Origin of the sequence: Streptomyces sp. NPDC002730, from assembly GCF_042888805.1 — a bacterium.
Taxonomy (GTDB): Bacteria; Actinomycetota; Actinomycetes; order Streptomycetales; family Streptomycetaceae; genus Streptomyces.
Map to the genome: position 1 here is coordinate 284,936 of NZ_JBIAQG010000009.1, position 111,976 is coordinate 396,911.

Sequence of the window (111,976 nt, forward strand, 5' to 3'; positions counted from 1 at the left end):
CTCCAGCAGTTCCTCGACCAGCGCGGCCAGTACTCGTACACGGTCGCGTACATAGCCGGCCGCCTCCCCCTCGGGGAGCAGTTCGGCTGCGGTGACCAGGCCCATGAGCGGGGTGCGCAGTTCATGGGCGACGTCGGCGGTGAAACGCTGCTCACCGCGCAGCCGTTCCTGCAGAGCGGCGGCCATCGTGTCCACGGCGGCGGAAATCTCGGCGATCTCGTCGCGCGGGTGGGTTGCGGCGCGGATCCGGGCATCGAGATCTCCGGCCGCGATACGCCGGGCGGTGCCGGCGGCGGTGCGCAACCGGCGGCTCATCCGTCCGGCGGTCAGTACGCTGAGCGGCAGCACCACCGCGGTGGTGATCACACTGGCCCAGGCGATGCTGGTATCGAGGGCGCGGATGTCCCGCATGGTGGTGCTCATATCGACGCGGACGGACAGCACCCGGCCACCTGCCGGACGGGCAGCCCACATTGCGGGCCTTTCCTCTGCGGTGGTGAACTCCGTTCCCTGCCGGCCTTTCGCCACCAGCCCCCGCAAGTCGCCGGGCAGGCCCGGCGCGTCGAGTGCGGCACCCGTGCCCTGCACCGCGCCCGTGCGGGCGTAGGTGACGGCCGCCCGGTCGAGGGTCGTACGGGCGCTGTCGCGGGCCTGCGACAGTTCACGGTCGCGCGAGGCGTGGTGGACCAGCACGCCGACGGCTGCGGCGACAGCGCAGATGGCCACGGCGACCAGGGCGGCGATCCGCCATCTCAGTGCCATCTCAGCGCCGCAGTTTGTAGCCGAAGCCGCGGACCGTCTCGATCCGTTCGGCGCCGATCTTCGCCCGCAGGCGCTGTACATGGAGGTCGACCACGCGGGTGTCGCCGTGCCAGGCGTGGTCCCACACCCGGCTGAGCAGCGTACGGCGCTCCAGAACGACGCCGGGAGATGCCGCGAATTCGAGAAGCATCCGAAGTTCGGTCGGGGTCAGGGCGAGCGCCTGCCCCGCGCGCCATACCTCCATCCCGCGGGTGTCGATGGTCAGATCTCCGAAGACCAGCGTGCTCGTGCCGTCCTCGCTCTCGCGGTCCGGGCCGGCGGCCGGGGTGAAGGAGGCGCGGCGCAGCAGTGAGCGGATCCGCGCGACAAGTACGGCACTCTCGCAGGGTTTGACGACATAGTCGTCGGCGCCCGCCTCCAGCCCTGACACGACGTCGAGTGCGTCACCGCGGGCGGACATCATCAGGATTGGCGCGAGGCTCAGTTCACGGATTCTGCGGCACAGCCCGATTCCGTCGAGTTCGGGCAGCATCACATCGAGCAGCAGCAGGTCCGGGCGCCGCTCGCGGAAGATCTCCAGGCCGGTGAGGCCGTCGCCCGCGGTGGAGACGGTGAAGCCGTAGCGCTCCAGCAGCATCCGCACGGTGTTACGGATCACCTCGTCGTCCTCGACGAGCAGCAGATGCGCCTCGGCCGCGGAGCCGGGCGGAGCGAAGGCGGGCGTCGTCGGCGGTATCGGGGTCATCGGGGTGTCCTTCTCTGCGGACTCATGGACGAACCCGTGCCCGTGCCCGTGCCCGTGCTTGGGCCCGTGCCTGAGCCTGAGCCTGAGCCCGTTCCTGCCGGGTCGCCGGCCTGGTCCTGCGGGACGCCCGCGGTCATCACCGCGCCGTTCCACCGATAGCGGGTGGTGAACCGGCCGTCGTCGCCGGTCGAGGTGAGCACCAGGTCGTGGCCAAACGTTTCGCCGGTCAGCCCGAGCGGCCCCCAACTGATCAGCACCGGCCGCACCGTGCCGCCCAGGGCCCAGTAGACCTGAATCAGAGTCAGCCCGGCCGACTCCTCGTCCAGCGCCACCACCAGCTCGTCCCGGCCGTCCCCGGTCAGGTCCCGGTAGGCGGGGTTGCGCAGACCGCAGCCGGAGCCGGGGCAGTTCTTCATCGCGGCCCGTACCAACTGCGGCACATTGGGGTCCTTCTCCAGCAGCTCCTTCACCGCCACCTTCCTGAGCCCGCCCGCGGGCACGGTGATGCCGTCGACGGTCAGGTACCGCTTGTACGAGGGGCTGGTCTCGCCTGCCGCGGGCGGCGACGGTGGGGCGTACTGCGGCCACAGCGGTTGCGCGCTGATGGGCGGCGAGAGGCTGGGCGCCACGCCACCGTCCCGTGCGCCGGTCTCGGACGCACAGCCGGCGACCACGGACAGGGCCGCACCGACGACGAGGGCGGCCAGGAGGGGCCGCCTGTGGTGAAGGGGGCCGGTGTGGGGGAAGCGACGCATAGACACAACAGCGTACCGGCGGCCGTACGAGGGGTAGGCGCGGGCTCGTACCGCCGAGCGGAACCGGCTGCGGGCCCTGGCGTTGACGCGGGCCCGCGCCTACCGCCGACGGCCGGTACCCACCGCCGGCGCGGGCCCGAGTGCGCCGCCGGTTGGGTCAGTGGAGCAGCCGCAGTGCGGTGCCTGCGATGCCGAGACGGACCGTCTGGCCCCAGGTGAGGTCCAGCGCGTCGGTCTCGATCCCGTCGCCGAACGCGACCAGCCGGTCCGACTCGACGGTCAGCCGCAGCCGTTCCGCGTGTGCCAGTACGCCTTCCACGAGTGTGGTGCCGGTGGCGGGCGACGGCCAGGCCTCCCTTACGAACCAGATCAGTTGAGGGTCGGCGGGACCGGGCAGCGGCAGGCTGCTGCCGCGTTGCTGCCACAGGGAGCGCAGCCAGCCGGTGGCGCCGGTGCCGGTACCCACCAGGACTCCGGAGGAGGCCTGGGGTTCGGTGCGGGCGGCGTCCGCACCGGTACTCAGCCGGTAGCGGGCGGTCTGGTGGCCGGGCGGGCCGAGGTAGATCTCGTTGAGGGCGAGCAGCCGCTGGGTGTCGTCGGCGACCGCCTCCACCATGGTGAGTTCGTCGACGGCGCCTCCGCCGGACGCGGCCGCCGGGAGCAGCTTGGCGGCATCGGCCGCACGGTGGCGCACCAGCACGCCCGGGTTGCGGCCGGGGTCGGTATCGATCCCCACCACCGGCTGACCCGACAGATACTTGGCGGCGTTGGCCACCAGACCGTCCTGGCCCACCACGACCACCACGTCTTCGGGACCGAAGAGGAAACGGTCGAGGTCCGCGCGTTCCACCCGGGTCTGCCGCCATGCCAGCGGCACCGCCGCCGCCACATCGGCGAGCGCCCGCCGCGCACGATGATGCCGCTCGGTCACCTCCTGGATGCTCCGGCCGCGCGAGGAGAGGAAGAAGTCGGCCTGGCCATGGGTGCCGTGCCGGGCGAGCAACTCCTCGTACTCGGTGGCCCGGTGCACCAGCACCGCGCGCGGCGCGAGACTCACGACTGCTCGCCGTCGGCCCGGCCGAGCTTGGCCAGCAGGCCGGTGAGGACATCGGGGGAGAGGGTGAGGCTGTCGATGCGCGGCAGGTTCTCGGCGACCCGGGTCGCGGCCAGCGCGTGCAGAGTGGCGGCGTCCACCTCGGCGTGCACCCGCAGCCAGGCGGCCTGTGCCTGGGCCCGCGCCTGCCCGACTTCGCGTGCCGCTTCGGCCTCGGCCTTGGCCAGCTGTACCGTGCGCGCGGCCTCAGCCTCGGCCCGTACGGCGTCCGCCGCCGCGTTCTCCTCGGCCTCGCGGCGGGCGTTGGTGCCGTGCTGCTCGACCAACTGCTCCTCGCGGCGGGCCAGTTCGATCCGGCTGGCCAGTTCGTTCTCGGCGATCGCGCGTTCGCGCTCCACGGCGACGGCCCGGCGTTCGTACGTCGCCCGGTCCGACTCCTGCTGGATCTGCTCGCGCGCGGGGGTGCGCAGCGCCCGTTCCACCTCCGGTTCCGGGCGGAGGGCGACCACGCGGACGGCCACCACGGTGATGCCGGTGGCGGGCAGCCGGGGCTCCGCGGCCAGACCGTCGGTGATCCGCTCCAGGACCGCCGCGACGCCGTCGACAAGGGCTGCAGCCAGCGGCGTACGGGCCAGGACGTCCAGCGCGTGCTGCTGTGCGGTCTCGGTGAGCAGGGTGGACAGCTGTTCCAGCGGGGCGCCGCGCCAGACGCCGGTGTCCGGATCGATCGAGAAGTCCAGACGAGCTGCGGCGGTGGCCGGTTCGCTGATCCGGTACGTCACCGTCGCCTGCACACTGACGTCCTGGAAGTCAGAGGTGCGGGCATGGAAGGCCATGGCCAGTTCCCGGTCGTCGACCGGGACTTCGGAGAGCGCGGCGGTCAGCGCACGGAACCAGAAGCTCAGTCCCGGCCCGTCGTGCACGAGCCGCCCGCGCCGGAAGTGGCGCACATGCGCGGTGGGCGCGGTACGGAGATGGCGCCATCCCAGGCGCTTGATGATGTCGGCCATGAAGACTTCCCCCTTTTTCGTCAGTCAGACGATATAGGCCGGGACCGTTATCGTCAAGGCGACGAAATGGGCGGGTGCCCGGGACGGCTCGGAGGCGGCCCGCATTCGCGAACCGCCCCCGAGACTCCCCTTCGTACGAGACGGTCAGCTCACCGTGACGGGTTCCGCGGCCTCGCTCAGGACCTGCCGGCCGTCCTGAGCGGTCAGCACCAGGCGTGGCAGGAAGGGGCCTTCCCCATCGAATACATGGGTGACGGTTGCCTCGCTGGTCTCCTGCTGGGTGCCGTCACCGAAGTACCAGCGGTAGCTGTATCCGGCCGGAGGCGCCTTCCCGTCCACGGTCGCGCTCAGGCGAACCGGGCTCCCGGTGTGCCCGTCCTCCGGGGCGTCCAGCAGCGCGTGCGGGCCGTCGGCCGGGAGGTGGAACCACTGGCGCAGGCGCGGGTTGAGGAGGAAAGCGTCGGCGTACTGGCGGGCGCCGACGATGTCCGGATGGGCGACGGCAGCGGACAGACACTGCGCCGGAGTCCCGCTGAGCTCCGGGCAGGCCCGCGTGCGCAGCGGGAACGCGGGGTCGGAGACCGGAGTGGCCCAGACCTTGGAGTGCGGGGCGAGCACGGCATTGTCCCGGGAGAACAGGCCGTCGGCGGCAACCGCGTACGGGCCGTCGGAGGAGGCGGCGTTGGCCGCCGCGGCCGCCTGCCGGTAGGCGTCGTTGGCCAGTTGGGTGTACTGCTCGTAGCGCTCGGCCACACCGCCGAGCGCGCCCTTGCAGGCGGCCAGCCGGGCACCGGCAACCCCCGGCGCCGTGCAGGTCTTCACCGGGACGGGCGAACTGCTGCGGCTCAGCGCGTAGTAGAAGTCGGCCACGAGCACCTTGGGCCGCCCCGGCAGCGAATGCGCCTTCTTGATCGCCGCCTGCATACCGCGGCCGCCGTAGCCGACCTTGGCGCCGCTGAAGTACGGCACATCCTTGGCTGGGTTCTCGGCCGCCGCGCCGATGCCCGAGCACTCGCGCCGCACGGCCTCGGGCACCTTCTTCGAGCCGGGCGTGATGCCGACGCCGATGCCGAAGAAGGGGTCGATGTCGTTGATGCACCCGTTGACGACGACCAGATCGAGCCCGTATCCGCCCGCCCGCGCCTGCGCGCCCGCCTGTTCCAACTGGCAGAACACGTCGGGCATTTGCTGAGTGACCTCGCCGAACTCCATTTCCCCGTCGCCGTCCGGGTCCTGTTTCTCCTGCATCCGCAGGCAGCCGGCGTCGTCATTGCCCGCGGGCAGCTCGGGTGCGTCGAGGACCGCGCCGGAGATCGAGTAGTCCATGTGCTGATGTCCCCGGCCGGTCTCGCGGCCGAGGAGCTCGCCCGTCAGGTAGGGGAACTTCTGGTCGTGGTCCAGGCCCTGCCCCCATACGACGGAGTCGCCGACGGATGCCACGCGCACCGGGTCGCAGCCCCGCCGGACGGTGTCCCGCCAGATCTTTCCGTACGGGCCGGGCTCCCGTCCCTCCGACGAGGGGAGCACGCGCGCGTCGAACTGCAGCGCCGTGCTCGCCGCCGGTACGCGGTCGAACGGGATGCTGAACTCGGCCGCGGACACGTTCGCGTCCATGACGGTCTGCCCGCCGGCCAGCTGCTCCTGCCCGGCCCGTACCCGCCACTCCACCGTGGCGCCGGCCTTCGCCGCGGCGGGGTCGTACATCTGCACCCGGCCCCGGACCGGTCCGCTGCACACCGGATTCGGCGTCAGATCCACGTCGAGGACGAGGGGGTACGCGGATCCCGGCAATGCGGCTGTCTGCGCTGCGGCGGGGTGCCCGCCGAGCAGCTGGCCGAGCAGCACCGCCGCCGCGGCCACCGCGGCAGCGGAGCGGGCCGTCCCCGGTCCGCGTGGAGCGGAGCCCCCGCCGCTGCCCCCACGCCTTCGCGCCACCTGCCGTAACCACGTATCTCTCACGCCAACGCCCCTGTTTCTGCTGCCTGTTTCGGTCCGCGGGGAGCTAACTGACCCCGCATCAGTAGGGATCATGGCAGTCGGAAACGGGCGTGAAACGCGCGCAGGGGGCCAAGCGCGGTGAGACTGGTCACTTACCCACCGTTACTTCATTTCCGGCTCGGGGCAGTCGAATTCAGCCGCATTCAGTCGGAGAAGCGCCGCACATAGCGTCGCTGCCAGGGGGTTTCGACCGCGCGGGCGTCGTAATGCCGGCGCACGAAGTCCACCGCCCGGTCCGCCGGCACTCCATCGAGGACGGCAAGGCAGGCCAGGGCTGTTCCGGTCCGGCCACGGCCTCCGCCGCAGGCGATCTCGACCCGTTCGACACCGGCGCGGGCCCATGCCTCACCGAGGGCAGCTTGAGCATCCGCATGGCTGCTGGGCAGCCGGAAATCCGGCCAGCGCAGCCACCGGGCTTCCCACGGAACCTCGGGAGGCCGCTTGCCGAGCAGGTACACGCCGTACGCGGGCTTCGGCCCGTCCGGAAGAGGGCGCCGAAGGCCCCGGCCCCGGACCGCACGGCCGGAAGGAAGCCGGAGGACACCGGCGTCGGAGGGATTCCAGAGCTCGGTCACGCACCCACCCTATTCGCTGTCACGACGGACGGGTACGGAAACAGAATGGCCCAGCCAACCGGCAGCGAAATGGCCTGCTTACGGGGCCATTTGGGCTCCTAGGGTAAGGGGCAGCGCGGCCGGCAGGGGGGTCGCCCCTTACCCAAGGAGCCCCATGTCTCTCCGGATCGTGCCGCCGAGCGGGTCGCCACGAGTACTCGCCGTCGCCCAATTGGTCAACTCCTTGGGCGACGGCGCGTACTACGTCTGCTCCGCCCTCTATTTCTCCCGTATCGTCGGTCTCTCGCCCGCCCGGATCGGCCTGGGCCTCACCGTCGCCTGGGCCATCGGCTCCGTCGCGGGCGTCCCCCTCGGCCACCTGGCCGACCGCCGCGGTCCCCGCTCCACCGCTGTGCTCCTGGCACTGGCGACCGCCACCTCGGTGGCCTCCTTCCTCTTCGTACGCTCCTTCGTGCCGTTCCTGCTGGCCGCCTGCTTCTACGCAACAGCCCAGTGCGGCCTGGCCGCCGCCCGGCAGGCGCTGCTCGCAGGCCTGGTGGCCAAGGCGGAACGAACCGAGACCCTGGCCTACCTGCAGTCGACGCTCAACGCCGGCCTGGCCGTCGGTGCCGCAGCCGGCGGCGTCGCCCTGCACTTCGGCACCCGCGAGGCGTATCTCTCGGTCTTCGCGATGGACGCCGCGGCCTTCACCCTGTGCGCGCTCGTCCTGCTGCGGCTGCCCACCGTGCAGCCCGCAGCCCCGTCCACCGGCGGCGGTCCCGAACTCGCCGTGCTCCGCGACCGCCCGTACGCGCTGGTCTCGTTTCTCAACATGGTCATGCTGCTCCGGATGCCCCTCATCAGCCTGGCCATCCCGCTGTGGATCGTGGAACGGACCTCGGCGCCCGGCTGGAGCGTCTCCGCCCTGCTCGTGCTCAACACCGGAGCCGTCATGCTCTTCCAGGTCCGCACGGCCGCCGCGGTGACCGACCTGCCCAGCGCCACCCGCACGGTCTGGCGCGGCGGCGCGGTGATGCTCGCCTCCTGCGCCGTCTTCGCCCTCTCGGCAGCGGCGGGACCAGCCGCCTGGGTCGCTGTGGCCGTATTGCTGGCCGGCGCGGTACTTCAGGTCGTCGGCGAAATGATGCAGTCCGCCGGTGCCTGGCAGATCAGCTTCGACCTGGCCCCGGCCGGCCAACAAGGGCAGTACCAGGGCTTCTTCGGTACCGGCGTCTCCGTGGCCCGGATGCTCGGCCCGCTGCTGCTGACCACCCTGATCGTCGGCTGGGGCGTCCCCGGCTGGCTGCTGCTCGGCGCGCTGTTCCTGGCAGCCGGAGTTGCCATGGGACCCGCGGTGCGCTGGGCCGAGAAGTCCGGCGCCAGGCTTGCATACGCCGGTTGACGAGGTCAGGACGGCGCGTCGGTGCGGCCCTGGAGGCGGGCGGCGCGTTCGCGGATCTGCGGAAGGCGTGTGTAGAGCCCGGAACCCGGGCACCGTGTCCAATAGCCGTCGCAGTGCCCGGAGATCGTGTGGAAGACGGCCTGTTTTCCCTTCGGGTACTTGCTGCCGTCATTGGTGGAGACCAGGGTCGTTGTGCCGCGTGGGTCGACCCCGTACAGACCGAGCTTCCAGGCGGCGAGCCGGGCTAGCGCCTCCAGCATCGGCGCGGGCACGGCCGAGCCGGAGCCATAGCTGCCTATCGCCGCAATGCCGACGGTGCCGACGTTGAAGCCCAGGGTGTGCGCGCCGACGACAGGATGGGTGATGCCTCCGGAGCGTCCCTCGTAAATGGTGCCGGTCCGGTCGACGAAGAAGTTGTAGCCGACGTCGTCCCAGCCCCGGCGCTCCATGTGGTCGTCGGAGAGGAAGCGGATGAGATTGGGGACCTCTCGCCGGGAGTAGTTGTTTCCGCTGTTGGTGTGATGGATGAAGACCGCTTTGACCGTGGTCGCGGAGAGCTCGGGCCTATGGGGAGGCATCGGGTGGGTCTGCCAGACAGCGCGCGGTACGACGGCCGGCTGAGCGGTGGCCCACGGGGTGGCGGGCCGGGGCCGCGGGCGGGTGGGGCGTTCCGCGCGAGCCGCCGTGGGTGGCCTGCCACTGTTGCCGGCGGCCAGTGCGGCACCGATCACGCCTGCCGCGGTTGCCCTGCCCATGCCGCGGAGCAGCATGCGCCGGTCGATGGTCATGACGATGAGCGTACGACGGCACTCCCGGGTGCGCCTCCGCTGCGCGCAGCGTCGCGAGGACAACGGTCCCGCGACGCCTTCCCGCACATTACGGCCGGTCACGAAGGCGGCGGGGCCGGCTGTACTGTCCGGTAGCGCAGCAGCACGATGCCCGAGCCGAACGGCCGGGTCTCCATCAGTCGCAGCTTCGCGATCTCGCTCGCGTCCACGAACAACCGCCGGCCGTGTCCGAGGACGACCGGGTACACGAACAACCGGTACTCGTCGACCAGCCCGGCCGAGATCAGTTCCTGTACCAGGCTGATACTGCCCGTCGCGACGATGTCTCTGCCCGGCCTGGACTTCAGCGACTCAACCTCGGCCCGGAGCGCACCCCGCAGCACGGTGGTGTGCTCCCAATGAGGGTCGCGCAGCGTGCGGGAGACGACGTACTTGGACACGGTATTGAGATATTCGGTGATGCCCGTGCTGTCGTCGGTCTGTTTCGGCCAGTAATCGCGCATTTGCTCGAAAGTCACCCGCCCGACGAGGAACGCGTCGGCAGCCTCCATATGTGCACGAAGTGCTGCCTCGAGGTCGGACTGGTCGGCCTGCGGCCCGTCACCGGCCGGCGCGAACCAGCCCTCCGTCGCTTCGACGACGCCATCGACCGTGATGTTCTCGGTGACGATCAGGTCTCTCATTTCCGGGCCTCCAGAGGTCGGCACTCGTTCACCACTGACGACTGCCGCAGCCGGCGAGACTCATCGGCCTCATGGCCTCGGTCCAGCGGACAACTACAGTGGGCCGCATGGCGGATTCGCGGCCGACCTCGGCGTTTCACTCGGACAATATCGGCGGCGCGGACACGGAGCGGCTGGTCGGCGCGCTGGACGGGCAGGCAGCGAGCGAGGGCGTGCGGCGACTGCGCGAGTGGGCGCACCTCGGTGTCGCCGCGCGGCGCGGCGAGCGAGCGGTGGACATCGGAGCCGGTACGGGGTCGGAGACCTTGGTGCTGGCGGCGGCGGTGACACCGGGCGGTGACGCGATCGGGGTTGAACCGAACCCCGGACTACGGTCGGTTGCCCAGCAGCGGGCGGCCGAGGCCGGCAGCCCGGCCCGATTCGTGGACGGCGACGCGCTCGCGCTGCCGATGGGCGATGCCGATGTGGACGTGGTCTGGTGCGAGCGGGTGTTCCAGCACCTCACCGAGCCGGAGAAGGCGGCCGCGGAGATCGCGCGGGTGCTGCGGCCGGGTGGGCGGGTCGCGCTGTTGGACACCGACTGGGCGACCACGATCCTGCACCCCGGCGAGGCCGACGTGGTCGCGGAGCTGACCGGCGGCGCGCTCTCGGCGGCAGCCAACCCGTACGCCGGGCGGAAGCTGGCCGGTCAGCTGGCCGCAGCGGGGCTGGAGATCGACGACCTCGGCTCACAGGCGCTCATCCAGAGCACAAGGAAGGTCAACTGGCCACTCATCCGGATGCTCGGCGTGGCCGCCGTGCGGCGCGAGCAGATCACTGAGCAGCAGCGGGACCGGTTGTACGCAGACCTCACCGCGGCCGCCGAGCAGGACGCTCTGCATATGTCCGTGACCATGTTCGGCGTCATCGCGCACCGTCCGGCCTGACCCCGGGCCTGTGCCGGATGCAGGCCCCCCCGCGCCGGCCTGTCGAGGCTCAGACGCACCGGTACCTGAACTGTACGGCGACCGTGTGCCGGGAAGGCGAGATGATCCGCAGCTCCGCACCGGCCCGGTACTCGCCCCGGCCGCGGAACGTCCACAGCAGATGCAGACGTGCCTGCTTCTGACCGCGTGTCATCTTCTCCCGCAGCAGGCCCGACTCGGTGCCGTCGCTGCGCACCCAGCGATACGTTACGGTGCCGGGCCGTCCGTTGGTCTCCACCAAGCCCACGACGTCGGCCGTGCCCTCGCAGCCGGGCCCCTCCGCAGCGGTCTGCACCGCCACGTCCCGTACGGCCAGGCCAGGCCCGTACCGCTGCCAGGCGAGGAAAGCCAGCACGGCCAGCAGCACCGTGGCTGCCAGGGCGTACCGCCGGAGCCCACCGCGGCGGCGTTCACGGGGCTCCGGCCCGGCGGGCCGGCCGGGCAGTGTCCCGTGCCAGAGTGCGGCGGTCGTGTTGTCGCGGTTCCGGTTCCGGACGACCGCGGTCACACCCGGGCCGAAGCGGAGTACCTCGCCCTCCACGCGGTCGGGTGCCACGCTCGTGGGCTGCGCGTCCTGGACCAGGGTGGCGTTCGTGGGCTGCGCGTCCTGGACCAGGGTGGCGTTCGTCGGCTGCGCGTCCTGGACCAGGGTGGCGTTCTCCGGCGCGGCCGACGCGGTCTCCTCCGGGTCCGGATGTTCGAACCAGTGGCTGCCCAGCGCGGTCGCGCTGTAGCCGTCGCTTTCGCCGACTCCGTCGTGCCCGGCGCGCGCCGGTGCGACGTCGCCGGGGGAACCAGGCGCGCGGTCGTGGGGGATACGTGGATCGTTCATTGAATGCTGCACCGCCGGGTCAGGATCTGCTGCGTGGAACTGCCGTTCGCGGCGGTCGGGTTCGTCGTCGCCCGGACTCCCCAGTAACAGCCCCGACCTCGGAAGGTGTGGTCCAGCGCGATCGTGTACTGCGTCGCGCCGCTGCGCTCGAAGGTCTGCGAGCCGTCCTGCGAGCCCAGTTCACCCTTCGCGTCGCCGGTGAACCACGCGATGACGATGGTCACGGGACCGGTCCCGTCCGTGACGACGTCGATGGACGCGGCGGCACCCGTCGTACTCGTCTGACGCAGGCTCGAGACGGAGACGGACCTCACCTTCACCGGAGCGGTGGCGGGAGGGGAAGTACTGGGGTCGGTGGACGGCGCGGACGACGACGGCGGGGAGGCCGGAGTCGACGACATCACGGGTGAGGGCGTGATGGGTCCGGCTGGTCCGGTGGCCGTGCTGCCGGACGGAGAAGGGGAGCTGTCGGCGGAGGCGGAGGCGCTGCCCGTGGGCGATGGGCTCGCGGAGCCGGACGGGCCGACGGGCGAAGCGGTCGACGCGCCCGGTACCGCGCTGGTGGTGGCGACGGCCTGAGCCGTCGACTGCCGCGGGTCGTCGCCGGTCGCCTTCGCGGCAACGGCGACCAGCACGGCCACAACCAGCGCGGCGATGCCCGTCAACACCCCGCGCAGGCCCGGCTTCCAGCTGCCCCAGCCGCCGCCCAGGGCGGTCGTGGCCAGCTCGGTGGTCCCCGCGGCCTGGCCGGCAGCAGAGGGGAGGAGCAGCGGCAGAAGCGCGGCGAGCGCGGCTAGTTTCCGCTGGCCCCGCTCCTCCCAGTCCGGGCCGTAGGCCGCTCCGGCGATCTCCTCCAGCTCCGCCACGAACGCCGCCGCGTTCGCGGGCCGCTCCTCCGGCTCCTTCGCCATTCCGCGCCTGATCAGCGGGCGCACCGGCTCCGGAGCCTCCTCCTCGGGGACCGGTGCGCTGATGTGCTGCAGCGCCAGCTCGGCGAAGTTCTCGCCGGAGAACGGCTTGCGGCCGGTCAGACACTCGTAGAACGTCGCGGTCGCGGCATAGACGTCGGCTGCCGGTGAGGCGGGCTCCCCGTTCCACTGTTCCGGAGCCATGTAGGCGGGAGTGCCGGCGACTCCCGGCGTGGTGCCGCGTCCCGCGGCGATGCCGAAGTCGACCAGTTTGGACGAGCCGTCCGCCGCGACCAGAACGTTCTCCGGTTTGTAGTCGCGGTGCACCACACCTGCCCGGTGTGCGGCGGCCAGTCCCAGCAGCGAGCCCTTGAGCACCACCAGCGCCGCCTCGGGGCCGGTGGCACCCTCGCGCTGCAGCAGCGCGCGCAGCGCGATGCCGTCGACGAGCTCCATCACGATGGCGGCGCCCTGCGGCGCTTCGACGTATTCGTACAGCCCCACCACATGCGGCGAGTCGAGGCCGCCGAGCAGACGTGCCTCCGCCCGGAACACCTGAACGAAGCCGGAATCCGTCCGCAGCCTCTCGCTGAGGTACTTGACGGCCACCGGCAAGCCGGTCGCGTCATGGACGGCCAGGACGACGCGCCCGCTGCCGCCGGAGCCCAACTCCCGGGACTCGGTGTACCCGGGTACCGACCACGCGTTCATCCTGCCCCCCTCGACGCCACGATTCCCGGCGGTCGGATGCGCCGCCACGGAGTTGTGCACGACCGCCGCACGCTAGCCCACCTGCTGTCCTCATGGGGGACACATTTCCGTCACGGCTGGTTCCCGCCACCTCCGGGGCGCATCCGGTGGGCCACCGCAGGTTGGAGGAGACCGTGCGGGCAGCAGCCGGGCGTCGGCCCCGCTCTCCCCATCGCCGGTGGCCGGCGGCCAACTTGCGCAGCGCTTCGTCCGGGGTGACCTGCCGGGTGCTTGTGGCCGGTGTCAGCGGTGCGGCCGTGGCGGGCGTGACGGGCGTGACGGGAAAATACGGGCCGCCCGAGCGCGCGGACCCCTGCCCGGAATCCGGCCAACATGGCCCAGCGGCGGTTCGTTGGCATGGACCTGATGATTTTTCTCGGCTACGCTCCGGCCGGGCGCACTGTGAGAGCGCTCTCGTGTGCTCGCTGTTCCATCCCCCACGAAGCTGGAACAACCGAAGGGTCAAAGCCTTGAGACGCACGACAGGTATACGCGCCGGTATGTCCGCGCTTCTCCTTCTGGGCGCCTGGGCAGCCGTCGGGCTCGCCCCGGCCGCTGCCGCAACTCCCGCCCCCGCCCCCGTTTCCGAACCGCAGGCCTCCGCCGGTCTGCTCGCCGCCATGCAACAGGACCTGGGCCTGACGAAGAGTCAGGCGGAGGCGCGCCTGAGGGCGGAGCAGACGGCGGCCGCCGTCGAAGGAAAGGCGCGGCGCGCCGCAGGAGCGTCGTTCGGCGGCTCCTGGTTCGACGCGGACAGCGGAAAGCTGACCGTGGCCGTCACCAGCGGGCTGCACGCCGACGCCGTACGCGCGACGGGTGCCTCGGTCCGGTTGGTGACGCACAGCGCGCAACAGCTGGACTCGGCCAAGAAGAAGATCGACAAGCTGGCTGCTCCGGCCGGTGTCAGCAGTTGGCACGTCGACCCGAAGGCCAACCGGGTCGTCGTGAACGTTGTCGCTTCCGAGCGACGTGACAACGATGTCCAAGACTTCCTCGCCCGAGCCCGCCAAGCCGGTCCGGTCCAGGTCAAGGAGGTGACGGCGGCGCCGACTACCTTCGCGGCCGGGACCGTGGGCGGCGACCCGTACTACACCGGCAACGTCCGGTGCTCGATCGGCTTCTCCGTGTACGGCGGCTTCGTCACGGCCGGGCACTGCGGTCAGCCGGGAGCGGCGGTCCGCGGCTGGGACGGCTCCGCCATCGGCGCGTTCCAGGGCTCGTCCTTCCCCGACAACGACTACGCCTGGGTCAGCGTCGGCAACGGCTGGTGGACCGTCCCCGTGGTCCTCGGCTGGGGCACAGTCTCCGACCAGCTGGTCCGCGGCTCCGCCGAGGCCCCCGTCGGCGCCTCGATCTGTCGCTCCGGCTCCACGTCGCACTGGCACTGCGGCAATGTCCTGGCCAAGAACGAGACCGTCAACTACAGCCAGGGCGCGGTCCATCAGATGACGAAGACGAGCGTCTGCGCCGAGCCCGGGGACTCGGGCGGATCCTTCATCAGCGGCGATCAGGCCCAGGGGGTGACCTCCGGTGGCTGGGGCAACTGCAGCGGCGGAGGCGAGACCTGGTACCAGCCGATCAACGAAATCCTCGGCCGGTACGGCCTGACGCTGCACACCGCCTGACAAGCCGCCCCCCACGGGCCGAGCCCGTCGCGACACGGATTCTGAGCCTGAGCCGGCCCTCCGCCGCGGCGGGCTCTGCCGTGTGCGGGGAGGTTCGACAGGCCATGGCCGGTGCTTCAGCGGTAGTCGGGATTGGAGAAGTCGTAGCGGCAGCCGGCGTCCCACTCGGAGCGCTGGTTGCCATGGGCCGGGATGCCGCCCGCCTCCTTCAGTAACGCGCCGAGGTGCATCAGGTTCCAGGTCATGAAGGCCGTGTTGCGGTTGGTGAAGTCGTTCTCCGGGCCGCCCGAGCCCGGGTCCAGGTAGGAGGGGCCGGGTCCGGCTGCGCCGATCCAGCCGGCGTCGGCCTGCGGCGGGATCGTGTAGCCGAGGTGCTGGAGGCTGTAGAGGATGTTCATGGCGCAGTGTTTGACGCCGTCCTCGTTACCGGTGACGAGGCAGCCGCCGACGCGGCCGTAGTACGCGTACTGACCACGGTCGTTGAGGATGCTGGAGCAGGCGTAGAGGCGCTCGATGACCTGTTTCATCACGGAGCTGTTGTCGCCGAGCCAGATCGGTCCGCAGAGGATGAGGATGTCGGCGGCCGTGACCATCTCGTACAGCTGGGGCCAGGCGTCGGTCTCCCAGCCGTGTTCGGTCATATCGGGCCAGACGCCGGTAGCGATGTCGTGGTCGACGGCGCGGATCACGTCGGTCGTGACGCCGGCGTTCTCCATGACCGTGCGGCTCTTGTCGATCAGGCCCTCGGTGTTGCTGGTCTCGGGGGAGCGCTTGAGCGTGCAGTTGATGAACAGGGCGCGCAGCTGGTCGTAGCGGTACGTCCTCGAGGGCATCGGCCGTCTCCTCCTGGCGGTGGGAGTACGCCCCCAGCCTGCTACCGCCGTACAAGGCGGTCCACATCGGTGGCCCGAACGTATGAGACCCCCACCCTTTGTCGCCGCCCAAGGTGCGAGTGGTGGCGTGGATAGGAAGACTGGGGTCATGGCTAGCAAGGCAATCCTTGAGGGTGGCCCGGATGATCTGCAGGAGCGGATCGTCCCGATCACCCCTCCCGGACAAGAGCTGAAGATTCCGCACCGCGGCGGGTACGAGCACTTCAAGGTCACGTCGCGGCATCAGGAGAGCCCGGAGGGACGGTTGCCTGTCTACGAATGGTGGGAACGGACGGAGATCGCCGAATAGGACCTGAGTGACCAAAGCTCGGTGCGGGCCGGGCCCGCACCGAGTCTCAGGGTAGGGCTGCGCCCGTCCGGCCTGCCCGGGAACTCCTCGTTCTCGCAGGTCGAGGCTGTGCCCCGTACGTCTCGATGATGATCGGCTCCGGTCCCGTAGCACTTTGGTCGTACCGGATGACACATACGCCGGGGGATTCGCCGCATACCTGCCGGCTCATAGCTTCTTGATCAGTCACCGCCATGATCAGGAGGCCACGGAGATATGTACGACAAGGCATTCGCCCCCGAATACCAGGGCGAACTGGGCTCGATGCTGGGCGTCAATTCCTCGTACGACGAGGTGCTCGCCACTGCGAGCCACGCGCGGCGCAACGCCGTCTCGGCACTCGACCGCGCCCGGGCCTCGCTCGCCGTCGCCGAGGCCAACCGACGGTTGGGCCGGGTGGCCGAAGCCGGTGACTCCTGGCGCGACAGCTACCGCTCCGCCCGGCAGGCCGGCGACCGGGGCGCGATGGCGTGGGCACTGTGGAGCGGTGGCACGCTGGCCCGGCAGTGCGGAGCCCTGCCGCTGGCCCGCCGTCTGCTGGCCGCTGCCGTCGCCCTCGCAGCCGATAGCGGTGATCGACTCGCCCATGGCTACTCGCTCGCAGGCCTCGCCGAGACGGGGCGGATCCAGGGGGACTACGAGGCCGTCGCGGAGATGCACGAGCAACTGCTCGCACAGGCAAGGGCTCACGGCGAATCCCGGCACATGGTCTGGGCGATGTCCGGCATCGCGCAGATGCACCGCAACACCGGCGCATACGAAGAGGCCTTAGAACTGTTCGAGGAATGCGCCCGGATCGCGGACGACGCGGACGACGCACGCGGGAGGGCCTGGTCACTGCGCGGCATAGCCGACGTGGTGTCCGTGCAGGGCGATACGGAGCGGGCACTGACACTGCTGACCGAAGCCGAAACCATCTGCCGTGACATGGATCTGGCCGGCGCGCTCGCCTACAACCACAAGATGCGCGGCAACGTTCTTTTCCGCGCGGCCCGTTACGAGGAGGCCTGCGTCGCCTACACACTCTCCCTGCGCGAATTCCGCGATATGAACGAGCCCCGCGGCACGGCGCTGTCCCGCCTCGGCCTCATCAAGTCCCGCTCCCGCCACGGCCGTGCACCGGACACGACGCTCGCGGAACTCGCGGAGCTGGAGGGCGAGTTCAAGCGGATCGGGCTGCGTCACGCCCGGCAGACGGTCATCGCCTTCCGGGACGAGCTGGCGGGGGTTCACCGGGGGGCTCAGGGACCCCGGTCCTCGTAGTCGCGGGGCGAGTGCTGTCTCCGCTTTGAGCCATCAACTGATGTCGAAGAGTGGGCCCGTGAGGGTGAGTCCCAGATCGTGGCCCACATAGGAGAAGAACGCGAGAAGCATCAGCGCCGCACCGGCCAGTGACAGATCCTTGAAAAAGTTGACCATCTCCATTGTTTTGGCCTCTTCGGCGGTCTCCTTCCAGAAGGAGTGCATCAGGAGCGCGGTCGGGACCAGGAAGACGACCAGGAGCAGTGCGCCCAGGTCCGCCCAGACCCCGAATGCCACCATCAGTCCGCCGGCGAGGAGGAGCAACCCGCTGGCCGGGACCGCCACCGCGGGGGCGGGGACACCTCGGGCGCCGGCGTAGCCCGCCATGGTCTTCGCTTTGGTGAGGTGGCCGACCGCCGAGTTGAGGAACATGACGCAGAAGAGAATGCGACCGATGAGCACGAGGACGTCCACGGTTACCTCCGGCGTCGCAGGTAATTGAACGTAAAATTTCCTGTCGGTAATTCTACGCCTCGGAGATGAAATCCATGCGGGCGGACGCACACCGCACGGGGCGGGCCCTGACCCGGGTCAGGGCTGCGATCCGGCGGATCCGGAAGCTTCCAGGAGTTCGAGGAACCGGCGGCCGAAAAGGTATGCGTCCCCCGGCCAACGGGCTGAGAGGTAGTTGCGGTCCTGCACGACGTACGCATGTGAGTCGTCGGTCGCGGTTCCGCGTGCGGTGAGCACCCTGGGCCCGCGCTCGAACAGGGTGCCCGGATCGTCCAGCGCGGCCTTGACCTCGTCCTCGACATAAGCCGGATAGGTGCGGTAGTAGCGGCCGAGGCGCCATGCGGTGGTGAGATAGGCCGAGCGTTCCATGTACTTCGGCAAGCAGGTCGTACGACGGTCCGCCAGCACGCTGCGGCCGCCGACGCCCGCACGCGACCGCGCCAGGACCAGCACGCCGTGGCAGATCGCGCCGACCGGCCGGTCCAGCGCCCAGAACCTGCCAACCTGCTGGTGCAGCACCTCCGAGCCCAGATACTGCCGCATCCCCTGCGCGTGGCCGCCCGGCAGGATCAGCCCGTCGAACTCGTCCACCTTCATATCCGCCCAGCCCACGGTCGCGGCGAATTCCCGGGACCGGGTGAGCTCGTCGTAGAAGTCCCTGGGTTCCTTCTCGGCGCCGAGTTGGCCGAAGAGCACGCCGGTCAGCAGCAGCGGATCCGCGGCGGGGCTTGTTCCCGCGCGCTCGGTGGCGAAGACGACCTGGTGCCCGGCGGCGGTGAGAATCCGCCAGGGCACGGCCACCTCGGTGACGTCGAAATCGCGGTCGGGAACCGGCATCAGTACACGCATCCGAGCATCATGGCAGGGGCTTCGCTCAGCGTCCCGGTATAGCCCGGCCGCAGTGGCCGATCCCGGCCGGCCGGTCCGAGGCACCGGCGCCGCAAGCGGCTCTCAGATCACCTTCGAGCGGACCAGGACACCGAGTACGAGGGCACCGGGAAGCAGCGGCAGCCACACCGTGATGATCCGGTAACCGAGAACCACAGAGGTGGCCACGGCGACCGAAACCCCGGCCATGACCAGCGCTATGACGAGTGCCGCGTCCACCGAGCCGATGCCACCGGGTGTCGGGATCACAGCGGCCAGCGTGCTCCCGGCGAGATAGGCGAGCCCGACATGGGCGGCCGGAATGGACACGTCCAGCGCCATCGCCACGGCGACCAGTCCCGCAGCCTGCAGGGTCGGATAGGCGACGGCGCCACCCCACAGAGCCAGTACGCGCGCAGGCCTGGTGTGCACGGAGCGCGCGTCCCGCAGCGCGGTGTCGACAAACGCGCGGATGGCTCTGCGCAGTGGCCGTACCGCCACCAGCACGACCGCTACCGCGCACACCAGAGATCCCGCCACCACCAGCACCGGGCCTGCCGCGTGCGGCAGGAGATCCTCCAGTTGCAGCGCGTGCGGAGAGGCGGCGAGGAGAGCGAGCAGCAGTACCGCTCGCCCTGTGCCCGCCGCCAGCATGTGCAGGGCCAGAGCGGCGGAGGAGCGGGGCAGCGAGAGTCCGCAGCGCTGGAGGAAGCGCAGATTGACCGTGCCCGCACCGAGCCCTGCCGGGAGGAGATGGTTGGCGGCACCCGCGGCGAATTGCGTCACGAACAGTCGTAGCGGGGGGAGGCGTTCGAGGGTCGCTCCCTGGCGCGTGAAGGATACGGCGACCCATCCCAGCACGGTGAGCGTGACAGCGAGCAGCAGCCAGTACTGGTTGGCGGACAGGAGTTGGCTGCCGCCGGCCGTGATGAGCGGCCAGTGCTGGGCCGCCCAGATGCCGACCGCAGCGATCGGCACCAGGCAGGCGATCTGTCGCAGTGGCAGCCCCCGAAGGAGGTTTCCATGGGATGTGGCCATCGCCTCGGTCGGTCTCCGCTTCTCACGCTGCCGGGAAGTAGTCGCGCCATCAGGCTCCCCGCGGCGGGCGACGTCCCGGCGTCGTACGGCCGACGGACGGCGGGCGCGATGATTGCTGGAAAGCGACGTCGCCTGTGCCGCCCGCCCGCCCGCCCTCGCCCGTTCGATCGGCGGCTCGGGCTCTTAGCAGGCGGACGCCGCACGTGCAACAGTGCGCGCACCGCCGTCGGCCGCCGCCGCTATGGGTGGCGTCACCATTCCGCGGGCGACCGGCTCGTTCCTACTGTGACCGGCACCTTGCTACGTCTGCGGGAGGTCTCGGATGCTGTTGCGCACAAGCCCGCCCAAGCCTGCCGGTATGCGCCGGGCCGCCGGTCGCGTGGGCGCCGTACTCGCTCTGCTCGCCGCCACCCTGTGGCTCGCCCCGGATCCCGCCGCGCAGGCGGCCGTACCCCTGGAGAGAGTCAGCAGCTTCGGCGCCAATCCCGGCGGTCTGAACATGTACGTGTACCGGCCCGTCGGCCTCTCCGCACATCCGGCGGTCGTGGTCGCCCTGCACGGCTGCACGCAGAGCGCCCAGGTCTACGCCGACAACTCCGGGCTCACGACGTTCGCAGACCGGCACGGGTTCCTGCTGGTCCTCGCCGAGACGACGTCCGCGAACAACTCCAGCAGCTGCTTCAACTGGTTCCAGGCCGCCGACAACCGGCGCGGGCAGGGCGAGGCCGCGTCCATCCGGCAGATGGTGGCGCATGCCGAGAGCACCTACGGCGCCGATGCGGGGCGTACGTATGTCACCGGTCTCTCGGCCGGAGGAGGCATGACCTCGGTCGTGCTCGCCGCCTACCCCGATGTCTTCGAGGCGGGCGCGGTGATCGCTGGACTGCCGTACGACTGCACCAAGGACACGGGGGCCTTCACCTGTATGAACCCCGGCGTGGACCGTACGCCCGCGGTGTGGGCGCAGCGGGTCCGCGACGCCTATCCCGCGTACTCCGGGCCGTGGCCGAGGGTGGCGGTCTGGCACGGCGACAACGACCCGACGGTCGTGCCGAAGAACGCCGATGAACTGCGGGACCAGTGGACCGACGTGCACGGAGTGGACCAGAGCCCGGACCGTACCTCCACCATCGGGCCGAATCAGACGCGCCGCGAGCAGTATCTCGGGGCGGACGGCAGGGTCGTCGTCGAGGTCGACCGGGTGCCCGCGATCGGCCACGGCACGCCGGTGGACCCGGGCGGCGGGCCCCAGCAGTGCGGGCAGACCGGCACCGCGAACTTCATCGACTCGATCTGCTCCGGCTACTGGATCACCGAGTTCTTCGGCCTCGACGGCTCCGCGCCTGATCCCGGCGGCCTGCCGGCCCCGGCCGGGCTCACCGTCACGGGCGCCACCCAGACCTCGATCACCTTGAGCTGGACGGCAGTTGAGGGCGCGGCGGGTTACGCGGTGTACCGGGACGGGACACGTATCGCCACTCCGTCGGGCGCCCCGTTCACCGACACGGGTCTGAGCGCGGGTACAAGGCACGACTACAGCGTGGCCGCCCGCGACGCGGCCGGGGCCGAAGGCGCACGCTCCGGCCAGGTCACGGCCACGACCACCGGCGGCGCGGCGGCCTGCCGGACAGCCGACAACTACCACCAGGTGCAGGCAGGCCGGGCCACCACCGACGGCAGCTATGCCTACGCCAAGGGCTCCCAGCAGAACATGGGCCTCTACAACACCTTCGTCACCCACACGCTCAAGGAATCACCCGTCGGCTACTTCGTCGTCGCCGACGGCAACTGCCCCTGACCGACGGTCGGTACGCCCCAGGAGGTTTCCCCGTGCCCTTCGCTCTTTCGTACACGGCCGCGCTGCTGCTCGCGCTCACCGCCGTCCCGGCCGTCGCACAGCAACCGCCCGAGACGCCGGCGACCGGCCACTGCAACCGGATCACCCGGCTGCAGGTGCCGGGCGCCGAGCGCCAAGCGACTGCCTGTCTCGGGGAGTTGACGACGGCGGGGACGGTCGCATCCGGTCACACCGACCCGGCCGACTGGGCCGGGCTGACACCCGCAGGTCTTGCCACGCCCAGTGGTGTGCCCGGTATCCAGATCGACGGCTACTTCCCCGACACCTCCGCCACCAATACCAACCACGGCTGGAGCCATGACTCGCAGTTCGTCATCCGGCTGCCCGACCGCTGGAACGGGGGACTGGTGGTCGCGGGCTCCCCGGGCGTGCGCGAGCAGTACGCGAACGACCGGGCCATCGGCGACTGGGTCCTGTCCCGCGGATACGCCTTCGCCGCCACCGACAAGGGCAACACCGGCGCGGCCTTCTACCGCGACGGCGCCGCGCCTGGCGAGGCGATCGTCGAGTGGAACGACCGCGTCACGCAGTTGACCAGGGCCGCCCGCGCGGTCGTCGCCCGGCGCTACCACCGCCCGCCCTCCCGCACGCTTGCCACCGGCATGTCCAACGGCGGCTATCTGGTGCGCTGGCAGCTGGAGAACCACCCCGAGCTGTACGACGGCGGCGTCGACTGGGAGGGGACCCTCTGGCGGTCGAGCGGACCGAATCTGCTGGCCTTCCTGCCACCCGCCCTGCGCCACTACCCGGTGTACGCAGCCGGTGGCCCCGGCGCCGACGCGGCACACCGGGCGATGCTCGCCGCCGGATATCCGGAAGGCTCGGAGTTTCTGTGGCCCTTCCACCATCAGTACTACTGGGATCTGACCCAGCGGATCTACCGGGAGGAGCTGGACCCCGGGTACGACGGGCCGACCGATGCGGGCACTCCGTACTGCGCGCCCGGCACGCCCGCGTGCGACGCGGACTACGCGTACACGTCCCGTCCCCCGGAGGTGCGCCGTGCCGTCGCGACGATAGGGCTGACCGGCCGGATCGGGAAGCCACTGATCAGTCTGCACGGCACGCTCGATGTGTTGCTGCCCATCGGCCGGGACTCGGATGTGTACGCCCGCATGGTGCGCGAAGCCGGCCGCGGCAAACTGTTCCGTTACTACCGCGTCGAAGGCGGCACGCACGTCGACTCGCTCTACGACGTCTTTCCGGACCGGCTGCGGCCGTTGACGCCCTGCCACCGCTCAGCGTTCACCGCCTTGGAGGCCTGGACCGGACAGGGCAGGCAGCCAGCGCCCAGCCACACTGTGGCCCGCCCGGCGGCGGCCGGTCCGGGCACGCTGCTCACCGACTGTCCCCTCGACGGCACACAACCCCGTCAAGAGTGAGAGCGCAAGCGGGGCGCATGGGGCGACCGGCAGCAGGCGGTCCAGGGGGTGTTGATCAGCGTGCGGACACCGTCGTCGTCGGGGTGTTCCAGCCGGAGATCCGCAGGCGGGGCGCGGAACCGTGCAGGTCGGCGGTGCGGTAGGCGGCGGTGAGAGTCGTCGATTCGCCGGGCCAGAGACTGACCTGGTTGTCGGACCACTGGACGGGCAGCACGGGCACGCCGTCGCCGTTCACAAGATGGACGTCCGTGAGCAGTGCCGGGGTCTTGCCCGTGCCCGAGTTGCGCACTGTGACCGTGGTCGTGGACGTCCCGTCGGCGCCCGTCGTGGTGTTCGCCGTCGTGGACAGGGCGGCCTTCGCCATGGAGCCCAGCCCCTTGAGGTCGGCGTACGCGGTGGTGGGTGTGTAGTACCAGTCGGTGTTGTCCCAGTCGAGGACGTCGGCCTTGGTGGACAGCCAGTACACGTTGCGGCTCAACTCCTTGCCCGTACTGTCGGTGAGTACGAGCTTGGCCAGATACGTGGTGGACAGTCCGGCGACCGACGAGGGCAGGGTCAGCGCGGTGGTTTTCGCACCGTCGCCGGCCACCGTCAGCCCGGATGCGGTCCTGTCGTACTTCTCGGTGCCGTCGGTGTTGAACAGCGTCACGCGCGCGGTGAGGCCCGAGGCGGAAGCGCGCCCGTTGTTCACGAGGACCACCGACCGGCTGTCGTAGGAGTACTGGACATGCAGCGGCTCATTGGCCTTCTTGGCGCCGAAGTAGGCGCCGCCCTGGTCCAGGTAGCGGTCCAGCAACTGCCAGTGCAGTGAGGTCCAGCCGCTGTTGAACATCCAGTACACGACGCCGGTGGAGGGCTTGGAGGAGTCGGTGGCATTCCGTCCGTACGACTCGAACTGCGCGCGCACGTTCTCGTACTGGGCGAGCTGCGCTTTGCGTACGTAGTCATCGAGGCTTGTGGGGGCGCCGTAGCGGCCGCTCAGGGCGTTGTTGTAGAGCTTGAGAGTGCTGAAGGTGCTCGAGGGGGAGCGGTGGTACTGCTTGGCGGAGGGGTTGCGCCACAGCGTTTCCAGTTCGGCGGGGGACATCATGCGGCGCAAGGTGTCGAGTGTGGGGATGTCGGGGCCGGCGCTGGTCTCGGAGTTGAAGCCGGTGGCTCCGCCCTCGCGCTTGGCATACCAGTAGTTGGGCGGGACCCAGTCGTAGGGGCCGGTCATCTTCATGCCCGAACTACCTGAGATCGGCGAGGATTTGGCCGAGGCCGCGGTGACCACCGGAGTGGACCAGTCGGTCTCCTTGAGGGCGTCGACGTAGTTCTTCTCGGTCTTCGCGTCGGGGGCGAAGTCACTTCCGATCAGGAAGGAGATGACGCTGGGGTGGTCGCGCAGCCGTGCAGCCTCGGCGGCCATCGACGCCTTCGCGACCGGATAGTCGGCGTCGGTCCACCTGTCACCGGGCTCACTGCCGTTGTTGTTGCCCTCCCACTTGTCGCAGCATTCCCAGCCCGGCAGGGCCAGCACGCCGTAGCGGTCGGCCAGGTCGAAGAACTCGTCCGGCTCGATGTGTCCCTCCAGCCGGATGGTGTTGAGTCCCAGATCGAGTGCGTACCTGAGCCGGTCCGCCACGTATGTACGGTCCCAGCGCAGGAATTCGTCGGGGGACCAGCCGCCGCCCTTGATGAGCAACGGGCGGCCGTTGATGCTGTACTGGCGGGCGCCGTCACTGTTCAGCGGTGCCTTCACATCCCGGATGCCGAAGGTCTCGTGAGCGGTGTCGGACACGGTTCCGGTGACCGTGGCGGTCATGTCGAGGTCGTACAGCGGCTGCTCGCCCATCGAGGCGGGCCACCATACGCGCGGTGCCTGCAGGTGCAGTTGCGGGTAGGCGGCGGGGGCGAAGACGACCGTCTTCGTCTGGTGCGGGGCCAGGGTGACGTCCTGGCTGAAGGTACTGGTGCCGAGCGTGCCGGACACGGTGGCGGTGACCGGATTCGCCGAGTCGTTGCGGGCCTGCGCCTTGACGGTCACCTCGGCGGAGGAGAGCGAGGGCACCGCGAGCTGGGTGACAGCGTGCGTGTCGCGCAGCGCCACCGGGCCGCCGCGGCGCACCAGAACATCGCGCACGATGCCCATGTTCTCGTCCGGCGGAGGCTGGAGCCAGTCGATCCAGCCCATGGTGAGGTTCTTGTTGGGGTCGTTGGGCTGGACGCGGAACGCGACCGTGTTTGGTGCCGGACTTCATCAGGGCGGTGATATCGAGTTCATGGTGGGTGTACGCACCGGCCACCGCGCTCCTGGTCGCGATCTGGCTGCCGTTGACGTAGACATCGGCGGCGGAGATCACTCCGCTGAAGTCGAGGTAGGTGCGCCCTTCTTGCCCGCCGTCGGGCGGGAGGGGCCCAGCGGTGTCGGTGACCGTGAAGTCCGAGCGGTACCACCACGGGACGGCGAAGTCGGCCGCCGGGATCTTCTTGAGGTTGGTGGAGTAGAACGGATCGGCGTACGTGCCGTTCGCGAGCAGGGCACCGAGAACGGTGGACCGTGGTCCGGCCGGATGCCAGCCGGTGGCCGGATACCCGGGGCTGGAGACAACGGCCGGGGAATGGGAGACCTTGGCTGTCGACTGGATCCGGTAGCCGGACAGCGCGGTCCTGCTGCCGGGCGCGGTGGCGACGTGGGTCACCGCCGGTCCGCGGGCGGAGTGTCCGGCGGGGGTGGTGGACGTCGCGCTCCGGTGGAGTGTGAGGAGCAGGCCGAGGACGACGGCCGTAGCGGCCAGGCGCCGGTACAGGGCGGGGCGGTGGGCCACGGTGGTCTCCCAGGGATCTGTGCGGAGCATCTGGGCTTCGGCAGCTTCGGAACATTCAAGTTAGGAATCTTTACTAACTGATTTTCGACGCTAGAGATCTGAGTGGGTCATGTCAATGAGGCGCCCCACTTGTTGCCCCGGATGGCGCAATCCGGGTGGGCGGCTGGGCGGCATCATCGCGAAGGTCATCGCTGTGTGTTCCTGCTCTCCGCCGCGGTGGCCCCGCTGACAGTGCCGTGAAACGCGACGTCCGAATTCCGCCAGCCATAGCCCGCGACACGCCGCAGAGTTGATGGCGGAACACCGCTGGACCACCCAGAAAGGATCAGAACGATGACCCTCTGCACGACGATCGACAGCCCGCTCGGCGAACTGCTGCTGGTGGGCGAGAGGTCCGCCACTGCCAGCGGCGGCACCGCGCTTGCCTCACTCTCCCTCCCCGGCCAGAAAGGCGGCGCAACGGTCCAGGACGGCTGGAGCGAGGACGCGGAGGCGTTCACCGAGATCGCCGCCCAGCTGAAGTCGTACTTCGGCGGCAAGCGCACCCGCTTCGACATCGAACTCCTCGTCACCGGCTCGGACTTCCAGCGACAGGTCTGGAACGCGCTGGAGATCATCCCGTACGGCAAGACCCTCAGCTACGGCGATATCGCCAGGCAGATCGGCGCGCACCGTGCTGCGGTCCGCGCCGTCGGCACCGCTATCGGCGCCAACCCGCTGCTCGTCGTACGCCCCTGCCACCGCGTGATCGGCGCCGACGGCTCACTCACCGGCTACGCCGGCGGCCTCGAGCGCAAGCAGCAGCTCCTCACTCACGAAGGCGTCCTGCAGGCCGCCTGAGCGCGGGCCTCGAACCACGGATCGAGGCGGCACCGTCCGCTCCGGCCGCCGTCACGCGCTCGGGCTGGTCTTCCACGACGCGGCGTGATGCGCACGTACACCCTGCTCGGTGCTGATGGCCATGCCTGTCGCAGCGCCACACCCGGCACGCTGGGCGGGCACCGGCGGAGTCGGCTGTACGGGCGGCTGGACTGCCCCTCCGCGCTGCGGGCCATCGCCCGCGGCGGCTACACCCGGCACCGTGTCTTCTTCGCCGACGAGACCACCGCCGTCGGGGCCGGATACCGTCCGTGCGCCGTGTGCCTGCCCCATCAGTACACGCGCTGGAAAGCGAATCGAGAGAGCACGACGTCATGAGCGTTCGCACGGAGCGGGAGCAGACCCGCTCACCCTTGATCAGTGCCGAGAACCTGGCGGCATACGGCGACCTGCCGCAGCCCGCCCCGCACACCGGGGCCGAACTCGCGTCCCTCATCGGCCTGCTGACGCAGCAGAAGTCGCGGATCGAGACAGTCGCCGTCGGCCACAGCCGCGATGCCGCCTCTCGCGCCGCTGCCGAAGCCTTCACCACCGCATGGCAGGCACGCGGCGGAAAGGTCCTCGCGGTGGTGGACTGGCCCGAGACGGCCGCGTCCTGGCTGCGCCCGAGCAGACGGCTGACCGCCGGGCCGCCGGACGCGTGGGTCGTGGCGGCGGCTCCGCCCGGCTTCGTCCAGCTGAGCCGCCGCCTGCGCCACAGCACCGACTGGGACCCGGCCCGCACCCTCGCCTTCGCGTCCCTTGCGGACTCCCGCCTTCCGGCCCTCGCCGGACCGGACACCCTGCATGGGCTGCGTGGCGCGACCGCCGAGGGCGGCACCTGGGAAGTACGCCACCGCTGGGTCACCTGCTACCCGCGGATGGGTCCGGCGGCTTGAGCGCGCCGTTTCCCGAGCGTTTCCACAGCGGCGATCACCCGGTCCCAGAACAGTTCCTGTTCCAAGGTCACCGCGACTCGCGCGTTCACTGGCCGGTCCAGGTACTGGTGCAGGTCCACCACGGTCGCCCCGCGCGTGTACTGGCCGCGCAGTTCGACCGCCACGCTCGCGTCGACGCAGCGTACGATCGCCGGGTCGATGACCCGGGCCACCGCGACGGGGTCGTGCAGCGGCGGGGCCTCGAAGCCCCACAGCCGCCGGTATGTGGATGCGAAGAAGGTCATCAACTGGGCGCAGGTACGGCCGAGTTCGGTGCCGAGCCCTTCGAAGCGGGCCAGCACCTCGGGCGTGGCGAGCGCCTGGTGGGTGACGTTGAGCCCGCACATCGTGAGCGGCACGCCGCTGCGGAAGACGATGTCCGCGGCTTCGGGGTCGACGTAGATGTTGAATTCGGCCGCCGGGGTCCTGTTGCCGCGTTCGGTGGAGCCGCCCATGAGCACGATCTCGCGGATGTGCGCGGCACTGTCCGGGTACCGGGTCAGCAGCAGGGCGATGTTGGTCAGCGGCGCCGTCGGGACGAGGGTGACGGGTTCCGGATGTTCGGTCAGGATCCGGTGGATGAGGTCCACCGCGTGCTCCGGGACCACGTCCACGGTGGGTTCCGTGAACTGCGGCCCGTCGAGGCCTGAGGCCCCATGGACGTCGTCCGCCACCAGCAGCGGCTGGACGAGCGGCTGCGCGCATCCGGCCGCGATGGGAACATCGGTGATCCCGGCGACGGTGCAGACCCGGCGCGCGTTCAAGGTGGTCTTCTCGACCGTCTGATTGCCGGCGACCGTGGTGATCGCGAGCAGGTCGATCGCGGCGTCTCCGGCCGCGAGCATGATGGCGACGGCGTCGTCGTGCCCGGGATCGCAGTCGATGATGATCGGCACAGGCACGGTGCTTGCTCCTCGGCGTTCCGGGACGGCAACGTCTTCAGTGTGCCCCTGAGACGGGCCGGCGGGCGGCCCTCATCCCCTCCGGGCGGCCCTCCTCCCCTCCGGGCGTGGCCGGGCCCGTACGTCAGCCGCACGAGACGGCTGATCGCCGCGCCGGTCAGAGTGTGCGGTCGTCTCTGTGGGCACCGTAGAAGTCGGCCTGGCGGGCCATGAGCGCGCGCATCGAAGTGCCGCGTGCGACGCCATAGACGGTTCCGGGGAAGTCAAGGCCGCGCTGCACCTCCCACAGCTCGTCGTGCTGGTCGGGGGAGAACAAGCGCGCCGGGTCCCCGGCGGCGATCCAGCCGATCGGCAGAACGGTGTCGGGCGCCAGCCGCGAGTTGACGTGAAGCACGCTGTTGAGCCGAAGTTCGGAGCGTGTGCCTGCCACGGCACCCGGGAAGGCCGAGGCACCCGTCGCCACGAAGACCTCGTCCTCGACCGTCGCTCCGTTGATATGGGCGTGCGGGCCGATCAGCACCGCATCGCCGAGGATGGCGGGATGTTCCGCCCGGCCACGGACCAGCGCGTTCTCCAGCACCACCACATTCGTACCCGTGCGCACTTCGCCGTCCTCGGCAGTGAGTACGGCACCGTGCATGATGCGTGCCCCTTCGCCCAGGACGACCGCACCGCACAGGACTGCTGAGGGGGCGACGTACGCGGAATCGGGAACGACAGGACACTTTCCTCGATGTTCGATCAACATCTGGCCGAGGGTAGGACACTCCTCTGGGCAGCGGCGGCAGCCGGTCCGTACCGCCCGGTTCTCAGATGTCCGGGAACGTGGACGGAATGCCGAGAGTTCCGGCAATGGCCTGCCAGATCGCTGCCTGCGCGGTGTCGAGCGTGACCCGCGGGTCGTCCAGCATCAGCCGGATACCGAAGCCGTCGCACAGAGCGAGAACCAGCGTGCTGGTCGTGTCGATGTCGTAGTCGGCGAATTCGCCGGTGCGGATTCCCCGCCGCAGTGCCTCGGCGACCCAGGTGTGGAGCTGGTCGTACAGATCCACGGCGAGATGGTGTGCGGATTTGTCGCGCAGCGCCCGTACCCAGAGTTCCTGCCAGAGCTTCCAGTCCTGCCGGAGTTCCGGGTCCGTGGGCAGCATGCTGTGAATGATGCGTGCCAGCGTGACCGAGGCCGGGACCGAGTCGGCGTCGCGTTCGAGTTCGGTGCCGGTCTGGGCGAAGGAGTGTGTCATCGCTTCCGCGAAGAGCTTCTCGCGGGTCTCGAAGTGGTAGTGCAGCAGAGCCGTCGACACGCCGGCGTGCTCGGCGACCATGCGCATACGGATCTTCTCGAAGCCGACCTCGGCAATCACTTCGCACGCGGCGGAGAGAATCCGCTCACGCGTTTCGAGCGTGCGTTCGGCCTTGGCCACGTTGCTGCTCCTGTTCCGTATCGCCGCCCATATGCGGTCGGCGGGGCCGCCTGCCCGCCCCGCGCCTCTCCATCTTCCCGTATCTCCCCCGGCTCCGGCCCCCGGGCCCCTGGCCACAGGCGCCGCGAAACGTGCGCCACACTGCGCCGATTCATCGGTACGTGTGGAAGCCCCGGCCCGACTTACGGCCGAGCAGGCCCGCGTCGACCATCCGGGCCAGCAGCGGCGGCGGTGCGTAGAGCGGCTCCCGGAATTCCTCGTACATCGACTCCGCGATGGCCTGCGTGGTGTCCAGTCCGATGAGATCGGTCAGGGCGAGCGGACCGAGCGGGTGGGCGCAGCCCAGGGTCATGCCCCGGTCGATGTCCTCGACCGACGCCGTACCGGACTCGACCATCCGCACGGCCGCCAGCAGGTACGGAACCAGCAGGGCGTTGACGATGAACCCGGCACGGTCCCGGGCGCGGACGACCTGCTTGCCCAGCACATCGGAGGCGAACGCCTCCGCGCGCTGTGCGGTGCTCTCGCCGGTCAGCAGCGACGGCACCAGCTCGACCAGGGGGAGGACCGGCACGGGATTGAAGAAGTGCAGACCCACCACGTGTTCCGGGCGCGCCGTGGCCGCGGCCAGTCGGATGACCGGGATGGAGGAGGTGTTGGACGCCAGAATCGCGTCCTGGCGTTTCACGGTCGCGTCCAGCCGGGCGAAGACCTCCACCTTCGCCGCTTCGTCCTCGGCGACGGCCTCCACGACCAGATCCCGGTCGGCCATCAGGTCCATGTCCGTGGTCGTCGCGATCCGGGCCAGCGCGGCATCCCGGTCCTCGGCGGACAGCTTTCCGGCGGCGGTGGCCCGGTCGAATGAGGCGGTGATGCGTCTGTGCCCGGCGTCCGCCGCCGCCCGGCTCGCCTCGACCACGATGACGTCTCGTCCCGCCCGCGCGCACACTTCGGCGATACCGGATCCCATGAGGCCGCAGCCGACGATCCCGATCCGCTCGATACCGGCCATTGCTTCTCCTCGGTTCTCCCTGACGGTCTTACGGGCCATGAGCTGCGGGTCACCGGGCCGCCGCCCGGACCCGGTCGCGTGGACCGGGCCCGGGCGGCCCGCCCGCGTTCAGCCGGCGGACGGCATCTGCAGAACGCCCGTGCCCCGCTTGACCAGTTCACCCGCGATGATCAGGCGCTGGATCTCGGAGGTGCCTTCCCAGATGCGGTCGACGCGCAGTTCGCGGTAGAGGCGTTCGACGGGGTAGGAGCGGTCGTAGCCGCGTCCGCCGAAGATCTGGACGCACCGGTCGATGACCCGTCCGGCCGCCTCGCTCGCCGACAGCTTGGCGATCGCCGCCTTGGCGTGCAGGGTCTTGCGGTCGGCCCGCCCTTCATCCACCTCCCAGGCGACCTGGTGGGTGTAGGCGCGGTTGACTGCGATGTCGACGGCGCAGTCGGCGAGCATGCCCTGGATGAGCTGGAAGTCGGAGATGGGGGAGCCGAACTGGCGGCGTTCGACGGCCCAGTCGCGGGCGAGTTCCAGTGCCCGCTCGGCCGCGCCCGTCGTCCGCGCGGCGATCATCAGCCGCTCCTCGGTGAACCAGGACCGCGTGATGTCGTACCCGTTCCCGATGCCGCCGAGGACCGCGTCCTCGGGGACATGGACATTCGTGAACGTGAACTCGGGGTGCTCGTAGACGAAGGTGTGCATGAAGCGCGGCACGCGGGTCATCTCGATGCCGGGCGTTTCCTTGTCGACGAGGAACAGGGTCGGGGCCCGCTCCTCACCGGCAGCGGCCAGCACAATCATGAAATCCGCGTGGTCGCCGACGGTGACGAACCACTTCTCGCCGTTCAGCACCCAGCCGCTGCCGGTCCGCGTCGCGGTGGTCTTCAGATTCTGCGGATCCGACCCGGCCTCGGGCTCGGTCACCGCGTAGCAGTCACGGCGCCTTCCCTGGATGACAGGGACGAGGTACCGCTCGCGCTGCTCGGGCGTGCAGAAGCGAAGGGCGTTCGCCGGCCGCCACACCATGTCCCACAGGGCACCGGTGAGCCGGCCGAGCTCCTCCTGGACGGTGGCCTGCTCCAGGATCGAGAGACCGGCACCTCCCCACTCCGTCGGCATGTTGACGGCCTGCAGCCCGCTGCCGAGCACGGTGTCGCGGATCTCGGCATGGGCCTGCGGGGGCAGGCCGTTGTTCTCCTCACAGTCCAGCTCGTACTTGATGATGAAGTCGGTGAGCCCGCGCGCGGAGCTCTTGAGCTCCTCCTGACGGGCGGTGAGGCGGAAGTCCATGTCATTCCTCGAAGTTGTCGGGTACGAACGTGTGCCGGCGGGGGCGGGGCGGGGCGTCAGGAGGCGGGCAGTGCGAGTGCCCTGGTGCCGCGTTTGATGAGCTCGTTGGCCACGATCAGGCGCTGGATCTCGGAGGTGCCTTCCCAGATGCGGTCGACGCGCAGTTCGCGGTACATGCGCTCGACGGGGTAGGAGCGGTCGTAGCCGCGTCCGCCGAAGATCTGGACGCACCGGTCGATGACCCGTCCGGCCGCCTCGCTCGCCGCGAGCTTCGCCGTCGATGCCTTGGCGTGCAGGGTCTTGCGGTCGGTGTGCGGCTGATCGGCTTCCCAGGCGACCTGGTGGGTGTAGGCGCGGTTGACTGCGATGTCGACGGCGCAGTCGGCGAGCATGCCCTGGATGAGCTGGAAGTCGGCGATGGGGGAGCCGAACTGGCGGCGTTCGACGGCCCAGTCGCGGGCGAGTTCCAGTGCCCGCTCGGCCGCGCCCGTCGTCCGCGCCGCGATCATCAGCCGCTCGTCCGTGAACCACTCCTTGGTCAGCTCGTAGCCGTTGCCGACGCCGCCGAGCACGTCCTCGTCGGGGACGAAGACATCGGTGAAGGTGAACTCGGGATGCCCGTTCACCGCGGAGTGCATGAACCGCGGCACGCGCGTCATCTCGACGCCGGGCGCGTGCTTGTCCACGAAGAACAGCGTCGCCGCGCGCTCCGGGCCCGCATCGGCCTGCACCAGCAGGAAGTCCGCGATGTCACCACAGGTCACGAACCACTTCTCGCCGTTCAGCCGCCAGCCGCCGATGGTGCGGTCGGCGGTGCTGGTGCCCGAGCCGGGGTCCGAGCCCGCTCCCGGTTCGGTCACCGCGAAAGCGTCGAACCGCTCGCCCCGGATGACGGGGAGCAGGTATTTCTCCCGCTGCTCCTCCGTGCCGTACGCCAGCACGTTGGCAGGCCGCCACGGGATGTCCCAGAGGCAGTTGGTGACCTTCCCGAACTCCTCCTCGACGATGACCTGGTCGAGCAGGGACAGCCCGGCCCCGCCCCACTCGGCGGGCATATTGATCGCGTACACGCCGGCGTCGATCGCGGCGCGGGTCAGCTCGCGGACCGTGTCGGCGGGCAGCGGACCGCCCGCCTCCTCGGACTGGTTCTCGTACTGCATCAGAAGCCGCGCGTACGCGGCGGCCCGCGCCTTGAGGTCGGCCTGCTCGGGTGTGTAGCGGAAGTCCATGGTGTCCTCCGAGAACGGTGGTGAGGGGGAGTGGGTCGTCAGACGAGTACGGCTCGGGCGTCCAGGGCCAGTACGCCGTCCGGGCGGACCAGCAGCGGGTTGACCTCGAGCTCGGCGATCTCAGGGTGGGCAGCAGCGACGGCGGTGATGCGCTCGATGACGGCCGCCGCGGCCGCCACATCGACGGTCGGCCGACCCCGGACGCCCGCTAGCAGCGCGGCGGTACGCAGACCGCGTAGCAGATGTCCGGCCCGGTGGGCCGGGACGGGCGCCAGAGAAAAGGCGACATCGTGCAGCGTCTCGGTGAGGACGCCGCCGAGACCGACCATGGCGACCGGACCGAACTGCGGATCGCGGTTCACGCCCACGATCAGTTCGATGCCGTCCGTGAGGTCGGCCATCGCCTCGACCGAGTAGGAAGGCGCGCCGAGCCTGGCGCGCATGTCCCGGTAGGCGGCGGTGAGCGCGTGCCGGTCCGCGAGCCGCAGCGCCACGCCGCCCGCGTCGGACTTGTGCAGTACGTGCAGGGCTTTGAGCACGTACGGACCGGTGAACTCATCGGCCGCTGCGAGCAGTTGGGCCTCATCGGTGATCTCGCGCGCCGGCGGGAACGGCACCCCCGCCGCGCTGAGGAGGCCCCGGACCCCGTGGTACCCGGCGTCCCGCAGAGGGGCCGCCGCCGGTGGCAGCGAGGCGACACCGGGCGGACCGCCCGCCTCGCGGACCGTCATCGCCGCAAGCGCTCGGGCGGCGTCCTCGGTACAGGAGAACACCGGTATCCCTGCGTCGACCAGCACCTGGCAGCTCGTCGACCGCGGATACATCGACTGCACGACAAGCGGCTTGGGCGTCGCCCTCCGGTGCGTGACGATCGCCCGGGCGGCCCGCAACTCGCCCTCGGCGAGCGCGGATCCACCGCCGCCGAGGCCGCCGTCGGAAGCCGCGTAACCGCCGAAGTAGCCCGTCATCAGAACGGCGTCGACCTCGTCGGCGGCGAGCAGCCCGCCGACCGTGTCGGCGTACGACCCGGGGTTCTGCTCGCCCATCCCGGCCAGGTCCACCGGATTGCCGACCGCGGACTGCTCCCACAGCACGGTTCTCAACCTTTCCTGGGCCGTTGCGCCGAGTTCGGGCACCTCAAGACCGGCGGCCTCGGCGGCGTCGGCGGCGATCGCGCCATGCCCTCCGCCGTCCGTGAAGACCGTGGTACGCCGACCGCTCGTACGCAGGCCGGCGTTGAGCGCGGCGAGGACAACGGTCATCTCGCGCGGCGTGGCGACCAGTTCCACCCCCGCGTCGCGGCAGGCGGCGGCCACGACGTCGGACGAAGTGGTGAGGGCGCCTGTGTGCGACTGGGCGCTGCGGGCCGAGGCGGTGCCGCGTCCGGCAGTGAGCAGTACGACCGGCTTGCCTGCCGCGGCGGCGGCCCGGGCGAAGGCACGGCCGTCCCCGAAGTCCTCGGCGTACACGGCGATGGCCCGGGTGGCCTCGTGCCGCGCACAGTCCTCGACGAGGTCGACGAGAGTGACATCGGCCTGGTTGCCGAGGGAGACGAAGCGGGAGAAGCCGAGGCCGTGCGGGGCGCAGCGGAGCTGGAGCTCGAGCGCGAGGTTGCCGCTCTGGCTCAGCAGGGCGATGTCGCCGGGCGTGAAACTGTCCGAGGCGAGGTACAGCTGGGTCGTGTTGTCCGCGATCCCGAGGCAGTTGGGGCCGACCAGGACGGCTCCGGCGGCGCGTACGCGATCGGCGATCGCCCGCTGCCGGGCCAGCCCGGCCGGGCCCGTTTCGGCGAAACCGGCGGTGATACCGACGATCGCCCGCGCGCCGCAGGCCAGAGCGTCGTCGACGGCGGCCTCAAAACCGGGGCCCGGTACGGAGATGACCACCAAGTCGACAGGTTCGCCGATCTCCGTGAGGCTGGTGGCGGCGGTGCGGCCGAGGACCGTACCGCCGCGGCGGTTCACCAGGTGCACTGGCCGCCGCTCGGGGTCGCGCAGCGCCTGTGCCGCCACCGCGTGGCCGTACTTCGCCGGGTCGTTGCTGGCGCCGACCACGGCGACGGACTTGGGGTCGAAGAGAGCGGTCAGATCACGTCCCATGTCACTTCTCCAGCCGGAGCGCGGAGTTGGGGCAGGATTCGGCGCAGGCGCGGGCCGCGTCCTCGCCGCCGTCCGGCACCGGTACGGCGACGACCGTGGCGTAGCCCCACTCGTCGAGCTCGACGAGGCCGGGGGCGTGCTCCTGGCAGAGGCCGTAGCCCTGGCAGCGTGTGGAGTCCAGAAGGAGTTTCACGGTGTTCCTTTCAGCGCGGGCACGGGGGAGGAGCCGGGCAGTGGGGCATCGGACGGAGTCGCGTCCATGACGTCCGGTACGGGCACGGAGAGCCGGTGGCCGCCGCTGGGAGGGCTTGCGTCGCAGGCCGGACACGGGGTGCCGAGGTGGGCTCGGACGGGTTCGGGGAAGGCGAGCAGGAGGCTTCCGGCGGTGCCCGCGGCGGCGTCGAGGAGGCCGCACGCGCCGCGCCCGGGCAGGCCGGACGACCACCGGAGCAGCCGTTCGACGGAGTCGGGCCCGGCCGTGCCGGCGGTCAGCCGGTGCAGGGTGTCGCTGATCGCGGCCGTGCCCGACACACAGACGCCGCACTGCCGGGAGCTCTCGGCCGCGAGATGGTCCACGGCGTCGGCGGCGACCGCCACCGGGCACTCGCCCGGGGCGAGGAAGCGGATGGCTCCGCAGCCCAGCGCCGTGCCGGCGGCGGTGAGCGCGCCGGGATCGAGCGGGAGGCCGAGTGAGCCGGCGCCGATCAGCCCGCCGAAGAGCCCGCCCATGAGCGCCCCGGTGGCGTCGGGCGTGCCCTGGGCCGCGGCCAGCGCCGCCAGCGTGGAGCCGTACGGAACTTCGGTGAGCAGCGGAGTTCCGTGACTGCCGGACAGGGTCAGCAGCGTGGCGCGGGCGATCCGGCGGCGCAGCTCCGGCCGGCCGGCGATGAGGGCGATACGGGCCAGCGTCTCGACGTTGGAGACGAGCGTCGGCTCGTCCCCGACTCCTCGCTCGAACGGCCGGGGCGGCTTGGCGGTGGGCATGGCCGGACCGCCGTTGATCCTGCGTACGACCGCGGTCTCCTCGCCGGCGACGTAGGTGTGTCCGGTCTCGATCACCTCGACCGGCAGCCGCGGCGGGCGCTCGGCGAGGGCATGGCGGACGCGTGCGCCGGCGTAGGGGTCGGAGAGGTAGATGAAGCCCCGTACGGCTCCGGTGATCGCGGCGGCGCGGGCCAGTCCGTCCAGGACGAGATGGGGCCGGGCCCGCAGCAGCCAGCGGTCCTTGACCGAGCCGGGCTCGCCCTCTTCCCCGTTCGCCACCACTACCGGAGCGCCGCCGGCGTCACGGACGGTCCGCAGCTTCACGGCGACGGGGAATCCGGCGCCGCCGCGGCCGCGCAGCCCAGCCGCCGCGATATGGGCCAGCAGCACGTCCGGGCCTACGGCGTCCCGGTAGCCGCCCGTCGCGGCGTACGCCTCGGCGCTCTCCGCCACGGCCGGGGCCGCTCCGAGGAGGGAGCCCGTCCGGGCCGGTATGTGGGACAGGATCCCGGTCATCCCCGGCCTCCTTCCGCTACATGGGTACGCAGGGTGCGCACCGCGTTTTCGAGGGCTGTGCGGTCCGCCGCGGTCCGGCCGTATCCAGGTCCCGGAAGGCCGATGAGCATGCGGTGGTGGTCGAGCACCACCTCTCCCGCGAGCAGGGCGGCCCGGGGGTCGCCCGGGCGGGAGCCGTCGGCGACGGCGGTCACCAGACCGGTGACCTCCGCGAGATAGCGCAGCCAGCCGCGCCGGCTGCCGTGCAGGATCAAGGTCTCCACGCGGCGGCGCTCGGCGGCCGCCAGTTGCGGTGGCGTCGCGGCCGGACCCCGCGCGCCGGTGCGCAGGGCGGCGACGGTGGGGGGCAGCTCCCGCTCCGGTTCGGGGGTGAGCCCGAGCCAGACGAGACTCCGACGACCGCTCATGCCTGCCTCCGGGAGGGATGGGAGAGCCGTCACGGCCCGACCGGGCCGGCAGTGGCCAGGGGTGCGATGTGCGCTGTCTGTGGCTTACTGCCGGTGACCGGGGTGCCGTGCGACGGGGAATCGGCTGTACGGACCGGGCGTGGGGTGCCCGGGAGGCTGCCGGCGTCCGGTTCGACGGGAAACGACGAAACGCGGGGAGCAGCGATGAGGACTACGCTAACTAATCAATTAGTCAGTCCACAAGTCTTGACACTGCGGAAACGCGGCAGCAATCTGACTGACCAATTAGTCAGCGCGGCTTCCCGGTGTCTCACCACGGCCCGCAGACAGCCCCTGGGCCGCCTCAACACCGATCGCCGCATGTGCGGCATGGAGGAGTCAGCCGATGCAGCCCGAAGCCCCCGAAGCCTTTGCAGTCCCCACAGCGCCGGAAGCGTCAGAAGCTCCTACAGCCTCCGCCGCACCCCAGGACCAGCAGAGCCCCGGGCAAGCCCTGTCCGCCCGCTACTACACCGACGCCGGCACGGCCGCCGCCGAGACCCGGCACATCTTCGCCAAGTCCTGGCAGCTCGTGTGCCACGAATCCGACCTGCCCGGACCCGGCGCCCGGCTCGCCGCCACGGTCGCAGACCGCGAGGTACTGGTGGTCCGGACCGAGAACGGCGGCCTGGCGGCCCACCTCAATGTCTGCCGCCACCGCGGAACACGCCTGGTCACCACCCCCGAACCGGCCGGCAGGGCGATCCGCTGCCCGTACCACGGCTGGACGTACAAACTCGACGGACGACTGGTCGGCGCCCCCGAGGCGCGGCAGATCCCCTGCCTGGACAAGCCCAGGCTCGGGCTGTTCCCGGTCCGCGTCGAGTCGTTCCTCGGCTTCGTCTTCGCCAACCTCGACCCGGACGCCGTACCGCTGGCGAAGCAGTGCGCCGGCCTCGCCGAGGCGGTCGGCCACTACGCGGGAACCGATCTGGTGCCGGTCGGCCGCAGCCGGATCCACGACCTCGCCGGCGCCGAGGTCCAGGAAGCCAACTGGAAGGTGGCGGTCGACAACTACCTCGAGGGCTACCACGTGCCGGTGGCTCACCCCGGGCTGATGCGGCTGCTCGACTACCAGGGCTACACCTGCGAGATCGAGGAGTCGTACGCGCTCTTCGCCTCGCCGCTCCGGGACAAGCCGTCCTCGAACTGGGCGGAACGCCTCTACCAGCAGGTCGCCGCCCCGATGCCCGGCCTCACGGAAGCCGACCGGCGAGTCTGGCGGTACGCGGTGATCTATCCCAACACACTCATCGACTTCTACCCCGACCATGTGCTTGCCTGGACCGCAATCCCGACGGCGGTGGACCGCGTGGCCGTACCCGGCGCGTTCTACACCCGCCGCGGGACCGGTCTGCGCACCCGGCTCGCCCGGCGGCTCAACATCCACATCGGCTGGATCACCAACGACGAAGACGCCGAGCTGGTGGCCCGTGTGCAGAAAGGACTGACCACGCCCGGCTTCGAGCCGGGGCCGCTGTCCCGGCGCGAGTCGGCGGTCGGCTGGTTCGCCGGCCGCGTCCGGGCCGACCTCGACGGCGCGGAGCTGTAAGCCGCTCCCGGCGAGGCGAGCTGTTCCAGCCGTGCCGGCGGTGTGCCCCGCACCGCCTCGCGGCTCCCTGGTCGAGCACGGAGTCAGGGCATCCGTGTACCTGTGACCGCGCCCTGAAGCAGTGCTCGTCCCCCATGGACCCTACGGAGAGGACCACCGATGTCCCCCGAGGCACCCCTGCTGTCCCGCCGCTCCTTTCTCCGTACCGGCTCCGCCGCCGTTCTCGGCCTCACGGTGGCCGGCTGCGGATTCCTCCCCGAAGATCCGTCCGCCCACGGCGATCCGGAAGCACCCATAGATGTCCGGGTCGACGGCGATCTGATCTATTTCAACTGGGCCGATTTCGTCGACCCGGCCGTCTTCAAAGGGTTCGAGAAGGAGTACGGCGTCAAGGTCATCCAGTCGAACTTCGACTCGATGGAGGGCATGGCCGCCAAGCTCAATGCCGGAAACCGTTACGACATCATCTTTCCCACCGCGAAGTGGGCGGAGCGGCTGGTCTCCGGCCACCGGCTGCGCCGGATCGACCACTCCCGGCTGAAGAACGCGGACGCGGTGTTCAGCCGTTACGACTACTTCGCCGATCCCTGGTACGACAAGGCCTCCACGCACACCGTGCCGTTCACCATGTACAAGACCGGCATCGGCTGGCGGAAGGATCGGATCGGCGACCACCTGACCGGCTCCTGGGGCGACCTGTGGAACGCCGGAGCCAAGGGCAAGGTCTTCGTACTCGACGACCGCGACGAGGTGCTCGGCATGGGCGCGCTCAAGCTCGGTCTCGACCTCACCACTGCCGATGCGAGCGACCTCGGCCGGATCACCGACACTCTGCAGTCCCTCCGCCCGCATCTGCGCGGCTTCTCCAGCGACAGCTACAACAACCTGCTCAACGGCAACGCGTCCATGACCCAGGCCTGGAGCGGGGACATGGCCGCCATGCTCGGCCAGGCCAAGGACCCATCGGTCCTCGGCTTCGAGGTCGCCAGGGAAGGCGCCCCGGTCAACTCCGACTGCTACGCCATCCCCTCCAACGCCCGACATCCCGGCACGGCGATGCTCTTCATCGACTACATGCTCCGCCCGGAGAACGTGAAGAAGAACATCGAGTACATCGGCTATCCCATGCCGGTCGGCGGCAGCGAGGACACCTACGCCGCGATCGTGGAGCCCTTCCCCGAATGTCTCGTCAGCGCCGGAGACCTCAAGGACGACCTCTTCTTCCGAAATGGCACCTCGAAGGGCGAACAGGCCCGAGACACCGCCTGGACCCATGTGAAGGCCGGCTGACATGGCACTACGTACTCGCCCCAAGGGGTCCCGTCCCCGCAGCGGACCATCCGCCGCCGGCACGCGGCTGTGGACCTGGCTGATGATCCCCGGCACCCTCTGGATGACCGGCTTCCTCATCGCCTCGCTCCTGCTGGTGGCCACTCTCGCCTTCGGCACCACCGACCCGCTCGGCAACCCGCGGTTCGGACTCAACTTCGAGAACATCACGGCGATGACCGATCCGGCCTACCGCGCGGTGCTGCTCCGCTCTCTCGGCTACGCGCTCCTCACCTGCGTCATCTGCCTGGTGATTGCCTACCCGGTCGCGTACGCCATCGCCCTGCACGGCGGACGCTTCAAGAACCTCCTGATCGCCGCGATCGTCGTGCCGTTCTTCGCCAACTACCTGGTGCGGATGTACGGCTGGTCCGTCGTCCTCTCCGACGACGGGCCGCTGCTCAAGGCCCTGCGCGCCGTCGGGCTCGCCGATTCGGACACCAAGATCCTGCAGACCGGCACGGGAGTCGTCGCCGGACTCGTCTACGGCTTCATCGTGTTCATGATCATCCCGCTGTACGCGGCCCTGGAGCGCATGGACGTCTCGCTGATCGAGGCGGGGCGTGATCTCTACGGGGGCCCGTTGAGGACGTTCTTCTTCGTCACCCTGCCCGCCACCCGGCAGGGAGCGATGGCCGGCTGCGTCCTCGTCCTGCTGCCCGCCATGGGTGACTTCGTCAGCGCCCAGCTCATGGGAGGCCCCGACCAGATCATGATCGGCAACCTGATCCAGGACAAGTTCTTCCAGGGCCAGAACTGGCCGCTCGGCTCGGCACTCACCATGCTGATGATGGCGGTGCTGTTCATCGGAATGCTCGGCTACCTGCGGCGCACCCGCAAGGACGAAGCGGAGGCGACCCGATGACACTCCGCCCCGCCCTCAAGCCGCAACGTCAGTCGGCAGCCGTCAAGGCGAACCGCCGCCCGGCCGTTCGCCCAGGTCCGCGGCTGAACCGTCGCCCGGCCCGCCGCCAGACCGTCAAGCGGCACCGCCGCGGCACCGACCGCAGGCCTCGCTTCGCCATCACTGTCACCGCCGCCTTCTTCGCGCTTCTCTACCTCCCCATCGGCGTCGTCGTCCTCTTCTCCTTCAACTCCCAGAAGTCCCTGACCGTCTTCAAGGACTTCAGCCTCCGCTGGTACTCGGCCTTCCTCAAGGACGACGTACTGCTCAGCTCGCTCGGCATGAGCCTGCGGGTGTCCCTGGTGGCCATGGCAGGCTCCCTGATCCTCGGGGTCGCCCTGGCGCTGGGACTGGTCCGCTGTCGCAGCCGACTCGGCTCCCTCGCCGGCCTGGTCATGCTCGTCCCGCTGATCACCCCGGAGATCGTCACCGGTGTCGCCGCGATGCTGCTCTTCAAGGGCTTCGGGATCACGCTGTCCACCGGCACCGTGATGCTCGCGGAGATCACCTTCTCCATCTCCTATGTGACGGTGATCCTGCGCTCCCGGATCGCCGCCCTCAACCCGGAGGTGGAGGAGGCGGCGATGGACCTCGGGGCCACCCGCTGGCAGGCGCTGCGTCTGGTCACCCTGCCCGCCCTGCTCCCCAGCATCCTCGCGTCCGCGGTGCTCGTCTTCGCCCTTGTCTTCGACGACTTCGTGCTCGCCTACTTCACCACCGGCGTCGACCCGCAGCCGCTCTCCGTACGCATCTACTCGGCGATCCGCTTCGGCGTACAGCCCACCATCAACGCGGTCGGCACCCTGATGCTCGCCGGCTCCATCGGCCTCATCGCCCTCGCCCTCGCCATCCCGCGGCTGTTCGGCCGCCGCGGCGGCCTCGATCTGCTCTCCGGGAAGTGACACCCGTGATACCCACGACATCCGCGGACACCTCACCCGCCGACCTGCTCGACACCTCGCCCGCCGTCCGGCTCGACGGCATCAGCAAGAGCTACGGCGACTCGTACGCCGTCCACGACCTCTCGCTGGACATCGCCCGCGGTGAGTTCTTCTCGCTCCTCGGCCCCTCGGGCTGCGGCAAGACCACCTCGCTGCGCATGATCGGCGGCTTCACCGACCCGACCGACGGCACCATCCTGCTCGGCGGCGAGGACGTGACCGCCCTGCCGCCCGACAAGCGCAACGTCAACACGGTCTTCCAGAGCTATGCGCTCTTCGACCATCTCTCGGTCGCCGACAACGTGGCCTTCGGCCTCAAGCGGAAGGGCGTCGGCCGGGCCGAGATACGCGAACGGGTCTCCGGCATGCTCGACCGGGTGCAGCTCGGCGGCCTGGCCGACCGCAAGCCCGGTACTCTCTCCGGCGGCCAGCGTCAGCGCGTCGCCCTGGCCCGCGCACTCGTCAACCGCCCCGAGGTCCTGCTCCTGGACGAACCACTGGCCGCCCTGGACCTCAAACTCCGCCGCCGGATGCAGGTCGAACTCAAGCAGATCCAGCGGGAGATCGGCATCACCTTCGTCTTCGTCACCCATGACCAGGACGAGGCGCTGACCATGTCCGACCGGGTGGCGGTGATGAACGAGGGCCGCGTCGAGCAGTGCGGAACACCCGAGGACGTGTACGAACGCCCGGCGAGCGGCTTCGTCGCCTCCTTCATGGGCACCTCCAACCTCGTCCCCGGTATCTACCGCTCCGGCGAAGTCGTCGTCGATCAGGGCCCCACGCTGCCCGTCGGCACCCGCACCGGGGTCACCGAGGGCAGCAGGGTCAGCCTCTCCATCCGTCCCGAGAAGATCTGGCTCTCCGACTTCGAACCGGGCATGGCCCTGGTGAACGGCGTCATCCGGGAGACCGTCTACTCCGGCCCGACCACCACCTACCTCATCGAACTCGCCCCCGGCATCACCCTTTCCGTACTGGAGCAGAACACCGACCGCTCCCGCATGGAGGACCGCTGGAGCGGCGGCGAGAGCGTCGAGATCGGCTGGAAGCCCGAACACTGTCTGGTCCTCGACTGACTGCCCGCCCCGCAGCCGATCCAGCGAAGGAACGCCCCATGAACCACGATGTCATCGTGCTCGGCGCCGGACTCGCCGGTCTCGTCGCGGCACGGGACCTGGCCGCGGCCGGAGCCCACGTCCTCGTCCTCGAGGCCCGTGAACGGGTCGGCGGCCGGGTCGAGCAGACCACGTTGCCCGACGGCCGGATTGTCCAGCTCGGCGGCGAAGTCGTGGGCCGCGCCCACACCTCGTATCTCACCCTCGCCGCCGAACTCGGCCTCACCTTGATCCCCAGCTATGTCGCCGAGCCCGGGGTCATCGCCCGCGCCACGCCGGAGGGAATGTCCGCCGGAGACCCGCCGCACTGGTTCGGCCCCGGCGACGACGCCTGCCACCAGCGGGTCACCGCCGCATTCACCGCGCTGGCCCGCACCGTCGACCCGGACGACCCGTGGTCCCACCCCGACGCCGCCGCCCTCGACGGGATCCCGGTCGGCGACTGGCTGCGCTCCGAAGGCGCGACCCCCGCCGTCGTACGCCTCTGGGAGATCGGCCAACTCGCCCTGGCCAGTGGCTCGTACGAACGGACCTCGATGCTGGCCGCCCTGCGCAAGCACGCCGCCGTTCCCGGCACCGGTCACGGCGACCATTACGACTACGAGGACTGGGAGGGACTGCGTGTCGCGGAGGGTTCGGCGACCGTGGCACTGCGCATGGCGGAGGGGCTCGGTCAGCGGATACGGCTCGGGGCGCCGGTCGACGCGATCGCCGTACGGCCCGGCGGCTGCACCGTACGCCTGACCGGAGGCGAAACCCTCACCGCAGGTGCCGTCGTCAGCGCGCTGCCCGTCGGCCCGCTCCGCTCGGTCACCGTCACCGGAGTCTGCGACGAACGGCTCGCCTCGCTGCACCAGCAGCGCCAGGCGGTCGCGGCCAAGTTCGTCGCCGCCTACGACAAGCCCTTCTGGCGCGACCACGGTCTCAACGGCCTCTCCGAATGCGAAGGGGTCCTCGGCAGCACCTGGCCGCAGAACGAGGGCATCCTCTCCGCTCTCGTCCCGCCCGAGCGCTACGGCGTACTGCTCGGCATGCCCGGCCGGCTGCGCGTGCCCGAACTGCTCGGCGACGTCGCCCGCCTCTACGGCGACGAGGCCCACCAGCCACTCAGCGCGCATCTGCGGATGTGGGGCACCGATCCATGGACCCAGGGCTACGTCACGCAGTGGACCCCCGGCGATGTCATGGCCGTGGGCCCCTGGCACGGTACCCATGAACCACCGTTCTATGTGTGCGGCTCCGACCAGTGGGTGGCCGGCTATATGGAGGGCGCCGTTCGTACCGGCCGCGCCGCGGCGAAGGAGGCGCTGCGCCGTGGCTGAGCCCTCTGCGTATCCCGTGGTCCTCAACCACATCGCGGGAGCGGACCTCCCCGCCGCCTCCGGCGAGCTGATGGAGCTCACCGACCCCGCCACCGGAACAGTGCACCGCACCGCACCGCGCTCGGGACAGGCCGACACCGACGCTGCCTGTGCGGCGGCCGCAGCCGCGTACGACCGCTGGTCCACGACCACTCCGGCTGAACGGCAGCGCGCGCTGCTGCGCATCGCCGACGCCATGGAGGCCCACGCGGACGACCTTGTGGCCGCCGAGGTCGGGGACACCGGCAAGCCCGCGGACCTCTTCCGGTCCGAGGAACTGCCCGCGATCACCGATACCTTGCGCTACTTCGCGGGAGCCGCCCGGAACCTGCCCGGCGCCGCCGCTGCCGAGTACACCGAGGGACGCACCTCGCTGCTCCGCCGCGAACCGGTCGGTGTCTGCGCCCAGATCACCCCTTGGAACTACCCCTTGATGATGGCGGCGTGGAAGATCGCCCCGGCGATCGCGGCAGGCAACACGACCGTGCTCAAACCCGCCGACACCACCCCCACCTCATCAGCCCTGCTGGCCCGGATCGCCGCAGAACACCTGCCGCCGGGCGTGCTCAACGTCGTCTGTGGCGACCGGGACACCGGCCGGGCACTCACCGCCCATCCGGCCGTCCGGCTGATCGCGGTCACCGGCAGCGTCCGGGCCGGCCGGGAGATCGCTGCCGCCGCGGCGGCGGACCTCAAGCGCGTCCATCTCGAGCTCGGCGGAAACGCTCCGGTCATCGTCCACGACGATGTGGACGTCGAGTCCGCTGCGGCGGACCTCGCCGCGGTCGCGTACTACAACGCCGGCCAGGACTGCACGGCCCCCACAAGGCTGCTGGTGCACCACCGCATTCACGATGCGTTTCTCGCGGCGTTCTCCGCCCGGGCGCAGAAACTGCACACCGCGGCGCCCGGCGAGCCGGGCGCCGACTACGGCCCGCTCAACAACGCTGCTCAACTCTCCTCTGTGGAGGCCCTGTTGAGCAGACTGCCGGATCATGCCGAGGTCGTCACCGGGGGTTCCCGGATCCGAAGGACCGGATACTTCCACGAGGCGACCGTCGTCGCCGGTGTCCGCCAGAGCGACGAGATCGTGCAGGAGGAGATCTTCGGCCCGGTCGTCACTGTGCAGCCGTTCTCGGACGAGGAGGAGGCACTGCGGTTTGCCAATGACGTGCGGTTCGGCCTCGCGGCCGGCGTATGGACCAAGGACCACGACCGTGCGATGCGCGCGACTCGGGCCCTGCAGACCGGGATCGTGTGGGTGAACACCCACGGCACCACGGTGTCGGAGATGCCGCACGGTGGGATCAAGCACTCCGGCTACGGCAGTGATCTGTCCCTGGCCGGCCTGCTGGACTACACCCAGGTCAAGCACGTCATGCTGTGACGAGGCGTTCTCTCCGACAGTCTGGAAGCTGAAGGTGTTGCCGTCGTACGCCGGCCGGCCGTGACCGAGCCGAGCCCGGGAACGGCCGTTGGCCGGCGGGCCCCGGATGCCGGGTGCGGGACCCACGAGTCATCGAGGCGCAGAGGAGTTCAGCCCGCGTACGGGTCGGGGTTCTTGCCGCGCCGGGCGAGAAAGGCGAAGTCGCAGCCGGTGTCGGCCTGGGTGATCTGTTCGGTGTAGAGGGCGCCGTAGCCGCGTTCGTACCGCTCGGGCGGCGGAGTCCACTCAGCCCTGCGCCGCTCGAGCTCCTCGTCCGGGATCTCGAGCCTGAGGGTGCGCGTCGCGACGTCCAGGGTGATGAGGTCCCCGCTGCGGACCAGTGCCAGCGGCCCGCCGACGTACGACTCGGGGGCGATATGCAGTACGCAGGTGCCGTAGCTGGTGCCGCTCATCCGGGCGTCGGAGATCCGCACCATGTCCCGTACACCCTGCTTGAGCAGGTGGTCGGGGAGCGGCAGCATCCCGTACTCGGGCATGCCGGGGCCGCCCTTGGGGCCCGCGCCCTGGAGCACCAGCACATGGTCGGCGGTGATGCCGAGCCCGGGGTCGTTGATGGTTCGCTGCATGGTCCTGTAGTCGGGGAAGACCATGGCGGGTCCGGTGTGCTTGAGGAGGCGGGGTTCGGCGGCGATGTGCTTGATGACCGCGCCGTCGGGGCAGAGGTTGCCGCGCAGCACGGCCACGCCGCCCTCCTCGGCGAGAGGGTTCTCGCGCGGGCGGATGACATCGGGGTTGTGGACGAGGACGCCGTCGAGCTGTTCACGCAGAGTGTCGTGCGCGACGGTGGGCCGGTCCAGATGCAGTACGTCCGTCAACTGGGCCAGGAACGCCGGGAGTCCGCCCGCGAAGTGGAAGTCCTCCATCAGATAGCGGCCGCCGGGCCGGAGGTTGGCCAGCACCGGCACCGTACGGGCGATGCGGTCGAAGTCGTCGAGCGTGAGCTGTACGCCCGAGCGTCCGGCCATCGCGATCAGATGGATCACCGCGTTGGTCGAGCCGCCGAGGGCGAGGACGGTGGCGACCGCGTCCTCGTACGCCTCCCCCGTGAGGATCTGCGAAAGCTTCCGGTCCTGGTGCACCAGGCCGACGATCCGCCGCCCGGAGGCGGCAGCCATCCGCTCGTGCCCGGAGTCGACGGCCGGGATGGACGACGCGCCGGGGACGGTGACGCCGAGCGCCTCGGCCGCCGCGGTCAGCGTGGAAGCGGTGCCCATGGTCATACAGGTGCCGGGGGAGCGGGCCAGTCCGTTCTCCAGCTCGGCCATCTCCGCGTCGCCGATCAGCCCGGCTCGCTTGTCGTCCCAGTACTTCCACATGTCCGTCCCGGAGCCGAGTACTTCATTGCGCCAGTGGCCCGGCAGCATCGGCCCGGCCGGTACGAACACGGTGGGCAGGTCGGCGCTGGCCGCGCCCATCAGCAGGGCGGGCGTGGACTTGTCGCAGCCGCCCATCAGTACCGTGCCGTCCACCGGATAGGAGCGCAGCAGCTCCTCGGTCTCCATCGCCAGCATGTTGCGGTAGAGCATCGGGGTCGGCTTCTGGAAGGTCTCGGAGAGTGTGGAGACCGGGAATTCGAGCGGAAAGCCGCCGGCCTGCCACACACCGCGCTTGACGGCCTGAGCCCGGTCACGCAGATGGACATGGCAGGGGTTGATGTCGGACCAGGTGTTGAGGATCGCGATGACGGGCTTGCCCAGGTGCTCCTCGGGCAGATAGCCGAGCTGGCGGGTGCGGGCGCGGTGGCTGAACGAGCGCAGCCCGTCCGTTCCGTACCACTGGTGACTGCGCAGTTCCTCGGGGCGCTTGACGGTCATACGGCCCAACCGGCCACGAGTCCGGCGACCGCCGTACGCTGCGCTTCCGGCAGTGCGCGGCTCGGCGGACGGAGGTCGCGCCGGCACAGACCGAGCGAGGCGAGGGCCTCCTTCACCACCGTCACATTGTTGGCGGACTGATGAGCGGCGCGCAGTTCCTCGAAGGGCCGGATCCGCTCCCAGATCTTCATGGCGGCCGGGTAGTCGCCCGCACGCAGCGCGGTCAGCAGGGTCAGCGAGACGGTCGGGGCGACATTGGCCAGACCGGAGGTGAAGCCGGTGGCGCCGCTCGCGAAGTAGGACGGTGCGTACAGCTCGGCGAGTCCCGCGACCCAGACGAAGCGGTCCAGGCCGGCGTCCCGGGCGAAGGCGGCGAACCTCGTGGCATCCGGAACGGCGTACTTCACGCCGATGACATTGGGGCACAAGTCCGCCAGTTCGGCGAGGTAGTCACCACCGAGCTGCGGATTGCGGATGTACGGGACGACGCCGAGTTCCGGCACCGCCTCGGCGATCACACGGTGGTAGTCGGTCCAGCCGTCCTGCGAGGCGTACGGGTGCACAGGTTGATGCACCATCACCATCCCGGCCCCCGCGGCGCGGGCATGCTCGGCGGCTGCGACAGCGGTCGGGAGGTCCAGGCCGATACCGACCAGAACCGCCGCCCGGTCGCCCACCTCATCGATGGTCAACTCGGTGACGGCGCGTCGCTCTTCGGGGCTCAGCGCGTAGTACTCACCGGTGTTGCCGTTCGGCGTGACGGTGCGTACACCGCCGTCGAGAAGCCGTCTGAGCAGTGTGCGGTGAGTGTCGGTGTCGAGGGTGTCATCTGCGGTGAAGGGGGTGACAGGGATTGCCACGACATCGGCGAGCGCGGCGCGCAGGGAAGTGAAATCCGAGGTGCTCATGCGTCCGCTCCTTCAGGAAACGCCCGCTGTACGAAGTCGGCGATGTGTTCGCGCAGGGCGCGGGCCGCTCCGTCGGCGTCCCCGGCCAGTGCGAGCCGCAGAATCTCCCGGTGCTCGACTGCCTCCAGCTCCCAGGACGGCTGGGCGGCCCAGGCCACGGCCGAGACCAGGGCCGCCTGATCCCGTACCTCGTCGAGCATCCGCGCGAGCAGCGGATTGCCGCACGGCAGATACAAGGCACGGTGGAACTCCCGGTTGGCCAGCGAGCGTTCGGCCCGGTCGGCGGAGTCATCGGCCTTGAGCAGGGCGTCCTTGGCGGCGTCCAGGTCCGCCGAGCGTTCGATGGACCGCCGCAGCGCCTCCGGCTCCAGCAGCAGCCGCACGTCGTACACCTCGCGCGCCATGCCCGTGTCGACCGTGCGGACGGTGGCTCCCTTGTACTGGCTCATGACGACCAGGCCGGTGCCGGCCAGAGTCTTGAGTGCTTCCCGTACCGGTGTCTTCGACACCCCGAACTGCGCGGCGAGTTCAGTCTCGACGAGGGCCTGGCCGGGGCTGAGGCCGCCGGTGAGGATGGCGTGCTTGATCGCCTCCAGTACGTACTGGGTCCGGGAGGGGATCGGGCTCGGGGCGAATGTCATGGACACTCTCAGATCTCGCGTATCGCGTCTCATATATGACGTATGAAGTGCAACGCGATGAAGCTAGATCCGCGCCCTTGTTTCGTCAATGCTTCGTGCACCAGCAGTCGTTGGGGCTGCTTCCAGAGCGCTGCCCGTCGGCTGTCATGGTGTTCGCTGCGTGGGCCCGGGGTCGACCGGGCCCACCGTCCACGGCTACCGCTGCCGCTCCCGTCAGATGACTCCCTGGGCGAGCATCGCGTCCGCGACGCGCTCGAAGCCTGCGATATTCGCGCCCGTCACATAGTCGCCGGGTGCTCCATAGCGCTCAGCAGTCTCGTATGTGACGCGATGGATATCGCGCATGATCTCCGCGAGTTCGTCCTCCACGCGCCCGGGTGTCCAGGAGTCACGGGCGGCGTTCTGACGCATCTCCAGGGCACTGACGGCGACGCCGCCGGCATTCGCGGCCTTGCCCGGGCCGAAGGCCACACCCGCGTCCTGCAGGATGCGCACCGCTTCCGGGGTGGTGGGCATGTTGGCCCCCTCGGAGACGGCCTTGACTCCGTTGCGGACAAGGGTGCGAGCGTCTTGGGCGTCGAGCTCGTTCTGGGTGGCCGAAGGGAAGGCGACGTCGCAGGGTACGTCCCACACGCGGCCGCCGGGGACGTAGCGGGCGGAGGCGCCGCGGCGCTCGGCGTACTCGCTGACGCGTGCGCGTTCAACCTCCTTGATCTGCTTGAGCAGCTCGAGGTCGATGCCCTTCTCGTCCACCACATAGCCCTCGGAGTCGGAGCAGGTCATGGGATGGGCGCCGCTGCGCGTCAGCTTTTCGATGGTGTGGATCGCAACGTTGCCCGAGCCGGAGACCACGGCCCCTTGGCCCGCGAGCTCTTCTCCTCGCCGACTCAGCATTTCGGCGGCGAAGAGCACACTGCCGTATCCGGTCGCCTGCGTGCGCATCGCTGAGCCGCCCCACCCCTGGCCCTTGCCGGTGAGGACGCCCGATTCCCAGCGGTTGGTGATACGCCGGTACTGGCCGAAGAGGTAGCCGATTTCACGGCCGCCGACGCCGATGTCGCCGGCCGGGACGTCGGTGTGTTCGCCGATGTGACGGTGGAGCTCCGTCATGAAGGACTGGCAGAAGCGCATGACTTCGGCGTCCGAACGACCTCGTGGGTCGAAGTCGCTGCCGCCCTTGCCGCCGCCGATGCCCAGCCCGGTGAGGGCGTTCTTGAAGATCTGCTCGAAGCCGAGGAACTTCACGACGCCCAGGTTCACCGAAGGGTGGAAACGCAGACCGCCCTTGTAAGGGCCGAGTGCGCTGTTGAACTCCACCCTGAATCCTCGGTTGACGTGCACTGCACCACGATCGTCCTGCCAGGGCACCCGGAAGATGATCTGCCGTTCGGGCTCGCAGAGGCGCTCGATGAGCCCTGGCTGCGCGTACTCGGGACGGACGGCGAGCACGGGAGCCAGGGTCTCCAGCACTTCCGTTGATGCCTGATGGAATTCAGGCTGTGCGGGGTTGCGGCGCTCGAGGTCGACGCGCAGGGAAGCCAGTCTGGCCTTCGAGGAAGACAGGGTCACAGCATGTCCCTTCCTGCCCGGCCGGCGGATGACAGGCCGGCCGTGGCGGTGACGGTCCAGGTGTCATTGCCAGCCAGCAGTACGGCCTGGTCGCGCGTACCGTTCATCGCGGTATCGGTTTCGAGTTGTGGACCACCGCACGGACATGGCTCCCACTGGCGTGGATGAGGTGCCGTACCTGGACGGACTTCACCTCGCCGGAATCTTCCTCCGGTTCGCACCGTAATCGGAAGGAACACGCCTGACGGGCATGGCCTTGATGCTCATGGGCGTCAAGGTTGACACCCGAGACTCCGGAATGGCCGGAGGAGCGCGTGAGGTGTACTCGGTTAACGGCGTCGCAGCTGGGCGACGTGTGACTCAGTTGCGGAGATCCGTGTCGGCCTGGGCCCGTTCGGGCAGCAGTCGCATCAACAGTGAATGGAGTAGATCCCGTTCCTGCGGCGAGAGCGGTGCGAAGGACTCCGCGAGCACACGGTCCACCACCGCCTGCCCCTTGTTGAGCACGGCTTCGCCTGCAGGCTTGAGTCGGTGCCGGATGGCCCGCCCGGGTCCCACGGTGCGTTCGATCAGACCCTGCGCGAGCAGCCGCTTGGCGAGCGTGCCGAAGGACTGGTCGCTCTGGAAGGTCAGGAGTGCCAACTCGTGGGACGTCGACTCGGGATGGCGGTGGATGGCACGGAGGGCGTCCCACTGGACGAGCGTGGTTCCCTGCTCGATCAGCAAGGCGTCGAGAGTGCGGTGATGACGGTGCTGCAGCCGCTTGACGGCCAGCCCCAGGTCTTGGAGTGCAACGGGCATACGGCCACTATAGAGGACTGAGTAAGCTTGCTTATATAAACATCCTTACTTAGAGTCGGGTGTCATCGCCGCACACCTTCCGAAGGGCTCACCCATGTCCGACCGCACAGCAGCCCACGCCCACGCCGCCCCGCTCATCGGCGGAGCAGCCTGACCTGGGACGACCAGGGCACCGGGCGTCCGTTCCTCCTCCTGCACGGCGGTGCCGGCCCCGGCTCCGTCCTGCCGTTCGCAAGCCTGCTGGCCCGCCACGGGCGGGTGCTGACGCCCACCCACCCGGGCTTCGCGGGCCGCCCACGTCCCGACAACCTCGACAGCATCCCCGGACTCGCGTCCATCTACCTCGATTTGCTCCGGCAGCTCGACCTGCGTGACGTCACCGTGGTCGGAAACTCCCTGGGCGGCTGGATCGCGTCCGAACTCGCCCTGCGCGACACTTCCCGCATCGGCCGCATCGTCCTCGTGAACGCCGTCGGCATCCACGTCGACGGGGACGCCACCGAGATCGCCGATATCTTCGCCCTGCACCCCGACCAGGCCGCCCGTCTGGCTTTCCATGACCCGTCTGTGCGGCCCGACCCTGCCGCACTCACCAACGACGAACTCGCCGCGGCCGCCGCAAACCGGACGGCGGCCGCCGTCTACGCCGGCGATCCGTACATGCACGACCCGGAGCTGCGTCGGCGGCTGCCCAGGGTCGATGTGCCCGTCCTTGTCGCCTGGGGCCGGGAGGACGGGATCGTCACTCCGGCCTACGGCAAGGCATACGCGGAGTCGTTCGCGGCGGCGCGGTTCGAACTCGTCGCGGACGCGGGTCACTTCCCGCAGATCGAACAGCCCACACGTCTTCTCGACCTGATAAGGGAGTTCGCCGGCGCTACAACCCGGCCCGGCCACTCCGTGTGAGCGGACTGGGGCCTGTTCCGGGTTGAGCCACCACGATGCGGCGTCGCCGCAGGTAGGCACGGTTGACGCGTGAGGAATACGCCTTGCCGCCGGCCACCGCGTCGGGCCGAGTGCGCGGACGGCCGACCGGGCCGCGGACCTTGACCTTGCCCAGGACCGGGATAGAGCGGGAGGCTGTCTGCGGCCTGCCCCGGTCAGCTCGAAGGGCAGCGAGCGGCAGCGCCGCTCAGCGGGCGCCGATGTCCCCCCGGGGGCAATGCCGGATGCTGGATGCGGGATGCTTCCGCGCCTATGGCACGCTGGGCGCGTGACGTCAGGGACCGCCGAGGAGTTCACTGCCCACCGCCCCAGGATGTTCGGCCTGGCCTACCGGTTGCTCGGCTCCGCCGAGGAGGCGGAGGACGCGGTGCAGGACGCGTATCTGCGCTGGAGCGGCGCCGACCGTGCGGCGATCGAGCACCCGGGGGCCTGGCTCGCCAGGGTCGTCACCAACCTGTGCCTCAACCGGCTCACCTCGGCCCGTGTGCAGCGCGAGCAGTACGTGGGGCCGTGGCTGCCGGAACCGGTGTTCACGCAGGACGGTTCGCTCGGCCCCATGGAGTCCGCCGAGCAGCGCGACGCCGTGTCGACGGCGCTGCTGGTGCTGCTGGAGCGGCTCACGCCGACGGAGCGTGCGGTCTACGTTCTGCGCGAGGCGTTCGGCTACGGCCATCGGGACATCGCCGGGGTGCTCAACCTGAGCGAGGCCAACTGCCGCCAGCTGTACCGCAGGGCGGTCCAGCGGGTGGCGACGTGTGATGCCCGCTTCACACCGGCAGCCGAGCGGCAGCACGAGCTCGTGGAGTCCTTCGTCATGGCAGCACGCGAGGGCGATCTGGCAGGACTGGAGAAGCTGCTCGCCAAGGACGTCACCTGGTGGAGCGACGGCGGTGGCAAGGTCACCGCGGCCCGGCGGCCCATCGTCGGCCGGGAGACGGTCGTGCGCTTCCTGGTGGGCGGCGCGCAGCGGTTCGCGGGCGGCTGGGACCTCACGGTCGCCGAGGTCAACGGGGCGCCGGCGCTGGTGGCGCACGCGGCGGAGCAGCTCATCGCCGTCGCCTCGTTCGAACTGCGGGACGGCGTCATCGCTCGGGTGAGGGTCGTCGTGAACCCGGACAAACTCGTGTTCGCAGGCTGGCAGTTCGCCGCAATGGCCCCCGGGGGCGTGGCCCGCGGGTGAGTGCGGTCACGAAGAGGCTGTCACATCTTTGGGTGCTCGTCGGTTCTCAGCGGATGACGGGCGCTCCACCGGGGAGCGCACGCCCACCGAAGGGATGAGAACTGCGATGACCACGATCCTGGTGACCGGCGGCACCGGAACGCTCGGCCGGCTCGTCACCGAGCGGCTGCGCGCGGACGGGCACGAGGTGCGCGTGCTGAGCCGACACTCGCGGCCGTACGCCGTGGACCTGCGCGAGGGCACGGGGCTGGCCGCAGCCGTCGCGGGCGTGGACACGGTCGTGCACTGCGCGACCAATCCGCGCGGCGGCGACGAGCAGGCGGCACGCCATCTGATCGAGGCGGCCCGCCAGGCCGGGGTGCGGCATCTGGCGTACATCTCGATCGTCGGCGTCGACCAGGTGCCGCTCGGCTACTACCGGACCAAGCTCGCCGTCGAGAGGCTGGTCGAGGAATCGGAGCTCGGCTGGACCGTGCTGCGCACGACGCAGTTCCACGACCTGGTGCTGCAGCTCCTGCAAGGCTCGGCGAAGCTGCCGGTCATGCTGCTCCCGGCGGGGGTCGCCGACCAGCCGGTCGAGGTGGCGGAGGTCGCTGCCCGGCTGGCCGAGCTCGCAACCGGGGCGCCCGCGGGGCGGGTTCCGGACATGGGCGGTCCCGAGGTGCGTACGTTTCCGGAGCTGGCCCGGGCCTATCTGCGCGCGAGCGGACGACGCCGTCCCCTGCTGAGCGTGCGCCTGGCAGGCAAGGCCTACCGCGGGTTCCGGACGGGCGGGCATCTGACGCCGGAGCGGGCCGTGGGCAAGGTCACGTTCGAGCAGTTCCTGGCGGGGCGTTTTCCTGCGCGAGGCTGACGCCTGGGTGGGGGCGCGTGCCTGACCTTCCCCGAGGCCGCTCAGGGAGCGTTGCTGGTTCGGATCACATTGCGGGGCGGAGGCTGCGGAGCCAGATGACCGCGCCGCGTTGCGATGGGCGGCCTGGTCGGTCTTCTCCCGGTGACAGCCTTGATCTTCCGTCTGGGCAGGCAGGCGCGGTTGGCGCGGGAGGAACGCCTTGTCGCCGGCCACGGCATCGGGCCGGGTGCGCGGGCGACTCGCAGGGCTGCGGACCTTGAGCCTGTCCAGGACGGGGATGAAGCGGGGGCTGTCAGCGGCTTGTCCCTCGGTCAGCTCGAAGGACAGCGGGCGGCAGCGCCGCTCGGCGGCGAGGTGGACCTTGCTGGTAAGCCGCCGCGGGAGCGGTCCAGCCCGGGCGGCCTTCAGGCGGGCTCGGCGCCTGCGCCGCACCCGCCGCCGCTCGTCACGCCCATCCGTTTCAGCCGCTTGCCGGGGACAGCCGGCGACCCGCAGCGGCTGGCGGCGTAGGCGTGCGGGAATTCGCTCACCGGGGAAGCCGGATCACTGTCGTGCGGGACGCCGGCCATGACTCGCACCCTCACCAGGAAAAACGTCACGAGGAAAGGAGAGGCGTTCGCTTCCGCGTACGGCGACACTGGAGACGTGCTGATCATGGATGCCGTCCTGGAAACCTACACGGCCACCGACTTCACCCTCTGGCCCATCGCCGATCCGCAAGCAGACCACCTCCTAGCCCTTTCCGGCCGACTGTCGCCGCGAGAGGTCGGTACTGCGATGGCGATCCTGACCAGCTACAACGAGGGACATCGCGACCGTCCGGCCCTGGCTTCCGAGGACGGCATCGAGCAGATCCGTCGCCTGGCGGCGGCTGAAACCGTCATCGCACCGGGTGGCTTGCGGATCCGGAACACCCATACCGGCGTCACCGCACTACCAGGATGCTGCTTCGGCCTGGAGAATTGGCGGGACTGGCTTGATCTGATGAACGGCGAAGAGCCATGGCTCGGCCACGATCCCGCGCCGCGCGTCGAGCACGTCGGATCGCTCGTCCGTCTGTGGCCGGATGCGGAGCATCCGGCGGGGGTCCCCATCGACATACCTCGAGATGAGCTGCCGGAACTTCTGGGCTCCGTCCGGGACAAGCTGGGCGGTTTCCTGACTCTCGTCGAACAGTGGGCTGTCCAAAACGCCCCCTCCCATGCCTCCGCTGTGAGGGCAAAACTCGATGAGGACCTGGCCATCGGTGCCCCGCTTCGAGAAACCCAGAGCTGAGACCCCTGCCCCGAAGACCCCCGCTGGAGAACGACCAGCTACCGGGCGGACGGCATGGTCAGGGAGAGCGTCAGCGGGTAAGAGCTGGTCGAAGCTGCCCCAGGAGGGCCCTGGCTGCGGGGCTGGAGGGGCCGGCGCGGCATGCGGTCGGCCCCGCCTTCGGGACGGCGCACCCGAAGGGTCCGTTCCTGGCGCTCTCAGATCTCCGTCGTGGCCCCGGTCGCGATCCCGATGAGCTCTATGGCGGCAGCGAAGTCCATGGTCAGCCGGTTTTTGGTCATCGCGAACGCGATGCCGGTGGCCGTGTCCCCGTAGGCGAAGCTCCCGCCGGCGCCGCCCATCGCGAACGCGCTCGTCGCCCCCTCGACGCCGGGGAGGCCAATCGAGTAGCCCAGCCCCCATGAGCTCTCGTTCCCGAAGATCCGGTCGGTGCCCTCGGCCCCCACGGCCGTGACCTCATTCAGCCGCTCCGGCGAGATCAGCCGGACACCGGGAACATCGCCCAGCAGCCCGGCGTACAGACGCGCCATGGCGCGGGCCGAGGTCTTGCCGCCGGCCGGGATGTCGGCGGCGAGGATGTCACTGCGGTTGCCGAGTCCAGCCGTCGGGAACAGGGAGAGCGGCCCCGCCTTGAACATCGGCAGATCCTCCGGGAGGCCGGCCATCGTGTCCGCTGAGCCCGCCTCGTCCTCCAGCTGGGCAAGCCGGCCGTGCTCGGAGACCGGCATGCCGAAGTAGAGCTCGTCGGCCACGCCCAGCGGCCCGGTCACGACCTCCTGAAGTACCTGCGAGATGGGCTTGCCGGTCACCCGGCGCACGATCTCTCCGATGATGTAGCCGAAGGTGTAGGCGTGGTAGCCGACCGCCGTGCCCGGCTCCCACCACAGCTCGGCGTCGGCGATCGCCGCGCACATCGACTCCCAGTCGCACAGATCCTCCACCGAGGTGTCCGCAGGCACGCCCGGTACTCCGGCCGAGTGCGTCAGAACGTGCCGTACGGTCACCCCGCCCTTCCCGTGCGCGGCGAACTCCGGCCACAGCTCTGCCACCGGTGTGTCGTAGCCGAAGGCGCCGCGCTCCGCGAGCACATGCGCCACGGTCGACGTCGCGGCCTTCCCGATGGAGAAGTTGTAGAACACGGTCCCCGGCGTCACGGGCCGCCCGGTCCCCGGATCGGCGACGCCGGCCACGGCGTCGACCAGCAGCTCGCCGTGCCGGTAGACAGCAACTTGCATACCGCGTTCCGCACCGGAGTCGACCATCCGGTCGATCGCTGTCTGGACCTGCTTCTGTGTGTCGGTCATCACCGCTCCTCATGTCACTTCCCGGTCAGAGGTATGGACGGGACGGCAACCGAAAACTCATCGGTCACGGCACCGGATGCAGTGGCTGGCCCCGGACAGCTGTTGCGGCGGGGCGTCCAGAGATGGGGCCAGGCTCCTCGCCGCGTTTGCCGGGCGCCAGGCCCCGGTCTGGGCAAGCAGCGTCTTGACGAGATGCCGCGAGTTCGGTATGCACATGCCAGATGCTTTGGTATAGACCAAGTAGGTGCTCTCGACCTCGCACGCTCGAATCCGCGCTTGTTCCCACTCGGTGGAGGCAGCAAATGCGAAGATCTTTCACGCTGGTCGTCACGCTCATCGGGGCCTTCGTCCTGTTCCTGGCCCCACCCGCTGCCGCGGCCACGCCGACGGCGGCGTTCTCGAAAACATCGACCTGGGACGGCGGTTACCAGGGCGCATACACCATCACCAACGGCGGCAGCTCCGCACTGACCGGTTGGACCGTCGAGTTCGACCTGCCTTCGGGTACCTCGGTCGGCTCGTACTGGGACACGCTGCTCACCCGGAGCGACAGCCACTACACCTTCAAGAACCGTGAGTACAACGGGTCGTTGGCGCCCGGCGCGACCGCGACGTTCGGCTGGGTGTCCAGCGGGAGTGGCACACCGACGAACTGCAGGCTCAACGGCGCATCCTGCGAAGACGGTTCAGGCGGCGGCGACACGACGGCGCCTACCGTGCCGTCCGGGGTGCGGGTCGGCTCGGCGACCAGTTCGTCCCTGACCGTGAGCTGGACGGCGTCGACCGACAACTCGGGCACGGTCGCGGGCTATGAGGTCTCCCGCGACGGCGGCACGCCGGTCACCGTGACCGGCACCTCGTACACCGCCGGTGGACTGCAGGCGAGCACCAGTTACGCGTTCCGCATCCGGGCCAAGGACGCCGCCGGAAACTTCTCGGCCTACAGCACGGCCGTCAGCGGTACGACGAGCACGGGCGGCGGTACACCACCGACCAGCGGGGTGCGCACAGCGCCGTACATCGACATGGGCGCCTGGCCGACCCCGAGCATGCCCACGATGGCATCGGCGAGCGGGCTCAAGAGTTTCACGATGGCCTTTGTCACCGCGTCGGCCTGCAAGGCCATGTGGTTCAACGCTTATGACCCGCGAGCCGGCTGGGCCAGGGACCAGGTCGACGCCATCCGGGCGGGCGGCGGAGACGTCAAGATCTCCTTCGGCGGCGCCAGCGGCATCGAGCTGGCTCAGGCGTGCTCGTCCGTCGACGCGCTGTACGCCGAGTACAACGCGGTCGTCACCGCCTACGACCTGACGTACGCCGACTTCGACATCGAGGGAGCGGCGACCGCCGACCCGGCCTCGGTCAGTCGTCGTTCCCAGGCCCTGGCGCGTCTCCAACAGGCCCACCCGGGTCTGCGGATCTCTCTCACGCTGCCCGTTCTCCCGGAGGGGCTGACCGCCGACGGGCTGGCTGTGGTGAAGTCGGCGCGGGACGCGGGTGTGAACCTCGACGTCGTGAACGTCATGGCGATGGACTACTACCGGAATGTCGACTACGGCGACGCGGCGGTGCAGGCCGCGCAGAGCACGTACACCCAGCTGAAGTCGCTGTACCCGGCCAAGAGCGACGCTCAGGTCTGGGCGATGGTGGGTGTGACGCCGATGCTCGGCCAGAACGACGACGGCCACATCTTCGACCAGGCCGACGCGCGCCGGCTGGTCACCTTCGCGCAGGGCAAGCACCTCGGGGAGCTTGCCTTCTGGGAGGCGACCCGCGACCGCAACGCCTGTACAGGTGCCCTCTACATGTGCACGAACATCCCGCAGTCCGCGTACGAGTTCTCGAAGATCTTCGCGGCCTACACCGGCTGACAGCGGACGGGCGTCCCGGTCCCGGCAAGGACCGGGGCGCCCGCCCTACGATCCCGTCCCTCCGCCGGGGGCCGGGTTCTGCAGCGGATCCGGTTCGCGCGCCCGGCGCAGCGCCTGATGGACCGACCAGAGGACGGACACCATCGGCACGGCCACCACGGCCCCCAGTACTCCGGCCGCGACGGCGCCGCCGATGACCGTGAGCGCGACCACGACCGGATGCAGCCGAACGGCCCAGCTCATCACGATCGGGTGCAGCAGATGGCCCTCGATCTGCCCGATGATCACGATGAGGGCGACGACCATGGCCGCGATGAGCGGGCCTTTGGCCGCCAGGGCCACCACGGCGGCGACCGCGAGGGCGATGGGTGAGCCGATCAGCGGAATGAAGGCGGCGAAGAACTCCAGCAGAGCCAGCGGAACCGCGAGCGGCACGCCGAGAGCGAAGAGGGCTACACCGACCAGGATCGCGTTGGTCCCGGCCACCAGCACGATGCCGTGCGTGTACCCGGTGAAGGTCCGCCAGGCCGCGCAGCCCGCGATCGACACCCGGTCCCGTGCGGTCGGCGGAAGCTGGTCGCAGAACCAGCCCCACTGCCGGTCGCCGGAGTGGATGAAGAAGACCGAGGAGAACAGGGCCAGGGCGAACACGGTCAGGACTTCGACCAGCCGGCCGGCGCCGCTGAGTGCCGTACTGATGAGGGTGGCCCGGTGGCTGGAAAGGAACTGCCCGATCCGGGACTGGATGTCGGTCAGTGCCTTGGGGTCGAGGCGGAACGGCGGCTGCTCGAGCCAGCGCTGGATCCTGCCGAAGCCGGCCTGGAACTCCCGTACCAGCCCGGCCTGCTCGCTCGCCACCGCGTTGCCGACCAGCGCCAGGACCCCCAGGACGAGGACGATGCCGCCGACCAGGGAAACGGCGACGGCGAGCGGTCGTGGCACAACGCGCCCCAGGAGGTCGGCCACCGGCCGGAGCATCGCGGTGATGACCATGCCGAGGAAGACAGCCAGGGCGATTTCGTGGAACCGCCCCAGCGCCGAGAAGACGGCGTACACGAGGGCGCCCACCACGAGGATCCGCCAGGCGTACGCGGCAGCCGTCCGCAGAGTGGGCGACACCCGCGGCTCGTCGCCGGGCCGGGAGCGGGGCAGCGGGCGCCGGCCGCCCGGTTTCCCGGCCGGAGGCGCGGTGATGCCGCGCAGCGCCTGACGCGACGCCGTACGGATCCGGCGCCGGCGCCCGGCGGACGGCGCGCCGGGGTCCGGATTGCTGGACTGCGGATCCGATGGCCTGGACATCCACAAGCTCGTACCACCGAAGGCCCTTCGAGCCACGCCTCTGGCGCGATATTCGCCCGAAGGCACGCGGACCGTGTGGCGTGGCTGGTCTGCCGCTCGGGACTCAGCGGCGGTCCGAATGGCCTGTGCCGGCCCGTCCGACCTCGAGTCGGCGTCGGGCGCTTGCGAGGGACTGCCTATTCGGTCATGGACTGACGCAGTTGCCCGAACCGTTGTTCCAGGTAGTCGCTCTCGTCCTCGGCCGTGGTGTAACCGGCGGACATGGATCTCCCGAGAACAGGGAACGGAACCGGCGCCGTATGCATCTGGACAGCGGGGAACAGTACGCGAACCGGGGGGTCTTGATGACGACTGGCCGAAGTGTGCGCCGCGCGGGGGCCACGACAGTGGTGGTCCTGCTCTGCGGGCTGTTGGTGTCGTGCGGACACGAGCGGCCGGGGCCGGGCGAAGTGGTGGCCGGCGGTTCCGTTCAGGGGCAGTCGGGAGCGACCGAGGGGAGCACGGATGGGACGACCGACGAGTCCGGAGCGGAGCAGCCCGACCTGACGACCGAGGGCGACGGTGAGCCGGTTCTGACCTCCGAGGAGCAGATGGCGGGCTGGTACGACGCGAAGGCCGACTTCCGCGGCTATCTCGCCTCGAACAGCGTCAGGACCGACGACGTCCTGTCTCCCATGGCCGGCAAGGTCATCATCCGCAAGGTGGGGGACAGGAACGAGGCGCAGATCATGATGCAGGCGGGCTTCGGATCGGATGAGGACATGCAGCGATTGGCCGATACGTTCGCCAAGTGGCGTCAGGACGTCTACGACGACACGGGCCGGGTGAGCGTTCTCGCCGGTGCCAAGATGGGTGGCGTCGAAAAGGACTGGTAGCCGTCGCCTGCCGCAGCGCCGCCGACTCGCAGTCGGATGCGGCCCGGCGGCAGCGGCCCTCGAGGCGGCCGGGGCCGGCTGCGAGCTCGCTGAGGACCGCGCACCGGTGTCATGCGGTGCTCGCCCAACGCCGACTTCAGCGGCCCTGGAGAGCCTTGACGTTGTTCCCGAACGTCCAGCCCTTCGACCCGTCCCAGTTGATGGACCAGGTCATGAGTCCCTTCAGGCCGTTGTTGTAGTTGTTCCACGCCTGCGACACCAGGTTCGGCGACATATAGCCGCCCCCGGCGCCCGGTTGCGCCGGCAGCCCCGGCACCTGCTTGTCATGGGGAACCCTGATCGTGGTGCCCTGGACGACCAGCCCCCTGTTGAGGCAGTCCGTCTGCGCGGTGAACCCTTGGACCGTGCCGGCGGAGTACGAGTCGCCGGAGCACCCGTACATGCTGCCGTTGTAGTACTGCATGTTCAGCCACCAGAGCCGGCCGTTGTCCGCGTACTTCTTCACAATCGGCAGGTACGCGCCCCAGATCGAGCCGTATGCCACGCTGCCTCCAGTGACGTAGGCCGTCTCGGGCGCCATCGTCAGGCCGAAGTTCGAAGGCATCCGGGCAAGCACGCCGTCGATGATGCGAACGAGGTTGGCCTGCGAGGCCGACAGTTGGTTGATGTTGCCACTGCCGACGAGGCCCGTCTCGATGTCGATGTCGATGCCGTCGAAGTTGTACGCCTTCAGGATCGGCACCACCGTCGCGACGAAGCGGTCGGCGACGGCGCTGGAGCTGAGGTCGATACCGGCCGTCGCACCGCCGATGGACATCAGGATCGTGAGACCGGCCGCCTTGGCCTGGCACATCTCGGCCGGGGTCGCTACCTTCACCGTCGCGTCCATCCCGTCCTCCCACAGGACAGTGCCGTCCGAACGAATCACCGGGAAGGCCGCATTGACCACGTTGTAGCCGTGATCACGGATGCGGGTGTCAGTGATCGGAGTCCATCCGAACGGCGGGTGAACGCCATTTGCCGCGCCGTCCCAGTTCTCCCAGTACCCCTGGAGGACCTTGCCCGATGGCTTCGATTTGACCGCACATGTGGCAGCCTTCGGTGAACTCGGCGCCGCGGCGACCAGTACCTGCACGAGGCAAGCCATTGCCAGGCCGGCCCCCAGCAGACGTAACCTCCGACCGATCATGCTGTGCTCCCTTCTCGCCGCTTCTCCGGGTGAGTTGGTGAACCACGGTGGTGATGGGGGCGCGCGACCGGGGCAGGCCTGGAGGCTCGCGTGAGGTGATGTCACCACACGGTAAAATGGTCCAGACCTACCGTCAATAGGTCTGGACCAACCCGAAGCGCCAGTGCCGCCACATCGGCTACCGCCGCCGAGGAGGTCGGTCGTACGGCGGCGTCGGTACGCAGCACGTCGGCGGCGTCTAGGACTGTCGCGCGAGCTGCTCCAACCGGGCGTGCAACTGCTGCACATGGTCCTCCGACTCCGGCTTCATCAGCACGCTGCGCAGGATGCGCGCCCCGTCCGCGTCCGTGGTCACCTTGGGGTGGCGTGCGGCGAAGGCATGGGCATCCGCCCGCAGAGTGCTGAGGAAGACCGGGTCCTGCTCGGTCATGCCCTGCTGGAGCACGCGTTCCGAGGCCGTGTCGATGGCGGAGAGGGCGGCGGGGTCGGTCGCGGGGAAGTAGGACACGATGTCGAGCTCGGGGGACTGGTACAGCTCCAGGGCGTCCGAAGCCTCTATCAGTTCCGACCAGCGCAGGGCGGCGCGGCGGCCGGCGGCGAGGACGTTGCCCAGGCCCTCGGTCGTGGGCGGCAGCAGCTGGAAGGTGAGCCAGAGGGCCGCGGCCGAGGCGCCGGCGCGGGAGCACTCCAGGCTGATCTCGCCGAGATGGAGTTCCGTGGAGGTGAAGTACGTGTACGGCGAGTCGTGCAGATAGAAGCGGCCCACCTCGGGGTCGGCGAAGATGACCGCGCCGCAGCCGTACGGCTGGAGCCCGTGCTTGTGCGGGTCGACCACCACCGAGTCGCAGCGGGCGATGGCGCGCCACGGGGCGTCGGGCAGTCCGGCCGCTCCCTCGGCGCCGGCGAGCAGCGTGAAGAAGCCTCCGTAGGCGGCATCGACATGGATGCGTACCCCGTACTTCTCCCGCAGGGCGAGCGCCTGATGGACGGGGTCGATCGCGCCGAGGCCGGTGGTGCCCGTGGTGAGTACGACCGTGCCGACGCGGCCCGTGCGCAGCAGCTCTTCGAGGGCGTCCAGATCCATTCGGCCACGGTCGTCCGTGGGCACGGCGTACCCCTCGACACCCAGGACGCCGCACATCCGGCCGTGGGTGTAGTGGGCCTCCGCGCTGTAGGCGACGCCCTGGTCGGGATGTAGTTCGCGGGCGACGAAGAGCGCCTCCAGGTTGGCGACGGTCCCGCTGGTGGTGAGATGGCCGAGATGCGTGCCGAAGCCGAACATCGCAGCCAGCTGCTGGACCACCTCGCGTTCCATCTTCGCTGTGGCCGGACCGCCGTCCAGCGCGTGGTTGTTGGGGTTGATCAGCATGGCCGTGACATAGCCGACCACGGCGGCCGGGTGCGGGGGCTTGAGCATCTGCCCGGCGTAGCGCGGGTGGAAGAAGGGATAGTTGTCCTTCAGCCGCTCGGTGAACTCCCCGAATACTTCGGCGAATCGATCGTCCTCGACGTCGAGTGACGGGTGCGTCGTGTACGAGCCGAAGCCTGCCGACCACTCCTGGTTGGCTCGTGCCGCTTCGCGGAGCCAGTGCTGCAGGTCCATGTGTTTCCCTTCATGCAGTGGTCAGAGCATGCGTGCGTACTCGCGGAACTCCCAGTCGGTGACCGCGCGTTCGAAACGGGCGCGTTCCTGGCGCTTCAGGGCGATGAAGACCTCGACAAAGCGGGGTCCGAGCGCTTCGCCGAGGACCTTGTCCTCCTCCAGGGCGGTGAGAGCACTGCCGAACGAGGACGGCAGCGGCGGTACACCCTCGGTGCGCGGGTTCTCCGTGAGGGACGGGGGCGGGACCAGTTCGCGATCGATTCCGTCCAGTCCCGCTGCGAGCAGGGCCGCGATGACGAGGTAGGAGTTTGCGGCGCCGTCAGCGACGCGAACCTCGAGCCGGGTGCCGGGGCCGCGCTCGGGCGGGATCCGTACGTAAGCGGTTCTGTTGTCGTAGCCCCAGTTGGCGGTGGCGGGCGCGAGAGAGTCGGGCGAGGCGAGCCGCTTGTAGGCATTGACGGTGGGGTTGAGCAGGGCGGTGAGCGCCGGTGCGTGCTCAAGAACGCCCGCGAGGAAGGACTGTCCGAGGATGCTGAGACCGCCCTCGCCCGACGGATCGGCGAAGAGATTCCCGCCGTCGTTGTCCACGAGCGACACATGGACGTGGTGTCCGCTGCCCGCCTTGTCGGCGAAGGGCTTGCCCATGAAGGTGGCCCGCAGACCGCGGGCCGCCGCGATCTCTTTCACGGCGTACTTGAAGAGGAAAGCCCGGTCCGCGGCCTCGAGCGCCGGTCCGTGCGTGTGGTTGATCTCGAACTGGCCGCCGCTGAACTCCTGGTTGCCGGTCTGGACGCGCAGCCCGAGCGCATGGCATTCGCGGATCAGCAGCGGGAGCAGGGAGTCGGGGTCGTACGCAGCTCCGACCACGTATCCGGCGCTGTCGTGCTCGGAGTACTGCCGCCAGCCGTGCGGCGCTTTCGGGTCCGGGGCCAGCAGATAGAACTCCAGCTCGGGCGCGGCGACGGCATTCAGGCCGCGGCGGGCGAGCCGGTCGACCTGGCTGCGCAGCAGCCCGCGCGGGTCCAGATGCAACGGGGTGTGGTTCTCCGAGGAGTCCGTGACGTCGGCGAGCAGGAACGCGGTTGCGGGCGCATAGCCGGGGATCGCGAGCGTTGCCGGGTCGATCCGGGCATGGGCGTCGGGCCAGCCGCTTCCCGAGCTTTCGGACAGGTCCAGCGGGTTTCCGCCGAGGTCGGTGACCATGACGGCCTGGCAGAAGGACAGGCCGGGCCCGGCAAACCGCGACAACTCGCTGACGTGCACTTCTTTGCCCCGGGCGACTCCGTGCAGATCGCTCCACAGTACCCGGACGAGGTCGATGCCCTGGGCGGAGAGCTCGTCCGCGAGAGCGGCGAGTTCCTCCGGTGTGGCGCCCGGATGTGTGGGGGAGGGGTGGGTGGACACTGTGTGCCCCTTCCGGTCGTCCCGCATGCCGTTTGGGGTCAAACGTATTCTGTGAGGCCCTCCCTTGCAAGCCTCCCGCGCGGACCGTTCCGGCGGAAGCGAATCGGGTGGTGGGCGGGGTTGACGGAGGGTGCGGGGAGGCTGTTATTTGGATCCAAACGAATTTAGCGGCTGCCCCCACCCCACCGAGGAGACATCGTGTCGCTGACGCGCGGTTACTTCCACCCCAAGACGGCGACGGGCAGCTCATCGCTCATCCCCTCGCCCCCATGGCACTACTCCGGGGACCTCCTCACCGTCGAGTACCGCACCGATCCCGCCCGGGTGCGCGAACTTCTCCCCGAACCGCTGGAGCTCGCCGACGAGGACCCGGGTGCGGTCGCCCTCATCTGGGCCGACTGGCAGTCCTGTTCCGGCTCCCGCGAGGAACTGCTCGACCCGGTGCGCTCCCAGTACAAGGAGGCCTTCGCGGTGGTCCGCTGCTCCTATCGGGGGAGAACGTACTCCCGCTGCGTCTACATCTGGGTCGACAAGGACTTCGCGATCGCCCGCGGGCTGCACCAGGGCTACCCGAAGAAGCTCGGCTCGATCCATCAGACCCGTCCGCATCCGTACGGGCCCGCCCCGCGGATCGAGGCCGGTGCCCGCTTCGGGGCGACGCTCGCGGCCGCCGACCGGCGCCTCGCGCAGGCCGTGGTGACGCTGCGGGAGGAGTCGGAGACGAACGGGTTCGTCAACGGACACCCCATGGCCCACCACCGCTGGCTCCCCTCCGTGGAGAAGGGCAAGGGGCTCGCCCTGGACGAGCTCATCGAGACCGGCGCCGCGTCCTTCGAGGCAGGGCAGGCCTGGCGGGGCGAGGCCGAGCTCGAGCTGTTCGAGGCGCCGACGGAGGAACTGGTGCGGCTGGAGGTACGGGAGCCGATCGCGGCGTACTACCGGCAGGTGGGGGCGGTCTGGGACGGCGGGCATGTGCTGGAGTCCGGCACGTCCCGGGCCGAGTAGGCGCCTGCGGCGAGCTCTCCCCGCCCCCTCTTTGCCGCGGCAGGACGGGCTCCGCGCCGGACCCCGCGCCTCAAACACCGGCGAGGCTCCTCTTTCAGCGGCGCCCGCACTCCTCATCGCAACCTGCAGCACCTGGAGCACCTGGACATGACCGGACACATCACCACCGTCGCCGGCGTCGCCGTCGACACCCGGCACTGGATCGGCGGCGAGCGCGTTGCCTCAGCCGAGACCTTCACCGACGTCTCGCCCATCGACGGCGGCACGCTCGGTGAGATCGCCCGCGGCACGGCGACGGAGGCCGAGGCGGCCGTCGCCGCCGCCAAGGGCGCCTTCCCCGCCTGGGCCGGCACCCCGCAAGCCGAACGCGCCCGCATCCTGCACGCCATCGCCGACGGCGTCGAGAAACGCATCGAGGACCTGGCGATCGTCGAAACGCATGACAACGGCGCCCTGCTGCGCTCCCACCGCCGCGGCGTCATGCCGCGCGTCGCGCACAACTTCCGCTTCTTCGCGGACTGGCTGCTCCAGCTCGGCCACGAGGACTTCGACACACGCGGTCACACCAACCACGTCTCCTGGGACCCGGCCGGCCCCTGCGTCCTGATCACGCCGTGGAACGCACCGCTGATGCTCGCGACCTGGAAGATCGCCCCGGCTCTCGCGGCCGGAAACACGGTGATCCTCAAGCCCGCCGAGTGGTCCCCGCTCACCGCATCCCTGCTCGCGGACATCGCAGCCGAGGCGGGACTCCCGGCCGGCATCCTCAACATCCTCCAGGGGTACGGCTCCGAGGCCGGCAGCGCTCTTGTCTCGCACCCGGACGTGCGGCGCGTCAGCTTCACCGGTTCGGTGCCCACGGCTCGTACGATTGCCGCCGCGACCGCCGTCAACCTGACACCCGCCAGCTTCGAACTGGGCGGCAAATCACCCCTGTTGGTCTTCGCGGACGCAGACCTCGACCTAGCCGTCGACTTGGCCGTGGAGCAGTACGACAACGCCGGACAGGTGTGCCTGGCCGCCACTCGCATCCTCGTCGAGGACTCGATCGCCGATGAGTTCACCCGGCGCTTCGTGGCCAAAGCCGAACAGCTCCGGCAGGGCGACCCACGCGCCGAGGCCACCGGCATCGGCCCCAACATCCACTCGCGCCAGCTGGAGAAGATCGACGGCTTTGTGCAGCGGGCGCTCGCGGCCGGCGCACGCGCCGTCATCGGCGGTGGCCCCAACACCGAGCTGGGCGGCCTCTACTACCGGCCGACGCTGCTGGCCGACGTGGCGCAGGACAGCGAGATCGTCCAGGAGGAGGTCTTCGGCCCCGTCCTGACTCTGCAGACCTTCGGCACGGAGGACAAAGCGGTCGCCTTCGCCAACGACACCCGCTTCGGCCTGGCCGCCACCGTCGTCACCGGCGACCGCGAGCGCGCCGAGCGCGTCACCGCACAGCTCGTCGCGGGCACGGTCTGGGTCAACTGCTTCTTCGTACGAGACCTGCAGGCGCCGTTCGGCGGCTCCCGCCACTCCGGTATCGGCCGTGAGGGCGGCACCTGGAGCTTCGACTTCTACTGCGACATCAAGAACAGCGTGACGGCACCGAAGGGATGGCGGGACCATGGGTGAGATCGTCGGTGCGGGACTGCTTTCGCACGTCCCCACCATCGTGCTCTCGCAGGAGGACCGGTTCGAGCTGAACGACGGCAAGGAGATCACCCTTGTCACCGGTCTTCAGCAGCTGCGCCGGGATGTCTTCGAGACCGCCGACTACGACACCGTCGTCGTCCTGGACTCGCACTGGGCAACCACCGTCGAGTTCGTCATCACCGCCCAGGACCGCCGCGCCGGCCTGTTTACCTCCGAAGAGCTGCCGCGCGGGATGCGCCGTATGCCGTACGACTTCCCGGGCGACCCCGAACTCGCCCACAACGTCGCGCAGTTCGCCGAGAAGCACGGCACCTGGATCACCGCCATCGACGACGTCTATCTGCCGATCTACTACGCCACCATCAACCTGTGGAAGTACCTGGGTGAAGGCCTGCCCGACAAGCGCTGGGTCACCATAGGCGTCTGCCAGACCGGCGATATGCAGGACCACCTGCGGCTCGGCCGCGCCCTCGCCGACGGCATCGCCGCGACCCCGGGCCGCAAGGTGCTGCTGATCGCCTCCGGTGCGCTGTCGCACACCTTCTGGCCGCTGCGCGAGCTGCGCGACCACGAGCCCAGCGACCCCTCCCACATCTTCAGCGCCGGGGCCCGGGAGGCCGACTACGAGCGCATCGCCTGGTTCAAGGAAGGCCGCCACGCCAAGGTCCTTGAGACCATGCCGGAGTTCTGGAAGCACAAGCCCGAGGCGAAGTTCTTCCACTATCTGATGATGGCGGGCGCCCTCGGTGAGAGTGAGTGCATCGCCACGGCCCGGCAGTACGGGGAGTACGAGAACGCCATCGGCACCGGCCAGGCGCATCTGTGGTTCGACCGACCGGCCGACGGCTGGACCGGGACCGGCACCCCCAACGCCGCACCCGGCCTGCGCCACGACCCGCACCACCACCGTGACCCGCACGCCGACCAGGAGAGCTGACATGGCTGAGACGTCCGAGTACCGCCGCGTCCTCCTCGACGGCGCCGTCGTCGAGACCGTCCGTGACGGCGACGAGTTGGTCGCCGGCGACGGCCGCCGGGTCAAGGCCGACGAGGCTCAGCATCTGCCACCGGTCGTCCCGTCCAAGATCGTCGCGGTCCATCTCAACCACCGCAGCCGGGTCGACGAGTTCCGGATCGGCCTCCCGGACACACCGACGTACTTCCATAAACCGACGTCGTCGCTCAACGCCCACCAGGGCGCCGTCGTTCGCCCCGAGGGCTGCAAGTGGCTCAACTATGAGGGCGAGGTCGCCATCGTCATCGGCCGGACCTGCCGCAACATCGCGCCGGACCGGGCGGGGGAGTACATCGCGGGCTACACCGTCGCCAACGACTACGGCCTGCACGACTTCCGCGACACCGACGCCGGCTCCATGCTGCGCGTCAAGGGCTCCGACACGCTCTGCCCGCTCGGACCCGGCCTGGTCACCGACTGGGACTTCCACGGCAAGCGGCTGCGTACATACGTCAACGGCGAAGTCGTCCAGGACGGTTCGACCGACGAGATGAAGTGGGACATGCACTATCTCGTCGCCGACATCGCCCGCACGATCACCCTGTTCCCCGGCGACGTTCTGCTGTCCGGCACGCCGGCAAACTCGCGGCCCGTCAAGCCCGGAGATGTCGTCGAGGTGGAGGTCGAGGGCCTCGGCCGACTCACCAACCACATCGTCAGCGGCCCGACCGCGATCCGCGCGGACGTCGGCGCGCAGCCCACCGAGTCGGAGGAGGTGCTCTCCACCGCGCTCGGCGGCGACTGGGAGTTCCGCGGCATCAGGCCACCCAGGCGGGACTGAGCCCCCGAGCAAGAGGTGTGGGGCCGGATCATCAGGGATCCGGCCCCACACCTTTTACTTTTTCACAGAAAGTCGCCGGCAGCCCGCACCAGCGCGTCGAAGAGCCGCTGCTGGACGGGATCCTCGTGTGCGGTGTCCTCGGGATGCCACTGCACGGCCGCGAACCAGCCCTGCGCTCCGGTGAGTTCCACAGCCTCGGGCGTGCCGTCGGCGGCCGTGGCAGTGATGTGCAGCCCCTCACCGAGTCGGTCGACCCGCTGGTGGTGATAGCAGGAGGCCTCGGTCTTCTCGACACCGGTGATCTGCGCGATCCGCGAACCGGGCCGCAGCGCTACGGGGTGCACCACATGGCGGTGCTCGCGCTCGCGACCGCCCATGTCCTGGTGCAGAGTGCCGCCGAGCACGGTGTTGACGACCTGGAGCCCCCGGCAGACGGCGAGCAGCGGCAGGGCAGTTCGCAGCGACTGACGGGCGACCTCGAGGTCGAAGCCGTCCTGCTCGTCGTCCACGTCGTACACGCTGTCGTGCCGGCCCGGGTCTCCGTAACGGTGCGGGGCGAGGTCGCCTCCGCCGGGCAGCAGGACGCCGTCGAACCGGGCCAGTCGGGCCGCGACCCCGGCCGGATCGGCGATGCCTCCGGGGGCGTACGGATGGATGGTCACGGGCTCCCCGCCCGCCCGCCACACCGCCTCGACGAGGGCACGGGCGTTGACCTCGGCGGCGTACCGCAGCGCGGACGTGGAGGCGGCGAAGCGGGCGGGGACCGCGATCAGGGGCCTTGGGGCTGTCACAGCCGGATCCAGGTCGTCTTGAGCTCGGTGTACTTCTCGAGGGCGTGGGCGGATTTGTCGCGGCCGTTGCCGGACTGCTTCATCCCGCCGAAGGGAACGGTCAGATCACCTTCCTCGTAGCAGTTGACCCAGACGGTGCCGGCCCTGAGGGCGCGCGAAACCCGGTGGGCGGTGGTGAGGTCGCTGGTCCAGAGGCCTGCTGCGAGGCCGTAGTCGGTGGCGTTGGCGAGCGCGACGGCCTCGTCGATGTCGTCGAACGTGAGCACGGACAGGACGGGACCGAAGATCTCGTCGCGGGCGAGCCGCATTGTGGGTTGCACCAGGTCGAAGACCGTTGGTTCCAGATAGCTGCCACCGGTCGCCGCGAGGGTGCGGGCCCCTCCGGTGCGCAGCCGTGCCCCCTCGACGACGCCGGCGCCGATGTGGTCCATGACGCGGCCCAGGTGGCCCTCGCCGACCAGGGCGCCCATCTCGGTGCCGGGGTCCAGCGGGTCGCCCACGCGCAGGGCCTCCGCGCGTTCGACGACGGCGTCGGTGATCTGCTCCGCGATGGAGGAGTGCACCAGCAGCCGGGACGGTGCGGTGCACATCTCGCCCTGGTTGAAAAAGATGCCCCAGGCGGCGGTGGCGGCGGCCCGGTCCAGGTCGGGGGCGTCGGGGAGGATGATGTTCGGCGACTTGCCGCCCAGCTCCAGCCAGACGCGCTTGAGGTTGGAGTCGGCGGCGTACCGCAGGAACTGTCGTCCCACGGCGGTCGATCCGGTGAAGGCGAGCACATCGACGTCGGGGTGGCGTCCGATGGCCCGGCCTGCGGTGGGGCCGTCACCGGTGACGACATTGAGGACGCCCGGCGGCAGCCCGGCCTCGGTGGCGATGCGGCCCAGCATCAGGGCGGAGAGCGGCGAGCACTCGGAGGGCTTCAGTACGACCGTGCAGCCGGCGGCGAGCGCGGGCCCCACCTTCCAGGAGGCGAGGGTGAGCGGGAAGTTCCACGGGACGACCGCGCCGACGACCCCGGCGGGTTCGCGGGTGATGAGGGCCAGTGCGTCGGAGGCGGTGTGGGGGGATTCGTCGGTGAGTTTGTCGGCCAGCTGCCCGTACCAGCGGAAGGTGTTGATGGCGGCGCGCAGTTCGATCTCGTACGCGTCCTTGATGGTCTTGCCCATCTCCAGGCACACGGTGAGGGCGAGCTGCTCGCGCCGCTCCTCCAGCAGACCGGCGATCCGCAGCAGGGCGCGGCCGCGGTCGGCGGGGGCCAGTCGGGGCCAGGGGCCGCTGTCGAAGGCGCGTCGCGCCGCGGCCACGGCGAGGTCGACCTCGGCGGCCTGGGCATCGGCGACCTCGGTCAGTATCTGGCCGTCGCGGGGCGACACGGCCGGGAAGGTCGAGCCGCCGCCGGGCTCGTCGACGCCGTCGATGTGGTGCTGTGCGGGCAGCTCTATTTCCTTGGCCCGGCGCAGAAGTTCGTCAGGGGTGAGGCTCAGCATCATCCCTACTCCTCTCATCCGTTTGAGTTCAAACGATATGAAACTGTGCCTGCGCCGACAAGGGGCCGACCGTACTTGGGGCCGGGGGGACGGTGGGGCCGGGGGGACGGTGAGGTCGGGGGGCGCGAGACTGCGGGATCGTGGGCTGGGGGATCGTGTGGACCGGGGGCGTGCGTGCTCAGGCCCAGGGGCGATCGCTCACGCCTTCGGGCGCCGCCCGCTGCGCCGCCGTACCGGGGGAGCCCCGTCGAGCAGCTGCATCCGCCGCTCCTCGCCATGCGCCTCGATCTGTACGACGACGCGGCGCAGCACGTCCGCCGTCTGCAGGCACTCCTCGTCGCTCAGCTGCTCGGCGACGAAGGCCTCCTCGGCGTTGAACTCCGGGAAGAGGCTGTGCATCTGTGCCTCACCCTTGTCGGTGAGGGCCAGCAGCACCCGCCTGCCGTCGGTGGGGTGCTCGGTGCGCCTGACCAGTCCCCGCGACTCGAGGGTGCGCGCGACGCCCGTCAGCGTGCCCTTCGAAATCCCCGCTTCCTCGGCCACCTGGCGGGTCTCCATCTCGCCCCAGATCCATACGACCCACAGCACAACGAAGCCGGTCCAGGTCAGGTCGGAGCCGCGCAGCACGGAGTTCTCCACATGCTGGCGCACCGCCGCGGCCGCGCGGTGGATGTTGCCCACCATGGCCATCTGCTCGTGCCGGATCGGCGTGTCGCCCAGCTTGGCCCGGACCATCCGCTCGGTCTCAGTGATGGATCGCTGACCAGGCACGAACCCTCCTCCGAATGATCGCGGCTGTTCGGATTCGAATTATAGGTGGGCGCCGACCGGGCCCCCCTTTTTTTGCGGTCCCGGCGGCGTGCTGATGGGCGCGGCGCAAGGGCCCTCCCCACTGATTCGGGGGAGGGGTCCTTCGCGCTTCCAGGCCGTCTCCTTCCGTAGCGGGTCGAGGGCCGGTAAAGACTTCGAATGTCTTCGAAAGTCCCCCAGGGGAAGGGGAGTTACTCGCCGGGGACGTTGCAGCTCGGGTGCGGGTGCAGGTCAGTCCCTGCTTCAAGGCCGAGTGGCCCAAGCGCCGAAAGGTGATCCCCGACAGACGGCAAAGTCCATGTGGTCTGGACGACGGGCACACCGCCGGGCAGGCTCGCCCGCACAGCGTCCGCACTCAACCGCTACGTCGGCGGCCGCCCGTACCGCCAGAAATCGTTTGTGGCCAAAAGACGTCCTTGTCATGCACACGGCATGCGCCTACCTTTTCGGTCCATGAGCGAATCCCCCCACCCCCAGAGCGAGCCGTCCAACGGCCGCGAGAGCGCATCCCGTCGCGCAGTTCTCACCGGACTCGGCGCTACCGCACTGTCACTGGCCGCCGCAGGACTCGCGGCCCCCGAAGGGCTCGGGGCGAGCCCGCAAAGCGAACAGGCACCGGCGGCCGCCAAGCTCGAAGCCGCGTGCGTGCTGACTCCAGAACAGACAGAAGGCCCCTACTACCTGGACCTTGAAACGGTCCGCAAGAACATCACCGAAGGCAAACCCGGAGTGCCGCTGACCCTGCGCACCACGGTGATCGACACCAGAACCTGCGCCCCGCTCCCGGATGTCGCCGTCGACATATGGCAGTGCGACGCGCGGGGGATCTACTCCGGCTACGTCGCCGGCGGCTCGACCCCGGACACCACCTTCCTGCGCGGTGTTCAGCTCACCAACTCCAGTGGTGTCGCCGAGTTCACCACCATCTACCCCGGCTGGTACGTCGGCCGCGCCCTGCACATCCACCTCAAGACGCATGTCGGCGGCACCGTCTCCGGCGGCACGTACGAGGGCGGGCACGTCTCCCACACCGGCCAGCTGTACTTCCCCGAGAACTACAACACCCAGGTCGCCGCCCTCACCCCGTACCGGACCAACACCGCCCGCCGAACGCTCAACGCCCAGGACGGCATCTACCGCAACGGTGGGTCGTCGACGCTGCTCACCATCACCCTGGTCGGCAGCACACTCAGCCAAGGTGTCATCGGCACCGTGGTGCTCGGCATCGATCCCACCGCAACTCCCTGACGAGATCAGTGACCTGATCGGGTTCGTAACGGCGCAGCCGTCGGCCGACGGCTGCGCCGTCCCATTGGCTCACTCGCAGTCCACCCGGTACAGCCGGGCCGGACAGAAACAGCGTGGATCAACGCGTGGCCGGCCGCCCGCTTCCAGCGACGCGATCGACATCCCTTGACTGCGCCATTGGTGTAGTCCACTCTTGGCGCTCGCAAGGGGTCGGATCACTACCACCCGGAGGGTGATGATGGCGGTCTCGTTACGTGCTCGGTTCCCGCAACGGCTGCTTCACCGCCTGCGCGGCTGGATCGTGCTGGGTGCCACCGGCGGGCTGCTCGGCGCCTCGCTCGGTGTCCTCGCTCCCGGGACGGCCACGGCACAGCCCTCGACATCCTCGGACGCCTTCAACAGCCTGACCGCGCAAAGCCATCCGGAGTGGATGGGCGGCGCATCCAGCCAGGTGAGCCTGGGAAGCCTCTCGATACCGGGTACGCATGACACACTCGCCATCCACGGCGGCTGGCTGGCACCCTCGGCGTACGAGGCACAGGAGAACCACGGTGACAGCAGCGCTACCCTGACCGCCCAGCTCAACGCGGGGATCCGGGCGATCGACATCCGCGTACGGGTCGTCAACAGCGGATCGGCGTTCGCGATCCACCACAGCGACGTGTATCAGAACGCGAACTTCGACGATGTGCTGACCAAGGCCCGCGATTTCCTCAGCGCACACCCCACCGAGACCGTCCTGTTGAACCTGCACGGCGAGTGTGACGCGAACACGACCGAGGGCGGCAGCGGAAGCGGCTCGACCGGGCACTGCGCCGACGACCCGTCGAACACCACCACCGAGGGCCGTATCAGGGTCTTCAACAGCTATCTGGCCCGCTATCCGGGCCTGTTCTACGCACCCACGGTCACCGGTACGAGCGCAGCCGCCATGCCCACCCTCGGACAGGTACGGGGCCGCATCGTGCTGACCCGGTTCACCGGTCCCCGGGGCCAGGTCTACTCCGGCTTCGGCCTGACGCAGCTGACGAGCGGGGACTGGGGCCGGTACATCGAGAACGACTGGACCCAGTGCGGCCTCGACCAGAAGTGGAGCCGGGCGCAGGCGAACCTGGCCGAGGCGGGCAACGACTCCTCGGGCGCCATGTATGTCACCTACACATCCGCCAACTGCGCCCCCTTCGGGGCCACTCCGGCCGACGTCGCCGGCGGATACGGCGGCGGCACGGGGCTCAACCAGCGCACCGTGGACTACCTGGGCGGCGGCAACAGTGCCCGCACCGGCATAGTGATGACGGACTTCCCGGGTCACGCACTCATCGCCGCGATCATCCGCCACCAGCCCGGCGGGCTGACCGGCTTCGTCCCCTCCGGTCTCGCCGGCAAGTGCCTGGACGCCTACAACGGCTCGGGCGCGAACGGCACCAAGGTCGAGCTGTGGACGTGCAACGGCAGCGCCGTGCAGTTCTGGACCGCCGCGCCGGACGGAAGTCTCCGCATCAACGGTGCCTGCCTGGACGTGGCGGCCGGGAGCACCGCCGACGGAGCCGTCGTGCAGTTGTGGACGTGCCACGGCGGCACGAACCAGAGGTGGACGCAGGGAGCCGGCGGCCGGCTGATCGGGGCCCAGTCCGGCAAATGCCTCGACGTCCCGGGTGCGTCCACCACCGATGGGGTCCAGCTGGTGATCTGGACCTGCCAAGGTGGCGCCAACCAGCGGTGGTTCCTGCGCTGAGTTGGTGCCCGGCAATCGTCGTGATTGCCGGGTAGTGGGATTCCGGCGACGGCGGCCATCACGAGTCTGCTGCCCCATCGTCCGGGGCGCTGTGACCAGCAGGCCTCGGCAGGAGGTCAGCTCGTGGAAGGGCTGGTCCAGTCGGCTGCCACATGGGCGATGCGTACACGCTGCGGGTGGTCGCCGACCGCTACGGACGCGACCTTCTTGCCGGTGGCGAAGTCGATCGCGGTGACGCGGTCGGCGCCGCTCTCGGAGATGACGCAGGATGCACCGTCGCCGCTCACGGTCGCCCAGTACGGCTTCGAGGCCGGCACCAGCGGCCCCTCCTGGAGCGAGGCCCGGTCGACGATCGTCACGTAGTCGTCCATGGTCCCGGCGATGCACAGCTTGTCGCCCGCGGAGTTCATCGACATACCGTGGTGGCGGGAGTCGTTGACCCATGTGGTGCGGTCTTCGCTGGTCGTGGGGTTCTTCGGCAGCGTCTTCGCCCGGGTGATCCGGTCGGATGCGACGTCGTATTCGAGGAAGCCGTTGAAGAAGGAGACCTGGAAGTAGAGCTTGGACTGGTCCGGTGTGAAGGCGACGGGGCGGACCGCGTCGGACAGGTCCTTGCGGCCGAAGGCGTCGAGTCGCGAGCGCATGTCGATGACCTTCACCTCTTTGAAGGTCGTGGCATCGACGACGGTGATGCGGCGGTCGCCCTTCGTCCAGTCCATCGCGGGGTCGTCGAGGGCGGTGTTGACCTCGCCGATCGACATGTTCCACAGGTACTTGCCGCCGTCGGTGAAGACGTTCTCGTGCGGTTTGTCGCCGGTCTTGAACGACCCGAGCTGCTTGCCGGTCCGGATGTCGAGCACATGGACGGTATTGGAGGTCGAGGCCGAGACGGCGACGCGTGTGCCGTCGGGGGACACCGCCATGTGGTCGGAGCGGTATCCGGAGACGGGGAAGCGCCAGTTGATCCGGCCGGTGGCCAGATCGATCGACACGACGTCGGCGAAGCTCGGGCGGGAGACGACCATCGCTGAGCCGTCCGGTGTGGAGTACATGTCGTCGACGAACTGGTCGTGCCCCTCGCCGGGGCCGTTGCGGATGCCGAGGAAGTAGATGAGCTTGACCGGGTTGAGGTAGATCTCCGCGAGCCGCTGGTCCTTGTCCGGTATGACGTTGATGCGGCCGATCCTGGCCAAGTCGCCGTGGGACGCGATGACGTCGGCGGTGCCGTCCCAGTTGTTGCCCACGAACATCACCTCCTTGAGGTCGGCGGCGCCGACATGTGCGGCGGTGCCGGGCGTTGCTCGAGGGGCGGTCGGCGCGGCGGACGCGGCGGCCGTTGTCGCGGAGCCTGCGACGGCCATGGTGAAGGCCGCGGCGAGAGCGCTGAGCGAGCGCAGGGACGGGCAGCGCTGGGGGACACGTACGGAGACGATCCGCTGTGAACGCCGCCTTGTGGGCAGAGACATCGTCGTTCCTTCCGTGGGGGGCGAGTTGGACCTCGTGGTGCGGAAGTGGTGCTTGCGGTGCCGGACGTCGCAGTGGAGCGAGGTGGGTCGAGCTTCGACCGCGGCTTGTGCGGACAGCTGGGCCTCGCCCAATCTGAATACGCGACCATTCAGATTGGGCTACTGGAAAGTAACGAGGGGCGGGACACTCCACAAGGCTCACGACACGAGAAAATGGTGCGGACCGACGAGGGAGGGTCAGTGGCGGGCAGGCTCAGACAACCGACTGGCCGTTACGCGGGCAGGTCCGCCGAGGAACGGCAGGCCGAGCGGCGTCAGCGGTTCCTCGCTGCCGGACTCCAGCTCTTCGGCGACAGCCCCGGCTACCGTGCCACGACCGTGGCCGCTTTGAGCGAGGCCGCGGGACTGTCCACGCGTCAGTTCTACGAAGAGTTCCGCACCCTCGAAGACGTGCTCGCCGCTCTGCACCTGCAGGTCAACGACTGGGCGGAGGAGGCCGCCCTGGCCGCGCTCGCCGATGTCGACGGTCTTCCGATCGCGGAGCGGGCCGCGGCGGCCTTCCGCGCCTACGCCGCCAACGTCACCGGCGACCCACGCCGTATCCGGATCACTTTCGTCGAGATCATCGGTGTCAGTCCGCGGCTGGAGGAGCAGCGTCTTGCTCGGCGCTCCCGCTGGGTGGATCTCATCTGCGCGGAAGCTGCGGCGGCGGTCGAGCGCGGTGAGGCCGCGCCGCGTGACTACCGGGTCGCCGCGGCGGCCTTCATCGGAAGTGTGAACGGTCTCCTGCACGACTGGAGGGCCGGCTGGGTGGACGCGACGCTCGACCAGGTCGTCGACGAGCTCGTGCTGTTGCTGCTGGGCATCGTCCGTCCGTCCGGCCAGTGGCCCGGCGCGTAGCGTTCCTCGGATCAACCGGCCAAGGTGTTCGGTGAGTTGGCGTACGCGTAACAGCTTGCCGCTCGACCGAGTCCGGCTCGTCCTCCGTCAGCGCCGGAGCCACCGGCGACGGAGCCACCAGGATTCCGGCGGGCTCTCGCCGGTGCCCACCCCGGACGCCGCGGGGTGAGCGGGCTCCGTGAAGTACGCGGCATCCTTGGGGCGGTTCATTTCCGAGGCGCGCGGCCGTGGAGCGGGTTCCAGGTGGGGGATGTGTTTGGAGCAGTGGACATACGCCTCCTCGACCGTCATGTGTATCCACATCTGCGGCTGTCGGCCGGGTGCTGTGTCCCTCGGGAGGCGGGGGTACTCGGCTCGTTGCTCCTGCTCGGTGCGCAGCTCGGCCGACCCGTTGATGTGCAGGCCTATGTGGTGTCGAGTGAAGTCGATGAAGAGCAGACCGAGATGAGGGTTCTCGGTGATGTTTCCGACGCTGGCCAGTACGCCGTTGCCGCGGTATTCGGGGTAGGTCAATGTGCGGTCGTCAAGCGCGATGACGAACCCGGGCGGCCCGGCGCGGAAGGTGGAGTCACAGGCGCCACCAGCGTCGGCTGTGGACAGGAACACCATGGTCTGACTGGCTATGAACTCCCGCATGGGGGGCGTGAGGAAGTCATGCATCTGCCGGTCGTAGAAGTCGGCTGCGCGGTCGGCGGTGCCGAACTGCTTCTGCACCAATCGCTCGCCGGGGGAGCCGATGGTCTCGTCGTGTGGGGTCACGGCTGGTGGGTCTCCTCCTGAGAGCGAGCAAGGTCCAACTGCCAGGACAGGACGAGGACATCCCGGGGTGTCGCAGTGCATCCGCGTCCGTGGCGGTCCGCGCCGCAGTATGACTCATGGGCACCGCGGCCATCCGGGGTGGCCACTGAGGCAGGCTTCATACTGGTCCGCGGTGCCGAGCTCGTCCAGCGCCTGGGGCAACGAGCTCTGCTGACCGACGATGTGCTGATCGCAAACAGCGAAAGGCCGGCCAGGAGATGCGATCAGCGGGGCGGCGTGACCAGCCCCAGCCCCGGCCGCGTCCGACCAGGGTCAGCGCCTCCTGTTTCCGCTCGGTGACGGCCGCGACCGGCCGCCGGGAGGGCTCCGCGGCGGGAAGGGGGCGTTGAACGAAGTCCGCGATCAGGCGGCGTCTGACACCGGGCGCGATCGGCGCGTCACCGACGGTGACCACGCGGAACGCCGCGAGGAGGTCGTTCAGTGTCATGTCCTTGACCGTGAATCCGCTCGCGCCGGCGCGGAGCGCGCCGTAGACGTGCTCGGCCTCGTCGAAGGTGGTCAGGACCCGGTGATCCGGCTTCCGCCGGCGCCGCAACCTGCGCGGAATCATCACGGTTTGGGCTGAGCCCTCGCCCCGAGCTAACCAACTGCTTAGCATGATGGCTTCCTGGAAGGTGCCGCCTGCTTCCGCGCACCGGCGGCTGACCCGGTGGAGGTCGCACGGCGCCCCGTCCAGCTCACGACATGGCGGCTCGCCGTGGTGTTCTCGCACGCCCCGTCCACCTGGAGGGTCCATGCACACCAGTCCTCGCACCCACGACGCAGTCGTCAGCGGCCCGCTGATCGATGGCATCACGGATTCCTCTCCTCTCCAGCTCTTCGACCGTGCCTGCCGGCACCTTCTGGGGCGTGGCACGGAATTCGCCGACAGCGTGGTGGAGAAGATCCGCGCCGAGGTGCCGTACTACGCCGACCTGGTGCTGGCACCGCCCGACCTGAGGCAATCCGTGAGCACCGGCGTGCGCCACGGGCTGGAAGCCAGCCTGGATCCGACCAGGATTGTGGGCATCGAGCGCTACACAAGAGAGCTCGGCATAAGACGCGCCCAACAGGGCCGTCCTCTCGACGAGGTGCTGCACGCCTTCCGTGTCGCCGGTTCGGAGGTGTGGGGCGGGATCATCAGCGTGGTGGAGCGGGACAGGCTCGGCGACTCGCGCCAACTGGTACACGTGGCCGAGCTGGTGTGGAAGAGCAACGACCGCGACGCCGTTCTGGTCGCCGACGCCTACCGGCAGGTCGCCGAGGGCGTCGCCAGTCGGCACGGTGAACGCGTCCGCCTGGTCCTCGCCGCCTTGCTGGAGAACCCCAGCGAACCCGAGTTCACCCGGGATGCAGCGGCGATCCTCGATTTGCCGCTCGGCGGACGCTTCGCGGTAGCGGCGGTACGGGCCACACCGCCGTACGGCCGCGCGCCCAAGACCATTCCGGAGGTGCGCGGCATCCGGATCCTGCGCCACACCCGCCCCCAGGGCGATGTCCTCGTCGCCCACCTGGGCGACCGTCCCCTGGACGTGCTCGCCTCCGGTCTGGCCGCCGGTCCCGGGCTGCGTATCGGGATCAGCCCGGTCGTCCAGGGTCTGGACAGCCTGTCCCGTGCGCGTGACATGGCTGAACTCGCCGTTCGCACCTGCCGGGCCGACGGTGACATAGCCCGGCTCGACTCCTGCCTGCCCGACGGGCTCCTGATCTCACGGCCCGATCTGTCCGCCGAACTGGCCCACCAGGTGCTCCGGCCCCTGTACGACCTTGAACCCGCCGATCGCGACACGCTCTTCGACACCCTCGGTATCTGGATGGAGAACGGCGGCTCCGCCGTCCAGACCGCCCGGCACATGTTCTGCCATCGCAACACCGTGCTCAACCGTCTCCGCCGCATCGAGCAGATCACCGGACTCGCTCTGTCCCGCCCTCGTGATCTGGTGCAACTCACCCTCGCGCTCGACGCGCACCGCCTGCTCGGACCAGCCGCCGTACTTGGCGCCCCGTACGAAGGGAACCCGCTGCCGTCCGCCTGACGTCGGATGCCCATCCCTGGCCGATGGGCGTCGGCGCAGGCGGCGCCGGGCTCGCACGGCACGGCTGAATGGGCATCCGCACAATGACCCCAGGCCGGCGTTGGGAGCGGACAACAGGGCGAGCACAGCGCGTGGACCGGCCATGGCCGCGCGTGTTCTGGTGAGCCCCGCATTGAGGTGATCCGCCCTCATCCCTGCCCGCCAGGAGAACGTCATGGCTCAACAACACGCCGCCCCGCTTCATCATCAACCACGGCCGCATCGCCCAGGTGTCGCTTTCGCCGTGGTCAATGGACTGACCTTCGGCGTACATCTGCTGCTCGCCTGCTCCGCTGCCGACTTCATGGCCACCCGCATCTGGGGAGAGATCAACGTCGGCGTGCTGGCAGTTCTTCTCCAGGGGGCCCTCCTGCTGTGGACGGCGGCGCGGTACGACCGGCGTGCCGGTGAACTCGTACCGAACGACCAGGACGTGGAGTACTGATGATTCCCGACGTCTTGCTCGCTGCGCCCCGCACCTTGGACACGGACACGCGCTCCCTGGTTCTCGTGGGCTTCTTGACGTTGATCGTCCCCATACTCTTCATCTGCGTTCTCAGCGGCCCTGAGAGGGACCGTGTCAACGAGTTCTACACAGCAGGCCGGAGGCTGCCGCCGCTGCGGGGAGCCCTCGTACTGTCCGGGGCCTACCTGTCCGCGGCCACGGTGCTCGGCACCACGGGAAGCGTCGCGGTCTTTGGCTACGACGGTCTGTTCATCGCTCTGTGCACCGTACTTTCACTCGGCGTGCTCCTGCTGCTGGCCGCCCCCCTGCGCGAGCGCGGCAGCTACACCTTGGGCGACACTTTCGCTCTGCGGGCTCCGGGGCCCGCGGTACGGATGGCGGTCGCCGTCGTGACCTTGAGCGCATGCGTCCCCTACTTGGTCGTGCAACTCTCAGGTGCGGGAGCGACCACCGCGATGCTGCTGGGGCTGTCCGGGCCGGGCGCCGAACAGACAGCCATCGTCATGATCGGCGCGCTGGTCGTCTGCGCCACAGCGTTCGGCGGTATGCGCGGAACCGTGGCACTTCAGGTGATCAAAACGGTGGTGCTGCTCGGCATGGCCGTGGCTGTAACAGCTGTGCTGCTGCATCGCTTTCACTGGAGCAGCGACTCCCTGATCGACGCCGCCGGAAAGGGCAGTGGCCGCCCGGCCGTCTATATGCGTCCCGGCCTCCGATTCGCCGGCAGCACCGGCCCCCGAGGCACACTCGACTTCATCGGCCTGATGATCACCATCGTGCTGGGTGTGGCCTGCATGCCCCACGTTGCCATGCAACTCAACGCAGCTCCCGACGCTGCCACCGCACGCCGTACGGTGCGCCACACCGTCGGCATCGTCGGTGCTTTCTGCCTCGCCACAGCCGTGACGGGATTCGCGGCCGCCGCGTTGATCGGCGCCCCGGTAATCCTGGCCGCGGATCCGGGAGGCAACAGCAGCCTGCTGATGCTCACCGGCGAACTGGCGGGCGGCTCGTCCATCGACACGGGCGGGGCACTCCTCGTCGTCCTGGTCTCCTCCGCGGTGTTCCTCACCACGCTTTCGGTGGTTGCGAGCGTCACCCTGGCGGCCGCCGGGGCGATCGCCCACGACCTGTACACGCATGTCCTGTTCCGTGGGCGCACGACCGAGGGGCGAGAGGTGGCCGCCGCACGCTATGCGTCCGCCGGCGTCGGAGTCCTGAGCATCGGGCTGGCGGTCTGGGTCCAGGGATGGAACATGGGTTTCCTGTCGGCTCTCTCTCTGGCGGTGGCTGCTTCCTGCCTGCTGCCGGCGCTGGTGTACTCGCTTTTCTGGAGCGGCTACACGCGAACTGGACTGTTCTGGACACTGTATGGAGGCCTGTGCTGCGCCATCGGGCTGCAGATATCCGGCCCGGTCTTCTCGGGCAACCCCTGGGCGTTCTTCCCGAATTGGCACCTCAACTGGTTCCCGCTCCAGACGGTCGTCCTCGTGTCGATGCCGGCCGCTTTCCTGCTCGGCTGGCTGGGCAGCGTCGTGGGAAGGGGGCGGGTGCAGACGGTCGCGGAGCGTGTCAGGGTTTAGGGCGGCGGCCTGCTCGCCCCGCCGACACCCGCAGTGGGGCGGGCGGCCGTTCTGAGAAGGGCCGGGGCTCAGAGACGGATGACGACAAGAGCGGTGTCGTCGGTGTTCCCGCCGGGTGGGATCAGTTTGGACAGCAGGTAATCGGCGAGGGCATCGGCATCGGCTGTGGGATGCCGGGTGAGGCACTCGGTGAGGCGGGCGAGTCCGGTGTCGATGTCTTCACCGCGGCGTTCGGTCAGTCCATCGGTATAGAGCACGAGGGTGGCACCGTCGGTGAAGGCGGCGTCGCCCTGGGGGCGGGGGACGTGCTCAAGGCGGGCCCCGAGCGGGGGGTCGGTGGCCCGGTCGAGAAACTGGACCGTGCCGTCGGGTTGGAGCAGCGCGGGCGGCGGGTGGCCGGCGCTGCTGTAGGTAATGGTGTGGCTGTCGCAGTTGACGATGGCCTGGACCGCTGTGGTGGACTCGGCGCCCTCGATGGAGCGGGCGTACTGGTCGACGACGTCGAGCGCCGTCGCGGGTCCGTCGGCGACGCGTACGGCGGCGCTGAGGGCGCTCCGCAGCTGTCCCATGACGCCGGCTGCGGGCAGGCCGTGGCCGACGACGTCACCGACGGCGACAGCGATGCGGTCGCCGGGCAGTTCGGCCAGGTCGTACCAGTCGCCGCACACGTTCAGAGCGCCGACGGCGGGCCGGTAGCGCACCGCCGCCCGGTGATGGCCGACCGGGCGCGGTGCGGGCAGCATCGCTTCCTGCAGGGCGAGGGCGACCTGCCGTTCGCGGGCGTGTGCCTGGCGCAGTCGTTCATTGACCTCCTGCAGTTCCCGGGCGCGGGTGTATAGCTCGGCCTCCATCAGCTGATGGCGGTGCCCTGCATCTTGGCGGGAGCGGGCGCGGATGAGCTCGGTGACTTCCTCCACCCGGTGCACGATCAGTACGACCTTTCCGTCCGGATCGAGAACGGGGGCGTTGACCGGGCTCCAGTACCGCTCCTCGAACACGCCGGGCCTGTCGGGTGCCTCGACGTCGTAGCGTTGCAGCGCCATGCTGTCGCGCAAACCCGACTCCACCACCCGCAGCAGTGACGCCTTCAGGTTGCGCATGCCGGACGCGTCGGGGTCGCCGGGATTGTCGGGGAAGACGTCGAAGAGATGCATCCCGAGCAGCTGTTCCCGTGCGCGGCCTGACAAGCGCAGGTACGCCTCGTTGGCGTCGGCGTACAGCAGCTGCGGAGTGAGCAGCGCCACCGCGCTGGGCAAGGTATGGAAAACGGCCTCATAGTCGATCCCGGATTCCCGCATCATTGCTTCCCGCCTAGTGCCGCGTCGCTTCGATCTTGCGACTTTTCCACGATAGGCATCAGCGGAGATCTCACGTTGCCGACGTGGCGGGCAGCGGCTGTTCGGCCCAGATGGTCTTGCCGTCACGCGTGTACCGGGTGCCCCACCGCTCGGTGAGCTGGGCCACCAGGAAGAGTCCGCGACCGCCCTCGTCGGTGGTGCGGGCGCGCCGGAGGTGTGGCGAGGTGCTGCCGGTGTCGGACACTTCGCAGATGAGGTGGCGGTCACGGATGATTCGTAGGCCGATCGGCCCCTCCCCGTACCTGTAGGCGTTGGTAATCAGCTCGCTGACGATCAGCTCGGTGGTGAAGACCATCTCCTCCAGCCCCCACTCGGTCAGCTGGGATGCCACCAGCATGCGGGCATGAGCAGCGGCGGTGGGCTCCACGGGCAGCTCCCACGCGTCCACCTTCTCCCTGGCCAGGACGCGCGTACGGGCGAGGAGCAGTGCCACATCGTCGGCGACCTCATCGGTCGGCCGGTCGTGCAGCAACGCGTCCTCCACCGCGCTGCACGTGTCCTCCAAAGAGCGAGCGGGCAGGCTCAGCGCCCCGCACAGAGCCGCCAAACTCTCGTCGACGTCTCGCTTGTGGCCCTGGATGAGGCCGTCGGTGTAGAGGGCCAGGAGGCTGCCTTCGGCCAGTTCCAGCTCGGCGGCCTCGAACGGCAGCCCGCCCAGGCCGAGCGGCGGACCGGCAGGTAGGTCGACGAGGCGCACCTGCCCGTCCGGGTCCACCACCGCCGGCGGCGGGTGACCGGCGCGGGCCAGGGCGCAGTGCCTCGAAACCGGGTCGTAGACCGCGTACAGGCAGGTTGCGCCAATGACTTGAGGGAAATGTTCGTCCTTCGGCTCCTGCTCGGCGGCCAGGCGGTCCACGAGATCATCGAGGCGGGAGAGGACCTCGTCCGGGGCGAGGTCGAGGTTGGCCAGGGTGTGTACGGCGGTGCGCAGTCGGCCCATGGTGGCCGCCGCGTTGATACCGCGGCCGACCACGTCGCCGACGACGAGTGCGACGCGAAGCCCGGAGAGTGGAATGACATCGAACCAGTCACCACCGACGCCGGTCGTGGCGTCGGCCGGCAGGTAGCGGTGGGCGATTTCGACCGCGGGGTGACTGGGCACCTCGTGCGGGAGCAGGCTGTGCTGCAGGGTGAGTGCCGCGTCGTGCTGCTGGGTGTAGCGGCGTGCGTTGTCGATGCAGACCGCGGCGCGGGAGGCGAACTCCGCGGCGAGTGTGAGGTCGTCCTCCTCGAACGGATCGGGCCGTCGCCACCGCCACAGGCTGAGCAGACCCAGCACGAGCCCCCGCGCGACCAGCGGCACCACCATCAGCGAGGGGTTACCCAGGCTGAGGACGCGCTCAGCACGCTCCGGGTCCTTGGAGAGCCACCCGGTAACGCCTTCCTGATGCGCGTCGATGACCGGACGCCGCGCGGCCAGGCACCGCGCTTGCAGACTCGCCGGCGGGATGTGAATCGTGCGGCCCACCGGATACATCACCTCCGGCGTGTCCGGCATGGTGCTGCGGATGGCCATGCGGCGCACGGTTCCGAGTACCTCCTGGCTGGGCTCTTCGCCGCGGGCCACCGGCTCCAGCAGGTCCACGGAGACGCAGTCGGCGAGGTCCGGGACCGCAACCTCGGCCAGCTCACTCGCCGTCCTCGCCACGTCCAGCGTGGTCCCGATGCGGGCGCTGGCCTCGTTGAGAAGCGCGAGCCGATGGCGTGCCCCATACCGGTCGGTCACATCCTCGACCGTCTGCGTCACGCCGAGGATCCGTCCGGAGGGGTCCTCCATCCGGAATGCCGATATCGACACGAACAGCTCATGGTCCGGGTCCTGCCGCAGGACGCAGGGCTGCTCGGTGGAGATCGAGGACCGGCCCGTCTCCAGTACCTCCCGCAATTGGTTCACCACTGTTTCGGAGTCCCGCTGGATGAGGAAGTCGCCGGTGCGGAGCCCCCGGTGCGCCTCGACCGGTATCTGACTGAACCTCGCGATCGCCCGGTTCACCCGCAGGATGCTCAGGTCCGGGGCGAAGACGGCCAGACCGATCGGGGAGCGGCGGAACAACCCGTCGAGGACCGACCGGTCCGTCTCCCACTGGACGACCTCCTCGGCCGGCGCAGCGACGAGAAACCACTCGCAGCGGGAGTCGCCCCTCATGATCGCCCGGGCCCGGCACCCCAGCTCCACACGATGACCGTCGCGGTGCCGTACGGGCACCACCCCGAACCAGCCCCGGTCGCGTGCGCACGCCGCCACGGCGTCCAGGACGACGTCGTTCTCGCGGGGGTCGACCAGGAAACCGAGCGCCGTCCGCCCAAGGGCTTCCTCCGGCGGGTAGCCGAGCAGCGCCTCGGCCCGCTTGCTCCAGCCGACGATCGTCCCGCGGTCGTCCAGCACCGCCGAAGCCGCACGCCGCACCGCGAAGGGGTCTTCCGGTCCCTCGCTGAACGTCGTCACCGGTCTGTCCATCGCTACCAGCCTTGCACCTTCCCAGCGGGACCGCGCGAGTGGATCCGCTCGGGGTGACTCCGCACCGAGCCCCGCGGACGCAGAGTTCTGGCGAGGAGCACCGCTACATCGTCCTGGGCCGTGGAGGGCAGCAGTTGGCCGAGGACGCGGTCACAGATCTCCTCCAACGGGTGGTCGAGTTGCCGCAGCGCCTGGGCGAGTTGCTGCATGCCCTGGTCGAGGTCTCTGTCGCGGGCCTCGATGAGGCCGTCGGTGTACAGCACCAACAGGCTGCCGGGGGGCAGCGGCACCTGCTCGGTCTGGAAGTCCTGCCCACCCGCCCCCAAGGGCGTACCCGATGGGCCGTCGAGGAACGCAATCGTCCCCTGGGCGTCGGCCACGGCCGGAGGTGGATGGCCGGCTCTGGCGATCAGACAACCGCCGGCAGCCCGGTCGTGGACCGCGTACACGCACGTCGCCATTTCATTCTCACCCAGGTCGCTCACGGCGGCGTCCAGGGAACGGAGCATCTCAGCCGGTGGGATATCGTGCCGTGCCAGTGTTCGCACCGCTGTGCGCAGCTGTCCCATGACGGCCGCCGCATGGATTCCGTGCCCCATGACGTCTCCGATGACCAGCCCGGTCCTGCCGTCGGGCAGGGTGATGGCGTCGAACCAGTCGCCGCCGACCTCGTGATCGCTGGCGGGCAGGTAGCGCCCGGTGAGTTCCAGGCCGGTCACTTCCGGTAGCGCGTTGTTCGTCAGGCTGCGTTGCAGCGTGAGCGCCGCTTTTCGCTGGCTGGTGTACATGCGCGCGTTGTCGATGTTCAGCGCCGCTCGGGCGACCAGCTCGTCGATGAGCACGCAGTCCTGTTCGTCGAACGGTTCGCGGCTGCGGGCACGCGTCACCACCACGGCGCCGAGCACTTTGCCACGGGCGACCAGCGGGACCAGTCGCGCGGAGCCCAGGGTGCCGAGGTAGGTACGCAGTCGCTCGGCGCGCGGATCGGTGATCAGCGCCGGGACATCGGCCTTGTAGAGGTTCATGGGGCGCCCGTCGGCGATGACCTGCTCGTACACCGAGCCGATCGGGACCTGGAAGGTGGCGCCCACGGCCAGTCTCGCGGTGGGGGCGGACGGATCGGGGAAGGCGGCCGCCAGCCGACGCACCACGCCGTGGGTGGATGCGGCGGCCTCATCGGGGTCGAGCACTTCTTCCAGCAGTTGTACGTCGGCCGAGTCGGCCAACTGGGGCACCAGTACCTGCACCACTTCCTCGGCGGTCTGCCGCAGATCCAAGGTGGTCCCAATCTGCGTGCCCGCCTCGGCCAGCAGCGCCAGGCGCCGGCGCGCCCGGCCGGCCTCGACCTGCGCCTGCTGCCCCGCGGTGATGTCGATCAGCGAAGCGATCAGGCCCAGCCTCCGGCCGACGCCGTCGAGCAGTGGAGCATAGGAGCAGGACCAGATCCGGTCGTGATCGGGATCGGCCGGCGTGCGACCGGTGCGGCGTACGTCGACCACCGCCTTTCCGCGATCCAGAACCTGCCGCATCACCGTCTCCAGCTCCGCGGTGTTGACCCCCGGCGCGACCTCGGCCGGCCGCTTGCCGAGGTGGTCGGCGGCGGAGACGCCCTGCATCCGCGCCAGCGCGTCATTGACCCGCAGAAAGCGCAGATCGGGGCCGAGCATGGCCAGACCGATGGGGGACTGGGTGAACAGACCTTCCAGGGCCGCCAGTGAATCCCGCATGCGTAGAACCTCGGAGGTCTCCACGGCGATGGCCAGGATGCCCGCCCCTCCCTGCGGGTCCGCAGCCGGGCAGATCCACATCTCCATCGGCACGAGATGCCCGTCGCGGTGCCGCACCGGGAGGGACCCGACGACAGCCTCACCCGCCCGGACTTTCTGCATCAGCTGATCGGCCGGCTCCCAGTCGGGCTCGGGGACCAGTATCGGGATCCCGTGCCGGCCCAGCAGCTCCTCCGGCTCGTAACCGAGCAGATCCTGCGCGGCGAGCGACCACTCCACCAGGCGCCCGTCCGCATCGGCCCTCCACAGCGCGATAGGAAGCAGCTCGCGGAGCACACCCGCGTACCCGATCGCCGACAGTGGCTGATCCGGCACATCACTCGTCGACTCGTGTGTGTCCAACACAACGACCTAACCCCGGGGTGTGGGGCGCTCCGCCTGCAGGCGACTCCCTGGCGATCTACCGGCCGGGCGCTGCCGACGTATCACCGGTGCACCGTCTTCGGGTACGGCTTTTCCGGGTGCAGGTTCTATCAAATCACCCTATCCGAGGCGTGGCGTGGGTGAACGGAGCCGTGATGATCCGGGACGGGTGAGGATGCCGCGAGCTTGTCGGTCATCTCGGGCAGCAGCCGGTGAACTCTTGCTTCGACATGCTTCTATGTTGACGTTTTTCGAATCAGTCCGAAGGTTGTTGCATTGAAGAACATCGATACGGCTGACTTGGGGTCTGTCCTGGCCCCTGCCGTCGAGGAGTGAAGGTCATGAGCGAGCAGTCCGCAGCTCTGCGCGAGACCGTCCGTCGATGCCTGGGCGACTACGTCGGCTGCACGCCAGGCTCGCTCGGACAGTCCGGGCTCATCCGCCGCTGTTCTCCCGGTGGGTGAGGTTCGCGCCGGTGCGTGGGTCGAAGACATGGATCCTCGAGGTGTCCACCCACAACTCGGCCTGGCTCCCCTCGCGGACCTGCGTCCCGGTACTGAGCCGGGTGACAATCTGATGGCCGCTGGCTCCCGTCTCACTGATGCCTGAATCGGCGGCCAGCTCGTCCAGTTCCGAGGTGGCGGTCGGCTGCCAGTCCTCCTCGGTGAAGTAGGCGTAGACGTCCGAGCCCAAGGACTCCACCACATCCACGGTGGTGGTGAAGGTGGTCCCCGTCCCCAACCGGCCCGGATCGACCAGTGCGGCGTCCTCGAAGGCTTCGGGCCGCAGACCCACAATGAGGTCCCGGGACGCGTTCTGGCGCTCCAGGCTCTGGCGTACCTCGTCGGACACGGGGATCTCGCCGACGATGGTGCGCAACACGTTCTCCTCCAGGGTGGCTTGGAGGAAGTTCATGGCAGGTGAGCCGATGAACCCCGCGACGAACAGATTGCGTGGCTCGTCGTAGAGATACTGCGGGGTGCCGACCTGTTGAACGACGCCGCTGCGCATGACGACCACACGGTCCCCGAGCGTCATGGCCTCGGTCTGGTCATGGGTGACGTAGACGGTGGTGGTGCCCAGACGCTGCTGAAGTCGAGAGATCTGGGTGCGCATCTGTACCCGGAGCTTGGCGTCGAGGTTGGACAGCGGCTCGTCCATCAGGAACGCCTTGGGGTCGCGGACGATGGCGCGGCCCATGGCGACGCGCTGGCGTTGACCGCCCGAGAGGTTCGCGGGTTTGCGGTCCAGATGATTCGTCAGGTCGAGGATGCGGGCGGCCTCTTCCACCTTGCTCCTGATGGTGGTCTTGTCGACCTTGGCCAGGCGCAGGGCGAAGCCCATGTTCTCTCGCACGGTCATGTGCGGATAGAGGGCGTAACTCTGGAAGACCATGGCGATGTCGCGGTCCTTGGGCGCCTTGTCGTTGACGACCTGGTCATCGATCCGCAGGGTGCCATCGGTGATGTCCTCAAGCCCGGCGATCATGTTGAGCGTGGTGGACTTGCCGCAACCGGAGGGCCCGACCAGGATGACGAACTCCCCGTCGCCGACTGTGAGGTTGACGTCCCGCACGGCCAGGGCGCCGTCGGGAAACCGCTTGGTGATGCCCTCGAGAACGATCTCGGCCACGGTCGGTGCTCCTTGTCCTGACGGTCGGCTGCTGCCGGTCAGCCCTTGACGGCCCCGGACGTCAGTCCGGCGACGATGCGCCGCTGGAACAGCAGCACGAAGGCGATGATCGGAATGGTGATCACTACCGCCGCGGCGGCGATCGAACCGGTGGGCTGCTGGAACTGGCTGCTCCCGGTGAAGAAGGCGATCGCCGCGGGCACGGTGCGGGCCCTGGTTGTCGAGGTCAGGGAGATCGCGAACAGGAAGTCGTTCCAGCAGAAAATGAAGACGAGGATGGCGGTGGTGAACACGCCCGGCGCGGCCAGCGGCGCGATCACCAGCCGGAACGCCTGGGCGGGCGTGGCCCCGTCGACCTTGGCCGCCTTCTCCAGATCCCATGGGATCTCCCGGAAGAACGCCGACAGGGTGTAGATCGCGAGCGGGAGGGAGAAGGTCATGTACGGGATGATCAGCCCCGGCCAGGTGTCGAAGATCCCCAGAATGCGCTCGATGTTGAACAGCGGGGACACCAGCGAGATCGGCGGGAACATCGCGATCAACAGGGACATGCCGATCAGCAGCCTCTTGCCCGGGAAACGGAGCCTCGCTACGGCGTAGGCGGCCATGGTGCCCAGCACAACGGCGATCACTGTGGCGATCAGGGCGATACCGATGGAGTTGATCAGGGCCCTGGTGAACTCCGAGGTCTGGAAGATGCCGCTGTAGTTCTCCAGCGTCCACTTGTCGGGGACGAAGTTGCCGTCGGTGAGGGTGCTGGGGTCCTTGAACGACAGGGCTGCGATCCACCAGACCGGGAACAGGGCATAGGCGATCACCACGGTGTTGGCGATGGCCCAGCCGGTGAGGTGCCTCTTGCCTGCCCCGGCCATCAGCGATCCGCCTCCTGTGAGCCGGGGGCGGCAGCCCCGAAGAGTTTGATGAAGGCGAAGGCGATCAGGCCGACGCAAAGGAAGATGAGCACGGAGATTGCCGATCCGATGCCGAGGTTGAGCGCGGTGAACAGGTTGTCGTAGCCGAGGATCGACACCGAGCCGGTGCCATGAGCTCCCGAGGTCAGCACATAGATGTTGTCGAAGACCCGGAAGGCGTCCAGGGTGCGGAACAGCAGAGCCACCAGAATGGCCGGCTTCATCAGCGGCACCGTGACCAGAAGGAAGCGCTGCCAGGCGGACGCACCGTCGACCATGGCGGCGCGCAGCGTCTCTTCAGGCACGAGGGCGAGTCCGGCCAGCAGGAGAAGCGCCATGAAGGGGGTGGTCTTCCAGACCTCGGCGAGGATGATCAGCCCGATGGCCGGCCACTGCTCGGTCAGCGGGGCATCGCCGGGCGGCAGGAGTGCGGCGAGGTAGCCGGTGTCCGGGGTCCAGGCGTACTGCCAGGAGTAGGCGGCGACCACGGTGACGATGCCGTAGGGGATCAGGATCGCGGTACGCACGGTCCCGCGGCCGAAGATGGCGCGATGCATGACCAGGGCCAGCGCGAAGCCGAGGACGAGTTCCACGGTTACGGAGATGACGGTGATGAACAGGGTGACCCAGAACGCCTCCCACCAGAACTCGGAGGAGAGCACGGCCGCGTAGTTGCTCAGGCCCACGAAGCGCGCTTGACCTGGGAAGCGCAGGTCGTAGCGTTGCAGAGAAAGATAGATCGCGTAGCCGATGGGGTAGGCCGTGACGGCGAGCATCACGACCACTGCGGGCGCGCACAGCAGCCAGCCCAGCCGTCGCTCCTGCCGTGCGCCCTCGGACAACGCTCCGGTCCTGCCGGGGCCGGGGCCGGGGGCCGGAGCCGTCGAAGGAGCGGGGGTCGGGGTGTTCACGGGATCAGCCCCTTGGACTGGAGGGCGTCCTCGATCTGGTTGCCGATGTTCTCTACGTCGCTCCGGGGACTGATCGCCGATGGCGGGGAGAGCGTGTGCGAGATCGCGATGGACACGTTCTGATAGGCGGGGGTCTGGGGGCGGACGCTGGCGTTCTCCAGGGCCGAGAGCACTTCGGATGCGAACGGGTAGCTCTTGAAGAGTGCCTTGTCCGAGTAGAGCGCGCGCAGCGTGGGCGGCAGCCCGCCCTTGAGCGCCGCGGTCATCTGGTTCTGACGGTTGCGCAGGCACAGCGCGGCCTCGAACGCGAGGTCAGGGTGGCGTGAGTAGGCGCCGACGGCGAGGTCGATGCCTCCGATGGTGGGTTTCGATGGCCGGCCGGGGTCCACGCCGGGGTAGGGCGCCCAGCGGAAACTCTTGAACAGGCCGGGCTGGTTCGCCTTCATCGAGGGATAGACGAACGGGTAGTTCAGCTCGAAGGCGGCGCTGCCCGACTCCATGGCCAGGCGGTTCTGATCCTCCATCTGATTGGACAAGGAGGGGTCTGCGGCGGGTGAGGTGGCCAAGTTGTGCATGATCGTGGCCGCTTGGACCGCGGGCGGGCCGAGCGAGGGTGCAGTGGCTGTGGCGTTGAGGATGGAGCCGCCCGCGCTCTCCACGAGCGTGTTGAACCAGACCGTCAACCCCTCGTACTGGGCGCCCTGGATCTCGACGTAGTGGGGCTTGCCTTCCTTGGCGAGGTTGCGTGCCATGCCCAGCATCTCGGCCCAGGTCTTGGGGGGCTTGGGCACGAGGTCGCTTCGGTACCACAGCAACTGCGTGTTGGTGTTGTACGGGACGGCGTACAGCTCGCCCTTCCACGTCGCCGTTCGCAGCGGCACCTCGAGGGTGCCCGCGGTGGCACTCCGGCGATTGCCGCCCGTCCACGGCAGGATCCAGTTGGCCTCGGCGAACTCCGCAGCCCAGGTGACATCGAGGCCCAGGATGTCCAGAGTGTCGTCGTGGGCGGCGAGCCGGCGGACGAGCTGCTGACGCTGGCCGTCCGCGCCGCGCGGGAGCTTGTTGTACGCGATGCGGTAGCGCCCGCCCGAGGCGCGGGTGCAGTTGCTCGCTGCGCCGGCCAGGGCACCTGAATCGTCGGGAAAGTTGTACCAGTTCAGACTGACCGGGCCGGATTCTTCTGAGCCGCAGGAGGTCAGCAGTCCGGCCAGTAGGGGAAGCACGGTGAGGCACCGCAGCCGCCGTGCGGCGCCACGGCTCGTGGGTCGCGGCGATGCTTCGCCGCGCGCCCGCACCGGGGCCTGCCCGTTCGTGTGCCCCACCGCTCACCTCCCGGACCCGGCGGTCACCGGGTGCCTGGTCACCCCGCGCAGTGCCTTCGTCTCCGGAACGTAACGGGTCCCCCGCCCCGCCCAGCGCAACGCGTCGTGCGGGGGACAGGAGATCCCCCGGATGGCCAGCCGCCTTGCCTGGCGGGTCCCCCTTTCCGGGTGGCGCGCGACCTGGCCCCGGTGGGGGGATCCTGAAAGGAGGACTGCGTCGCGGCGGCGCACAGCGGCCGCGGGCGAGGAGGTGCGCCATGACTCGGACACTTGAGTGGAAGGTCCGTGTATGCCTGACCGAGGAGGACGGCACGACGAAGGCCGAGGCGGTGCTGGACACTGGCACCGCGACGCTCACCGGCCACGGGGTGGCGCACTGCAATCCCCAGGACGTGGACGTCCCCGCAATCGGCGATGAACTGGCGGCGAGCCGGGCCATGAGAGACATCGCCGGGCAGCTGATGAGGGTGGCCGATCGTGACCTGGAGGCTGTGGGCGCCGGATCGGGGAGCGGACCTATCCGGCCGCCGTACGCCTGGTCGGACATGACCTAGTAGTGCCGTTGCAGCTGGGTCGCAGGTGTAAGAGCCAGTGGATATCAGGACCTGAACAATCGTGCTTCCACGTAGAGTTCACGGCGCGGCAGCGTGGGGGCGGGGGAGACGATGAGCGGTGCGCGGGTGTGGTGGTATGCGGGTGCGTATGGAGTCCTTGCGGTGGTGGTCGCGGGCTGCACGGCACCCGCGCCTGATGTCGATCCCACGCTGAGGAAGGCTGTCCAGCCGGTCGTGCATGACGCACTGGTCGCCGGACTGGAGAAGGAGGGCGGCATACTGGCCGACTCCTCGTTGGCCTCCACGGCCCGGTGGTTCTGTGCGGAGAAGGTCGTCGAGATCCGCGAGATGGATGGCGGGGCCTTGAAGGTGGGTCTGGTCACGCGCTGCTCCGAACTGGCAGCGCGGGGCCGGACCCTTGTCGAGGGAACAGGCGTCCGCGCGCCGTGGCTGGTGGAGCTGTCCAAGGACGGGAAGGGCGGCTACCACGTACGACGCCAGGACAGTCCGCCCGACGGTGCGGGCTATGACGAGTGGATCGGCCGTTCGTTCTCGCAAGGGGGCGCGGAGGTGGTGCGGCGCGAAGACTGGGACGGTACGAGCACGCTGGAGTCGGCCGCGCGCACGCATTTCCGGCTGCCGCCGGACGCGCCGGTCACCACGCTGTGATCGCGCAGTCTGCGTCATCCCGACGACGAAGCCTCAGCACGCTGGTAGCGGAGGAGGACGACTCCGTTGCCGAAGGTCCGGGTCTCGGCGAGCCGAAGATTGATCTTGGCGTTCGATGGCTGGAACAGGGGCTTGCCCCGTCCAATGAGGATCGGATGAACGTAGAGCCGGTACTCGTCGATCAGATCGTGCTGCATGAAGGTCGCGGCGAGGTCGGCACCACCAAGCCCGAGATCTCCGCCCGGCTGCGCCTTGAGCGCCATGACCTCCTCGACGACGACGTCGCGCACGATGGTGGTGTTCCAGTCGGCCCGCTCCAGGGTCCGGGAATACGCGATCTTGGGCATGTCCCGCCAGATACCGGCAAACTCCGCCACCGGCCGGGTACTTGAGGGGTCTGAGTCGGCGGTTGGCCAGAACCCGGCCATGAGCTCATGGGTGACACGTCCGTCGAGGAAGGCGCCCATCACCTTGAGCTGCTCGTTGAAGTGGCTGTGCAGCTCGTCGTCGACCATGTGCCATGTGCCCGAGGTGTTGATACGCGTTTTGGGGCGCGATCACCTGTGTCTGCCGCGCTACTTCGTGTCGAACGCCTGGCCGGGGCGGCAGAGGGTTCATGGTGGGTCCGGAGAAAGAACAGCCACGGTGGTTCCGGAGACATACCCACTTGCCGGGACGGCCCAGGATCAAGGATCGATGCATGAACAGCTCGGATTTGCTGGCGGATGCGTTCGAGCGTGTCCGGGAGGCAGTACACGCGGCGGTCGACGGGCTTTCACCGGATGACCTCAACGTCCGGCTGGATGCCGACGCGAATTCGATCGCCTGGCTCGTATGGCATCTGTCGCGCATCCAGGACGATCACGTGGCTGATGCAGCCGCATGGGAGCAGGTGTGGTTCTCCCAGGACTGGGCGGACCGTTTCGAGCTGCCCTTCACCAAGAGGGCGACCGGGTTCGGCCACTCCAGCAAGCAGGTCGCCGCGGTACAGGTCCAGTCCGCCGAGCTGCTGCTCGGCTATTACGACGCCGTTCACGAGCAGACCATGCGATTCGTGCGCGGGCTCGACGACGCAGCGCTCGACAGAGTCGTGGACGAGTCCTGGTCCCCGCCGGTCACTCTGGGCGTCCGTCTGATCAGCGTTATCGCCGACGACCTGCAGCACGTCGGCCAGGCAGCATTTGTCCGAGGCTCCCTCGAGCGCCGTTGACGTGCTCCCCGGCTGGAAGTTGTCCACCGGGAATTCCTGATCGTCGGGGCTCGCTTCTGTTCGGCAGGTTTGGAGTCCTTGCCGATTGGTCACCCGAGAGGCATCGGCAGGGCTGTAAAGACGCCGGCGATGGCCGGCGCGGCTGCCTGCCCGCAGAGACGGCACGATGTACGGAGCCGAGCATGGGTGAAATGGACGCAGTCGAGAACGAGGCTCTGTGGGATGAGTTTCACCAATTGGTGAACATGACCTCCCAGGAACTGAGCGCATGGCTCAAAACCCGCGAGGCGGCCGAGAGCGCGGAAACCTTGCCGACGGGCGCCGACGTCGAGGCGGGCCGGCATGTGCTGTCGATTCTGTTGAAGCGGCGTGCCGACCTCACTGACGACGACGTACGGGTCATGCACCAAGTCGTGGAAGCCGTCGAAACGGAGCAGGAGCGGGTACGTGATGCCGGGGACGTTCAGGCGCGTCACAGCCTCATGACCCTCGGGCACGATCCGCTCAAGCCCTGAAAGAGGCGGAACGGCGGGGTTGACGCCAAAAGCAGTGCTGGACCTGACGCGGTGGGTACCGCCTCAGGTCCAGCCCTTGAGCGATCCCGGCTTACCGTCCGGACTTCTTCGCCCGGTCGGCAGCCTTTTCGGCGACTTCCTGGGTCTTGCCCGTGATCTGCTCGCCGCGGCCCTCCGCCTGCATGCTCAGGTCGTCAGTGGCCTTGCCGACGGTTTCCTTCATCTTTCCCTTGGCCTGCTTTGCCTTCGCCTTTGCCTTGCTCATGACGGTTGCCCTTTCATGTGGGGAGTGGGCTGGCATGCCCATCTTGCGCCCATCACCCAGAGTGCGCATGTGGGTGCCTATTGGTCATTCTGTTGCTTACGGTAACCATCCGGCTCTCTCCAGGGTGCTGCCGCTTCACTTGCCGAACTCCGGGATGAACGTCGAAGAGAAAGCCTTCAGATCGGCGGGTTTACGGCTCGTGATCAGGGTGGCGGGGGCGGCACGACAGACCTCGACCTCCTCGTCGACCCACGTGCCGCCCGCGTTGCGGATGTCGGTCTGCGGGCTGGGCCAAGAGGTCAGCGTCCTCCCGCGCACCACATCGGCCTCCACCAGCGTCCAGGGGGCGTGACAGATCGCCGCCACCGGCTTGGCCAGGTCAAAGAACAGCCTGACGAATGCGACAGCCGATTTGTTCATGCGCAGTGCATCCGGATTGGCGACGCCTCCGGGAAGCACCAACCCGGCATAGTCCTCTGCATTGCTCTCCGCGACCGTCCGGTCAACGGGGAAGGTGTCGGCCTTGTCGAGGTGATGGAAAGCCTGCACGCGTCCGGACTTTGTCGAGAGTAGTTCCGGCTCACCACCGGCGTCTACGACAGCTTGCCAGGGGTCGGTCAGTTCGACCTGTTCCGCACCCTCGGGAGCCATGAGAAACGCCACTCGCACGGGACTCACGTCCTTTCCGTCGATGCGCGGCGATAAGTACCCGTCCATCTCAACCGCGAGTGCCCACATTGCCGCGGCATATCCCAAACTTTCAGAACCCGCCTTCCGGGCGGGCCGCTGGGAGACCGGAACCAGACCAGGATGCGGGTGTCCGAGACCGTGTCCAGCGTGATGAGACGTGCTATTTCCACTTGGTGGGCAATCCAACGAATGCGATTCGTCCCGCGCCCGCACGAGGTGTGCCTCATGAGTGCCAGGCAGCTACTTTCCGTCATAAGCACCGGGGGCGTTTCGCATCCCCGCCATCGGTTATCCGAGCCGCAGTACCGGGGCGCCGCCTCAGAGAGCGGGGCGGGACCTAGTCATGGGCGGCGCGGCGCTGGCCCATGGCGCCACCGCGCTCTACGTCATCCCCCGGTTCCGGGCGCCTCACGAGATTCCAGTGGCCGGGTGGCGGGTCCGTGCAGGACCGAACCGTCCGTCGCGAAGCGGGAGCCGTGGCAGGGGCATTCCCAGACCCGCTCGGCATCGTTGAACCGCACCAGGCAGCCGAGGTGAGTACAGCGGGCGGAGAGCACGCTGACGTGGCCCGACTCGTCGCGGTACACGGCGCAGCGTCTTCCCTCCAGTCGTACGACCGCTCCGCTGCCGGGCGGGATGTCGTTCACCGAGTCGACGTGGCTGGTGTGCAAGCGGTCGCCGACAAAGTGCCGGGCGGCAGAAGCCTGGAACTTCACCAGCTCCGCCGTCTCGCTCACCCGAGGCAGCCTCCTCGGGTCGTAGAGGTCGGTCCAGGCAGGTCGGCCCACGCCTGCGATGTGGGCCGCGAGCAGGCGGCCGGCCATCACCCCGTTGCTCATGCCCCAGCCGCCGAAGCCGGTGGCCACATAGACGTGCTGGGTGCCCGGGTGGGCGTGTCCGACGTACGGCAGGTGATCGCTCGAGTCGTTGTCCTGCGCCGCCCAGCGGTAGGCGTTGTCGGCCTCTGCGAAGCCGGGCATCCGCTCGCGCGCCCAGGAGTCGAGGCGCGCGAACCGTTGCCGTACGTCTCCGGCCCCCGGCTCGAACGATTCACCGGTGACGATGAGCAGCCGGCGTCCTTCGTCGTAGGGCGCGCTGCGCACCGAACGGACCCTGTCCTCGGGACTCATGTACATGCCCGTGGGCGCGGCATCGGACGGTACCGGCGCGGCGATCACCAGTTCCCGACGGGGCTTGAGCCGGGTGAAGAGGAGGGTGCGGTCGAATACCGGGTAATGCGTCGCGATGACGGCATCGCGCGCCTGGACCGTCACTCCGCCCTCCGTCGACAGTCGGCAGCGGCTGCCGTCGTGGAGTGCGGTGACACGGCTGCGTTCGTGAATGCGGCCGCCCGCGGCGACGAACTTCTCGGCCAGGGCGAGCAGAAACTTCCGCGGATGGAACTGCAGCTGGCCCTCGACGCGCACCGCGCCGGAGACCGGGAAGGGCAGTTCCGTCTCGGTCACGAAGGAAGCGTCGAGTCCCGCCCTGCGGGCGGCCTCCGCCTCGTCCCTGATCTCGCCCGCGCGTTTCGAATCCTCTGCGTATGTGTAGGCAGGGGCGCGCTCCAGGTCGGCATCGATGCCCAGCTGGGCACAGAGAGTCGCTGTCCGCTCGACCGCGTCCTGCTGCGAGAGCGCATACAACCCGGCGTTGTCCGCGCCGTGCTTTGCCTCCAGCCGCGCGTAGGCCAGACCGTGCAGGGACGTCAGTTTGGCTGTGGTGTACCCGGTCACTCCGGCGGCGATCCGGTCCGCCTCCAGGACGACGACGTCCAGGCCTGCCCGGACCAGTTCCCATGCGGTGCACAGGCCGGCGATGCCCCCGCCGATGACGGCGACCTCGGCGGTCAAATCTGTGCCGGCGGGTGGGTAGCCGGTACCGGGGGTGGTGACCATCCAGTACGACTCGTCGGTCGTTGGGCGTTCCGCAGCCATGATTGCCGACTTCCCTTTCTGCCCTTTGGCCAACGGCGTCGTGCGTGAACGGACTTCCAGTGGCCGAGTTCGCCGAGGGCGCGACGTACGGCGCCACTCACTCGGTCCTCGCGCGGGCGCCTTCCCGTGTCCTGCCGGGCGCCACGGGGTGGTCGGAATGGCGCTTCAGGTACTCGGCTTCCAGTTCCGTCATGCGGATGCTGTGCGCTACCAGCGCGTTCTGTGAGCCGTGCAGCAACGTGTCGTGCCGCGTGCGGTGAATGGTCTCCAGCTCCCGCAGTAGCTGCTGGTCGTCGAGATCTGCCGGCCCCACACCCCTGTGCCTGCCTCCAGCGTCGCTCATCGGACTTCCTTCCGTCTGTACTTCGTCCAGTACCTGCTACCCGCTGGGGAAGCAACTACGTGATGCCGTCGATTCGGGCAGGGGCGCAGGGGTCGCAGCGCTCCAGATACTGCGTTACGTCGCCCGCCGGAGCCGGCCGCGGGGACCGTTCCCTTGCGCCGCACCAGGAACCGGTCCTCGGCCATCTCTTCCACTCTGGCCCCACGGGCAGGCTTTGGCACGCGAGCCGACACGGGGCCGCGACGGTCGGTGGGCGAGTACGGCGCATTTGGTGAGGATCTACTCGTAGGCCTCAGCCCGGTGGCCGGGGTAACCCGGCTGACCAGCGGCCGGCCGGAGGCAGCGCTGTGGAGGGCGGACGCGTGCGGCAACAGAGCGCAGAGGTGCGGGGCAGTGCCTGGCCGCTCCCGCCGGATCGCACTCAGGCGATCCTGGAAGCCACCAAGCATGTGGCCGCCACACTCAAGAGCGGCGGGCACTCGTTCGCTCTGGCCGGCAGCGTGGCCGCCTACGCTCACGGCGTGCCGGTCAGCCTCCAGCACGACACCGACTTCTGCATTCTGCGCGAAGACGCGGCCGTGGTGACCGAGGCGCTGGAGAACGCTGAGGTGGAGGTGCGGACCCCGCCGGAGGACTGGCTGATCAAGGCCCGCAGCCATGGTGAGGAAATCGACCTGATCTTCGAGCTGGCACAACAGCCGGTGACTCCAGAGCTGCTCGGCCGGGCCGAGACCCTGCCGGTGGACTCGGTGCGCATGCCTGTTCTGTCGCCCACCGACCTCGTCAGTAGTCTGCTCGCCGCCTTCTCCGAGCACCACTGTGACTTCGGAGCCGTACTCCCCATCGCCCGGGGCCTGCGCGAGAAGATCGACTGGGACCGAGTGCGCGGCGAGCACCGGGATTCGCCGATGCCCGAGGCGTTTCTCTACCTCCTCGAGCGTCTGGAGATCATCCAACAGCGGGGAGCAAAGCCATGACTCATGGCGACACCGCCGAGTACCGCATCGCACACCTGAAAGACCGGCTGGCGAGCGGGCCGACCGCGGAGATGGGTCTACGGATCGAGTTGCGCGGCGACACCGTCCTGCTGTCCGGCACAGTCTCGAGCCCCGCGTGCCGGGACGAGATACTGCGTGTCGCGCGAGAGGTGCTCCAGGGGCTCTCATTGCGGGAGGACTTGGTGGTGGTGTCCACGACCGCACCCGACCATCCTGAGGAGCTCTCGTGATCCGAGTAGCGGCAGTCGGCGACATCCATATGGGACCCGACGGTGCGGGGACGCTCCGGCCGGCCTTCGACACTCTGGGCGAGTGCGCCGACGTACTACCGCTCGCCGGTGATCTGACCCGGCACGGGACGGTCGACGAGGCAGAGGTGGTCGCCGGGGAGGTGGCCGGCCTGGACGTGCCGGTGGTGGCGGTTCTCGGCAACCACGACTACAACAACGACCAGCAGGCCGAGGTGACGGTGCTGCTCGGTGGGGCCGGCGTGACCGTTCTGGAGAGCGAGTGCGCCGTGCTGGACGTCGGCGGCGTGCGGGTGGGGGTCGCCGGTACGAAGGGTTTCGGCGGCGGGTTCGCCGGACGCAGCGGCGGCGAGTTCGGTGAGCTCGAGATGAAGGCGTTCATGCGTCGCAGCAGGCTTTGCGCTGATGGCCTTCGACGGTCGCTGGAGGAGCTCAAGGGGCGCGACTGCGCCGTACGGATCGCGCTGACGCATTTCGCACCCGTCCCGGACACCCTTGCTGGGGAGCCGCCGGAGATCTTTCCCTTCCTGGGCAGCTACCTGCTGGCCGAGGCCGTGGACGAAGCCGGAGCCGACCTTGCTGTTCACGGCCATGCGCACCTGGGCAGCGAGCATGGGATGACCAGCGGCGGGGTGCGCGTGCGCAATGTCGCCCAGCCGGTGATCGGACGCGCCTTCGCCGTCTACCACCTGCCCGTGCACGCGGGCCGAGACGGCGCGGCGGGCTCGGCGGGGAGGCCGGACACCGCCATGCTCGGCTGAGGCAGCGCCAAGAGGGCACATCATGCGTGTCGGAATGTGGTTCCCGCCTGCTGGAGGCGCAGTTCCTCGAGCGTCCGCAGCTGACGCCCCGCACGCTCAAGGAGGGTGTCCAGCATCTGCGACTCCAACCGCGGCTCGCTGTCAGCCACCCGCCGCAGCGTCTTCCATGCCGCCGCCTTGCCCTCCACGCCCAGTCGCAGCATCTCCAGTTCCAGCAGGGAGCTGAGCGGCGAACGACGCACAAGGCGGCCGTTGGTCTTGAGGCGGGCGGCCTTTTCGGCCAGCCAGCCCGCAACGACCTTGTGACGGCGGACCGGGAGGTCGAGCCTGCTCATGATCTCCAGCAGAGACGCACGGTCCTGGCCAATCTCTGCCGCAATGGGCCCCAAGGCCGTGGAGACTGTCGGATCCTCGTGAGTCTTCGCCATGCGACGGGCCAGATCGGTGCCGGCGAAAGAGCCCGCAAGATGGTCGTTGAGGTAGATGCCGAGCAGGTGCGATCGTTCGTCCACGACGTTCTTCCCTCCTTGCGTATTCACGTCCGGGATGCCGGTGTCCGCGTCGACGGGACGCTCTGCGGGGGGCGTAGCCGTGTTGATCGCTGCGACGAGAGCTCGGACCGAGCAGGTAGGGGCCGACGCCGGCCGGCGCACCGGGTGGCCCGGAGAATGACACGTCGACCATCGTCACCGGTGTGAGCAAACCGGTGACATCGCCGCTCCGGGGAGCAGCGCGCCGCAATCAGGCTGGTCTCTGGGTAACCCTGGTGGCGAATGTGGCAACCGGGCCGTATTCGCTGTCAGATGCTCTCGGTTACCGGAACTACGCGAGCGCCCCCGTAGGCGCGGTCTTCTACCAGTAGTGTCGCCGCCCGCCGACCGCGTGCCCGACCGACCCCAAGATCCAGAAGATTGCCCCGATCACGACCAGGATGATCCCGATGGTCCAAAGGATGCTGATACCGGTCACGAACCCGATGACGAGCAGAATGACGCCCAGAGCGATCACGGTGACCTCCCGATTCGCCTAAAGATCTCCAAATCACTCTGCTCCTCGGCTGTCGAGGCGGCAACCGCTCCCGGATCCGACAGCCGCGCGCTACGCGACCCGCGCATCACCCTGCAGCCGCGTGGCAGGCCCCCGGTGCTACGCACGGGGGCGCAGCGGCCACGCCGACGGCTCAGCACAAGATGCGCCGTTCCTGTTAGCGATGAGACTTGTTGCTATGGCAGAACAGCGGCGCACGCGGGAGCGGCCCTCGGCAAAGACGTCGGGCCGCCGAGCCTCCTCCACCCGGGGGCCGGAGCAGGCTGGCCGCGATGCCTGCCAGCGGCTGGAGGGGCTGATCAGCCATCCCGTAGAGGGCGTGTCGGCAGTACGACACACGGACGACGGATGGTGCGTCGTCGTTGACGTCCTTGAGGTGGCTCGAATTCCGGACACAACGAGTTTGCTCGCCTCGTACGAGGTGCAACTCGATCAGGGCGGTGAGCTCTTGGAGTACCGCAGGGTCCGCCGCTATCGAAGGGGCTCCGCCGACGAGTGATCTGCGCTGCCCGACCAGCTGAGAGGACGCACCCATGCCCACGACCGTGTACTCCGACGAGGTTGCGTGCCCGCCGCGCGCCGGCACGTTGTACGACGTGCTGGAACTCATCCTGGACCGGGGCATGGTCATCGACGTGTTCATCCGGGTCTCACTGGTGGGCATCGAGATCCTCAAGATAGACGCCCGCATCGTGGTCGCCAGCGTCGACACCTATCTGCGGTTCGCCGAAGCGTGCAACCGACTGGACCTGGAGCGCGACTCGGGCAGCACCACCGTCCCGGAGCTGATCGGCGGCGGTGCGGCCAAGTCCGTCGGCAAGCGCAAGGTGAGGAAGGCCGCGGAAACCGTGGGTGACACGGTGCGCAAGGCGGTCGGACGCGGTGACGACGATGACTCCGAAGAGTCCGATGAGGCCGACGAGGAGCAGCAGGAGCGGCCGCGTCGACGCGCGCCTGCCGGCAGCGGGGCCCGTCGACGCCGACGTGTGGAGGCATGACCGGTGACGAACAATGGTGTGTACGTCTACGCGATCATCCGGACCGGAAAACCGCTGCCGACGGACGCTTCCGGCGTGGGCAGCCCGCCTGCGTCCTTGAGAGTGGTCCGGCAGGGGCCGGTCACCGCCGTCGTCAGCGATGCGCCCCCGCAGCTGCGTGCACGCCGTCGCGATCTGCTCGCACACCAGGATCTTCTGATGCGTCTGGCTGACGGCGGACCAGTGCTGCCCATGCGCTTCGGAATGGTTGCACCGGACGAGGAGGCCGTGCGCAAGCAACTGGCGGCCGCCGAGACGCACCACATCGCGGCGTTGGAGCACCTGGACGGCGGGGTCGAGATGAATATCAAGGCCCTTCCGGCCCAGAACGGCTTGGCCGCCCTCGTCGCCGAGGACAAGAACATCCGGCGGCTCCGCGAGGATGTACGTCGCCATCCCAGCTACGACGCCACTCTCCGGCTGGGTGAAGCCGTGGCCGGGGCGCTGTCCCGCAGGGCGGCCGAAGCCGGTCAGCGGGCGGTGCGCGAGCTCACGCCCGTGGCCCGCGCGGTGGCAGCGGGACCGGAAGTTCAGGGGTGCGCTCTCAACGTGTCCTTCCTCGTCAACCGGAGCGACAGCGACGTCTTCCGAACGACGGCGCAGCGGTTTGCCGATGCCCACCGTGAACGCGTCGAGCTTCGCATTGCGGGGCCTCTGCCGTGCTACAGCTTCGTCGCCGCAGAGGGCACTCCCACGCCGACTGGAGCATGACATGGGACTCTTCACGGGACTGCTCACATTCCCTCTCGCACCGGTCCGCGGAGTGATCTGGGTAGCGGAGAAAGTCAATGAAGCTGCCGACCGCCAGCTGCATGACCCCGCCGTACTGCGCGCCCAACTGGTCGCGCTGAATCAGGAGCTCGAAGACGGAAACATCAGTCAAGAGGAGTTCGAGCGGGAAGAGGAGCGGCTGCTCGACCGACTCCATGAAGCGACCTGCGCGCGGAATGAACGAAGGTGACTAACCCATGGACGAGCAAACCAAGTTGGCCCTCGCCGTGTCTATCGTGGGCGGCTACGTGCTGGGCCGCACCAAGAAAGGCCGACTGGCCCTCACCGTGGCAACGTATGTCGCGGGCAGGCGATTCGGGCTCGAACCGCGTCAGCTCGTCGCTGAAGGGATGCGCAGGCTGGGTGAGATCCCACAATTCGCCGAGCTGCAGGGGCAATTGAAGGGGGAGGTCCTCGAGGCCGGCCGCAAGGCGTTGACAGCTACAGCGAACCGAGGGATGAGTTCGTTGGCCGACGCGATCAGTGATCGTACAGCCCGCCTCGGCGAGGGTGAGGACGAGGAGGAGTACGAGGACGAGGAAGAGGCCGAGCCGGAAGAGGAAGAGGAAGAGGAGGAGTACGAAGAGGAGGCCGAACCGGAAGAGTACGAGGACGAAGAGGAGGAGCCGGAGGAGGAAGAAGAGGAGGAGCCGGAAGAGGAGGAAGAGGAAGAGGAGGAGCCGGAGGAGGAAGAAGAGGAGGAGCCGGAAGAGGAAGAGGAGGAGCCGGAGGAGGAAGAAGAGGAGGAGCCAGAAGAGGAGGAAGAAGAAGAGGAAGAGCCGGAGGAGGTAAGTCCGCGGCGGCGCCGCAGCTCTCGAGAAGCGGCAGCAAAGCGGTCTCAATCCGCACGGACACGGACGCCCCGAGGCCGCTCCACGAGGGCCGCAGGTAGGAAGGCGGCTCCGGCCAAGAAGGCCGCAGGTAGGAAGGCGGCTCCGGCCAAGAAGGCCGCGGCGAAGAAGGCGGCTCCGGCCAAGAAGGCCGCGGCGAAGAAGGCGGCTCCGGCCAAGAAGGCCGCGGCGAAGAAGACGGCTACGGCCAAGAAGGCCGCGGCGAAGAAGGCGGCTCCGGCCAAGAAGGCCGCGGCGAAGAAGACGGCTACGGCCAAGAAGAGCGCGGCGAAGAAGGCGGCTCCGGCCAAGAAGGCCGCGGCGAAGAAGACGGCTACGGCCAAGAAGAGCGCGGCGAAGAAGACGGCTCCGGCCAAGAAGGCCGCGGCGAAGAAGACGGCTACGGCCAAGAAGAGCGCGGCGAAGAAGACGACGTCGTCGCGGCGCGCCGCCAAGAAGACAACCAACCGCGCCGATCGCCGGAGGTAGCCAACCATGGCCAAGACGAAAAGAGACGAGCCCGAGGCAGAAGAGTCGGGTATTGACCGTCTCCGCGAAGAGCTGTCGAACTTCCTCAGCGCACAGATGGGGCAACTTGCTGAGAAGGCAGGCGACAAGCTCACCGATGTTACAGATCGGCTCACCGATGTCGCCGAGAACGGCGGATCCCTCATGCCTGCGGTCGGCTCCATCCTGCAGGGAGAGTCACCGCTGAAAGCCTTTGTCACCCAGAAGGCAAAAGGCGTCAAGGACAACGTCGTGGACAAAGCCAAAGAAGTTCTTGGTGGAGGCAAAGGGAAGCGCAAGGGCGGCAGCGGCAAGTCCATGAACATCATCGAAGTCCTTGATGTGGGAGTGCCCCTACGCACGGCCTACGACCACTGGACGCAGTACGACCAGTTCGGCAGTTTCACCAAGGGGGTCCAGGACGTCTCGATGGAGGACGAGATGTCCAGTGACTGGAAGGTCAAGGTCGGGCCTTCCTCGCGGAGCTTCAAAGCGACCGTACAAGAGCAGATTCCCGACGACCGCATTGTCTGGACGTCCGAGGGTGCCAAGGGCACCACCCGCGGCGCCGTCAGTTTTCATGAGCTGGGGCCGACTCTGACCCGCATCGTCCTGGTCGTGGAGTACTACCCATCCGGGTTCTTCGAGAAGACCGGCAACCTGTGGCGCGCGCAGGGTCGCCGATTGCGACTGGACTTCAAACACTTCCAGCGGTACGTCACCCTCACCGACGAGGAGCCCGAAGGCTGGCGCGGCGAAATCCGTGACGGCGAGGTTGTCGTGTCCCATGAAGAGGCCATGGAGGCGGAAGAAGCAGCTGATGAAGAGGCCGAGGACACGGAGGAGGACGACGGCTACGAGGAAGACGAGGGAGACGAGGGAGACGAGGAAGGCGAGGGAGACGAGGGAGACGAGGAAGGCGAGGGAGACGAGGACGGTGAGTGGGAGGAGGAAGAGGAAGAGGAACCTGACGACGAGGAGAGACGAATGAGGCGGCCACGTGACCGACGTTGACTTCAGACAAGGCTCCCAACCTGTCGCCGGGCCCCAGACCACCAACCTCGCCGACATTCTTGAGCGCGTCCTCGACAAGGGGATCGTCATCGCCGGTGACATCAAGATCGACCTTCTCGACATCGAGCTCTTGACCATCCGGCTCCGTCTGTTCGTGGCATCCGTGGACACGGCGAAGAAGGCCGGCATCGACTGGTGGGAGACGGACCCGGCACTGAGCTCCCGCGCGTCCCGCAGCGCCTTGCAGGACGAGAATCGCCAGCTGCGTGATCGCCTGGAGGCGCTGGAATCGAAGGGGTACGACGACACCTCGTCCCTGCAACGGACCAAGGAGAAGCGAGGCACATGAAGGAGCAGGCCCCCGACTCCGCCGTCGCCACCTACGCCTTCGCTGTCTGCCGGAGCCTGGAGCCGGCCACGGTGACGCGGCTGCCCGGCCTCTCGGGCGAAGCGCCCGTGCGAAGTCTGCCGTTCGGGACGCTCACCGCTGTCGTCCAGCACGTGCCCGCCGCTGACTTCATCGACGAGGCTTGGCAGGAACGCCTCTCGGACCGCGATGAGCTCGAGCGATGTGCACGCGCTCACCATGAAGTGGTTTCCGCCGTTTCCGTCGGCGGCCCTACGATTCCCCTTCCGCTGGCCACTCTGTATCTCAGCGACGCGAGCGCACGGAAAGCTCTGGCGAGCGAAGCGGACCGTTTCCACGCTGTTCTGAAACGCATCGAGAATCACGACGAATGGGGAGTGAAGGTGTACGCCCCCAGCACCCCGACGGACATCGCGCGCCCCACCACCCCACCTGCTGTGTCCGCCCCCCCGGCCCCCGGTGCCGGACTTGCCTACCTGGATCGCAAGCGAGGTATTCAGCAACGGCGCGAACGCCACCAAGAAGAGACGTTGCGCATCGCGGACGAGGTGGATGCCGAACTCCGGACCCTTGCAACCGCGTTCCGCCGGCTACGGTCACACGGCCAAGAGCTGGCGGGTAATCGGCGTATTCAGATCCTCAACGCCACCTACCTGGTGGCCGAGCACCGGGTTCATGAACTCGGCCGCTTGGCCCAGTCGCTGCGGCAGCGGACCGGGGCGCAGATCGAAGTTTCAGGGCCCTGGGTGCCGTACTCCTTCGTCGGCGAGGTGTAAGCCATGACGCACGAGGTGGTGCCCTGGGATTCTCCGGAGCCCCTGTCGGGCCCCATCGGAGTTCCGCTCGTCGACCTGCTGGACCGTCTTCTGGCCACTGGCGTGGTCATCAGCGGTGATTTGGTCATCGCGATCGCCGATGTTCCACTGGTGCGGCTGTCCCTGCACGCACTGCTGTCGTCCGTCAACGAGCGAGTTCCCGCACCCTGGGCGGATGGAGGCCCCCTATGACGGCCAGTCGACTCGACCTGGACCGGGACCAGATGGGACATGACCTCGTCGCGCTTGTTCTGACCGTGGTGGAGCTCCTCAGACAGCTGATGGAACGTCAGGCGATTCGCCGTGTTGAACTGGGCGATCTCACTGACGATCAGGTCGACGAGATCGGTACAACACTCATGCTGCTCGAGCAACGCATGACCGAACTCTGCGACCAGCACGGGCTGCGTCCCGAAGACCTCAACCTCGACCTCGGACCACTCGGTAGCCTTCTTCCGCGCAGCTGAATTCGCGCTTGACGCGGTCCCGCTTCGGCAAGGGCGTTTCCGGTGGATCAGCCGGACCTTCTCCAGGCGAAGCGACGCTGTCAGCACCTACGGGCGCCCCCCGGAGGCCACGCGCCCAGGCACCAGGGATAAGGCACCAGGCGCCGGTTTCAGGACAGTGATTTGCGGTCACCCGCACGGTATGGCACCAATGTGGCAGCCCAAGCGGGATCAGCAACGTCGGCAGGATGGCGAGCACCGGCGTGCGGCTCGTGGGGCGGATTCGGAGCCGGACGGCGGCCGGCCCGGGCCGGATCCGCAGGTGGAGCGTGACGCTCCGGATGATCCGACAGAGATGCAGAAAAAGTCGTGGCGGGCGGTGCTGAAGCGGACAGTGGCGGAGTTCAAGGACGATGAGCTGGCTGACCGTGCAGCGGCGCTGACCTACTACGGGGTGCTGGCGCTCTTCCCCGCGCTGCTGGTCCTCGTCTCGCTGCTTGGCATCGCCGGTGAGTCGGCGACCAAAAGGGTTCTGGACAACATCAAGAAGATGACCCCCGGCCCGGCGCGGGATGTCGTCTCGAATGCGATCGAACAGCTCCAGGGCAACGGCGGCACCGGTTCGGTGGTGGCGATTGTCGGTCTGCTGGTCGCGCTGTGGTCGGCGTCGGGGTACGTGGCGGCGTTCATTCGCAGTTCCAATGCCGTCTATGACGTGCCTGAGGGCCGCCCGGTGTGGAAGGTGCTTCCGGTCCGGCTGGGCGTCACCCTGGTGCTGATGACCCTTGCCTGCGTCAGCGCGTTGATCGTGGTGTTCACCGGCGGTCTGGCCCGGGAGGTCGGTACGGCGCTGGGGATCGGGGGCACGGCGCTGACGGTGTGGTCGATTGCCAAGTGGCCGGTCCTGGTGGTGCTGGTCACCATCATGATCGCGATCCTGTACTGGGCGTCACCGAATGCCAAGGGTCGCGGATTCAAGTGGATCACTCCGGGGAGCTTCCTGGCTCTGGTGATCTGGATGATCGCCTCGGCGGGCTTTGCGCTGTACGTCGGGAACTTCGCCTCCTACAACAAGACCTACGGGACCCTGGCCGGAGTGATCATTTTCCTGGTCTGGTTGTGGATCACGAATCTGGCGATCCTGCTCGGCCTGGAATTCGACGCGGAGATGGTCCGCGAACGCGCGATCATCGGCGGCCACCCCAAGGAGGAAGAGCCCTACGTGGAGCCGCGGGACACCCGCACGTGGACCGATGAGGAACGCAAGGAGATGGGCGACCGCTGACCCGAGCTCATTCACCGCGCATCCCGGCCGTTGCTCCGCACACCGCTGCGACTCCCTCAGTGGAGGCGGTGGTCGGCCGAATGGGCCGACCGGGCTCGGGTACTCGCCGTGGAGATCAAGCCGCGCACGAACCGAACGGAAGGTCACGACGATGAACAGGTCACTGGACCACTCGCCGCGCCAGGACTCCGAGGAATCGGTGAGCGACCTGGTCAAGCAGGCATCGGAGCAGATCTCCCGGCTGCTGAGGCAGGAGTTGCGACTGGCGCAGGCGGAGATGCAGCAAAAGGGCAAACGGTTCGGGAGGGGTGGCGGCCTGTACGGCGGAGCCGGCGTGATCGGTTTCATCGCCCTGCAGGCCCTTGCGGCCACCGCGATCGTGGCTCTGGACCTGATCTGGCCGCTGTGGATCTCGGCACTGGCCGTGACCGCCGTCCTCCTCGCGGTGGCCACCGTGCTCGCCGCCGTGGGCAAGAAGCAGATCAGCCTGGCCGCCCCGCCCAGTCCCGAGCAAGCCATCGAGGGCGTCAAGGACGACGTCGCCGAGATCAAGGAGAGGGCACACCGATGACGGACAAGTCCCGGAACAACGACTCCACACCCACCCCTGAAGCACTGCGCGAGCAGGCGCAGGGAACCCGCGAGGAACTCGGTCGGACAGTCGAGGCGCTGGCCGCCAAGGCCGACATCAAGGCCCAGGCACAGCAGAAGGCGGCGAGGGTCAAGAGTCAGGTGCAGGACAAGACAGCCCACGCCCTCCACGTTGCGCAGGACAAGACTCCGGAGGCGGTACGCGACAAGGCCGCGTACGCCAAGCAGCAACTGGCCGAGACTGCCCACGCCTTCGGAGAGAAGATCCAGGACAACACCCCGGAGCCGGTGCGCGACAAGGTCGGCCGGACGGCGCAGGTCGCGCGCGGCAACCGCAACCTGCTGCTCATCGCCGGTGCAGCCGCCCTGGCCGTCGTCGTCCTCGCCCGCCGCAGGAGGAAGAGCTGATGAAAGCGTCCAAGATTGCCTACAAGCCGGTCGGTCTGGTGCTGGGTGCCACGAGCGGTGCTCTCGCCGGCGCGGTCTTCAAGCAGGTGTGGAAGGCCACCGGCCACGACGAGGATGCTCCCGACGCCACTGACAGAGATCGCAGCTGGCGGGAAGTTCTGATCGCCGCCGGCCTGCAGGGTGCGATCTTCGCCGCGGTCAAGGCGGCGGTCGACCGCGGCGGCGCCGGCGCAGTGCATCGCCTGACCGGAACCTGGCCCGGCTGACCCCCACACCGCCGCATCCACGGGGTGTCAACGCGCCGGAGGAGCGGGACATCGTCATGGCGTGTCCACTCATGAGGATGTATCTGCGCCGCCGCCCTCTCGCTGACGGTGATTTGGGGGATACGCTACGTCAAGGGCAGGGTCGCCGACGTGCATGCTCGTCGTGCCAGGAGGGGAACGGGTGGCCACGGATTGGTCGGACACGCAGCGAGCCGTAGGTCCAGCACCGGA

Annotated in this window: 108 protein-coding genes and 4 pseudogenes (2 of these 112 cut by a window edge); 55 read left to right on the forward strand and 57 right to left on the reverse strand. The window is 69.1% G+C overall.

Annotation, left to right across the window (positions count from 1 at the left end; all coding sequences use genetic code 11):
- From ACFYXH_RS23980 to ACFYXH_RS24010, 7 genes are all read right to left on the reverse strand, one after another.
- Positions 1-762, reverse strand: partial view of a sensor histidine kinase gene (locus ACFYXH_RS23980; protein WP_389566393.1) — the 5' portion only. 543 nt of this gene lie to the left of the window's left edge; 762 of the gene's 1,305 nt are visible here — the first part of the coding sequence; its start codon is at positions 760-762; its stop codon lies beyond the left edge, outside the window.
- 1 nt (position 763) lies between these two features.
- Complete coding sequence (gene cseB / locus ACFYXH_RS23985; RefSeq protein ID WP_389566396.1) at positions 764-1,507, reverse strand: two-component system response regulator CseB; 744 nt, start codon at positions 1,505-1,507, stop codon at positions 764-766.
- A complete protein-coding gene (locus ACFYXH_RS23990; protein ID WP_389566399.1) occupies positions 1,504-2,262 on the reverse strand; it encodes a hypothetical protein in 759 nt (252 codons plus the stop codon). Before ACFYXH_RS23990 ends, cseB begins: the two co-directional genes overlap by 4 nt.
- 157 nt (positions 2,263-2,419) lie before the next feature.
- On the reverse strand, positions 2,420-3,319 hold the full coding sequence (locus ACFYXH_RS23995) for a hypothetical protein (RefSeq protein ID WP_389566402.1): 900 nt from the start codon (positions 3,317-3,319) through the stop codon (positions 2,420-2,422).
- Entirely contained in the window at positions 3,316-4,326 is a 1,011-nt protein-coding gene (locus tag ACFYXH_RS24000) for an SPFH domain-containing protein (protein ID WP_389566405.1), read from the reverse strand. Before ACFYXH_RS24000 ends, ACFYXH_RS23995 begins: the two co-directional genes overlap by 4 nt.
- A gap of 144 nt (positions 4,327-4,470) precedes the next feature.
- On the reverse strand, positions 4,471-6,186 hold the full coding sequence (locus tag ACFYXH_RS24005) for a PKD domain-containing protein (protein ID WP_389566407.1): 1,716 nt from the start codon (positions 6,184-6,186) through the stop codon (positions 4,471-4,473).
- A gap of 281 nt (positions 6,187-6,467) precedes the next feature.
- Positions 6,468-6,899 carry a protein phosphatase gene (locus ACFYXH_RS24010; RefSeq protein ID WP_389566410.1) on the reverse strand — a complete coding sequence of 144 codons (432 nt, stop codon included), beginning with the start codon at positions 6,897-6,899 and terminating at the stop codon, positions 6,468-6,470.
- 154 nt (positions 6,900-7,053) lie between these two features.
- Here ACFYXH_RS24010 and ACFYXH_RS24015 point away from each other — a divergent pair, with 154 nt between their 5' ends.
- Positions 7,054-8,280, forward strand: a complete 1,227-nt coding sequence (locus ACFYXH_RS24015; protein WP_389566412.1) for an MFS transporter — start codon at positions 7,054-7,056, stop codon at positions 8,278-8,280.
- Positions 8,281-8,285: 5 nt separating this feature from the next.
- Here the strand turns inward: ACFYXH_RS24015 and ACFYXH_RS24020 are convergent, their stop codons facing one another.
- Positions 8,286-9,068, reverse strand: a complete 783-nt coding sequence (locus ACFYXH_RS24020; RefSeq protein WP_389566415.1) for a peptidoglycan recognition protein — start codon at positions 9,066-9,068, stop codon at positions 8,286-8,288.
- 98 nt (positions 9,069-9,166) lie between these two features.
- Complete coding sequence (locus ACFYXH_RS24025; RefSeq protein ID WP_389566417.1) at positions 9,167-9,751, reverse strand: dihydrofolate reductase family protein; 585 nt, start codon at positions 9,749-9,751, stop codon at positions 9,167-9,169.
- 107 nt (positions 9,752-9,858) lie between these two features.
- Between ACFYXH_RS24025 and ACFYXH_RS24030 the strand changes: the two genes are divergently transcribed.
- Positions 9,859-10,677 carry a methyltransferase domain-containing protein gene (locus ACFYXH_RS24030; RefSeq protein ID WP_389566420.1) on the forward strand — a complete coding sequence of 273 codons (819 nt, stop codon included), beginning with the start codon at positions 9,859-9,861 and terminating at the stop codon, positions 10,675-10,677.
- 49 nt (positions 10,678-10,726) lie between these two features.
- On the opposite strand, the gene ACFYXH_RS24035 is transcribed toward ACFYXH_RS24030, so the two are convergent.
- Both ACFYXH_RS24035 and ACFYXH_RS24040 read right to left on the reverse strand, forming a co-directional pair.
- Positions 10,727-11,548, reverse strand: a complete 822-nt coding sequence (locus tag ACFYXH_RS24035; RefSeq protein ID WP_389566423.1) for a hypothetical protein — start codon at positions 11,546-11,548, stop codon at positions 10,727-10,729.
- The gene (locus ACFYXH_RS24040; protein ID WP_389566426.1) at positions 11,545-13,167 is read right to left on the reverse strand and encodes a serine/threonine-protein kinase; all 1,623 of its coding nucleotides are present in this window, start codon (positions 13,165-13,167) and stop codon (positions 11,545-11,547) included. The genes ACFYXH_RS24035 and ACFYXH_RS24040 overlap by 4 nt, the downstream gene beginning before the upstream one ends.
- Before the next feature lie 539 nt (positions 13,168-13,706).
- Between ACFYXH_RS24040 and ACFYXH_RS24045 the strand changes: the two genes are divergently transcribed.
- A complete protein-coding gene (locus ACFYXH_RS24045; protein ID WP_389566429.1) occupies positions 13,707-14,831 on the forward strand; it encodes a S1 family peptidase in 1,125 nt (374 codons plus the stop codon).
- Positions 14,832-14,947: 116 nt separating this feature from the next.
- Here ACFYXH_RS24045 and ACFYXH_RS24050 read toward each other — a convergent pair whose 3' ends face one another.
- Positions 14,948-15,664, reverse strand: coding sequence for a flavodoxin family protein (locus ACFYXH_RS24050; RefSeq protein WP_389566432.1), 717 nt, complete (start codon positions 15,662-15,664; stop codon positions 14,948-14,950).
- Between the two features lie 148 nt (positions 15,665-15,812).
- Between ACFYXH_RS24050 and ACFYXH_RS24055 the strand changes: the two genes are divergently transcribed.
- Together ACFYXH_RS24055 and ACFYXH_RS24060 are read left to right on the forward strand one after the other, a co-directional pair.
- The gene (locus ACFYXH_RS24055) at positions 15,813-16,013 is read left to right on the forward strand and encodes a DUF5988 family protein (RefSeq protein WP_389566435.1); all 201 of its coding nucleotides are present in this window, start codon (positions 15,813-15,815) and stop codon (positions 16,011-16,013) included.
- A 255-nt stretch (positions 16,014-16,268) separates the two neighbouring features.
- Positions 16,269-17,315, forward strand: a complete 1,047-nt coding sequence (locus ACFYXH_RS24060) for a tetratricopeptide repeat protein (RefSeq protein WP_389566438.1) — start codon at positions 16,269-16,271, stop codon at positions 17,313-17,315.
- Positions 17,316-17,348: 33 nt separating this feature from the next.
- Here ACFYXH_RS24060 and ACFYXH_RS24065 read toward each other — a convergent pair whose 3' ends face one another.
- The 3 genes from ACFYXH_RS24065 to ACFYXH_RS24075 form a co-directional block, all read right to left on the reverse strand.
- Positions 17,349-17,768 (reverse strand): DoxX family protein, encoded by a 420-nt coding sequence (locus ACFYXH_RS24065; RefSeq protein ID WP_389566440.1) that lies wholly within the window; start codon positions 17,766-17,768, stop codon positions 17,349-17,351.
- Between the two features lie 117 nt (positions 17,769-17,885).
- The gene (locus ACFYXH_RS24070; RefSeq protein WP_389566443.1) at positions 17,886-18,656 is read right to left on the reverse strand and encodes a type 1 glutamine amidotransferase domain-containing protein; all 771 of its coding nucleotides are present in this window, start codon (positions 18,654-18,656) and stop codon (positions 17,886-17,888) included.
- A gap of 102 nt (positions 18,657-18,758) precedes the next feature.
- Complete coding sequence (locus ACFYXH_RS24075; protein WP_389566446.1) at positions 18,759-19,712, reverse strand: YbhN family protein; 954 nt, start codon at positions 19,710-19,712, stop codon at positions 18,759-18,761.
- 322 nt (positions 19,713-20,034) lie between these two features.
- Here ACFYXH_RS24075 and ACFYXH_RS24080 point away from each other — a divergent pair, with 322 nt between their 5' ends.
- Together ACFYXH_RS24080 and ACFYXH_RS24085 are read left to right on the forward strand one after the other, a co-directional pair.
- Positions 20,035-21,510, forward strand: coding sequence for a PHB depolymerase family esterase (locus ACFYXH_RS24080; protein WP_389566449.1), 1,476 nt, complete (start codon positions 20,035-20,037; stop codon positions 21,508-21,510).
- A gap of 32 nt (positions 21,511-21,542) precedes the next feature.
- Complete coding sequence (locus tag ACFYXH_RS24085) at positions 21,543-22,952, forward strand: tannase/feruloyl esterase family alpha/beta hydrolase (protein WP_389566452.1); 1,410 nt, start codon at positions 21,543-21,545, stop codon at positions 22,950-22,952.
- A 55-nt stretch (positions 22,953-23,007) separates the two neighbouring features.
- Here the strand turns inward: ACFYXH_RS24085 and ACFYXH_RS24090 are convergent.
- Positions 23,008-25,789: pseudogene (locus ACFYXH_RS24090) on the reverse strand (exo-beta-D-glucosaminidase).
- 303 nt (positions 25,790-26,092) lie between these two features.
- Here ACFYXH_RS24090 and ACFYXH_RS24095 point away from each other — a divergent pair.
- The 3 genes from ACFYXH_RS24095 (at position 26,093) to ACFYXH_RS24105 (ending at position 27,516) form a co-directional block, all read left to right on the forward strand.
- Positions 26,093-26,599 (forward strand): methylated-DNA--[protein]-cysteine S-methyltransferase, encoded by a 507-nt coding sequence (locus ACFYXH_RS24095; protein ID WP_389566455.1) that lies wholly within the window; start codon positions 26,093-26,095, stop codon positions 26,597-26,599.
- A gap of 87 nt (positions 26,600-26,686) precedes the next feature.
- The gene (locus ACFYXH_RS24100; RefSeq protein ID WP_389566458.1) at positions 26,687-26,956 is read left to right on the forward strand and encodes an Ada metal-binding domain-containing protein; all 270 of its coding nucleotides are present in this window, start codon (positions 26,687-26,689) and stop codon (positions 26,954-26,956) included.
- Positions 26,953-27,516 (forward strand): ABC transporter substrate-binding protein, encoded by a 564-nt coding sequence (locus ACFYXH_RS24105; protein WP_389566461.1) that lies wholly within the window; start codon positions 26,953-26,955, stop codon positions 27,514-27,516. Before ACFYXH_RS24100 ends, ACFYXH_RS24105 begins: the two co-directional genes overlap by 4 nt.
- Here ACFYXH_RS24105 and ACFYXH_RS24110 read toward each other — a convergent pair.
- The 10 genes from ACFYXH_RS24110 to ACFYXH_RS24155 all read right to left on the reverse strand — a co-directional run bounded on the left by ACFYXH_RS24110 (position 27,489) and on the right by ACFYXH_RS24155 (position 37,406).
- Positions 27,489-28,457 carry a nucleoside hydrolase gene (locus ACFYXH_RS24110; protein WP_389566464.1) on the reverse strand — a complete coding sequence of 323 codons (969 nt, stop codon included), beginning with the start codon at positions 28,455-28,457 and terminating at the stop codon, positions 27,489-27,491. The genes ACFYXH_RS24105 and ACFYXH_RS24110 overlap by 28 nt on opposite strands.
- Before the next feature lie 157 nt (positions 28,458-28,614).
- Positions 28,615-29,205 (reverse strand): gamma carbonic anhydrase family protein, encoded by a 591-nt coding sequence (locus ACFYXH_RS24115; protein WP_389566466.1) that lies wholly within the window; start codon positions 29,203-29,205, stop codon positions 28,615-28,617.
- A gap of 61 nt (positions 29,206-29,266) precedes the next feature.
- Complete coding sequence (locus ACFYXH_RS24120; RefSeq protein ID WP_389566469.1) at positions 29,267-29,878, reverse strand: TetR/AcrR family transcriptional regulator; 612 nt, start codon at positions 29,876-29,878, stop codon at positions 29,267-29,269.
- A gap of 151 nt (positions 29,879-30,029) precedes the next feature.
- Positions 30,030-30,890 (reverse strand): 3-hydroxybutyryl-CoA dehydrogenase, encoded by an 861-nt coding sequence (locus ACFYXH_RS24125; RefSeq protein ID WP_389566471.1) that lies wholly within the window; start codon positions 30,888-30,890, stop codon positions 30,030-30,032.
- A 108-nt stretch (positions 30,891-30,998) separates the two neighbouring features.
- Positions 30,999-32,171, reverse strand: coding sequence for an acyl-CoA dehydrogenase family protein (locus ACFYXH_RS24130; RefSeq protein ID WP_389566474.1), 1,173 nt, complete (start codon positions 32,169-32,171; stop codon positions 30,999-31,001).
- Positions 32,172-32,227: 56 nt separating this feature from the next.
- Positions 32,228-33,400 (reverse strand): acyl-CoA dehydrogenase family protein, encoded by a 1,173-nt coding sequence (locus ACFYXH_RS24135; RefSeq protein WP_389566476.1) that lies wholly within the window; start codon positions 33,398-33,400, stop codon positions 32,228-32,230.
- Between the two features lie 38 nt (positions 33,401-33,438).
- Positions 33,439-35,499: an acetate--CoA ligase family protein gene (locus ACFYXH_RS24140; RefSeq protein WP_389566479.1), complete on the reverse strand. Its 2,061-nt coding sequence runs from the start codon at positions 35,497-35,499 to the stop codon at positions 33,439-33,441.
- Position 35,500: 1 nt separating this feature from the next.
- Positions 35,501-35,692, reverse strand: a complete 192-nt coding sequence (locus ACFYXH_RS24145) for a ferredoxin (protein ID WP_389566482.1) — start codon at positions 35,690-35,692, stop codon at positions 35,501-35,503.
- Entirely contained in the window at positions 35,689-36,999 is a 1,311-nt protein-coding gene (locus tag ACFYXH_RS24150; RefSeq protein WP_389566485.1) for an NADH-ubiquinone oxidoreductase-F iron-sulfur binding region domain-containing protein, read from the reverse strand. Before ACFYXH_RS24150 ends, ACFYXH_RS24145 begins: the two co-directional genes overlap by 4 nt.
- Positions 36,996-37,406, reverse strand: coding sequence for a hypothetical protein (locus ACFYXH_RS24155; protein ID WP_389566488.1), 411 nt, complete (start codon positions 37,404-37,406; stop codon positions 36,996-36,998). Before ACFYXH_RS24155 ends, ACFYXH_RS24150 begins: the two co-directional genes overlap by 4 nt.
- Positions 37,407-37,791: 385 nt before the next feature.
- Between ACFYXH_RS24155 and ACFYXH_RS24160 the strand changes: the two genes are divergently transcribed.
- The 7 genes from ACFYXH_RS24160 (at position 37,792) to ACFYXH_RS24190 (ending at position 46,037) form a co-directional block, all read left to right on the forward strand.
- A complete protein-coding gene (locus ACFYXH_RS24160; protein ID WP_389566491.1) occupies positions 37,792-38,997 on the forward strand; it encodes an aromatic ring-hydroxylating dioxygenase subunit alpha in 1,206 nt (401 codons plus the stop codon).
- A gap of 159 nt (positions 38,998-39,156) precedes the next feature.
- The gene (locus tag ACFYXH_RS24165) at positions 39,157-40,287 is read left to right on the forward strand and encodes a spermidine/putrescine ABC transporter substrate-binding protein (RefSeq protein WP_389566493.1); all 1,131 of its coding nucleotides are present in this window, start codon (positions 39,157-39,159) and stop codon (positions 40,285-40,287) included.
- Between the two features lies 1 nt (position 40,288).
- Positions 40,289-41,191, forward strand: coding sequence for an ABC transporter permease (locus ACFYXH_RS24170; protein ID WP_389566496.1), 903 nt, complete (start codon positions 40,289-40,291; stop codon positions 41,189-41,191).
- Positions 41,188-42,132, forward strand: a complete 945-nt coding sequence (locus ACFYXH_RS24175) for an ABC transporter permease (RefSeq protein ID WP_389566499.1) — start codon at positions 41,188-41,190, stop codon at positions 42,130-42,132. Before ACFYXH_RS24170 ends, ACFYXH_RS24175 begins: the two co-directional genes overlap by 4 nt.
- A 5-nt stretch (positions 42,133-42,137) precedes the next feature.
- Positions 42,138-43,250: an ABC transporter ATP-binding protein gene (locus ACFYXH_RS24180; RefSeq protein WP_389566502.1), complete on the forward strand. Its 1,113-nt coding sequence runs from the start codon at positions 42,138-42,140 to the stop codon at positions 43,248-43,250.
- A 38-nt stretch (positions 43,251-43,288) separates the two neighbouring features.
- The gene (locus ACFYXH_RS24185; RefSeq protein ID WP_389566505.1) at positions 43,289-44,611 is read left to right on the forward strand and encodes a flavin monoamine oxidase family protein; all 1,323 of its coding nucleotides are present in this window, start codon (positions 43,289-43,291) and stop codon (positions 44,609-44,611) included.
- Positions 44,604-46,037 (forward strand): aminobutyraldehyde dehydrogenase, encoded by a 1,434-nt coding sequence (locus tag ACFYXH_RS24190; protein WP_389566507.1) that lies wholly within the window; start codon positions 44,604-44,606, stop codon positions 46,035-46,037. The genes ACFYXH_RS24185 and ACFYXH_RS24190 overlap by 8 nt, the downstream gene beginning before the upstream one ends.
- A gap of 149 nt (positions 46,038-46,186) precedes the next feature.
- Here ACFYXH_RS24190 and araD read toward each other — a convergent pair whose 3' ends face one another.
- The 5 genes from araD to ACFYXH_RS24215 all read right to left on the reverse strand — a co-directional run bounded on the left by araD (position 46,187) and on the right by ACFYXH_RS24215 (position 51,830).
- The gene (araD, locus tag ACFYXH_RS24195) at positions 46,187-47,911 is read right to left on the reverse strand and encodes an L-arabinonate dehydratase (RefSeq protein ID WP_389566510.1); all 1,725 of its coding nucleotides are present in this window, start codon (positions 47,909-47,911) and stop codon (positions 46,187-46,189) included.
- Positions 47,908-48,819, reverse strand: a complete 912-nt coding sequence (locus tag ACFYXH_RS24200) for a dihydrodipicolinate synthase family protein (protein ID WP_389566512.1) — start codon at positions 48,817-48,819, stop codon at positions 47,908-47,910. Before ACFYXH_RS24200 ends, araD begins: the two co-directional genes overlap by 4 nt.
- A complete protein-coding gene (locus tag ACFYXH_RS24205; protein ID WP_389566514.1) occupies positions 48,816-49,460 on the reverse strand; it encodes a GntR family transcriptional regulator in 645 nt (214 codons plus the stop codon). The genes ACFYXH_RS24200 and ACFYXH_RS24205 overlap by 4 nt, the downstream gene beginning before the upstream one ends.
- Positions 49,461-49,673: 213 nt before the next feature.
- The gene (gene gdhA, locus ACFYXH_RS24210) at positions 49,674-51,029 is read right to left on the reverse strand and encodes an NADP-specific glutamate dehydrogenase (RefSeq protein ID WP_389566517.1); all 1,356 of its coding nucleotides are present in this window, start codon (positions 51,027-51,029) and stop codon (positions 49,674-49,676) included.
- Between the two features lie 360 nt (positions 51,030-51,389).
- On the reverse strand, positions 51,390-51,830 hold the full coding sequence (locus tag ACFYXH_RS24215) for a MarR family winged helix-turn-helix transcriptional regulator (protein ID WP_389566520.1): 441 nt from the start codon (positions 51,828-51,830) through the stop codon (positions 51,390-51,392).
- Between the two features lie 192 nt (positions 51,831-52,022).
- Here ACFYXH_RS24215 and ACFYXH_RS24220 point away from each other — a divergent pair, with 192 nt between their 5' ends.
- The 3 genes from ACFYXH_RS24220 (at position 52,023) to ACFYXH_RS24230 (ending at position 54,808) form a co-directional block, all read left to right on the forward strand.
- Positions 52,023-52,736: an alpha/beta fold hydrolase gene (locus ACFYXH_RS24220; protein WP_389566804.1), complete on the forward strand. Its 714-nt coding sequence runs from the start codon at positions 52,023-52,025 to the stop codon at positions 52,734-52,736.
- 307 nt (positions 52,737-53,043) lie between these two features.
- Positions 53,044-53,955, forward strand: coding sequence for an RNA polymerase sigma-70 factor (locus ACFYXH_RS24225; RefSeq protein WP_389566523.1), 912 nt, complete (start codon positions 53,044-53,046; stop codon positions 53,953-53,955).
- 106 nt (positions 53,956-54,061) lie between these two features.
- Positions 54,062-54,808 carry an SDR family oxidoreductase gene (locus ACFYXH_RS24230; RefSeq protein ID WP_389566527.1) on the forward strand — a complete coding sequence of 249 codons (747 nt, stop codon included), beginning with the start codon at positions 54,062-54,064 and terminating at the stop codon, positions 54,806-54,808.
- Between the two features lie 110 nt (positions 54,809-54,918).
- On the opposite strand, the pseudogene ACFYXH_RS24235 reads toward ACFYXH_RS24230, so the two are convergent.
- Positions 54,919-55,261 (reverse strand): annotated as a pseudogene (locus ACFYXH_RS24235) (IS5/IS1182 family transposase); the annotation flags it as partial.
- A 114-nt stretch (positions 55,262-55,375) separates the two neighbouring features.
- On the opposite strand from ACFYXH_RS24235, the gene ACFYXH_RS24240 reads away from it, so the two are divergent.
- Positions 55,376-56,083, forward strand: a complete 708-nt coding sequence (locus ACFYXH_RS24240; protein WP_389566529.1) for a hypothetical protein — start codon at positions 55,376-55,378, stop codon at positions 56,081-56,083.
- Between the two features lie 197 nt (positions 56,084-56,280).
- Here ACFYXH_RS24240 and ACFYXH_RS24245 read toward each other — a convergent pair whose 3' ends face one another.
- A complete protein-coding gene (locus tag ACFYXH_RS24245) occupies positions 56,281-57,387 on the reverse strand; it encodes a serine hydrolase domain-containing protein (RefSeq protein WP_389566532.1) in 1,107 nt (368 codons plus the stop codon).
- A 302-nt stretch (positions 57,388-57,689) separates the two neighbouring features.
- On the opposite strand from ACFYXH_RS24245, the gene ACFYXH_RS24250 reads away from it, so the two are divergent.
- Positions 57,690-59,258, forward strand: a complete 1,569-nt coding sequence (locus tag ACFYXH_RS24250; RefSeq protein ID WP_389566535.1) for a cellulose binding domain-containing protein — start codon at positions 57,690-57,692, stop codon at positions 59,256-59,258.
- Positions 59,259-59,303: 45 nt separating this feature from the next.
- Here the strand turns inward: ACFYXH_RS24250 and ACFYXH_RS24255 are convergent, their stop codons facing one another.
- Entirely contained in the window at positions 59,304-60,557 is a 1,254-nt protein-coding gene (locus tag ACFYXH_RS24255) for an AI-2E family transporter (protein WP_389566539.1), read from the reverse strand.
- A gap of 344 nt (positions 60,558-60,901) precedes the next feature.
- Between ACFYXH_RS24255 and ACFYXH_RS24260 the strand changes: the two genes are divergently transcribed.
- Positions 60,902-61,432 (forward strand): hypothetical protein, encoded by a 531-nt coding sequence (locus tag ACFYXH_RS24260; protein ID WP_389566542.1) that lies wholly within the window; start codon positions 60,902-60,904, stop codon positions 61,430-61,432.
- A gap of 136 nt (positions 61,433-61,568) precedes the next feature.
- On the opposite strand, the gene ACFYXH_RS24265 is transcribed toward ACFYXH_RS24260, so the two are convergent.
- The 3 genes from ACFYXH_RS24265 to ACFYXH_RS24275 all read right to left on the reverse strand — a co-directional run bounded on the left by ACFYXH_RS24265 (position 61,569) and on the right by ACFYXH_RS24275 (position 65,628).
- The gene (locus tag ACFYXH_RS24265) at positions 61,569-62,621 is read right to left on the reverse strand and encodes a chitinase (protein WP_389566544.1); all 1,053 of its coding nucleotides are present in this window, start codon (positions 62,619-62,621) and stop codon (positions 61,569-61,571) included.
- A gap of 238 nt (positions 62,622-62,859) precedes the next feature.
- Complete coding sequence (locus ACFYXH_RS24270) at positions 62,860-64,224, reverse strand: pyridoxal phosphate-dependent decarboxylase family protein (RefSeq protein WP_389566546.1); 1,365 nt, start codon at positions 64,222-64,224, stop codon at positions 62,860-62,862.
- Positions 64,225-64,245: 21 nt separating this feature from the next.
- Positions 64,246-65,628: a glutamine synthetase family protein gene (locus ACFYXH_RS24275; RefSeq protein ID WP_389566549.1), complete on the reverse strand. Its 1,383-nt coding sequence runs from the start codon at positions 65,626-65,628 to the stop codon at positions 64,246-64,248.
- 198 nt (positions 65,629-65,826) lie between these two features.
- On the opposite strand from ACFYXH_RS24275, the gene ACFYXH_RS24280 reads away from it, so the two are divergent.
- The 4 genes from ACFYXH_RS24280 (at position 65,827) to ACFYXH_RS24295 (ending at position 70,070) form a co-directional block, all read left to right on the forward strand.
- Positions 65,827-66,633 carry an acetoacetate decarboxylase family protein gene (locus ACFYXH_RS24280; protein WP_389566551.1) on the forward strand — a complete coding sequence of 269 codons (807 nt, stop codon included), beginning with the start codon at positions 65,827-65,829 and terminating at the stop codon, positions 66,631-66,633.
- Between the two features lie 147 nt (positions 66,634-66,780).
- The gene (locus ACFYXH_RS24285) at positions 66,781-68,253 is read left to right on the forward strand and encodes an aldehyde dehydrogenase (protein WP_389566554.1); all 1,473 of its coding nucleotides are present in this window, start codon (positions 66,781-66,783) and stop codon (positions 68,251-68,253) included.
- Positions 68,246-69,211, forward strand: coding sequence for a 3,4-dihydroxyphenylacetate 2,3-dioxygenase (locus ACFYXH_RS24290; protein WP_327327704.1), 966 nt, complete (start codon positions 68,246-68,248; stop codon positions 69,209-69,211). The genes ACFYXH_RS24285 and ACFYXH_RS24290 overlap by 8 nt, the downstream gene beginning before the upstream one ends.
- Position 69,212: 1 nt before the next feature.
- Positions 69,213-70,070 carry a fumarylacetoacetate hydrolase family protein gene (locus ACFYXH_RS24295; RefSeq protein ID WP_389566557.1) on the forward strand — a complete coding sequence of 286 codons (858 nt, stop codon included), beginning with the start codon at positions 69,213-69,215 and terminating at the stop codon, positions 70,068-70,070.
- A gap of 62 nt (positions 70,071-70,132) precedes the next feature.
- Here ACFYXH_RS24295 and ACFYXH_RS24300 read toward each other — a convergent pair whose 3' ends face one another.
- The 3 genes from ACFYXH_RS24300 to ACFYXH_RS24310 form a co-directional block, all read right to left on the reverse strand.
- Positions 70,133-70,861 carry a gamma-glutamyl-gamma-aminobutyrate hydrolase family protein gene (locus ACFYXH_RS24300; protein ID WP_389566560.1) on the reverse strand — a complete coding sequence of 243 codons (729 nt, stop codon included), beginning with the start codon at positions 70,859-70,861 and terminating at the stop codon, positions 70,133-70,135.
- The gene (locus ACFYXH_RS24305) at positions 70,858-72,348 is read right to left on the reverse strand and encodes an aldehyde dehydrogenase (RefSeq protein WP_389566806.1); all 1,491 of its coding nucleotides are present in this window, start codon (positions 72,346-72,348) and stop codon (positions 70,858-70,860) included. Before ACFYXH_RS24305 ends, ACFYXH_RS24300 begins: the two co-directional genes overlap by 4 nt.
- 198 nt (positions 72,349-72,546) lie before the next feature.
- On the reverse strand, positions 72,547-73,119 hold the full coding sequence (locus ACFYXH_RS24310) for a MarR family winged helix-turn-helix transcriptional regulator (protein WP_389566563.1): 573 nt from the start codon (positions 73,117-73,119) through the stop codon (positions 72,547-72,549).
- Between the two features lie 492 nt (positions 73,120-73,611).
- On the opposite strand from ACFYXH_RS24310, the gene ACFYXH_RS24315 reads away from it, so the two are divergent.
- Both ACFYXH_RS24315 and ACFYXH_RS24320 read left to right on the forward strand, forming a co-directional pair.
- Complete coding sequence (locus ACFYXH_RS24315) at positions 73,612-74,406, forward strand: intradiol ring-cleavage dioxygenase (protein ID WP_389566565.1); 795 nt, start codon at positions 73,612-73,614, stop codon at positions 74,404-74,406.
- 238 nt (positions 74,407-74,644) lie between these two features.
- A complete protein-coding gene (locus ACFYXH_RS24320; RefSeq protein WP_389566568.1) occupies positions 74,645-76,141 on the forward strand; it encodes a phosphatidylinositol-specific phospholipase C domain-containing protein in 1,497 nt (498 codons plus the stop codon).
- Between the two features lie 116 nt (positions 76,142-76,257).
- On the opposite strand, the gene ACFYXH_RS24325 is transcribed toward ACFYXH_RS24320, so the two are convergent.
- Positions 76,258-77,502: a YncE family protein gene (locus ACFYXH_RS24325; protein WP_389566809.1), complete on the reverse strand. Its 1,245-nt coding sequence runs from the start codon at positions 77,500-77,502 to the stop codon at positions 76,258-76,260.
- Positions 77,503-77,847: 345 nt separating this feature from the next.
- On the opposite strand from ACFYXH_RS24325, the gene ACFYXH_RS24330 reads away from it, so the two are divergent.
- Complete coding sequence (locus tag ACFYXH_RS24330; RefSeq protein WP_389566571.1) at positions 77,848-78,507, forward strand: TetR/AcrR family transcriptional regulator; 660 nt, start codon at positions 77,848-77,850, stop codon at positions 78,505-78,507.
- A gap of 87 nt (positions 78,508-78,594) precedes the next feature.
- Here the strand turns inward: ACFYXH_RS24330 and ACFYXH_RS24335 are convergent, their stop codons facing one another.
- Together ACFYXH_RS24335 and ACFYXH_RS24340 are read right to left on the reverse strand one after the other, a co-directional pair.
- Positions 78,595-79,266 carry a pyridoxamine 5'-phosphate oxidase family protein gene (locus ACFYXH_RS24335; RefSeq protein ID WP_389566574.1) on the reverse strand — a complete coding sequence of 224 codons (672 nt, stop codon included), beginning with the start codon at positions 79,264-79,266 and terminating at the stop codon, positions 78,595-78,597.
- Positions 79,267-79,561: 295 nt separating this feature from the next.
- A pseudogene (locus ACFYXH_RS24340) lies at positions 79,562-79,831 on the reverse strand (DNA-binding response regulator); the annotation flags it as partial.
- Positions 79,832-80,060: 229 nt separating this feature from the next.
- Here ACFYXH_RS24340 and ACFYXH_RS24345 point away from each other — a divergent pair.
- The 3 genes from ACFYXH_RS24345 to ACFYXH_RS24355 all read left to right on the forward strand — a co-directional run bounded on the left by ACFYXH_RS24345 (position 80,061) and on the right by ACFYXH_RS24355 (position 83,429).
- A complete protein-coding gene (locus ACFYXH_RS24345; RefSeq protein ID WP_389566577.1) occupies positions 80,061-81,341 on the forward strand; it encodes a PucR family transcriptional regulator in 1,281 nt (426 codons plus the stop codon).
- Positions 81,342-81,624: 283 nt separating this feature from the next.
- Entirely contained in the window at positions 81,625-81,825 is a 201-nt protein-coding gene (locus ACFYXH_RS24350) for a hypothetical protein (protein ID WP_362691496.1), read from the forward strand.
- Positions 81,825-83,429 carry a cation acetate symporter gene (locus ACFYXH_RS24355; RefSeq protein ID WP_389566580.1) on the forward strand — a complete coding sequence of 535 codons (1,605 nt, stop codon included), beginning with the start codon at positions 81,825-81,827 and terminating at the stop codon, positions 83,427-83,429. Before ACFYXH_RS24350 ends, ACFYXH_RS24355 begins: the two co-directional genes overlap by 1 nt.
- A gap of 68 nt (positions 83,430-83,497) precedes the next feature.
- Here the strand turns inward: ACFYXH_RS24355 and ACFYXH_RS24360 are convergent, their stop codons facing one another.
- The 7 genes from ACFYXH_RS24360 to ACFYXH_RS24390 all read right to left on the reverse strand — a co-directional run bounded on the left by ACFYXH_RS24360 (position 83,498) and on the right by ACFYXH_RS24390 (position 94,072).
- The gene (locus tag ACFYXH_RS24360) at positions 83,498-84,727 is read right to left on the reverse strand and encodes a PP2C family protein-serine/threonine phosphatase (protein ID WP_389566583.1); all 1,230 of its coding nucleotides are present in this window, start codon (positions 84,725-84,727) and stop codon (positions 83,498-83,500) included.
- Between the two features lie 70 nt (positions 84,728-84,797).
- Positions 84,798-87,245: a SpoIIE family protein phosphatase gene (locus ACFYXH_RS24365; RefSeq protein ID WP_389566586.1), complete on the reverse strand. Its 2,448-nt coding sequence runs from the start codon at positions 87,243-87,245 to the stop codon at positions 84,798-84,800.
- A gap of 2 nt (positions 87,246-87,247) precedes the next feature.
- Positions 87,248-89,374 carry a SpoIIE family protein phosphatase gene (locus ACFYXH_RS24370; protein WP_389566812.1) on the reverse strand — a complete coding sequence of 709 codons (2,127 nt, stop codon included), beginning with the start codon at positions 89,372-89,374 and terminating at the stop codon, positions 87,248-87,250.
- A gap of 456 nt (positions 89,375-89,830) precedes the next feature.
- Positions 89,831-91,027, reverse strand: coding sequence for an ABC transporter ATP-binding protein (locus tag ACFYXH_RS24375; protein WP_389566590.1), 1,197 nt, complete (start codon positions 91,025-91,027; stop codon positions 89,831-89,833).
- A gap of 38 nt (positions 91,028-91,065) precedes the next feature.
- Positions 91,066-91,899, reverse strand: a complete 834-nt coding sequence (locus ACFYXH_RS24380) for a carbohydrate ABC transporter permease (protein WP_389566593.1) — start codon at positions 91,897-91,899, stop codon at positions 91,066-91,068.
- Positions 91,899-92,780, reverse strand: a complete 882-nt coding sequence (locus ACFYXH_RS24385) for a carbohydrate ABC transporter permease (RefSeq protein WP_389566814.1) — start codon at positions 92,778-92,780, stop codon at positions 91,899-91,901. The genes ACFYXH_RS24380 and ACFYXH_RS24385 overlap by 1 nt, the downstream gene beginning before the upstream one ends.
- 65 nt (positions 92,781-92,845) lie before the next feature.
- Entirely contained in the window at positions 92,846-94,072 is a 1,227-nt protein-coding gene (locus ACFYXH_RS24390) for an ABC transporter substrate-binding protein (RefSeq protein ID WP_389566595.1), read from the reverse strand.
- A gap of 356 nt (positions 94,073-94,428) precedes the next feature.
- Between ACFYXH_RS24390 and ACFYXH_RS24395 the strand changes: the two genes are divergently transcribed.
- Positions 94,429-94,725, forward strand: coding sequence for a DUF1876 domain-containing protein (locus ACFYXH_RS24395; protein ID WP_389566598.1), 297 nt, complete (start codon positions 94,429-94,431; stop codon positions 94,723-94,725).
- Between the two features lie 111 nt (positions 94,726-94,836).
- On the forward strand, positions 94,837-95,394 hold the full coding sequence (locus ACFYXH_RS24400) for a hypothetical protein (RefSeq protein WP_389566601.1): 558 nt from the start codon (positions 94,837-94,839) through the stop codon (positions 95,392-95,394).
- A 14-nt stretch (positions 95,395-95,408) separates the two neighbouring features.
- Here ACFYXH_RS24400 and ACFYXH_RS24405 read toward each other — a convergent pair.
- A pseudogene (locus tag ACFYXH_RS24405) lies at positions 95,409-95,915 on the reverse strand (dihydrofolate reductase family protein); the annotation flags it as partial.
- A 179-nt stretch (positions 95,916-96,094) separates the two neighbouring features.
- On the opposite strand from ACFYXH_RS24405, the gene ACFYXH_RS24410 reads away from it, so the two are divergent.
- Positions 96,095-96,604 carry a DUF664 domain-containing protein gene (locus ACFYXH_RS24410; RefSeq protein ID WP_389566604.1) on the forward strand — a complete coding sequence of 170 codons (510 nt, stop codon included), beginning with the start codon at positions 96,095-96,097 and terminating at the stop codon, positions 96,602-96,604.
- A 182-nt stretch (positions 96,605-96,786) separates the two neighbouring features.
- A complete protein-coding gene (locus tag ACFYXH_RS24415; RefSeq protein ID WP_389566606.1) occupies positions 96,787-97,119 on the forward strand; it encodes a DUF3140 domain-containing protein in 333 nt (110 codons plus the stop codon).
- 91 nt (positions 97,120-97,210) lie between these two features.
- Here the strand turns inward: ACFYXH_RS24415 and ACFYXH_RS24420 are convergent, their stop codons facing one another.
- The 4 genes from ACFYXH_RS24420 to ACFYXH_RS24435 all read right to left on the reverse strand — a co-directional run bounded on the left by ACFYXH_RS24420 (position 97,211) and on the right by ACFYXH_RS24435 (position 100,354).
- A complete protein-coding gene (locus tag ACFYXH_RS24420; protein ID WP_389566609.1) occupies positions 97,211-97,384 on the reverse strand; it encodes a CsbD family protein in 174 nt (57 codons plus the stop codon).
- Positions 97,385-97,519: 135 nt separating this feature from the next.
- Positions 97,520-98,053 carry a type 1 glutamine amidotransferase domain-containing protein gene (locus ACFYXH_RS24425; RefSeq protein ID WP_389566817.1) on the reverse strand — a complete coding sequence of 178 codons (534 nt, stop codon included), beginning with the start codon at positions 98,051-98,053 and terminating at the stop codon, positions 97,520-97,522.
- 407 nt (positions 98,054-98,460) lie between these two features.
- A complete protein-coding gene (locus ACFYXH_RS24430; protein WP_389566611.1) occupies positions 98,461-100,011 on the reverse strand; it encodes an FAD-dependent oxidoreductase in 1,551 nt (516 codons plus the stop codon).
- A 97-nt stretch (positions 100,012-100,108) separates the two neighbouring features.
- The gene (locus ACFYXH_RS24435; protein WP_389566614.1) at positions 100,109-100,354 is read right to left on the reverse strand and encodes a DUF6158 family protein; all 246 of its coding nucleotides are present in this window, start codon (positions 100,352-100,354) and stop codon (positions 100,109-100,111) included.
- Between the two features lie 347 nt (positions 100,355-100,701).
- On the opposite strand from ACFYXH_RS24435, the gene ACFYXH_RS24440 reads away from it, so the two are divergent.
- From ACFYXH_RS24440 to ACFYXH_RS24450, 3 genes are read left to right on the forward strand one after another with little or no spacing between them, the layout of a single operon-like run.
- Positions 100,702-101,331 (forward strand): hypothetical protein, encoded by a 630-nt coding sequence (locus ACFYXH_RS24440; RefSeq protein ID WP_389566616.1) that lies wholly within the window; start codon positions 100,702-100,704, stop codon positions 101,329-101,331.
- The gene (locus tag ACFYXH_RS24445) at positions 101,328-101,582 is read left to right on the forward strand and encodes a hypothetical protein (RefSeq protein WP_389566619.1); all 255 of its coding nucleotides are present in this window, start codon (positions 101,328-101,330) and stop codon (positions 101,580-101,582) included. Before ACFYXH_RS24440 ends, ACFYXH_RS24445 begins: the two co-directional genes overlap by 4 nt.
- Positions 101,579-102,361 carry a metallophosphoesterase gene (locus ACFYXH_RS24450; protein WP_389566622.1) on the forward strand — a complete coding sequence of 261 codons (783 nt, stop codon included), beginning with the start codon at positions 101,579-101,581 and terminating at the stop codon, positions 102,359-102,361. The genes ACFYXH_RS24445 and ACFYXH_RS24450 overlap by 4 nt, the downstream gene beginning before the upstream one ends.
- Before the next feature lie 20 nt (positions 102,362-102,381).
- Here ACFYXH_RS24450 and ACFYXH_RS24455 read toward each other — a convergent pair whose 3' ends face one another.
- Positions 102,382-102,873, reverse strand: coding sequence for a hypothetical protein (locus tag ACFYXH_RS24455; protein WP_389566625.1), 492 nt, complete (start codon positions 102,871-102,873; stop codon positions 102,382-102,384).
- Positions 102,874-103,213: 340 nt separating this feature from the next.
- Positions 103,214-103,369, reverse strand: coding sequence for a DUF6131 family protein (locus tag ACFYXH_RS24460; protein WP_389566627.1), 156 nt, complete (start codon positions 103,367-103,369; stop codon positions 103,214-103,216).
- 217 nt (positions 103,370-103,586) lie between these two features.
- Here ACFYXH_RS24460 and ACFYXH_RS24465 point away from each other — a divergent pair, with 217 nt between their 5' ends.
- From ACFYXH_RS24465 to ACFYXH_RS24535, 15 genes are all read left to right on the forward strand, one after another.
- Positions 103,587-103,907 carry a gas vesicle protein gene (locus tag ACFYXH_RS24465; protein WP_389566630.1) on the forward strand — a complete coding sequence of 107 codons (321 nt, stop codon included), beginning with the start codon at positions 103,587-103,589 and terminating at the stop codon, positions 103,905-103,907.
- A 34-nt stretch (positions 103,908-103,941) separates the two neighbouring features.
- A complete protein-coding gene (locus tag ACFYXH_RS24470; RefSeq protein WP_389566633.1) occupies positions 103,942-104,406 on the forward strand; it encodes a gas vesicle structural protein GvpA in 465 nt (154 codons plus the stop codon).
- A 3-nt stretch (positions 104,407-104,409) separates the two neighbouring features.
- A complete protein-coding gene (locus ACFYXH_RS24475) occupies positions 104,410-105,156 on the forward strand; it encodes a GvpL/GvpF family gas vesicle protein (protein WP_389566636.1) in 747 nt (248 codons plus the stop codon).
- Between the two features lies 1 nt (position 105,157).
- Complete coding sequence (locus tag ACFYXH_RS24480) at positions 105,158-105,406, forward strand: gas vesicle protein GvpG (RefSeq protein WP_389566638.1); 249 nt, start codon at positions 105,158-105,160, stop codon at positions 105,404-105,406.
- 7 nt (positions 105,407-105,413) lie between these two features.
- Positions 105,414-106,535, forward strand: a complete 1,122-nt coding sequence (locus tag ACFYXH_RS24485; protein ID WP_389566640.1) for a histone protein — start codon at positions 105,414-105,416, stop codon at positions 106,533-106,535.
- 6 nt (positions 106,536-106,541) lie between these two features.
- On the forward strand, positions 106,542-107,567 hold the full coding sequence (locus ACFYXH_RS24490) for an SRPBCC family protein (RefSeq protein ID WP_389566643.1): 1,026 nt from the start codon (positions 106,542-106,544) through the stop codon (positions 107,565-107,567).
- Positions 107,554-107,916, forward strand: a complete 363-nt coding sequence (locus ACFYXH_RS24495; RefSeq protein ID WP_389566646.1) for a gas vesicle protein — start codon at positions 107,554-107,556, stop codon at positions 107,914-107,916. Before ACFYXH_RS24490 ends, ACFYXH_RS24495 begins: the two co-directional genes overlap by 14 nt.
- The gene (locus ACFYXH_RS24500; protein ID WP_389566649.1) at positions 107,913-108,710 is read left to right on the forward strand and encodes a GvpL/GvpF family gas vesicle protein; all 798 of its coding nucleotides are present in this window, start codon (positions 107,913-107,915) and stop codon (positions 108,708-108,710) included. The genes ACFYXH_RS24495 and ACFYXH_RS24500 overlap by 4 nt, the downstream gene beginning before the upstream one ends.
- A gap of 3 nt (positions 108,711-108,713) precedes the next feature.
- On the forward strand, positions 108,714-108,941 hold the full coding sequence (locus tag ACFYXH_RS24505) for a gas vesicle protein (protein WP_389566652.1): 228 nt from the start codon (positions 108,714-108,716) through the stop codon (positions 108,939-108,941).
- Complete coding sequence (locus ACFYXH_RS24510) at positions 108,938-109,216, forward strand: gas vesicle protein K (RefSeq protein WP_389566655.1); 279 nt, start codon at positions 108,938-108,940, stop codon at positions 109,214-109,216. Before ACFYXH_RS24505 ends, ACFYXH_RS24510 begins: the two co-directional genes overlap by 4 nt.
- 190 nt (positions 109,217-109,406) lie before the next feature.
- Positions 109,407-110,480 carry a YihY/virulence factor BrkB family protein gene (locus ACFYXH_RS24515; protein WP_389566819.1) on the forward strand — a complete coding sequence of 358 codons (1,074 nt, stop codon included), beginning with the start codon at positions 109,407-109,409 and terminating at the stop codon, positions 110,478-110,480.
- A 151-nt stretch (positions 110,481-110,631) separates the two neighbouring features.
- The gene (locus ACFYXH_RS24520) at positions 110,632-111,051 is read left to right on the forward strand and encodes a phage holin family protein (protein WP_389566658.1); all 420 of its coding nucleotides are present in this window, start codon (positions 110,632-110,634) and stop codon (positions 111,049-111,051) included.
- Positions 111,048-111,479 (forward strand): DUF3618 domain-containing protein, encoded by a 432-nt coding sequence (locus ACFYXH_RS24525; protein WP_389566661.1) that lies wholly within the window; start codon positions 111,048-111,050, stop codon positions 111,477-111,479. Before ACFYXH_RS24520 ends, ACFYXH_RS24525 begins: the two co-directional genes overlap by 4 nt.
- A complete protein-coding gene (locus tag ACFYXH_RS24530) occupies positions 111,479-111,745 on the forward strand; it encodes a DUF4235 domain-containing protein (RefSeq protein WP_389566664.1) in 267 nt (88 codons plus the stop codon). The genes ACFYXH_RS24525 and ACFYXH_RS24530 overlap by 1 nt, the downstream gene beginning before the upstream one ends.
- 181 nt (positions 111,746-111,926) lie before the next feature.
- Positions 111,927-111,976, forward strand: partial view of an ATP-binding protein gene (locus ACFYXH_RS24535; RefSeq protein ID WP_389566667.1) — the beginning only. The gene runs 2,746 nt beyond the window's last position; 50 of the gene's 2,796 nt are visible here — the first part of the coding sequence; its start codon is at positions 111,927-111,929; its stop codon lies beyond the right edge, outside the window.

Bases quoted from the DNA above. Each gene is read 5' to 3' on its own strand.
- cseB (WP_389566396.1), bottom strand. From the start codon at position 1,507: ATGACCCCGATACCGCCGACGACGCCCGCCTTCGCTCCGCCCGGCTCC.
- ACFYXH_RS23990 (WP_389566399.1), bottom strand. From the start codon at position 2,262: ATGCGTCGCTTCCCCCACACCGGCCCCCTTCACCACAGGCGGCCCCTC.
- ACFYXH_RS24000 (WP_389566405.1), bottom strand. From the start codon at position 4,326: ATGGCCGACATCATCAAGCGCCTGGGATGGCGCCATCTCCGTACCGCG.
- ACFYXH_RS24015 (WP_389566412.1), top strand. From the start codon at position 7,054: ATGTCTCTCCGGATCGTGCCGCCGAGCGGGTCGCCACGAGTACTCGCC.
- ACFYXH_RS24020 (WP_389566415.1), bottom strand. From the start codon at position 9,068: ATGACCATCGACCGGCGCATGCTGCTCCGCGGCATGGGCAGGGCAACC.
- ACFYXH_RS24025 (WP_389566417.1), bottom strand. From the start codon at position 9,751: ATGAGAGACCTGATCGTCACCGAGAACATCACGGTCGATGGCGTCGTC.
- ACFYXH_RS24030 (WP_389566420.1), top strand. From the start codon at position 9,859: ATGGCGGATTCGCGGCCGACCTCGGCGTTTCACTCGGACAATATCGGC.
- ACFYXH_RS24035 (WP_389566423.1), bottom strand. From the start codon at position 11,548: ATGAACGATCCACGTATCCCCCACGACCGCGCGCCTGGTTCCCCCGGC.
- ACFYXH_RS24040 (WP_389566426.1), bottom strand. From the start codon at position 13,167: ATGAACGCGTGGTCGGTACCCGGGTACACCGAGTCCCGGGAGTTGGGC.
- ACFYXH_RS24045 (WP_389566429.1), top strand. From the start codon at position 13,707: ATGTCCGCGCTTCTCCTTCTGGGCGCCTGGGCAGCCGTCGGGCTCGCC.
- ACFYXH_RS24050 (WP_389566432.1), bottom strand. From the start codon at position 15,664: ATGCCCTCGAGGACGTACCGCTACGACCAGCTGCGCGCCCTGTTCATC.
- ACFYXH_RS24055 (WP_389566435.1), top strand. From the start codon at position 15,813: ATGGCTAGCAAGGCAATCCTTGAGGGTGGCCCGGATGATCTGCAGGAG.
- ACFYXH_RS24060 (WP_389566438.1), top strand. From the start codon at position 16,269: ATGTACGACAAGGCATTCGCCCCCGAATACCAGGGCGAACTGGGCTCG.
- ACFYXH_RS24070 (WP_389566443.1), bottom strand. From the start codon at position 18,656: ATGCGTGTACTGATGCCGGTTCCCGACCGCGATTTCGACGTCACCGAG.
- ACFYXH_RS24075 (WP_389566446.1), bottom strand. From the start codon at position 19,712: ATGGCCACATCCCATGGAAACCTCCTTCGGGGGCTGCCACTGCGACAG.
- ACFYXH_RS24080 (WP_389566449.1), top strand. From the start codon at position 20,035: ATGCTGTTGCGCACAAGCCCGCCCAAGCCTGCCGGTATGCGCCGGGCC.
- ACFYXH_RS24095 (WP_389566455.1), top strand. From the start codon at position 26,093: ATGACCCTCTGCACGACGATCGACAGCCCGCTCGGCGAACTGCTGCTG.
- ACFYXH_RS24100 (WP_389566458.1), top strand. From the start codon at position 26,687: ATGCGCACGTACACCCTGCTCGGTGCTGATGGCCATGCCTGTCGCAGC.
- ACFYXH_RS24105 (WP_389566461.1), top strand. From the start codon at position 26,953: ATGAGCGTTCGCACGGAGCGGGAGCAGACCCGCTCACCCTTGATCAGT.
- ACFYXH_RS24115 (WP_389566466.1), bottom strand. From the start codon at position 29,205: ATGTTGATCGAACATCGAGGAAAGTGTCCTGTCGTTCCCGATTCCGCG.
- ACFYXH_RS24125 (WP_389566471.1), bottom strand. From the start codon at position 30,890: ATGGCCGGTATCGAGCGGATCGGGATCGTCGGCTGCGGCCTCATGGGA.
- ACFYXH_RS24130 (WP_389566474.1), bottom strand. From the start codon at position 32,171: ATGGACTTCCGCCTCACCGCCCGTCAGGAGGAGCTCAAGAGCTCCGCG.
- ACFYXH_RS24135 (WP_389566476.1), bottom strand. From the start codon at position 33,400: ATGGACTTCCGCTACACACCCGAGCAGGCCGACCTCAAGGCGCGGGCC.
- ACFYXH_RS24140 (WP_389566479.1), bottom strand. From the start codon at position 35,499: ATGGGACGTGATCTGACCGCTCTCTTCGACCCCAAGTCCGTCGCCGTG.
- ACFYXH_RS24150 (WP_389566485.1), bottom strand. From the start codon at position 36,999: ATGACCGGGATCCTGTCCCACATACCGGCCCGGACGGGCTCCCTCCTC.
- ACFYXH_RS24155 (WP_389566488.1), bottom strand. From the start codon at position 37,406: ATGAGCGGTCGTCGGAGTCTCGTCTGGCTCGGGCTCACCCCCGAACCG.
- ACFYXH_RS24160 (WP_389566491.1), top strand. From the start codon at position 37,792: ATGCAGCCCGAAGCCCCCGAAGCCTTTGCAGTCCCCACAGCGCCGGAA.
- ACFYXH_RS24165 (WP_389566493.1), top strand. From the start codon at position 39,157: ATGTCCCCCGAGGCACCCCTGCTGTCCCGCCGCTCCTTTCTCCGTACC.
- ACFYXH_RS24170 (WP_389566496.1), top strand. From the start codon at position 40,289: ATGGCACTACGTACTCGCCCCAAGGGGTCCCGTCCCCGCAGCGGACCA.
- ACFYXH_RS24175 (WP_389566499.1), top strand. From the start codon at position 41,188: ATGACACTCCGCCCCGCCCTCAAGCCGCAACGTCAGTCGGCAGCCGTC.
- ACFYXH_RS24185 (WP_389566505.1), top strand. From the start codon at position 43,289: ATGAACCACGATGTCATCGTGCTCGGCGCCGGACTCGCCGGTCTCGTC.
- araD (WP_389566510.1), bottom strand. From the start codon at position 47,911: ATGACCGTCAAGCGCCCCGAGGAACTGCGCAGTCACCAGTGGTACGGA.
- ACFYXH_RS24200 (WP_389566512.1), bottom strand. From the start codon at position 48,819: ATGAGCACCTCGGATTTCACTTCCCTGCGCGCCGCGCTCGCCGATGTC.
- ACFYXH_RS24205 (WP_389566514.1), bottom strand. From the start codon at position 49,460: ATGACATTCGCCCCGAGCCCGATCCCCTCCCGGACCCAGTACGTACTG.
- ACFYXH_RS24215 (WP_389566520.1), bottom strand. From the start codon at position 51,830: ATGCCCGTTGCACTCCAAGACCTGGGGCTGGCCGTCAAGCGGCTGCAG.
- ACFYXH_RS24230 (WP_389566527.1), top strand. From the start codon at position 54,062: ATGACCACGATCCTGGTGACCGGCGGCACCGGAACGCTCGGCCGGCTC.
- ACFYXH_RS24240 (WP_389566529.1), top strand. From the start codon at position 55,376: ATGACTCGCACCCTCACCAGGAAAAACGTCACGAGGAAAGGAGAGGCG.
- ACFYXH_RS24245 (WP_389566532.1), bottom strand. From the start codon at position 57,387: ATGACCGACACACAGAAGCAGGTCCAGACAGCGATCGACCGGATGGTC.
- ACFYXH_RS24250 (WP_389566535.1), top strand. From the start codon at position 57,690: ATGCGAAGATCTTTCACGCTGGTCGTCACGCTCATCGGGGCCTTCGTC.
- ACFYXH_RS24255 (WP_389566539.1), bottom strand. From the start codon at position 60,557: ATGTCCAGGCCATCGGATCCGCAGTCCAGCAATCCGGACCCCGGCGCG.
- ACFYXH_RS24260 (WP_389566542.1), top strand. From the start codon at position 60,902: ATGACGACTGGCCGAAGTGTGCGCCGCGCGGGGGCCACGACAGTGGTG.
- ACFYXH_RS24265 (WP_389566544.1), bottom strand. From the start codon at position 62,621: ATGATCGGTCGGAGGTTACGTCTGCTGGGGGCCGGCCTGGCAATGGCT.
- ACFYXH_RS24270 (WP_389566546.1), bottom strand. From the start codon at position 64,224: ATGGACCTGCAGCACTGGCTCCGCGAAGCGGCACGAGCCAACCAGGAG.
- ACFYXH_RS24285 (WP_389566554.1), top strand. From the start codon at position 66,781: ATGACCGGACACATCACCACCGTCGCCGGCGTCGCCGTCGACACCCGG.
- ACFYXH_RS24290 (WP_327327704.1), top strand. From the start codon at position 68,246: ATGGGTGAGATCGTCGGTGCGGGACTGCTTTCGCACGTCCCCACCATC.
- ACFYXH_RS24295 (WP_389566557.1), top strand. From the start codon at position 69,213: ATGGCTGAGACGTCCGAGTACCGCCGCGTCCTCCTCGACGGCGCCGTC.
- ACFYXH_RS24305 (WP_389566806.1), bottom strand. From the start codon at position 72,348: ATGCTGAGCCTCACCCCTGACGAACTTCTGCGCCGGGCCAAGGAAATA.
- ACFYXH_RS24315 (WP_389566565.1), top strand. From the start codon at position 73,612: ATGAGCGAATCCCCCCACCCCCAGAGCGAGCCGTCCAACGGCCGCGAG.
- ACFYXH_RS24320 (WP_389566568.1), top strand. From the start codon at position 74,645: ATGGCGGTCTCGTTACGTGCTCGGTTCCCGCAACGGCTGCTTCACCGC.
- ACFYXH_RS24325 (WP_389566809.1), bottom strand. From the start codon at position 77,502: ATGGCCGTCGCAGGCTCCGCGACAACGGCCGCCGCGTCCGCCGCGCCG.
- ACFYXH_RS24345 (WP_389566577.1), top strand. From the start codon at position 80,061: ATGCACACCAGTCCTCGCACCCACGACGCAGTCGTCAGCGGCCCGCTG.
- ACFYXH_RS24355 (WP_389566580.1), top strand. From the start codon at position 81,825: ATGATTCCCGACGTCTTGCTCGCTGCGCCCCGCACCTTGGACACGGAC.
- ACFYXH_RS24360 (WP_389566583.1), bottom strand. From the start codon at position 84,727: ATGCGGGAATCCGGGATCGACTATGAGGCCGTTTTCCATACCTTGCCC.
- ACFYXH_RS24365 (WP_389566586.1), bottom strand. From the start codon at position 87,245: ATGGACAGACCGGTGACGACGTTCAGCGAGGGACCGGAAGACCCCTTC.
- ACFYXH_RS24380 (WP_389566593.1), bottom strand. From the start codon at position 91,899: ATGGCCGGGGCAGGCAAGAGGCACCTCACCGGCTGGGCCATCGCCAAC.
- ACFYXH_RS24395 (WP_389566598.1), top strand. From the start codon at position 94,429: ATGACTCGGACACTTGAGTGGAAGGTCCGTGTATGCCTGACCGAGGAG.
- ACFYXH_RS24400 (WP_389566601.1), top strand. From the start codon at position 94,837: ATGAGCGGTGCGCGGGTGTGGTGGTATGCGGGTGCGTATGGAGTCCTT.
- ACFYXH_RS24410 (WP_389566604.1), top strand. From the start codon at position 96,095: ATGAACAGCTCGGATTTGCTGGCGGATGCGTTCGAGCGTGTCCGGGAG.
- ACFYXH_RS24415 (WP_389566606.1), top strand. From the start codon at position 96,787: ATGGGTGAAATGGACGCAGTCGAGAACGAGGCTCTGTGGGATGAGTTT.
- ACFYXH_RS24420 (WP_389566609.1), bottom strand. From the start codon at position 97,384: ATGAGCAAGGCAAAGGCGAAGGCAAAGCAGGCCAAGGGAAAGATGAAG.
- ACFYXH_RS24430 (WP_389566611.1), bottom strand. From the start codon at position 100,011: ATGGCTGCGGAACGCCCAACGACCGACGAGTCGTACTGGATGGTCACC.
- ACFYXH_RS24435 (WP_389566614.1), bottom strand. From the start codon at position 100,354: ATGAGCGACGCTGGAGGCAGGCACAGGGGTGTGGGGCCGGCAGATCTC.
- ACFYXH_RS24445 (WP_389566619.1), top strand. From the start codon at position 101,328: ATGACTCATGGCGACACCGCCGAGTACCGCATCGCACACCTGAAAGAC.
- ACFYXH_RS24465 (WP_389566630.1), top strand. From the start codon at position 103,587: ATGGCAGAACAGCGGCGCACGCGGGAGCGGCCCTCGGCAAAGACGTCG.
- ACFYXH_RS24470 (WP_389566633.1), top strand. From the start codon at position 103,942: ATGCCCACGACCGTGTACTCCGACGAGGTTGCGTGCCCGCCGCGCGCC.
- ACFYXH_RS24480 (WP_389566638.1), top strand. From the start codon at position 105,158: ATGGGACTCTTCACGGGACTGCTCACATTCCCTCTCGCACCGGTCCGC.
- ACFYXH_RS24485 (WP_389566640.1), top strand. From the start codon at position 105,414: ATGGACGAGCAAACCAAGTTGGCCCTCGCCGTGTCTATCGTGGGCGGC.
- ACFYXH_RS24490 (WP_389566643.1), top strand. From the start codon at position 106,542: ATGGCCAAGACGAAAAGAGACGAGCCCGAGGCAGAAGAGTCGGGTATT.
- ACFYXH_RS24500 (WP_389566649.1), top strand. From the start codon at position 107,913: ATGAAGGAGCAGGCCCCCGACTCCGCCGTCGCCACCTACGCCTTCGCT.
- ACFYXH_RS24505 (WP_389566652.1), top strand. From the start codon at position 108,714: ATGACGCACGAGGTGGTGCCCTGGGATTCTCCGGAGCCCCTGTCGGGC.
- ACFYXH_RS24510 (WP_389566655.1), top strand. From the start codon at position 108,938: ATGACGGCCAGTCGACTCGACCTGGACCGGGACCAGATGGGACATGAC.
- ACFYXH_RS24515 (WP_389566819.1), top strand. From the start codon at position 109,407: ATGTGGCAGCCCAAGCGGGATCAGCAACGTCGGCAGGATGGCGAGCAC.
- ACFYXH_RS24520 (WP_389566658.1), top strand. From the start codon at position 110,632: ATGAACAGGTCACTGGACCACTCGCCGCGCCAGGACTCCGAGGAATCG.
- ACFYXH_RS24525 (WP_389566661.1), top strand. From the start codon at position 111,048: ATGACGGACAAGTCCCGGAACAACGACTCCACACCCACCCCTGAAGCA.
- ACFYXH_RS24530 (WP_389566664.1), top strand. From the start codon at position 111,479: ATGAAAGCGTCCAAGATTGCCTACAAGCCGGTCGGTCTGGTGCTGGGT.